We start from the raw sequence: 97,553 nt of genomic DNA, 5'->3' as shown, positions 1-97,553 counted from the left end.
CCCGCGGGGATGCGCCATAGCCGATGCCGGCTACCGAGTGGCCGACATCAAATCGGAACGTTGGCCGGCTTCGCGTCGGAATGGGTGGCCGGCTTCCGTCGGAATCCGCAATCCTCTCCGCCGAGATCATGGCGATCACGCTGGCCGCCATCCCGGAGGGCAGCTTCTGGATGCGCGCGGCCGTCCTGGCAATCGTGGCGCTGGGCATCACGGTCGCGGTCTATGGCGCGGTCGCCCTGATCGTGAAGGCCGACGACGCCGGCCTCGCGCTTGCCGGCAATACCGCGCCCGCGCCGCTCGGAAGCCTCGGCCGTGCGATCGGGCGCGCCGTGGTCAAGGGCATGCCCGGCCTGCTGAAGCTCCTGGCGATCGTCGGCACCGCGGCGATGATCTGGGTCGGCGGCGGCATCCTGGTGCACGGGCTCGAGACCTACGGCCTCACGGCCCCGGCGCACGCGATCCACGCGGCGGCGGCGTGGGTCGGGGACTGGCTCCCGGCGGCCCGGGGCGGCATCGAGTGGCTCGTCACGGCCGCGGCCTCGGGCCTCGTCGGCCTCGTCGTCGGCGGCCTGCTGATCCCGCTGACGAGCTTCGTCCTGGCTCCGGCCTGGCAGGGCGTCGCGCGCCTGCGGCAGCGGGCGGCCTGAGCGGTCGCGCATCCCCACGGGTCCACGACGGCCGCGCCGAAGCGGAACCGGCCCGGCACAGGCCGGGCCGTCCGATGAAGACTCCGTGGCCGGCTCAGTTGGCGCGCGAGACCTCCACGAGGTTGTCCGAGAAGGACGGGGCGTGGCCCATGTCGGTGAAGGCGCCCGACGAGATGCTGTTGACCGTGCCCTCGTTGAGCTGGCGCCAGTAGCCCAGCGTCGCCACCACGATGCCGGCCCGCACGTCGTCGGTGATGCGGGCCACGCCCTTGAAGGCGCCGCGGTCGTTGGCGACCTGCACCCGGTCGCCGTCGCGGATGCCCCGCGCCTCGGCGTCCGCTTCGCTGATCATCACGAACTGCTCGCCCTGGCCCCGCTGCTTGTCCTCCATGTTCGCGTAGCAGGAGTTCAGGAAGTAGTGGCTCTTCGGCGAGACGATGTTGAGCGGGTAGCGTGCGGCGAGTTCCGGGTCGTTCGCGTGCGATTCCCGCGGGCCGAGATAGTCCGGCAGCGGGTCGAGGGCCTCGCCGGGCTGGAAGCCCTCGTACATCTGCCGGAAGGGCGGCGCGACGAAGTTCGTGGCGCCCTCCACCTTCAGCATGCACTTGCCGGTCGGCGTCGGGAAGTTGCCCGCCCGGTGCGGGGCGCGGTCGTCGGGCGTGCCGACCTTCAGGCGGGCGAAGCCGTGCTCGCGCATGTAGGCGAGGTCGATCCCCTCGCAGGCCGGGGAAGACCAATCGACGTAGTGCTCGAGGCACTCGCTGTCGGTCCACTTGAAGTTCTCCTCCTCGAACCCGAGCCTCGCGGCGAGCCGGCGGAAGATCTCGTTGTTCGGGATGGCCTCGCCCGGCGCCTCGGCGCACTTGGTGTTGTAGGTGAGATAGAGGTGGCCCCAGGACAGGATCATGTCCTCCATCTCCGCACCCATGGTCGCCGGCAGCAGGATGTCGGCGTAGGAGGCGGTGTCCGAGATGAAGTGTTCGGCCGAGACCATGAACAGGTCCTCGCGCATCAGCCCCGCGACGATCTTGTCCGTCTCGGGCGCCTGCGTGACCGGGTTCGAGTTCCAGCACATCATCGACATGATCGGCGGGTCGAGCTGCATCTCGCCGGTCAGCGCCCGGCCGATCTGCAGGTTCGAGACGACGCGGGTGCCCTCCGGGATCAGGTCGGGGCGGCAGATCACGTCGAACCGGTAGGGGTGCTCCCAGACGCCGAACTGGGTGACGCCGCCGCCGACATGGCGCCACGCGCCGGTGAGCGCCGGGATGCAGGTCACCGCCCGGATCGTCTGGCCGCCGCCGTAGTGCCGCTCCAGCGCCACGCCCATGCGGATCGCCGCCGGCTGCGCGGTGGCGAGTTCGCGGGCGAGCGTGCGGATATCCTCGGCCGGCACGCCGGTGATGCCCTCCGCCCATTCGGGCGTGCGGGTGCGGGCCCGCTCCTTCAGCTCCTCGAAGCCGACCGTGTAATTGTCGACGTAGTCCTGATCGACGAGCCCCTGCGCGATGATCGCGTTGATCAGCGCCATGGCGAGCGCGCCGTCCGTGCCGGGTTTGGGCGCGATGTGCCAGTCGGCGCCCTTGGCGGTGCGCGAGGCGTAGGCGTCGATGACGACGACCTTGGCGCCCCGCTTCTGGGCGTCCTTCACGATGGCCCAGTGGTGCAGGTTCGTGCTGACCGAGTTGCAGGCCCAGATGACGATGTACTTGGAGTGGATGTAGCTGTCCGGGTCGAGCCCCGCGGTCGGGCCGACCGTGAGCAGCCACGCGGTGCAGGAGCCCTCGCCGCAGAAGGTCCGCTCGGTCACCGTGGCGCCCAGGCGGTTGAAGAAGGCGTCGCCCCCGTTCAGCCCGTGCACGAGGCCCTGGTTGCCCAGATAGCTGTAGGGGGCGATGGCCTGCGGCCCGTACTGGTCGATGATCGCCTTCCAGCGCGCCACGATGGTGTCCAGCGCCTCGTCCCAGCTGATCCGCTCGAACTGCTTCGAACCCTTCGGGCCGACCCGCTTCATCGGATGGAGCAGCCGGTCGGGATGGTAGTGGCGCTTCTCGTAGTCCTTCAGCTTCACGCAGAGACCGCCGCGGGTCATCGGGTGATCCGGGTTGCCGCGTACGCCCTGAAGCTGACCGTCCTTGACGTCGAACAGCATCGAGCAGGTGTCGGGGCAATCGTGCGGGCAGCCGCCGAAGAACGTCTCGGTCACACCCTCCGACTTGGCGCCGGATTCCTTGGCGCCGGCTTCCTTGGCGCCGAGCAGGGACTCGGGATTGACGATCTCGTTCATGTTTCCTCCGCGGTCGAGCGCCCGGCCTTCTTGGCGTTCCGGGTGGCGTGCTCGGTCCGACCTCAGGATGCATGGAACCGCGAACAATTCCAAATAGAACCCCCGGGCCGGGCACCGGGCTGGCGCGTTCCCGCCGGCCTCGCCCGCCCGCGGGCGGGCCGCGGCTCTCAGTCCTTGTTTCGACGCGCTCTCTTTCGCCGAACCGGCATCCACTTCGGCGCAGAGCGCTCTAGACAGGTCGGCCGGCGAACCGGGCCGCCGCGATCTCCTGGCGGCTCGCCAGCCCGTGCGCGCGCGCGATGTCGATCACGTAGAGCGGTATGGCGGTATCGACGCCCGCGGTGTCCCGGTCCCGGAGCAGGCGCACGGCGCAGGGCTGGAAGTTGGCCTCGTCCCCCAGCACGGCGTTCGCCTCGCTCTTGAACATCCGGGCGAGCTCGGTGTCGCCGTCCGCGGCGGCCGCGCGCTGCAGCCGGTTCAGGCCCTGCACGAGGTCGCGGGCCGCCGGCGTCAGGGTGGAGATGACCTCGAGGCTGCGCTCCTGCGCGTCGGCGGCGGCCGCGTCGAGGACCCCCCGGAATGTGTCGCGCAGGGCCGGGTCGGCCTCGAGCAGGTCGCGCGTGGGCCGGTTCAGCACGCCCCACAGCGTCTGCGCGGTGTCCAGCACGCCGCGCACCTGCGTGCGCTGCACGATGGTGGCCTGGTCGAGTTCGGCCGACGCGTCGTCGCCCACGCGCAGGTTGCGCACCGTCATCTCGCGCGTCACCGCCTTGCTCCAGACGAGGTCGTGCGGGATCGCGCCCAGCGCCTCCTTGGCGATCAGCCCCAGGAGCGCGTTGCCGCCCGTCGCCGCGAGGCCGAAGCCCTGCTTGCCCGCCGTCTCGGCGGCCGAGGCCTTCAGGTTCGTCAGGGTGTCGGGGTTCAGGTTCCCCGCCAGCACGTCGCCCCTGGCCGCCGCGCCGGCCGCCTTGCCCAGCGCCTGCAGGTCCATCGCGGCGCTCGGCGTGATGCCGAACGACACCTCGTAGCGGGTGGTCTCGGTCCGGTAGGTCCGGTCGAGCGACGTGCCGCTCTCGGAGCGCAGGTCCCCCGAGGCGGCCGCCCGGGCCGCGACGCCGAGCGTGAGGCCGCCGGGCTTCTCGGTCCAGGACCCGCCCCGGGTGTCGGCGCCCGCATGCGCGGCGCGGAAGCCGATGCGGGCGGCGCCCGACAACGCGGCCTCGACCTGTCCGAAGGTCACGCTCACCGCCGTCGGGTCGCGCATCGCGTCGATGACGTCGCGGCCGGGGGGCTCGCCGTCGAGCGTCGCCATCAGCGCTTCGACCACGGCCTTGCCGTCCGCCAGCGTGAGCATCTCGCCCCGGCTGGAACCGCCGCCGACCCCGAGCCCGCCCGTGAGGACCGCCTCCGCCCGGAAGCCGGTCGCGGTGAAACCCGTGTCCCTGAAGCTGTCCGGGCTGAGGCCGACCGAGGCCTGGACCCCGGCCGTCGCCTTCAGGCCCTTGAGGCCCCCGACCTCCCAGCCCCCCTCGGTCCGGCGGATCACGAGGTCGCGGGTCGTCTGGCCGCTCAGCCGCACCGTCACCGACGACAGGAGCGCGGGATCGAGCTTCTGCGTCCACTTGGCCGCCACGACCTGCCCACCGCTGACCGCGAAGCTGTCGCCCGGCTTCAGGGCGCCGACGAGGGTCGAGAGCTCGCGCGCGGTCCGCTCGTCCATCCGGGCCTGCTTGGTGACCTGGAGGGCGACCGCGTCCTTGACGGCCCCGACGTTGAGCACCTTCTGCCGCTGCTCGGCGAAGCCCGCCGAGGAGAAGAACGAGGGCGCGGTGCCGAGCGCCTCGCGGAAGTCGTCGAACTTGGCCTCGCGCGCGGCCCAGGCCTCCACGGAGGCGTCGGTCATCGGTGCCCGCAGGAGGGCGGTGATGCTGGCGCTCATCATCGCGGTGTCGACGCCGACCGCCCGGAGGCGCTCCTCGATCGCGTCCCGGTGCCGGGCGGGCTCGAAGGTGCTGCCGGGCGCGCCCCCGGTCGTCTCCAGCATCACCTCGGAGGCGACCATGCGGATGACGCGGTCGAGGGCGTCGTGCGCCGTCTCGTCGAGTTCGAAGGCGCGCCGCAGGTCCGACGAGCCGGTCCAGGCGAGGGCGGCGGCGACCTGCAGGTCCGCGCGGCCCTGGACGAGGCGCTTGAGGCCGGTGACGACGCTGCCTTCCGCCCCGACGACCACGCGCTTGTCCCGGGAGGCCTCGATCGTCCGGATGCCCTCCTCGATGGCCTTCAGCTCCGCGCGCGCCTTTGGGATCTCCTCGCGGAGCGCGATGACCGCGAGCGCGCCCGGGAGGGCCCGCAGGATCTCGGCCTCGCTCGGCCCGTCCGCCTTGATGCGGGCGACCTCGGCCTTGTCGAACATCCGCTCCAGCTGGTGGGGGGCCAGGGCCTGGACCGAGCGGGCGGCCCGCTCGGCCATCCCCGCCATGCGGATGCCCCCGACCGTGCCGTTGGCGATCCGGATCTCCTCGGCCGCGGCGCGCAGGACCTTGGCGGCGCCGAGGCCGTCGGGCTTCTCCTCCGCTGCGGCCCCCGCTCCCCGCTGCGCGGCGAGGGCGGCGCGATGCGCGTCCGTCCGCTCCTGCAGGGCCGCTTTCCGGTCGTGCAGGTCGATGAGGTCCCGCTCGATCCGGTCGCGCTGGGCGCCCGCCTTCAGCATCAGGGCGTAGTGTCCCGTCGGGTTCTTGTCGCCGAGGATCTTCGCCTGCAGCCCGATGACCACCCGCTTCAGCGCCTCCGTCTTCTCCGCGGGGGTCCCGGGCTCAGCGCGGGTCGGGTGGAGCGAGCGGAAGGCCTGCTCCCGGACGGTGTCGACGAGGTTCCGGGCGGCGAGGTCCGCCCGCTTGGCGGCGAGGCTGTTGATCGCCCGCTGGTTGTTCACGTCGCCCAGCGTCTCCTTGCCGACCTGGGCGAAGCCCGTCACCGCGGCCCGGACCTGGGCCCGGTCGCTCATGTTGCGCCGCCCGAGGGCGACGCTGGTGTCGAACACCTCCTGGGCGGTGCCGGCCTCGTAGCCGATGGTCTTCAGCTTCTCGGGATCGAGCCCGAGGAGGGCGACCACGCGCTCGGCCGATACGTGCCTGCCGGCCGCGCCCGGGTCCGCCTGCCCGAACAGGGCGGCCTGTTGGCTGCCGGCCTCCTCGAGGAGCTGCGCGTAGCGGGCGATCTGGAAGGCGCCGTCCTCGCCCATGGAGGCGAACGCCTTCAGCGTCTCGAGTTCGAGCAGGCCGCGCTCGGTCCTGACGGGCGCCTCGCCCGCTTCCTGCGCGCGCCGGCCGGCCGCGACCTCGGCGTCCGAGTCGATGTAGCTGCTCACCGCCCAGAGGAGCTGGGAGGCCACCAGCGTCGCGTTCGCGGGGCCGATCGTGCGGCCGAGGCGGCCGAGCTGCTCCTGCAGCGCCTCGTGGGTGCCCGCGAGCGCGCGGGCGGCCGCCATCTTGCCCTCGAAGGCCGTCAGCAGGTCCGGGCCGCCGGCCCGCAGCGCCTCGCGCATGCGCGCCGGCGCCGTGCCGCCCGCGGGCCCGAGATCCGCCCCGCCGAGCCGCTCCGCGTCCGCCCGGAACGCCTGCGCGGCGCGCTGCTCGAAGGCTTGGGAGCGCAGCTCCGTCGTGAGGGCGCGCAGGGGCGTCGCGCCGAGCTTGAGCCCGTTGAGGAGGTTGAGCGACAGCGCCTCGTCGTCCCCGCCCAGCACCCGCACGGCCGCCGCGAGGGTCGCGGCGAGGTCCGCGCCCCTCGGCTGGCTCCCGTCCACCACCGTCCGCATGGCGTGCAGCGGATGCTGCTCCGCGAGCGTGCGCACCAGCGCGCCCCCGGCGAGGTCGCGCAGGCTGCCGGGCGGCAGCCGGTCGCGCAGCGCCGCGAGGCCCTCCGCCAGGGCGGCGAGCTCGGGCGCGGATGCCAGCAGGGGCAGCTCGACGGCGATCGCCCGCAGGAGGAGCTGGCGGCGGCTCTCGCGCAGGGCCGGCATGTCCGCCTGCCCCGGCTCGGCGAGCCGGGCCTCGACCGCGCCGAGTTCGGCCGCGACGGCCGCCCGCGGGGCCGCCTGCGCCGCCAGGAGCGCCCTGGCGGCGGCGGCGCGGTCGGCGGCCGGCACCTCGGGGTCGTGGGCCCGGCCGTAGGCGGGCTGGAGCGCGGCGGCCAGCGCCCGCGTCTCGCGCGCCGCCGGGCCGGCACCCTCTGCGGCCGCGCGCTGCGGCGCGAGGCCGCCCGCGCCGAGGAACCGCTCCCTGACGCTGGCGGGCGGCGCCTTCGCGGTCCACGCCGCCGCGCCCGGCACGAGCCCCTTCGCGGGCCCGGCCCGTACGAGTTCGGTTGCGCTGCGCGCGGTCCCTCCCTCCGAGGGCTTCGGCCCGGCCTCGCCGGCGAGCGCGCTCACGTCGAGGCGGGGGCGGGGCGGCGTCGCGATCTGGGTCATGGCGCGGCTCGGGTTCGGAGCGGGAAGGAGGGGCAGTCCGGCCGCAGGCCCCTCCGGCGGCGCGGGGGCTCCTGGGGACGGGCGGCCCTACAGGCGGAAGGTGTAGCTCTCGGAGGCGAAGGGTTGTGCGGCCTCGGGCTCGCCGGACGCGGCGGCGAACCGCTCGCGCAGGGTCGCGACCGCGCCCAGATGCTCGGCCAGGATGGTGTCGAGCTGCCCGCCATCGCAGCGCCGCGGGACGGTCCGGCACAGCAGGATCGTCCGCTCCGGGGCATCGAAGGCGAGCCACGCCCCGGGCAGCGGCAGCCCGAACAGGTTCCACGACAGGGCGCTGCGCAGGTGCTCGGCCGCGTCGCTGCGCAGCACCGCCGCGTGCAGGAAGGCGACCTCCGCCCCGGCCGGGCATTCGAGCACGAGCGTCACGTCGCCCCGGAAATCGAGGCGTACCCGGCCGTCGGCATCCAGGCCGGCCTCCGGCCCCAGCAGCGCCCGCAGCGCCTCGCCGATCGTCGATCCGTCCGAATATGCCACGCCGGCCCCGCTGGTTCGCGCCGGCACGATAGGCCGCCGGCACGCCCGGACCTGTACCGTTGAGCACAGCACCCCGCCTTCGGTGAGCCGGAGGATTATTGAAACCGAATCCGGAAACCCTACGTACAGGCACCCTCCCGAACCGCAATACCAATCAAGCTTCCGAGCTGTCGCTCCGCTATGGATGGACCCTGACCGAGCGGGGGGCACGATGGATCAGGAGCAGAGCGGCCGGCCCGCACCCCTGGATGCGCTGCACGCCCGTGCTCCGGTCTTCTCCGATTCCACCCTCGTCGAGGCCCGCCGCGCGCCGCCGCAATCCCTGCGCGACAAGGCGCCGGGACCGGAGATGGCGCGGTTCGGCGACGCCCCTCCGGTCGGGCTCTTCGCCCGCTCGCGCGACTTCGCCGGCCTGGGTGCCGAGGCCAGGGCCGCGCTGGACAAGGCGGCGCTGCGCCGTCGCCACGCCCATAACGGCTTCATCTACCTCCAGGACGACGAGGCGGCGTACCTGTACTTCGTCGTCTCCGGCCACGTCCGCATCGCCTCGCTGATGGAGGACGGGTCGGCCGTCCTGCACGCCATCCTGCCGCCCGGCGAGAGCTTCGGGGAGCTCGGCGTGTTCGATGGCTCGACCTATTGCGACATGGCCACGGCGATCGGCCCGGTCGTGACCGCCGGCATCCCCGCGCAGACCCTGCGTCTTCTCTCGGACCGCTATCCCGAGATCGGCGCGGCGCTCGGCCGGGTCGTGGCGCGCCGCTATCGCGGCTACGTGATGCTGACCCGCGACCTCAGCCTCAAGACCCTCTCGGCGCGGCTGGCCCAGTCCGTGCTCCGGCTAGCGGGCCATCTCGGCACGCGCGCGCAGTATCGCGGCCGCGAGGTCGGCACGCTGGGCAGCACGGTGACGCAGACCGACCTCGGCCTGATGGCGCGCGGCTCGCGCGGGAACGTCAACCGTGTCCTCAAGACCTGGGAGCGCGCCGGCTGGATCGCCGTCGCGGATCGCTGCATCCTGATCCTCGACCGGGCCCGGCTCGAGGGCTTGGCCGTGGAGGATTGCTGATGGACGCGGACCGCCCCGAGCCGTCCTTCGGCATGACAGACCTCGAGGAGGCGCTGCGGGGTCCGTCGGGCGGCGAGGTCCGCCGCGCGTCCCTGGCGCGCCTCGACGCCGCCCTCGACCGGGTCGAGGTGCAGCTGCGGGCCGGCCTCGACCCGCGCCACCGCGCGCCGACGCAGAGCCTCCGCGCCGCGCTCGTCACCGCGCGCGACCTCCTGGCCGCCGCACCCACCGATTAGCCCATCACAGATCCGAGGAGAGATTCCCCATGGCAGGCAGTGCAGCACCGACCGGAACGTACTCGTTCTACGGCGCCACGGACAACACGCGCGGCACCTACGCGACGAACTTCAAGAGCTACGACGGCTTCGACCTGATCTGGCGGCAGAACTACCTCCAGGGGCAGATGAAGAGCATCGAGAACGACATCCGCAACATCGAGCAGAACGCCAACCTGTCGGACACCGAGAAGATGTTCTCGATGCAGATGGCGATGAACTCGTGGTCCGCCATCAGCAACCTGCGCACCAACATGCTGAAGACGGTCTCCGACACGCTCAAGTCGGTGGCGCGCAACGTCGCCTGAGGCAGGGCAGGAGCCCGGGGAGCAGCGATGTCCGGTTCCGCCGAGATCACCCGGCAGAATATCGCGACCTTCAACGCGATCTCGCCCGTCGGCGGCGAGGTCATGGAGGAGGCCCGCGGCAGCTACCGCGGCGAGACCGTGACCCTCGCCTCCGACGAGGCCAAGCTCGCCGACGCGGCCGAGGAGATCGGCATGTCGGTCGCCCACCGGGCCGACAAGAAGTCGCTCGGCCAGCGCAGCGTGCGCCAGGGCCAGGCCGCCTATCCGGAAGCGCTCGCGCGCCTGCGCGAGTATCTCGACGAACTCCCCGACATGCCGCGGGAGACCGAGCTCGTCGATCTCGTCGAGACGCTGCAATCCTTCCAAGACCTCCTGGCCGGGACCGGAAAGGGGGGCTCGGCCCCCACCAAGGAGGACGTGCTCGCCGCCCTCCAGGCCTTCGACGCCGACGTCACCCACCAGTATGCGGGGCTGGAGATCGCCCGCGCGCAGTTCGAGGCCGGCGGGGCGGAGCCGGCCTTTCTCGCCCTGCTCGACGAAGCGCGCAGCGCGTTCGAGACGAGCGCGGTCGGGCGCGACGTGCGGGCTGGCTTCGCGGCGGCGGCCGTCGCCTCGCGCGCGGCCGAGACCCTGGAGACCGATCCGGCGACGGTGCGGGACGTCTACCGGGCAATGCTGCGCGACACCCCGCATATGGGCCAGCTCTTCGACGCGCTCGGCAAGTTCGCGCTCCTCACGAACTTCGACGCGGCGGTCGAGACCTTCATGGCGGCGGCGGGACGGGACCTCGGCAGCACCGGCCCCTCGACCGACCCGCTCTTCCTGCACGGGCTGCTCACCGAACTCGGCAAGCTGAAGAAGATGCAGTCGGCCCTCGACGGGATGGGCGATCTTGTCCAGTTGACCGAGCGCGGTCTCCCGGCCGACCGCCGCGGTGCCGACGTGACCGCCCTCACGAGCCGGATGCTGAACTTCGCCGCCCTGGCGGGCGCGGGGGCGGCGGATGCCCGGCGCCTGCTCGGCAGCTTCGCCGAGCAGGGCCTCGGGGTGCAGCTTGCCTTCACCAACGGCCTGCGCGGCCTGCACGGCGAGCTGCCCGACGACGTGATGCCCTCGCTTCCCGCGCGCCTGCAGCAGGTCAAGGCGATCCTCGCCATCCTCGACGAGATCGTCGCGGCGGAGGAGGGCGTCTACGCGAAGGGCCAGGAGGAGACCCGGTGAGCTTCGGGCGCGGCTTCCTGCTGTTGGGTCAGAGCTTCGCGGACCGGCTCGGCCTGCCGCTGAGGCCGGCCCGCGACGGCAGCCTCAGCTTCGCCTTCGCCTCGACCGGGACGCTCTCCCTTACCCCGGCTCCGGACGGGTCCCGGGTCTTCGTCGGCCTCGCCCGTCTCGCACGGCGGGCGGACGGCGACCGTCTGCGGCGCGCGCTCATGCAAGCCGGTCATCAGGCCTCGACGGGCCGGGTCGTCCGGGTCGGTCTTGCCGCCGACGACAGCCTCCATCTCGTGACGGATCTGGCCGACAGCGAGCTTGATCTGCCCAGCCTCGACGCCTGCCTGCAGGAACTGTCCGGTCTCCATGACCGGATCGCGTGAGGTCGGCGCCGGCCGCCGCGCGGTCGGGCGCCTGTCGCGGGCGGGTCGCTCAGGCGGCGGCGCGCCATGTTCCCGAAGCGTCGGGATAGAGCACGATGCAGCCCTCGGCCTCGCGGGGCTTCGTCTCCGGCTCGTCCTCCCCATTCCAGGAGCGGATCTCGTGTTCGAGACACTCGCGCGAGATGATCCCGGTCGAGTACATCTGAATAATTTCGGTGATCGTGCGGCTCGGCATGGTCGATTGCCCTTGACGGGATGCGGGATTTGGGAACTCAATAGACTATTCCCGCTCTCGGTTCCGTCGTGCGCGTGCCGGACCGCACCTGTGCTGTCCCGGGCGGCGAGCGCACCTGCCCCGATCCCGCGCAGGGCTCTGCCGGCAGCCCTCGCGGCAGCGCTCCTGGCGCTCACGCTTCTCGGCGGCGCCGGGGCCCCAGCTCGGGCGCAGGACAGCCTGATCATGCAGGAGCTCGAGCGCCGGGAATACGAACTCGGCCTGCGGATGCGGGAGCAGCGGCGGCACGAGGAGATGCGCCGCGACGACTTGCGCCGCGACGACTTGCGCCGCGACGACTTGCGCCGCGACGACTTGCGCCGCGACGACTTGCGCCGCGACGACTTGCGCGAAGACGACCGGCGGGCCCTCGAACGGCGGGAGGATCTGCGGCGCGATGCGGCGCGGGAGGCGGAGCGTCGCCGGGAGATCGAGGCCGAGGATCGCCGTGCCCTCGACCGGCGCCGCTGACCCGGCGCGCCGCGGCACCTCCGGGTCCCGGGCTAGAACAGCCGGTTCAGACCGCCCACGAGGGCGCAGCGGCCCCAGACGGAGAGGCCGGCGCCGGTGCGGTCCACGTGATAGTAGTCGCCGGTCAGCCGCTCAATGTAGGTGGTGAAGGAGGGGTTGTCCGCGAGCACGATCCGGGTCGGCTCGACGGCGAGGTAGGGGCGCTCCGCCACCGGCTGCCAGCCGCGTCCGGTATTCTCGAGCCGGACGTAGCTGTGCCGGGCGCGCGAGAACACCAGCCGGATGCGCAGGTCGAGCAGGAAATTGTCGCCCAGGCGGCGGATGTCGCGGCATTCGAGGTCGCGCGGCGGAGCCGCGTGCCGCGCCTCCGCACCGGAGGCCGTGCCGCAGGCCAGGGCGAGCGCGAGGCCGATGAATCTCATGCGAACTCCGGAGGGGAATGGTCCTGGGGGCGGGCAGGCGTCCGCGCGGGCGCAGGTCTTCTAGTAGTTCAGGCGCAGCGCCGGCCCGATGCCGTAGGGCGTGAGGCTCGGCGGCCCCGCACCGCACAGGTCCGGCTCCGGGCAGACGATCGGAGGGTCGTCGTGGCGCCGGCAGAAGCCGGCCGCATCGGGCGCGAAACCCGCGAGGCAGCGCCCGGTCCGCAGATCGATCGCGTCGACGAGCGGGCGCGGCAGGAGCGCCGGCGGCGGAGGCGGCAGGAGGACCGGGGGCGCAAGTCCCGGCGCAAGCGTCGGGGCCGGATAGAGGGCATCGGGCGGAGGAGCGGGCGGGCGCCCGGGATCCGCCGCCAGGGCCGGCACGCCGCCGAGGCTCAGGCCGACCAGCCCGCACAGGATGAAGCGGGGCATCGCGCACGTCACCGCGATGGACCGCGCCGGGCGGCTCGCCCCGGCCATCGCATGCCGACCCTGAGATCCTGTTCCAATGTCCGGCTCCCGGCGGCGCGTCAGCGGGTGTGGACCTGCTCCTGCAGCAGGCGGGCGAGATCCTCGATCTGCGAGGCGTTGCGGGTCACCCGCGGGGTGAGCAGCAGGATCAGCTCGACCCGGCGGACGTTGTCGACCTTCTGCTTGAAGAAGTCGCCCACGACCGGCACCGTCTTGAGCACCGGCACCCCGTCCTCCTGCTGCTCCAGGCGGTCCTGGATCAGGCCGGCGAGCAGCACCGTGCGGCCGGATTGCAGCAGGATGTCGGACTCGACGCTGCGGGTGGAGATGACCGGCGTCAGGTTCCCGGCGAGCACCGATTGCGAGGGCGTGCTCACCGATTGGTTGACCTTCAGCGCCACGGAGTTGTTCACGTGGATCTGCGGCGTGATGTCGAGGATGATGCCGGTATCCTTGATCACGATCTCCTGCGTGACCGTGGTGTTGCCGAGGTTGTTCGCGGATTGCGAGCGCTGCGCGTAGGGAATCTGGTCGCCGATGACGAGCCGCGCCTGCTTGCCGTTGAGCACCGTGAGGTAGGGCGAGGAGATCACCTTCACCTTGGTCACGCCCTGGAGCGCGCGCAGCACCGCATCGACCCGGAGCGCGTTGCCGATGCGCGCGCCGATGGCCGCGACGCCGCCGAAGCCGTTACTCCCTCCACCGCCGACGCTGCCGGTGCTGCCGACGCCGCTGGTGCCGCCGCCGGTGTTCGAACCGGTCGCCGCGGTCCGGCCGTCGAGGCCGATGTCGGCGATGTTGCCCGAGCCCACGACGAAGCCCGCGCCCTGCAGGAAAACCTGCACGCCGGTCTGGAGCTGGTCGGTCAGCTCGACCTCGACCACGGTCGCCTCGATCACCACCTGGGCGGGCGGCACGTCGAGGGCGCGCAGCACCTCGCGCACCTTCTTGAAGAGGCTGTAGTTCGAGTAGACGAGCAGCGCGTTGCTGGTCTTGTCCGCCACGATGCGGGTACCCTGCTGGCCTGCGCCGAGACCGCCGCCGGACGCGGCCTCGGCCGGCGGTCCGCCGCGCGGCAGGCCGTTGCCGGGGCCGTTCGCGTAGGGGTAGGGCAGGGCGCCGTCCTCGACCGAGGCCGGCGAGAGGCGCGGGATGGGTGCGGGGTCCCGCACGGCCTCACCGCCCCGCCCGCCCAGGCCGCCGGGTCCGCCAGGTCCGCCCGCGAGCGTGCCGGCCCGTCCGCCGCCGCCGGCTTGGCCGCTGCCGAAGATCACCGCGAGGCGCTGCGCGATCTCGTCGGCCACGAGATGCTGCAGCGGGATGACCCGCAGCGAGACCTCGTCGCGCACCTCTGTGTCCATCGCCTCGGCGAGCCGCCGGACGCCGTCGATCATGCCGGGCGCCTTGGAGGAGACCAGCAGCGCCTGCTGCCCGTCGAGCGGCACGATGCTGACCGGATCGGAATTGCGGCTGCGGAAGAACTCGGTGAGCTGGCCGGCGATCTTCTCAGGCGCGCTCTGGCGCAGCGGGATCACGGCGACGCGATCCTCGGTCAGCCCGGTCTGGACCAGCCCCTTGATCAGCTTCTCGGCCTGGTCGATCTCGGCGGCGGTCGCCCGCACCAGGATCGTGTCGGGGTTGTTCGTCTGCACGAGCTCGATGCTCGGCGGCACGATCTGACGGGCGAGCGCGAGCAGGTCGCCGCCCGCGCCCTTGCGCAGGCGCAGGATCCGCGTCGTCCGCTCGCCGACGCGGCCGGCCTGGCCGGTGGCCTCGATGGAGCCGATCAGCTCCGGCTTGCCGATGTGGAAGACGCCGTTGATGCTGCGCATCTCGAGGCCGTTGCGGGCCAGGATGTCGCGCACGACCTGCAGCACCTGGGCCTTCGGCACCGGCTCCTCGGTGCGGAAGGTGACCGAGCCGCCCAGATCCTCCGGCGCGATGTAGCTGAGCCCGAGCGCGCCCCCGAGCATCTGCTTGAGGACGTAGTCGAGCGTGGCCTTGCGGAAGTCGACCGAGACTTTCTGGTCGGGGTCGAAGCGGCGCCCGAGCGAGTTCTGGAGCGCGGCGACGTCGCCCTCCACGGCTTCGTCGGCGGCCGCGTAGTTGAGCTTCAGCGTGCCGAGGTAGCCGGTCACCGTCCCCGCCCGGTTGTAGCCGAGCGGCGGCGCGTTGACCCGGCGCACGTCGATGTCCTGCGCCTCGCGGGTGCCCTCGCCGGTCCAGAGGCGCGGCCGATCCTCGCCCGTGTACAGGACGCTGCGCTGGTTGCGCGCCGAGAGGAAGCGGCCGTCGCAGTTGCGGGGCGTGACGTCCTTGTCGTTGACGACCGCGATGCCGGCCGTCGTGTCGGGATCGGTGCAGGCGTCCCCCGCGATGCTGACGCAGCCCGCCACGGGCAGGAGCAGCGGCGCGAGGAAGACCAGCGTGTGCGCGGTGCGGAACATCGGATCGGTTGATCGACTCTTCGCCAGGGAGAGGGCGCCGGCAGGTCCGGATCCCGCGATGCGTCTCCGCCGCCCCGACCGTCCGCGGTCGGACGGTCGGGGCGGCGGAAAGCCCTGAAGGCTCAGCCTCCGGGGTTAGGCTGCACTTCTTAACAAGCCGCTAACCATGATCAGAATTTCTGCAGAAACGCAGGATCGATCAACGCGATGTTAGGTTCTATGCGCTTGTGCAGATGGCACGTCGCAATATTGGCTCAGAAGAGCCGTCGCGATCGATGCGCGCGGATCTGGGATGTGTGCGCGACGCTTGCGTGGGGCCGGCGCCTGACCTGACGTCCGGCGGGCGCTGCGCGGGGCGGCCTTCCTATCCAGCATCTCGCCCGCGCCCTGTCTTCACCGATCCTGCTGTGGCGGATCAGCTCGGGTTCAGGCCGCATCCCCGCCGGCGGTACGCACCGGTACGAAGAGCTCGCGGGCGCGACCGTCCGCCGGCGTCTCCGCTCCGGCATGGAATTCGAGGCAGCCCGTGCCGCGGGGACGATAGCGCTCCTGCTGGGCCAACCAGCCGTCGATGACATCGTACCGGGCGGAGGCGCTCCCGGGTGCCTCCGCCTCCGGGATGACCGCGTACATGCCCGCGCCCGTCTCGAAGGCGTGGATCCCGCGCCCCGCCAGCGCCCGGATCTCGGACGGCAGGGCCGCGTGGACAAGACAGCAATCGACCCGGATCTGTTCGGGCGGCGTGATGCGCGGGTCGTCGTGGACGACCCGCAGGAGGCGGCGGTCGGGGCCGGTGCCGAGATCGGGCGGCAGGTCCTGGAGGAAGTCGCGCCACTGCACGTGGGCGTCGCACCCGGATCCGAGATAGCGCCGGCCGAGGCAGGTGATGGCCGCGACCCTGCGGATCGCGACGGTCCGCAAGGTCCCGGGATCGACGGCGCCCGTGCCGCGGCCCGCGGCGCGCCGGTAGCTCGCCGGGGAGCGGCCGAAGCGTCCGGTGAAGGCGCGGGTGAAGGCGGCCTGGCTGCCGTACCCCACCGCTAGGGCGATGGCCACGATCGGCTCCCGCGACCCGCGCAGATGCAGGGCCGCCGCGTCCAGCCGGATGCGGCGGATGTAGTCGCTCACCGTCTCGCCGGTCCGCGTCTGGAACAGCCTCAGGAAGTGGAACTGCGACAGGCCGACCGAGGCCGCGAGGGCCGCGGTCGTGGGCGGCGTGTCCAGCCGCGCCTCCGCGAAGCGCATGGCCGCGGCGATCCGGACATCGGCGATGCGACGGAACGGCTGTCCGTGCCCGCATCGGCCCGCCGGACCGCGTTCGAAGGCGTTGCTCGCCCCGGTCAGATCAGGAGTCGGCACGTCTCCGCCCCAAGCCTCATCTCGCAAGGTCTCTCGCGATACTATGTCCGGTCACGTACGCTCGTAGGATGCCGGCGTTCCGTACAGCAAGGTTGCGGGGCGGGAATCTTTTGATCCAGCGTCTCAGGCCGGCCCTCAAGACAGGCGAATTGCCTTGCGGAACGGTAGAGTGGGGCGGCTCGACAGATCGCGGCGGCTCGAGAGCGTGGGGCCCGGGACGTGATCCGGCACCGTCGGGCACGGTTCCGGGGGAGGACCCGGATCATCTATCGATCGCGGCGCCGGGGTCTGGATCGGGCGGTCGAGATCGGACATGGATTGGCCGATCGTCCGGCCTCACCGTCCGCCGGGTTCACCGCGCGCTAATCCTGCGCCCACAGAATTGATCCCGCGCCCTTCCGCGCCGCACGAGAGCTTAAGCCGTGGCCGAAGTCGCCTCCGACAGCGTCATTCTCAAGATCCTCGTCGGCATGCAGGCCGGCGTCGAGGTCGCCCTCGTGCCCGGCGAGTACGTCCTCGGCACGGGGCCGGAGGACGACATCCAGCTCATCGACGTCAGCATCCGGCCCGGCCATGCCCGGCTCCGGGTCTCGGGGGGCAAGATCGCCCTGGCGGGGGCCGCGGGCGCGCTGCGGACCGCCGCCGGCCTGCAGATCGAGTCCGGGAGTGGCTTCCAGGAGATCGAGCCCCTCGACGTCGTCACCGCCGGGACGACGCGCTTCGCCCTCGGGCATCCGACCTCGCAATGGGCCACCGTGCTGGAGGACGATGCCGCCCCCACGGCCGGTCGGCCGGCTGCGCCGCTGTCCGGGGGGCGGCTTCGGGCGCTCGCGATGCCGCTGGCCGCCCTCGCCCTGCTCGTCGGCTTCGCGCTCTGGCTGCTGATGGGGGGCGGCCTGACCCGGATCGCCGGTACGGCCGATGCGGGGCGCGACGACCTCGTCCTGACGCGGGCGGCCCTCGACCAGTTTCCGTTCGGCCGCGCGATCGCGGCGCGCCAGGAGGTGGACGGGGCGGTCTACGTCTCGGGCTACGTCGATACCCCCGTGGAGCGCCGCGCCCTCGTCGGCGCCGTCGAGAAGACCGGTATCCCCGCCCGGATCCGCCTCTGGGTGCTGCAGACCATCCGGGCCGAGATCGAGAGCCTGATCGCCGCCCAGAAGCTTCCGGTCGGGTTCCAGCTCTCGGAGGACGGCACCCTCGTCCTCGACGGGCTGATCCTGAACGAGGGCCGGGCCGCGCGCTTCGTCGATCTGGTGAAGGACCGCGTCGTGGGCCTGGCCGCCGTCCAGTCGCGGATCCGGACGGCGCAGAGCCTGCTCGGGGAGGTCGAGCGCCTGGCACAGGCGGCGCAGATCCAGCCCTACGTGTTGCTGCGCGTGGTGGACGACCTGATCGAGGCGACGGGCGCGATCCCGGCCGAGAAGGTCGATGCCTTCGTGGGATTCCTGCAGAGCTATGCCCGCCGCTTCGCCCGCGAGATCCCGCTGCGCTCCTTCGTGCAGCTGCAGGGCGCCGGGACGCCGGGGGCCGAGCGGGCGATCCTCGTCGGCGGCACGGCCAGCGGCGGCGAGGTCGCGCTCGATCCCGATCAGCTCGCCCAGGGGATCTACCGGCCGGGCGAGATCCTGCCGGGGGCCGGCAACCGGGGCGGGGTGGGCCCGCTCCGCCCCGGGGGGCGCCCGCAGACCGTGCTGGCGGATGCCGCGGGGGAAGGCGGCATGGCCGGCCGGAACGGTACGAGCGGCACGAGCGGCACGAGCGGCGCGAACGGGCGCGACGGGCAGGGGGCGAGCGAGGCTGCCGGAACGGCCGGCTCCGCGGCGACGCGCGCGGGCGAGGCGGAGGGCTCCGCGGCCCGTCCGGCCGCCGACGGGGTCGGCGACCGGACGCGCGACCTGTTCCGGCGCTGGCGGGAGGACCGTCTCGGCGGCGATTCGAAATCCCGCGCCCTGAAGGAGGCCCTCGACGGCCTGCGCGCCAGCGACCCGGCGGCCAAGCCCGGCGCCGCGCCGCCCGGCTGGTACCTGCCGGTCCTCGCCGAGGACGGGGCGGCGGAGGGCGATCCCTGCTGGGCCGACACGCGGCTGCGCCCGCGCGACGTCGTGGCGGCCCTGGTCTGGCTCGACCTTCTCAGCACGAACGAGGCCGTCTCCCTGACCGATCAGGAGCGACCGCTGCAGCTCCAGCTGCTGGAGGTCGCCCTGAACCCGGCCCGCGCCGCCGCCTGCGCCCGGCGGGCGCCCGAGGGCGAGCGCGCGGCCGCGCGCTCGGTCTACCTGCGGGAGATCGGCCGCAACCCCGCCTTCGTCCGCTTCATCACCCGCGACCTGCCGCCCTTCGGGCTGGACCTGACCGGCGCGAGCCTCGTGCCGGCCCGCTACGTCCTCACCCGCGGCGGGCGCAAGCTCCACGAGGGCGCGGCGCCCGACCAGACCAGCCGCGTCGCCTCGATCGGCGAGCTCGGCGTCGCCCTCCAGCTCAAGGCCGGCCTCACCGCCGTGGTGTTCGATCCGGACCTGAGCTGGAAGATCATGCCGTGACGCAGGCGTCCGGCCCGGAACAGGATCTGCCCGTGCTGCGCTACAGCACGGCCGGCCAGCCCCGGGACCAGGCCGTCGAAACCTGGCGCGCGCTGATGCGGCTGATGTACGGCATCGAGCCGGCCGCGCGCGACGCCCAGGGCCGCGCGCCGGGGGGCGGGATCGCCGTCCACCGCGTGGGCATGCTCCTGGCGAACCGCACCGTCTGGCACGGGCAGCACGTCGCACGCGACCGCCGCCTCGCCGACCCGACCCCCGACCACATCGCGTTCCAGTTCTGCCGGAGCGGCAGCTACCACGGCGACATCGCGGGGAGTACCGCCTCGCTCCTGCCCGGCACCGTCGTGGTGGCCAACCGCCGCCGCATGCTCGCCGGCCGCCTCGCTGCCGACACGATCGGGCTTGTGGTGCCGCGCCACCTCGTCGCGGGCTCGACACCGACGCCCTCGCGATCCGGTTCGACCCGGCCCGAAACCGGCTGCTCGGTGCGCGCCTCGAGCTCCTGCATCGCACCCTGCCGCGCGCGCGGCCCGCGGACGTGCCAGCCCTCGAAGCCGAGCTGATCGGCTTCGTGCGGCACCTGCTCGACCCCTCGCGGGCGGTCGACGTACTGGAGGGTCCGGCACTCGATGCCGGCCAGTTCGCCCGGGCCGAGCGCCTCGTCCTCGCTCGGCTCGACGACCGGGACCTCGCGCCGGAGGACATCGCGGCCGCGCTCGGGATCTCCCGCGCCACGCTCTACCGCCTGTTCGCGCCGCTCGGCGGGGTGATGGCCTACGTGCAGGAGCAGCGCTTCCTCGCCCTGCGCGACGCGCTCGCCGACCCGCTGGAGCGGCGCAGCCTGACGCGCCTGGCCGGGGCCCACGGCATCGGCAGCTCGGCCCATCTCAGCCGGGGCTTTCGCGCCCGCTACGGCGCGGCGCCGCGAGACTGGGCCGCGGCACGGCGGGCGGAGGCCGTCGCCCGGCAGGGGGAGGTGCTGGGTCCGGCCCGGACGTGGTGGCGGGGCTTCCGGGCCCCGTGCGGGGACGCCGCCGTCAGGACCTGAGGGCGGCCCGGGCCCGCGATCGGGTCCCGGCCTCGAGCGCCGGCCTCAGCTCATCCATTCCGCCTGCGCGAGGTTCTCCTCGTATTCCCGGCGCAGGTCGTCGCGCCGCGCCTGCTCGACGGCGGCGTTGTGCGGGGCGATGTTGCGGGCGAAGCTGTCGATCTTGCTCTGCCCCGCGTCCCGCGCCCGCCCGACGACGGCCGGATCGGCCCCCTCCGCCACGGCCCGGGCGAAGGTCTGGAAGGTCTCGCCCCAGTCGCGGCCGAGCTCGCCCGCGAGGTCGCGCACCTCCGGCGCGAACTTCTCGGGCAGCCCGCGCCCGTTGATCAGGCTCTGGATCGCCGCCCCCATCTCGAGGCGGTTGCGCACGGGCGTCGCGTGCGCGAACGCGGTGAGCGCATCGCCGGAGAGACCCTCCGGGGGCTTCATCACGGTGAGTTCCGGGTTGATGCTGCGCAGGGCGAGCATGTCCCGCGCCGCGTGCGCGCGCATCCCGGCCTTCTGCTCGGGCGTGGCGCCGCTGTCGTCGATCGCCGCGAACATCACGCCGAGCTGGTTCCTCATGTCCTGCGGCACCCGGTCTGCCGCCGTGCGGATCGAGGCGGCGTCTCCGGGAGCTCCCATCAGCTCGGTGAGCACGGCCTTCAGCTCGGCGACCGCCTGCCGGGCGATCTCGCCGCGCGAACGCGTCTCCGTCGCCATCTCGGTGTAGTGCTGGCTGCTGTCGGTCCTGTAGCCGCTCTCGCTCAAGGGCAGCGGCGGCTTGCCCTCGAGACGGGCCGACACGGCGCCCGCGACCGCCGCCGAATAGTCCCGGGCCAGCGCCTGCGAGCTCTGCGAGGCGGGGTTGGCGTTGCGGATGAAGGAGCCGAGCTTGTCGTCGCTCATGCCCTCGGCGCTGGCCTTCACCTGCGCGTAGGTGCAGGCGTGCATCTGTGCGACGCTCGCCGTGCGCGGGTCGAAGGACTCGCCGCCGAACGTCTCGATGCCGAGATTCGTGAAGAGCGCGTCGAGTTCCACCGGGAGCCGGGGCGCCGCCCGCGCCGGCTGCGCCGTCGCCCCGGCTCCGGCCGCCTGCGGCGCGCCATGGGCCGCCCGCGGCCCGCTCGGGGCCGCCTGCGGCCCGCGGTCGGCGAACAGGGCCGCCGCCTCGCGGCCGAGCGTCTTCAAACCCGACACCAGGCCGTGCGCGGCCTTGCCGGCGAGGTCGAAGAGCTTGTCGCCCGCGACCGTGAGGCTCCCCTTGAGCGACGCGAAGGCGCTTGCGGCCGACAGGCCGAGGCTCTGCATCACGCCCCTGGCCGTCTCGGCGAAGCCCGCGCTCGCCCGGGGCCGGGGATCGTCCGCGAGGCTCACCGTGTGAAGCCAGCCGTGGGCCTGGGAATAAACCGGGGCCGTCGAGGCGGCGCCGATCTGCGGGGCGTGTTGTCCACCGACACCGTTCAGCATGGGGCTCTCCCGTTCTGCGTGGCGGATCCTGCGTCAGATCCGGATCATCAGGTCGCCGGCCGGCGCCGCGGCCTCGGCCTCGCGCGGTCCGCGGATCAGCGCGGCGGCGTCCTCCGAGCGCAGGAAGGCCACGTATTTCATGAAGCCGAGCAGGGTGGCCTCGAGCTGCGCCGCGTCGAGCGGCCCGACCTCGACCCGCTGGCCGTAGCAGACGACGCGGTCGCGCGGATCGAGCATCAGCCGTCCCGGCCCCGTCGCCTCGCCGAGATAGTTGGCCGTCATGAGGCGCACGAGGACGTCGCGGTCGAGGTCCTGCCCGAGCCCGGGCAGTTCGGTATAGAGTTCGAAGCTCCCCGCATCGATCTTGGCGATCGCGACCCGGATCGTCTTGTCGAAGATGAGTTCGACCTGTCCGTCGCCGTCGAGCGCCAGCCGCGGCAGCCCGGCCAGAACGCGGATCGCTTCGAGGGCCTCGTCAACGCTCTGCATCGTGTTCTCCCTGGTCCAGGGAGTTAAGCGGATTCGCCGGGCCGGGCCTGTGCCGAACGGGACAGCCTCCGTCAGCCCGCCCCCGGCGGCCTGTGGTCGCCGGCTTCCATGTCGATCACGCCGTGGGGAAGGCGGCCCGCGTAGAGCCGGTCCCGGTTGCGCGCCACCCAGGCCAGCACCTCGGCCACCGCGTCGAACAGGTCGTCGGGGATGGTCTCGCCCACCGCGGTGTCGGCGTAGAGCCGGCGGGCGAGCGGCGCGTTGCGGAAGACCGGCACGCCCGCCCCCTCGGCCTCCGCGCGCAGGTGGACCGCCTGCAGGTTGCGGCCCTTGGCGGTGACGAGGGGCACGGGCGCGTCCGTCTCGTCGTAGCGCAGCACCACGGCGAAATGGGTCGGGTTCACCACCACCGCGGTGCCCTTGCGGGCGGCCGAGCCGCCCTCGCTCATCACCAGCTCCTGGGCGAGCTGCTTGCGCTTGCCCTTGATGTGGGGGTCGCCCTCGCTCTCCTTGTACTCGCGCTTCACCTCGTCCTTCGACATCATCAGGCTCTTGATGTGGCTGCGCTTCTGGTAGGTGAAGTCGGCGAGCGCCACGATCAGGAAGGCGAGGCCCGAGTACATCAGGGTCTGGAAGAGCACCGCCTGCGTCAGGTTGATCTGGCAGGGCATGCCGCAGCCGATCGAGACCGCGAAGGGCCCGAGCGCTCCGCGCAGCACGTACCAGAGCAGGATCGACAGGATCACGATCTTCAGGATGGATTTCAGCGTCTCGACGATTTGCTTCATCGAGAACACGCGCTTGAAGCCCGCCGCCGGGCTGATCTTCTCCAGCTTCGGCGCCAGCGATTCGAAGGCGAAGAGCACGCCGAACTGCAGCACGTTCGTCGCGATGCCGGCCACGATCGTCACGCCGACGATCGGCGCCAGGATCTTCACGCATTCCATGCCAACGATGGAGAGGCCGTTGGCGGCGCTGACCCGGAACTCGCCGAGCGCGAGCTGGGCCACCACGTCGAACAGGGCGGCGAGCCGCCGGACGATGTCGCCCCAGGCGAGCCAGACATAGGCGATCACCGCCATCAGGGAGCCGGCCGAGACCACCTCCTGGCTGCGGGCGACCTGGCCCTTCTCCCGGGCGTCGCGCTCCTTCTTCGGGGTCGGGAGCTCGGTCTTCTCGCCGCCCTCGCTCACGGCGCCGCCCCCGGGCCGGCACCGAAGCGCAGCAGCGTGTAGAGCGAATCGAGGTAGCCCTGGACCAGCACGGTCTGGCTCGCGGCGTGGGGCAGGAGCGTCGAGAAGTAGAAGATCAGCACGAACATCGCGAGCGCGCTCTTGATCGGCATCGCCAGCACGAAGACCTGGATCTGCGGCGCGAAGCGGCTGACCATGGCGAGCGCGAACTCGGCCAGGAACATGATGGCGACGATCGGCCCGGCCAGGATCAGCACGTAGCGCACCGCGTGGTCGAACACCCCGAGCATCAGGGCGGGGAAGCGCTCGGAGATGATCGGCAGCGCGCGCGTGGCCGGCCAGATCGCGAAGGAGCGGTAGAGGAGGCCGATCACCGGCAGCACCGCGCCCGCCACGTAGACGTAGGTGAGGAAGACCTGGCTGAAGGCGATGCCGAGCGTCGAGGTCTCCTGGCCCTGGAGCGGGTCGATCGAGGAGGCCATCGAGGAGCCGCGCTGGTTGTCGATCAGCGCGCCCGCCGCCTGCACGGCCCAGAAGATCCAGCCGACGAGGTAGCCGAGCAGGAAGCCGATCGCGACCTCCTTGGCGAGGTAGACCGCGTAGGTGGTCACCTGCCGGTCGAAGGCGTCCACATGGGCGAGGTTGATGCCGGCGGGCAGGATCGACAGGGCGAGGACCACCGCGACCCGCGCCACCCGCGGCACGGCGGTGGAGACCAGCAGCCCCGAGGCCGCCATGAAGGCGTAGACCCGCGGCAGGGTGAGGATGAGCGCGATCACCTCCCGGTCGAACAGCCGGAAGAAGAACAGCAGGGTCTCGCGCACCTCCATTCAGAGAGGCCTGCTCACCGCCGCGGCTCCTTGGCCACGTGGGTGTATTTTGGGAAGTTGTCGAACAGCTTCAGCGTGTAGGTGAACATCTCGTTGCCGAGGAAGCCCGCCATCGCGGCGATCGTCACCGCCACGGCGACGAGTTTGATCGCGAAGGACAGGGTCTGCTCCTGCACCTGGGTCAGCGCCTGGAGCAGGCTGACCGCGATGCCGACCACCGAGGCCACCACGATCGGCGGCATCGAGAGCAGCATCACCAGCATCATCGCCTCGGTGATCTGGTGGACGGCGTCGGCGGGGGTCATCGGGGCCCCTCAGACATAGGTCTTCACGAGGCCGAGGATCAGCCGGGACCAGCCGTCCACCATCACGAACAGGAACAGCTTGAAGGGCAGCGAGATGGTGAGCGGGCTCACCATCATCATGCCCATGGCGAGCAGGATGTTCGAGACGATGAGGTCGATGGCGATGAAGGGCAGGTAGAGCAGGAAGCCGATCTCGAAGGCCTCGCGCAGCTGGCTCACCGTGAAGGCCGGCAGCACCACCGCGATGCTGTCCGGACCCAGCCGGTCGGCGAGGTCCGGCGGCCAGAGCGAGCGGGCGGCCTCCAGGAAGAACAGCTTCTCGCGCTCGGCCGCGTGCCGGTTGAGGAAGCCCGCCAGCGGCTCGCGGCCCGCCTCGTAGGCGGCCTTCAGCCCCTCGACGCTCGTGTAGGTGAACTGCCCGGCGGACAGGATGTCGTAGGTCTGCACGATGACCGGCGTCATGATGTAGCCGGTGAGGATGATGGCGAGCGCGTTGAGCGCCATGTTCGGCGGAATTTGCTGCACGCCGAGCGCGTTGCGCACCAGCAGGAACACCACCGAGAGCTTGATGAACGAGGTCGCCACCACGGCCAGGAACGGCACGAAGGCGGCGGCGCCCAGCACGAAGATGAGGTTGAGCGGATCGACCACGGGCCCGGCCCCTCAACCCAGGGCGAGGCGCACGAGGCGCACCGCGAAGCGGTCGTCGATCCGCACCAGCTCGCCCGCGCCGACCGCGCGGCCGTTCACCCTGAGCACCACCTCCAGCCCGTCCCGCGGGATCTCGGGGTCGAGGGCGACGAGGCTGCCGACCTGCCAGGTCTCGATCTCGGCGAGCGGCACCGTGACGCTGCCGATGTCGAGGTCGAGGGCCACATCCAGGCCCGCGTCGAGGTCGGCACCCCGCGGCTCGGCGGTCGGGACAAGGGTGCTGGACGACGTGCTGGACGACATGCTGGACGACATGCTGGTGGGGCCTTCCTGACGGGTCTCGTCCGGACGATCGGGGAGGGCGGCGGCCGCGGTGACGGCGGAGCAGGTCCAGCCGCCGCCCGCCTCCCGGAAGTGGAACAGGGCCGGGCCGAGGCGCAGCCGCGCGCTCCCCGGGCCGATGCCCGCATCGAGCACCACGACGCTGCCGGGGGCCAGCGCCCGCAGATCGCCGAGCGGCAGGACGAGGCGCCCGAGCGTGACGGCGGCGGTGCGGGTGAGGATCTGCCGGATGCCCGGCCAGACCGGCCGGGGCCCGAGCGGGCCGAAGATCCGCGCCAGCGTGTCGAGGCTCGCCGCGATGTCGAGCGCGACCGGCGCCGGGGCGAGGCCGTGCAGGGCCACGCGGAACCAGCGCAGATCTTCGGCCCGCTCCGCCGGGACGAGGTCGCCGAGCGGACCGGCCGCCCGGGTGGTGAGCGCGCCGAGATCATGGTCGGGCATCACCGAGGCGAAGGCCGCGACGAGGCCCGCGAGCAGCGCCTCGCGGAGCGCGTCGGGAAGGAGGGGCAGGTCGGCGACGTCGAGGTCGGCCCCGAAGGCCGCCATGAACGGGAAGGCGACCGGGCGCAGCACGAGCGGCAGATCCGGCCCGAGACGCAGGTCGAGGCAGAGGGCGTCCACCGGCGGCGCCTCGGCCAGCTCCACCACGGCCGCGGCTTGGCCGCGCAGCGGCAGCGGCACGCCGGTCCGGCCGGCGAGCGCGTTCCAGACGCCGATCGCGTCGGCCGGTACCCCGCGCAAGGTCGGGGGCGTCCAGGGATGGGCCGCGCTCACGGGTCGGCGCGCCCGAGCAGGCGGCCGATCGCCGCGAGCGCGTCGCCGGCCCGTGGTTCGGCCGCCTCGGTCCGCTCCAGCACGCGCACGCCCCGGCCACCGAACCGGCCCCGCAGCCGGTGGGCGAGGTCCCGGGCCGCCTCCGCGAGGTCGGCGGGGGCGAGGCCCGCCGCGCGCACCAGCGTCACGTCGAGACCCGTCGGCGTCAGCGCTACCGTGACGGCGGCGAGACCCGGCACCAGCCCGTCGAGGGGCACGCGCAGCGAGAGCGTCTGCCCGGCGCCGGCCGAGAGTTCCGCGCGGATGGCCGCCTCCAGCCGCTCGGAGAGGCGCGCCACGAGGTCGGCGGTGCCGGGGCCGGCCGTGAGCGCCTCGCGCGCCGGGGCCGCCGCGGCAGGGGGGGCTGCGCCGAACAGGGCCGCCACCGGCTCGGGCTCGACGCCGGCCAGCAGGCGCGGCTCGTCCTCGCGGCGGTGCTCCCGCCCGTCGCCGCGCTCCTCGCCCTGGCCGGGGTCCCGCCCCGGGTCCCGCCCAGTGTCGCCCATCGCGTCGCCCATCGCGTCGCGCATGCGCTCGCCGAAGGCCAGCGAGCGGCCGAACCCCTCGCCGGTGCCGGACCGGTCCTCGCGGCCGAGGCTGTCGCGGCCGAGTCCGTCGCGCAGCGCGCGCTCGCGGGAATCGCGCGGGTGGAACGGGTCGCGCCGCGGGTCCTGACGGGTATCGCCCGGGTAGCCCGCCGGTTTCTCCGCGGTCGAAGGCGGGTGCGGCGGCTGGTTCGTGCGGATCATGGCCGCTCTCCCGGACCCGGCCGGCGCCGGCCGAACAGCTCCTCGACCTCGCCTTCCTCGCGCGCCTCCGCCTCCTCGGCGGCGCGCGCGGCCAGATCGTCGCGCAGGATCGTGTACTTGTCGCGCACCCGCGTCGCCGCCCGGTGGCCCTCGGCCGCCGCCTCGCACTCGCCGGTCAGGCGGTGCAGGGTGTAGGCGGCGCGCTCGGCCGAATCGGTGAGGCGGGCATGGCCCTTCTCCAGGGCGACCACGGCGCCGCGGGTGTCGTCGAGGGCGCCGAGATCGACCACCCGGCCGAGAATGCCTTCGTAGATCGCGTCCTCGCGCGAGCCCAGGGTCGCGGCGCTCGCGCTCACCGCCTGCCGGGCCTCGTCCAGCACCGCCTCGCCCTCGGCGACCTGCCGGCGCTTCACCTGGAGGGCGCGCAGAGCCTGTTCCTCCTTGAGGGTCTTCAGGCGCAGCAGGATGCTCATCTGGCCGATCATCGGGTCAGCGCCCTCAGCTTCTGCTGGGTGATCTCGAAGCTGTCGAACTCGTCCGTGCGCTGCTGCAGGAAGGCGTTGATCGGCTTGTACTTGGCGATGGCGAGGTCGGAATCGGGATCGTTGCCGCGCTTGTACTCGCCGACCTTCACGAGCAGTTCGACATCCGCGTAGGCCGCGAGCCAGGCATTGACCCGGCCGGCCATCGCCCGGTGCTCGGGCGTGGTGACGGCGCCCATCACGCGGCTCTTCGAGGCCAGGATGTCGATCGCCGGGTAATGGTTGGCCGCGGCGAGCTTGCGCGAGAGCACGATGTGCCCGTCGAGGATCGAGCGGGTCTCGTCGGCCACGGGCTCGTTCATGTCGTCGCCCTCGACCAGCACCGTGTAGAGCGCGGTGATCGAGCCCCGGTCGTTCATGCCGACGCGCTCCATCAGCTTCGGCAGGTTGGCGAAGACGGAGGGCGGGAAGCCGCGCCGGGTCGGCGGCTCGCCGGCCGCCAGCCCGATCTCGCGCTGGGCGCGCGCGAAGCGCGTCACAGAATCCATCAGGAAGAGCACGCGCTGGCCCTGATCGCGAAAGTACTCGGCGATTGCCGTGGCCACGAAGGCGGCCTTGGCGCGCTCCATCGAGCTGCGGTCCGAGGTGGCGCAGACGATGATGGCGCGCGCCATCCCCTCGGGGCCAAGATCGTGCTCGATGAACTCGCGCACCTCGCGCCCGCGCTCGCCGATCAGCGCCAGCACGGTGACGTCGACGTCGGCGCCCTTCACCAGCATCGACAGCAGGGTCGACTTGCCCCCGCCGGCCGCCGCGAAGATGCCCATGCGCTGGCCCTCGCCGCAGGTGAGGATGCCGTCGAGCGCCCGCACGCCGAGCGAGAGTGGGGTATCGATCACCCGGCGGCGCATCGGGTCCGGCGGGTCCTGGTAGACGGGGTAGTGCGTCTCGGGCTCGAAGGGCAGGTCCCGGCCGTCGATGAAGGCGCCCATGCCGTCGATGACCCGGCCGAGCAGGCCCGGGCCCACCGCCACCGCCTGGACGCGGCCGGTGCGGCGCACCTCCGTGCGGGGCGAGACACCCTGCGTCTCGCCGATCGGCGCGAGCAGCGCCTCCTCGTCGAGGAAACCGACGCACTCGGCGAACAGGCGCAGGCCAGTCTGCCGGGTGATCAGCTCGACGATCTCGCCGACCTGCACGTCCGGCACGCTGGCGTGGATGATGGTGCCGACGACCTTCCGGACCCGGCCGGTGACCGCGTAGGGATCGAAGGCGGCCGCGCGGGTGGCGACCTCGGGCAGGACGCGGCCGAGCCGCGCTCGGATGCGCTCGGCGCGCTCGCGCGCGACCGCCGCGCCGTCGGGCGGGGGGAGGGGGCGGTTCACGCCGCCGCCCCGGCCGGGTCGGCCGAGCTATCGGAATGTCCTGCGGCGGCGCCCCGCACGATCGCCTCCAGCGCGTCGAGCCCGGCATCGACCGCGGTCTCGACCCGGCCGATGCTCGATTCGAGCACGATCTGCGGGGGCATGAGCGCCGGATCCTCGACCACGTCGACGAACTCGACCTCGGGGAAATCCGCCACGATGCCGGCGATCCGGTCGCGCATGGCGGCGTAGTGGGCGGGCGCGACGCGCAGCTCGGCCCGGCGCTCGCGGCGCATCTGGCGCAGCGCGCCCCGCACGGCCGCGACCGTGCGGGCCTCGTCGTCGAAGCTGTCGACGAGGCGGCGCACGCACGCCATGACGATGCGGGCCATCTCGGCCTCGGCCGCCTTCAGGCCGGCATCGAGCTGGACGCCCTCGCGCAGCAGCCGCTCGACCGATTCGAGTTCCGCCCGGGCGAGGCCGTCGGCGTAGCCCTGCGCGCTGCGGCGCGCGTATTCCTGCTCGGCCTCGGCCACGATCGCGGCGGCGCGCGCCTCGGCGTCGCGCAGCAGGGCGGTCGCGGCCGGAACCGGCTCGAACGCCTCCGGGGGCAGCACCTGCAGGCCCGGCGCGAGGCGGTAGCCGAGTTCGCTCAGGCGATAATAGGCGACCACGCGTCCATCCTCCGCCGCAGGAGTCTCACGACGTGCTCGCAGGCCCCCGGCCCGAGCGGGGGCGGTCCGGTCAGAATCCCTGGCTCGGCGCCGAGCCGCAGGGCGACGAGCCGGCCGAGCGCCGGCTCGGCCGCCGCGGCGAAGCGGCCGAGCGTCCCGAGCCCGAGGGCGACGACGGCGCCCCGCGTCGCGTCCGGGCTTCCCGCCGCGAGGCAGGCCGCCTGCGCGGCGGGCTCGGCTGCCTCGGCGAGGCCCGCGTGCAGCAGCGCGGCCTCCTGGGTGGCGACCCGGAAGGCGGCGGGGCCGAGCGCGGCCTGCAGGCGCTCGCGGTCGGCCTTCAGCACCAGGGCGAGGATGCGCCGGTGCAGGATGGCGCCGGCCAGCAGCCGCGCGGCCTCGTGCAGAACGGGCAACGGCTGCACCACGAGGAGCGCGACGAGCCGGGTCGCCGCGGCCTCGCGCAGGCGCCGGATCAGGCCCGCGTCGATCCCCGCGGCTTCCGGCGCCAGAGCGCGCGAAGCCGCCCGCTGGACCGGAACCCCGAAGGCCGGATGGGCGGCGAGGGCCGTGAGCGCGTCCGGCTCCAGCGGCGGCAGCGGGCAGGCACCGGGCGCGAAATGGCCGATCGGCCGCACCAGCCGCGCCGCGATCTGCGCCGCGAGGCCGAGCGCCCGAACCTCGGCCGCGGGATCGGCCGCGGGATCGCCAATGGGGGTGGCGTCGAGCGCGGCGGCTGGGATCACGACGGCTCGACCAGCGGCACCGGCAGGGCCTCCGACCCGCGGCGCGGCCCGGCGCGCTTGCGCAGCCAGAATACGGCGCCCGCGGCAAGGCCGGCCAGGAGCAGGCCGATCAGCCCGAGGCCGCCGTAGAAGATCTGCCAGAAGCGGGCGGTGTCGGTGTCGCGCACGCTGAGGCCCGGCAGCACCTCGACGGTCGCGCTCTGCGGCACCGTGATGGCGGACTTGGTCGGCGCGGCCTCGGAGAGCACGACGGTGACGGCGGCGTAGTCGAGCCCCTCGATCGAGCTGCTGACGAGGCGGCGGATCTGTGGGACGAAGAAGTCGAGATCGACGCCGGGCTGGTACTTGATGAAGACCGCGGCCGAGGAGGGCTTCACCGCCTGGCCCAGCTGGGGCGTGTCCGGCAGGACGATGTGGACGCGGGCGGTCACGACGCCGTCCACCTGGCTCAGGGTCTGCGCCACCTCCTCGCCGAGCGCGTAGATGTAGCGCACGCGCTCTTCGAAGGGCGAGGACATGATGCCCGACTTCTGGAACACTTTGCCGATCGATTCGCGGGTACTTTTCGGGAAGCCGCGGTCGCTGAGCAGAGCGATCGAGCGCAGCATGTCGCGCTCGTCCACGCTCACCGTGAACCCGTCCTTGCCCTTGGCGACCTTCTGGGCCGGGATGCCGTTCGACATCAGCACGGCCAGCATCTGGTTGGCCTCGATCTCGCTCAGGTTCGAGTAGAGCTCGGCTTGGCAGCCGGCGAGCAGCAGCCCGAGGCCGAGGGCGAGACCGCGCAGGCTCCGGCGGGCGAGGATCCGTCGAACGGGCATGGTGCGGCCGGGACGCTCACTGACCCTTCATCAGGGTGTCGAGGGACTGCGTGCTCTTGCCGGTGAGCTTCGACGAGACGTCGACCAGCAGGGTGTACTGCGCGACCTCCATCTGCATGGCGAGCAGCGCGTTGGTGTCGACGGTCTTGGAGGCCATGATCTCGCCGACGCGGGCGTGCCGGGCGTCGAAGGCGCCGCGCAGCTTCTGCAGGCCGCCCAGGATGGTGTCGCCGTCCGTGGGGCGGGCCGCGCCGTCGAGTTCCAGGCTGCGCCGGACCCGGTCGCGCGCACCCGGGGCATTCTCGAAGCCCACCGGTTGAACTGTCTGAACCGGTGCGACCGGCTGGGCGGCCGTCGCGGGCGCGGTAGCCGCGGGCGCGTCGAGGGTCGGCCGGTCGGCAGATTTCCGGGTCATCGCGTCCTGGAAGGCGGCGCGCTGCACGCCGCCCGCCTCGCGCAACCCCTCGCCGAGCGCGGCGCTGCCCGATCCGACGCCGAGATTGGGCAAGCTCAACGCGGGCATCTGATCTCAATCTCCGACCGCCACCGAGTGGTACCATCGCAGGACAGTACCAAGAAAGTGTTGAACTGCGCAGATCGCAGCTTCTCGACCCCGCTCGGTGGATCAGCGATGTGCCGAACGGGACTTTCAGTCTTTCCCGGGATTGCTCCGGGACGCCGCCGCGCCCGTCCTGTTGCGGCCCGGCCGAACCGGCGGCTCACGCCAGCGCTGCCAGGAGATCCTGCGCCATCGCGGCGGGAGGCGTGCCGGGGGCGCTCTGCGCGACCTCGGCGAGGATCGCGCGGGCCTCGGCGCGGTCCCCGGTGCGCGAGACCGCAAGGCCGAGGAACGCCCGCGCCGCATCGGAGGGCGGCAGGGCGCGCAGGATGCCGACGGCCTCGTCCACCGCGCCCCCGTGCAGGCGGGCGAGGGCGCGTCCGATGCCGGCCGCCTCCGACCCCGGCCGCGCGGCCTCGACGCCCGCGAAGATCGTCTCGGCCGGCGCGAGCAGCCCGCGCGACAGGGCCGAGAAGCCGATCTCGACGAGGAGGCGGACGTCGTCGGCTTCGAGGAGCGCGGCGGGTTCGGACATGGCGCGGTCTCCGCTCGGGCCAAAGGTCAGGCCAGGTGTCAGGCCAGGTGTCAGGCTAGGTGCATGAGGAGGAGCGCGCGCTGCGCCAGGCGCAGGTCCTCCCCGAAGGCGGGGTCGCGCCGCGCCAGCCGCGCGGCGGTGGCGAGATGGCCCTGCGCGGCGCGGCGGTTGCCCAGTTCCAGTTCGCACAGGCCCGCGACGCAGCTGGCCCGCGGGTGGTTCGGTGCCAGCCTGCGGCTCTCGCGGGCGAGGATCAGCGCCTCGTCGCAACAGCCCAGGCGCGCCGCGCAGACCGCCAGGCCGAGCACCGCTTCGGCGCGGCTGTCGGGCTCGGCGGCGAGCGGCGCGAGCAGGGTCAGGGCCTCGGAGAGGCGGCCCTCGGCCACGGCCTGCGCCGCCCGGGCGTAGGGCACCCCTTCCCCGGGCGGGCCGGCCGCGGGCGTGCCGTGCTGGGCGAGCAGCCGCTCGACCGCGCCCGCGACGGCCTCCGCCGCGGCGGCGTCCTGGGCGGCCCCCAGGATGAGGGCGACGGTCTCGTGCCGGGCGGCCGCCGCACCGGTCTCCGCCGCCCGGCCGAGCCCGCTCTCGGGCAGCGTCAGCACGTCGCGCACGCGTTCGCCTCCCTCGCGCTCCGGAGGGGGACGCCCGGCCGGCACGGCAACGATCGGTGGGCCGGCGCGCTCCGCGCAGGTCCGGCTCCCGTCTTAGGCGCGCGCAGCGGCGCGGCCTGTATCGAATGTGACACGCCCGGAGCGGTCGTCACCTAGGATCGGCGCCGTGCCGGATCACGGCCCGGCGCCAAGCGGCTGCAGCACATGACGGTTCGAGGATGACCTATCCCGGCAGGCGCCCGGTCACGGTGCGGTGGGCCGCGATGGCCGATGCGGGCGACCCGGGCGATGCCGGCACCGTCTCGGCCGAGATCGAGGCCTGGCTCGCCCGGCACCCTCCGGCGGATGCGGATGCCGCGGGCCTCGATCGGGCGCGCGCGCTCGGCGGCCTGCGCGACGGCCTGGCACGGCTGGTCCGCGATCCGCGCCTCGCCCGGGACCCGGCCTTCCGGGCGTGCCTCGCCGACCTCCCGGCGCGGGCCGACGATCCGGACGCGCTCTTCGCCGGGCTTGCCGAACTCCTCGGCCGCGCCGAGCGGCTCGCCGGGCAATCCGCCGGGCAATCCGCCGGGATGCGGGCCGATCCGCATCCCGGCGGGGAGGGCGACGTAGCCGCGCCGCGCGCCCGGCGCATGATCCTTCGCCTCTGAGCCGCCTCACCCCGGCGCACCCCTCGATGCCGAACCGCCGCGCCTGTCGGCGGAGGGCGCTCCACCGGCCTCCGGCCCCGCAACCGAGCGAGTCGCTTCCATGGTCAGCAGCCCGGGCCTCACCGGCTTCAACGTGTCAGCCTACGCGGCCCTGCAGGCCGGCCCCGCCCCGAGCAGCCTGGCGACCGACGTCTTCGCCCGCTGGACGGCCCAGGCCCAGGCCGACTACGTGCAGGCCAACGGCAGCGGCACGCCCCGGGCGGTCCTGATCGGCCCCGACCAGGGCCGGCAGGCCGTGGCCGTGCTGGCCGCGGCGGGCAACGCCGTTACGCTGACGCCGACCGACACGGCGCCCACCGACCTCGCCGCCGCGACCTTCGGCGACTGGCCGGCGGCGGTGAAGCTCGACTACGTCGAGGCCCGCGGCGTCGGCGCCCCGCCGGTCGTCCTGATCGGCCCGCCGGACGGCGCGCGGATCCTCGCCTCGCCGGACGCGGCCGGGACGGGGGTCGCGACGGACACGGCGCCCGCCGACATCGAGAAGCCCGCGGCCGCCCTGACCGCCGACGGCTTCGGCAACTGGCCGGCGGCGGCCAAGCGGCACTACGTCCTGACCCGCGGCATCGGCGATCCGCCCGCGGTCCTGGTCGGCCCGGCCGACACCACGCGGCGGGTCGCGACGCTCGACGCGAAGGCGCAGACCGTCGGCCTCACGAAGCTGCCCGACGCCTTCGGCACGGGGCCGGCGGCGCTCGCCGCCGACACCTTCCGCGCCTGGCCCGAGGCGGTGCAGGTCGCCTACGTCCTGGCCAACGGCACGGGCGAGCCCCCGAAGGTTGCGCTCCAGACCCCGGGCGCCATCGCGACGATCACTCGCTTCGGCGGCGGCATGACAGGCGCCATGCTGATGCTGGCAAACCCCACGCCGAACATCTACGGCAGCGACAAGGATCTCAGCGGCGCCCCGAACGCGGACAATGCCGAACTCCTCTTCCCGACCCTGAACGGGACGCCGGGCAAGACCCTGGACGACAAGCCGAGCAACTTCACCAAGCTCCCCGACCAGCTGACCCCGAAGGAATTCGGGGCTTGGCACACGGCGATCCAGATCGAGTACGTGCGCAAGAACCTGCAGCCGAGCCAGAACGGGGGCAAGGCCGTCACGATCGGCACGTCCGCGAGCGAGACGGTCACCGCCTTCGTGGCGGCGGGCGGTACGAAGCTCTACACGGTCGATACGCTGCAGAAGGCCGATATCGCCCGGATGCCGCTCGCCGACCAGACCACCCTGGCCGGCCTCGACATCTTCGCGAACGCCACGACCGGCCTGCGGATCAAGCTCAACCTCACGGTCAGCAAGACGGAGGTCACGGATCTCGTCAACGCGGCGATCACGAACATCAACGCCATGGTGCCGGGTGGAACGCCCCAGGTGTTCAAGGGCAACGACTTCATGAGCGCGGCCAACCGCAAGATCTTCACGGACGAACTCGGCCTCCTCAACCAGAAGATCGCCTCCGGGGCGATCTTCTCCAAGGGCGAGATCACGGACCAGATCAAGCTGATCACCGACCGTTTCGAGCGGGCGAACTGCTTCGCCAAGATCGCGGAAACGGACGGCCGCATCGACCGCAACAACACCGGCGTCCGGGTCGTCCTCGACACGGAGGACAACGGCTCGATCAGGCGCTCCTACACGGTCTTCATGGAGCAGGAGGCGCGCCTGCTGCAGATCGCCCAGTCCCGGCAGAGCCTCGCCGGAACCGGCAAGATCGAGGGCACGACGCAGAACCTGGACGTGCCGAACCTGATCTACCTGTTCCAGCTCTACGCCAACCAGGCCGGCGAGGCCAACATCCGCATCCAGACCGAGGAGATCAACCAGGTCAACGAGGTGCTGAAGATGTACAACATCGTCCAGTCTCTCGTCAGCGAAACGATCAAGTCGATCGCGCCCGAGAAGGACGGCAAGACGAACAACGATGCGACGGATCTCAAATACGACGGCGATGCGACGCGACAGAAGATCCAGAAGGCCGCGGTGGCGGTCTTCCAGAACGGCTGGGGACATCCGGTGGAGGTGCTACACAACATCGTGCGCGGCGCCGACAACGTCAACGGAAAGAGCTCGAGCCAGTGGTCGACCTACGCCAACCAGCTCTCCGAGCGGGTGACCCTGCTCAACCAGGAGAGCCAGATCCTGATGAACAAGGTCAATTCCGACACCAAGGCGAAGGACCGCAACTTCGACTTGGCCAACAACGCCCTGTCGAAGATGAACGAGATCGTGCAGAAGATCGCGGGTACGTCGTGAGGCGGGGCAGGGCGGAGGCGGGCCGGTGAAGATCCGCAGCTTCGAGATCGGGGTCGAATCCTTCACCCGGGCGGAGCCCGGCGAGGGCGCGCACCTGCCGCGGGAGGGCGCGCTCTCGCCGACCTTCCTGCCCAAGCCCGGCCATCTCGACGCGGTGCTGCGCCGGCCCTCGCTCGACGAGCGGCTGCCGCAACTCCTCGAGCCGCGCAACCTCGACGCGGCGCTGCTCGAACCCGCGACCCTGTCGGCCACCCGGCGCGCCGCGGGCGCCCTCATGGCCGAGGCGGCGCGGCGCGCGCTCGGGCAGCGGCGGCGCATCCTCGAGGAGGCCGCCCTGATCCTCGGCGAGGACGCCGAGCTCGACGACGAGGTGCGCGCGGCCCTCGCCGCCCTCCTGAAGGCCTGAACCCCGCATGGGCACCCTGCCGTCCCGGCCCGGCGCCGGCCTGCCGCTGGCCTCAGAGGCGCCGCGTCCCGACGCGCGCCAGCGCGACTTTCTGCTGCTCACCGTCTTCGTGCTCGCCCAGCAGGGCCAGATCGACCGGGCCGGCGTGCTCGCCGAGGCGCTCCATCTCGTCGGGGACGACTCGGCCGAGATCCTGCTCGCCCGGGCCGTGCTGCGCTTCTTCGTGGAGGATTTCGCGGCGGCGCTGGCGGTGCTGGAGGAACTCGACCGCCTCGCCCCGATCGAGCGGTTCGGCAGCTACCGGCTCGACGAGCGCCAGCGCATGCGCCGCTACCTCAAGGCGCGCTGCCTCTACGCGCTCGGCGACGCCGCGGGCGCGCGGGACGCCGTGGAGGTCTATCTGCGCCACGGCGAGCCGCGCTGAAAATCGCCGCCCCTGTCACCTTCGGCACAGGGGCGGGCGCGGGAGCGGGTATCCCGGTCCGTATCGACGCAGACGGAGCGCACAGATGCCCTCGATCCTCGACGGATTGCCGAAATCCGAGGCCGCGCTGAAGGAGATCCACGCGGGCAGCAGCGCCGCCCTCGGCGCGCTCCTCGACGCCGAGCGGATGCCGCCGCAGATCCGGGCGCGCCTGGAGGCGATGGGCGAGGGCCTGTCGCACGCCGACATCCTGGGCATCACCGAGGCGGAGCGCGACGCTCTCCTCGTCCAGGGGATCCGCCAGCTCCAGCAGGGCGACGTCGCGGGCGCGCAGAACACCCTGACGATGCTCTACCAGCTGGAGCCCGGCGACGCGCGGGCGGTCTACGCGCTGGCCGCCACCTACCAGACCCAGGAGGCGTACCGGGCCGCGGGCCGGCTCTACCTCGTATTCCTCGCCCTCGATGCGACCAACCCGCAGGGCTACCTCCGGCTCGGCGAGTGCTTCCTCGGCAACGGCGAGGCGGACCAGGCGCAGGCCTACCTGGAGGCCGCCAAGGTCCAGGCGGCCGGCACGCCGGAGCAGGGGCAGGTCGAGGCCCACGCCGACTCGCTCCTCTCGGCCATCGCCGCGCGCGCCGCGGCCTGAACGGGCCCCGCCCCCGACATCGCGCCCGCTACCGGGCGATCCTCGTAGCTGAAGACGGAGAGACGGACATGACCAGCGGCGTGAGCGGATCCATCGGGCAGAGCGTGGCGGGATACCTCGCCCCCACGGACGTCAAGCCGGGCGCCGCGGTCGAGAAGGCGGCGGGCAGCGGCAGCCTCGGCTCCCCGGGCGGGCTGCCGGCGGCGCAGCGTCAGAGCACGATGAGCGCCATGAACGCGAGCCTCTTCGCGATGACGCCGAAGGTCACCGGCGCGCAGCTCGACGTGCTGCTGCTCGAGGTCACCACGAAGATGAAGGATACGATCAGCGCCACCGAGAAGAACAAGATCGAGACCGATACCAACGCGAAGAAACTCAAGATCGACGAGAAGAAGGCCAAGCTCGAAGAGGCGCAGAAAAAGATCGAGCAGGCCGAGAACAAGATGAAGAACCTGTCCATCTGGGACAAGATCAAGATCGGTTTCCAGTTCCTCGGGGCGATCGTCTCCTTCGCGGCCGGCGCGCTCATGGCCGCGACGGGCGTGGGCGTCCTGGCGGGCGCGGCGCTGATGGCGGCGGGCGTGCTGATGTTCGGCCTGGCCGTCGACGCCGTCGTCGCGGCGACGAGCAAGGACGGGCTCGGGATCATGGGCCAGATCGTCAAGGCCGATCTCAAGGCGCGGCACCCGGACTGGTCCGAGGAGAAGATCATGGGCAAGGCCACCGAGGCGGAGATGATCTCCCGCATCGTGGTCTCCTCGGTCGCCGCCATCCTCTCCCTCGCGGGCGGCATCGGCGCGATCAAGGGCGCGGCGACCGCGATCCAGTCGGCCCTCTCGATCGCCGGCGCGGTGGCCAGCATCATGACGGGCGTCGGCGACGGCGTGGTCGGCGGCCTCAAGTACGACGCCACCAAGACGAAGGCCGAGGGGATGAAGACGCAGTCCGAGGGCAAGGCGATGGCGGCGCTGATCCAGTCGCTCGACGACGCGATCGACCAGGCCATGGCGCGCCTGAAGGGCGCCGCCGAGCGCTTCGACGGCATGCTCGACGCGATCACCGAGGCGATGCAGGACCGGGGCCAGACGCTGGCCCGGGTCGGCCTGCGGGCCTGAGCGGGAGGGGAGGACACCATGTCGAGCGGTATCAGCGGAACCTCCGGGACCATCCCGTTCCAGACCACCTACCCGACGGACGGAGCCGGCAAGGCGGCGCCCGCCGCGGCGGCGAAGGCCGGCGCGGCCTCGGCCGCGACCGGCGCGCTGCCGCCGGTCCCCACCGCGCTGCTCACGCAGATCGCCAGCAGCGGCGCCTCGACGCCGCGCGGTGCCGTGCCGGAGGATCCCGGCGCGAGCCAAGCCAGCGCCGCGGCCGCCCAGCAGATGCTCGCCTCGCTGGCGAATTCCGGCAGCGCGCTCGATCTCCTGGCGCGCCTGATGGTCGAGCAGGCCGGCCAGCAGCGCAAGAGCGCGCTCGACGACCGGATGGCGGCCCGGGACCAGGCCAAGACCGAGCTCCTCGCCCAGGCCGGCAAGATGCGGGAGGCCGCCGCCACCCTGACGTCCGGCGCCCTCACGTCCCTCATCATGACGGTGGTCAGCTCGGCCCTGCAGGTCGCGGGCGGCCTGGCCTCCCTCGGGGGCGGGATCTCGGCTGCCGGCAAGCAGGCGTCGGCCTTCAAGGAGGTCAAGGGTCTGGCCACCGCCGCCGGCCCGCAGGTGCCCGGCGGCGCGGGCGCCGCGGCCGGTGCGCCCGGCAAGTTCTCGGGCATGAAGATCGGCGAGGTCCAGACGGCCCTCGACGCCTCGCAGACGGTCGGCAAGGGTGCGCAGAACCTCGCCAAGCTCGGCGACATGACCTCGCAGACCGCCGGCCAGCTCGGCCAGGGCATGACGCGCTACAACGAGGCCAGCACCGAGGCCGCCAGCAAGGTGAAGGACGCCGAGGGCCAGGAAGCGGCCGCCAGCGCGCAGGAGAAGCAGGCCCAGGGCGATCTGCGCAAGGAGTCGCAGGAGGCGCTGGACCAGATGGTCAAGTCGATCATCCAGTTCCTGAAGGACCTGCAGGAGGCCAAGGCCGACCAGATGCGCGCCCTCACGCGGGTTTGAGCGGAGCATGGCGCGCGAGAGCTTCGCCGGCGTGGCGGCGGCCCTCTGGGCGAGCCTGGGCCTCGCCGCGCCGGCTCCGGCCGAGGCGGCGAGCCTGCGCATCGACGGGCGGACGGTCCGGCTCCGGCCGAACCCGGACGGCACGCAGGTCGTGGTCGCGGCGGAGGTCGGTGCGCTCGCGCCCGTGCCCCACCGGCGCGAGGCGCAGCTGCGCCAGATGCTGCGGGAGAGCCTGGGGCTGGTGCTCGGCAACCGGGCGGCCCTGACGCTCGCCGAGGACGGCATCGTGCGGGCTGAGGCCGCCGGCCCGTGCCGCGCGGCCGACGTGCCCCTCCTGCGCGCGCTGATCGAGGACGTGCTCCACCTGGCCGAGATCCACGGGCCGACGCTCGCGGAAGCGGCCGGGCCGGATATCCGCAACGGGCTTCCGGAGGATGCCGGCAGCCTGATCTTCCGACTGTGACGACGTGGCGACGGGAGCGCCTCCCCGGGGGCGAGGACAGACGATGGACGCACACAGCCAACCGGCCCCCGGAAGCGAGGCCGCAGCCCTGCTGGACGGGCAGATCCGCGACGCGCTCGGCCTGAAATCCGAGGACCTCTCGATCGGCCTGGAGGTCGCCCGCAACCTGCTCCAGCGGGGCGCGACGGCGGATGCCCTGCGCGTCTATGCCGGCCTCATCCTGTGCGAGCCGACGAATCCCGTCTTCCAGACCGGCCTGGCGAATTGCGCGCTGGCCGCCGAGGAGTTCCACCTCGCCCTGCAGGCGGCCTCGGCGGTCATCGCGCTCGCCCCCCAGGATCCCCGCGGCTATCTCGTATCCGGCCGGGCCTGCATCGGGCTCGGTGCCCTCGCGGAGGCCTCGGAGGACCTGCGGGACGCGGTCGCGCTCGGCCGCGCCGCCCGGAATGCCGCGGTCGTCGAGGAAGCGGGCCGGCTGCTCGAGGCGCTGCCCGATCCGGCCCGCGCGCCCGCCCTGGCCCCGGCCGGCTGAGCCCCGCCGTGGCGGTCCTAGCTTCGACCGGCCGGGAGCCGTTCGGCCTCGATCCGGAGGACGGCGCGCTCCTCGGCACGCTCTTCGCCGAGGCCGCCGCCGCCCTCGGCCTCGACGGGGCGCGCATCTACGCGGCGCTCCGGGAGGGACGGACGCTCGGGGCGGCGCTCGGCCTGCCCGAGGGCGTCGCCGAAGCCCTGTACCGGCGCGCCCACACGTGGTTCGCCGCAGGCCGCCACGACCGGGCGGAGCCGCTGTTCCGGGCGCTCTGCGCCCTCGACAGCGGCTGCGCCGATTACTGGGTCGGCCACGGCGTCTGCCTGCACCTGCGCGGCGCCGATGACGAGGCCGGGATCGCCTTCGCGGCCGCCGCCGCCCTGCGCCCGAACTGGGCGGTGCCGCATTTCCACGCGGCGGGCCTCGCGATCGCCCGCGGAGACCGGGCGTCCGCCGCCGAGCATCTGGCCGCCTTCCGGGACCGGCAGGACCGGCAGACCCCGGAGGCGCTGATCCGGGAGGCCGAGCGGCTCGCGGGCGCGCTGGCGCAGCGGAGCCGGGTCGAGCCGGCGGAGGCCGGCCGGAGCCGCGCCTGATGCCCGTGGCCCTGCCTCTGAGCGCGCTGCTGGACGCCCTGGCGCGCACGAGCGATCTCGGCGCGATCGCCGCCAACACCTACGTCGCCCCCCAGGGCGCCCGCCCGGCCCCGGAAGCGGGCGCCGCCCCCGGCCGTCTCGCGGACCCGGACGGCGGGGAGGCGCCGCCGGTTGCGGAAGCTCCGTCCGGCGGGTCCGGATCCTGGGCGGCAGGCCGCTCGCTGGCCGGCCTGCGCGCCCCGCTCGGTCCCGCCGGGCAGTCCCCGCCCGTCGTTCCGGCGATGCGGGAGGCGGCGACATCGGGGGTGGGGACCGTGCTGCCGGGCGACGGGGCCGCGGCGAGGCGGGCCGCCGGGCCGGCCGCCGAGGTGTCGATGCCGACGCTGCCCGCCGGATCGGACCCGATGCCGCGATCCGGTCAGGCGGCGTCGCCCGTCGGGCCCGTCGCCGGCCCCTCGGCCGCGGAGGCCGCGGGACCCGAAGCTCCCGCCGGCGCGCCGGTGCCCCCCACGGATTCCGGGATCCGGGCACCCGGTCCGGACGGCCTCGCGGCGGCCGGGCACCGCCCCGATGCGGCCGGCGCCGGCACACCGCTCCCCTCCGCGGCGCAGGCGGGATCGCCCGACCGCGCCGGCCCCGACACCGCGGCGTCCGCCGCGATCTCCTTCGCGGCGGGGGCGACGACCGGGATCGCGGCGGGCCGTTCCCGGGGCGGATCGCGCGGCGAGGTGGCGCCGCCCCCCGAGCGTGCCCCCGAGAGCGGGCACGGGTCCCCGCGCGCGGACGCCGATCCCGCCTCCGGACCGGGCAGCGCAGCGCCGGACCGACCGCCCGCGACACGCGATCCCGCCCCGATCGACGGCTGGAGCCGGACTGCCGAGATCGCAGCGGGGCCGCAGGTCGAGCGCGCGGGCATCATCGCCTCCTTCATCCTCAACGCCGCGATGATCCCGGGCTGGCCGCCGCCGCGGCCCTTCGCGCCGCCCGCCGCGGAGACGCTCCTGGCCGCGCTCGTGCAGGCTCCGGGATCGACGGAGGCCGCGCTCGAGGAGCGGCTCGGGCGGCAGGTGCCGCGGCCCGGGTTCCTCGCCCGCATGCGCGCGCTTCTCGGCCGCCTGATGCGCTCGCGCCGCCTGCAGGTCCTGCTCGGGCTGGCGATTCTCGTCGACGCGATCGCGTCCATCGAGGCGGAACTTGCCGACCTTGCGCGCGGCGTCGATGCGGAGGCGGACGACGCGGCGGCCCGACGCCGCCTCAGCATCTGAGGCAGGCGGGGCCGGATCCGGCGTCACATTCGGCACAGTCGCGCGCCGAGGGCCGCGTAGGATGCGGCCGCGGGCACCTCGGTCCGGGCAGGAGCGTCCCATGTCAGCCATCACCGGAACGAGCCAGGCCGCCCCGCTCCCCTCCCTGTCCGAGACCGGGCCGCTCCCGGCCTCCGGCACCGCCGCGGTCTCGGCCGGCCTCGCGGCGGCCTCCCCCGGGGCGCTCTACCGGAGCGTCGGCACCGTCTTCGCGGGCGGCGCCTCCGGCCTGCGGGCGCCGCAGAACGCCGAGGACGCGGCGATCCTCTTGGCGCAGGCCGCCGCCGCGATCGACGCGGTGCGGCGTGAGGCGAGCGACGCCCGCATCGCCGGCGCGGCGGCCAGCGTGCGCGCGAGCCTCGGCGGCGCCTCGGCCCAGCTCGCCACCGCCGGCACCGAACTCTACGGCGACGGCACGGCCGGCAGCGGCCTGATCGCGCAGAGGGGCGCGGCCTCGGCCGAGCGGGAGAGTGCGGCGGCGCGGGAGGCTGCCCTCGCCACACAGATCACCGAGTTGCAGGGAACGGTCGCGACCCTGAACGGCACCATCGCGGCCGAGCGGACGAAGGCGGACGCGGCCATCGAGACCCTGTCGGACGCGCGCGACGCGATCGCCGCGAAGCTGGCCCTGATCGACGCGCAGATCGTGGCCGCGCAGGCGGCCGGCGACCCGGGCAAGGTCGCCGCGCTCCGGGCCGAGCGGGCGGACGTCGAGGCGACGCTCGAGGCGGCCGACGCGGAGATCGAGACGACGCGCGACACGGCCGCCGCGACGATCGCCGCGCTGACGGACCGGCGCGACGCGGCCCAGACGACGCTGGACGGAGCAAGGACCGAGCGCGCGACCGTCCAGGCCCGGATCGCCGCGCTCGACACCGCGATCGCGGCGCTCGACGGCCGGATCGCCGCGGCCGAGCGCGACATCGCCGTCGGGCGGACCGCCCTCGTGCTCGCCTTCGCGCAGATGACCGCGCTGCTCCAGGACAGATCCGGCGAGCGGGCCCTGGAAGCGGCGCGCAGCACCGAGCTGGATTGGCGTCTCGACGAGGCGGGCGAGACGCTGAAGGACATGGGCGCGCGCCTGCTCGAGCGCTTCGAGGCGGAGGGCCGCGCGCTCGACGACCTGCGCGCCGCGCGGGCGAGCGAGCGGATCCTGGCAGCCGTCCTGGGCCTCGCGACCGGCCTCGCGGCGGTGGCAGACGTGCTGCGGCGGGAGACGGACCTGCTCCCGGACGAGCCGGTGCTGGCCGGGCGCCGGCAACTGGCGCTCCGGTGAGGCGTCGGCGCCAGGGCCCGGCGCGGCGGGCTGGAGCGCTCTCCGCCGACGTGGACGCCGGTTCGGCGCAAGAGCGCGCGTCAAGACAGGAGGTTGGAGCCGTTCCCGACGGCAGCGCGATCGGGAACGGCTCCACCCCGGTCCGGGAACGGTTTGCTCACCGGGAATCGGTCAGGATGGATGCGCGCCGGGCTCGTGCCGGGGCGGGGCGGGCGCGAGCCCGCAGCGGGGGCGGGACGCGGTCCGGGCGATGATGAAGTTCCTCAACGCGCTCTCGAAGCGCAACGACCTGCTGCTCGCGTTCCTGCTGATCTGCATCGTCTTCATGATGATCCTGCCGTTGCCCACGGCGATCATCGACGTGCTGATCGCGCTGAACCTCTGCCTCGCGGCGATTCTCCTGATGGCGGCCGTCTACCTGACGGACGTGGTGCAGCTCTCCTCCTTCCCGTCGATCCTGCTGCTCACCACTCTGTTCCGGCTAGCGCTCGCCATCTCGACCACCCGCCTGATCCTGATCCAGGCGGATGCCGGCCATATCGTCGAGACGTTCGGGCGCTTCGTGGTGGGCGGCAACCTCGTGGTCGGCCTCGTGGTGTTCCTGATTCTGACGATCGTGAACTTCATGGTGATCACGAAGGGCTCTGAGCGCGTGGCCGAGGTCTCGGCGCGGTTCTCGCTCGATTCGATGCCCGGCAAGCAGATGTCGATCGATTCCGACATGCGCGCCGGCATGATCGAGCTCGACGAGGCCAAGCGCCGGCGCAATAAGCTGGAGAAGGAGAGCCAGCTCTACGGCGCCATGGACGGCGCGATGAAGTTCGTCAAAGGCGACGCCATCGCGGGCCTGATCATCATCGCGGTCAACATGATCGGCGGCATCGCCATCGGCACGATGCAGCGGGGCATGCCGCTCGGCGAGGCGCTCGACCGCTACTCGCTCCTCACCATCGGCGACGGCCTCGTCTCGCAGATCCCGGCGCTCTTCGTCTCGATCACCGCGGGCTTCATCGTCACGCGCGTGGCCTCCGAGGACAATGCCGACCTCGGCAGCGACATCTCCAGCCAGCTCGTCGCCGAGCCGAAGGCGCTGATGATCACGGCCGTGATCCTCACGGTCTTCGCCTTCGTGCCGGGCTTCCCCGCACCGGTGTTCCTGATCCTGGCCGCGCTCACCGGGGGCGGGGGCTGGCTGATCGTGCGGCGGCGCGGCCGCGGGGCGGCCGAGACCCGCTCGCTGGAGATGCCCGCGCTCGCCCCCGCGCTCGCGCCCCCCGGCAAGGCGCCCTCGCTGCCCGGCGGCGACGAGGCCGACAGCGGCCCCGTCGAGGCGGTGAGCTTCGCGCTCACCGTGCCGCTGATCGTCGACATCGCCGCGTCCGTGCGCAACGCGATCCGGCCGGACAAGCTCGACCGCGAGGTCGCCCGCGTGCGCCGCGCCCTCTACTTCGACCTCGGCGTGCCGTTTCCCGGAATTCACCTGCGGCTCAACGAGAACCTGAAGGAGGGCGAGTACCGCATCCTCGTCAACGAGATCCCGGTGGCGGCGGGCGCCGCGCGGCCCGGCTACGTCATCGTGCGCGAGACCGAGGCGAACCTGCGCATGTTCGACATCCCCTTCGAGCGCGGCGAGGACTTCCTGCCCCACACGCCGAGCTACTGGGTCTCGACCAAGCACCTGCCCGTGCTGGAGCGGGCCGGCATGCAGGTGATGACGCTCTCCACCATGCTCACCTTCCACCTCGCCCACGTGCTGAAGGGGCATGCGGCGGAGTTCATCGGGGTCCAGGAGACCATGTACCTGATGAACCAGATGCAGAAGAACTTCGCCGAGCTGGTGCGCGAGGTGACCCGTCTCCTGCCCACCATCACCATCACGGACGTGCTGCAGCGCCTCGTCGGCGAGGAGATCTCGATCCGCGACATGCGCACCGTGCTGGAGGCGCTCGTCACCTGGGGCCAGCGCGAGAAGGACCCGATCGTGCTGGCCGAGCACGTCCGCGCCGCGCTCTCGCGCTACATCACGCACAAGTTCTCAGGCGGCCAGGGCATCATCCCGGCCTACCTGATCTCGAAGGAGATCGAGGACACGGTGCGCAACGCGATCCGCCAGACCAGCGGCGCCTCCTACCTCGCCCTCTCGCCGGACGTGCACCGGCAGCTGATCGCGGCGATGCGCGCGGCCGTCGGTGCGCCGGGGCAGAGCGCGGTGCCGCCCGTGATCCTGGTGCCGATGGATATCCGCCGCTTCATGCGCAAGATCGTGGAGCGCGACTTCCCGAACCTCGCGGTGCTCTCCTACCAAGAGCTGACCGCCAGCGCGAACGTCCAGCCGCTGGAGCGGGTGAGACTCACGGCGCAGCTCAACAATGCCGCCTGAGCGGGCCGCAGCGCTGTCGGGCAGGGCAGGGAGCAGAGCAGGGAGCAGGGCCGGGAGCAGGCCAGGGGCTTCCGCCGAGCGGTTGCGCCTCCTCGCCTACGGGTGCGGCCTCCTGGTCGCCTTCGGTCTTTACCTCCTCGTCCACGCAGGCGGGCAGGGGCCGGCCTTCTGGGCCGCGGCGCTCCTCTGCGGGGCGGGAATCGCGGCAGGCCTCGTGCGGGGCGCCGAGTCGGATTCCCGTGCCTTCCGCTGGGGGGCGGGCGGCGCCGCCCTCCTGGCCGCCGCCGTGCCGCTCCTGCCGGCGCTGGCGGCGGACGTACCGCTGGCGGCGGCCGTGCGCGCCCACCCGCTCTGGCCGCAGATCCTGGTCACGCTGTTCGCCGCCCGCGCGCTGGCGGAGGCGAACGAGCAGCGTTTCGCCGCCTTCTGGCGGGCGCCGCTCCGCGCCCGCGCCCCCGTCGCCGCCCAGTCCGCCGCCGCCGCGCTGGCGCTCGGCGCCTGCCTCGCGCTGCTGTTCTACCAGGGGCTCGCCTATCTGGGGCCGGCCCGGGGCGGCACGGGGCTCGTCGATCTCGTCGCGCACGCGCTCGCCGGCGAGAGCGCGATCCACCGGTCCATCGTGGTGCTGTTCTGCGTCATCCTGGCTTTCCTGGGCGAGGCCGCGCTCCAGCACCGGCGCGACCGCGAGGCGCTCGCCGCCCTGCGCCGGGAACTGGCGCGGGGGGACCGGACCGGCCCCGGCACGCTCCGGGGCCTGCTCGCCGGGCCGCTCGCGGGCTTCGGCCATACCCGGACCGTCCGCTCGCTGGCGCAGGGGCTGCGGGGCGGGGGGCCGGATGCGCAGGCGCTCGGGGCAGCCTTCGCCGCCTTCCACGGGGCCTCGCGCCGCTTCGTGCGCGGCCTGCTGCCCTTCCTGCCGCTGCTCGGCTTCTTCGGCACGGTGGTGGGCCTCGCCACCGCCATGGCGGCGCTGCCGGGGGAGGGCGGCGCGGGGCGGATCGACCTCTCGGGCAGCCTCGCGGGCCTCGCCCTGAAGTTCGAGACCACGCTGCTCGGGATCCTGGCCAGCATGGTCGCCGGGCTGCTGCTCGCGCTGGTGGAGAAGGGCGAGCAGGAACTGGCGGCCGAGTGCGCCCTGCTCGCCGCGGTCGCGGAGCCCGCCGATGCCCCCTGAGGCCGCCGCGGAGGAGGAGCCCGGGATCGATCCCTTCGCCGACCTGCTCTTCGCCCTGATCGCGATGGTGCTGCCGGCGATCCTCGTCCTGCTGCCGGCCCTCCACCTCGGTGCGGTCCGCCGGCCCGCGGCGGAGGCGGCGCCCACCACGCCTCCATCCCCGGCCGTGACGGTCGGCGGGCATCCGGCCGCGACGATCGTCGCCGAGGCGGGAGGCCTGCGGCTCGCCTCCGCGGGCAACCGGCGGATCCCCCTCGACGCGGTGCCGGACGACCGCGCCCTGCGCGACGCGCTCGCCGCCTTGCGCGCGGCGGAGACGCCGCTGCTGGTCCTGATCGAGCCGGCGGGCCTGGAGGCGGCGTTCCTGCTGGAGCCGGTGGCGGCGGCCCACGGGCCGGTGCGGATCGCGCAGCTGCGCACCGCGACGCCCTGTGCCGAGGCCCGGGACCCGGCGCTCGCCCGCGCCTGCGCCCTGCCGCCGGGAACGGGCGCCCGATGAATGCGGCCGGCACCGTCCTCACCGATCTCTCGGCCAACGTCTTCGCGGCGCTGCTGCTGATCCTCCTGATCCTGCTGCAGGCGGGCGCCGTCGCCCCGGACGGGGCACCCGGTCCGCCGACCGAGGCGGCCGAGCTCGGTGCGGTCGGGCGCGCACCCCTGCGCGCCGACGCCCTCGTCGCGATCCTGCACGCGCGGCGGCCGGACGCGGAGGGGCTCTCCATCGACCTCACCGAGGTCGAGCCCCCCTCGCTCGACGCGGCCCTGCGCGGGCTCGATCCGGCCTTGCCGGTGCGGCTCTACGTGTTCTCGCACCGGCACTACCCGGCGGTCGCCGCCCGCCTCGCCGGCGCGGGCCGGCCCTGGGACGAGATCTCGGTGCCACCGGCGCTCGGGGACGCGGAGGCGGGTTGGACGCCCGCGTTCCGGGCCCTCCTCGCGCGCCGCTCCGACCTGCCCCGGTTCCGCGCGGAGCTCGCCCGCCTTCTGGGAGGCGCCGCCGGTCCGCCCGCTCCGGGCGCGGGCGGTGCGCCCGATCCGCGGCCGGCCGGCGCGATGGGCGAGCGCCTGCGCGGCTGGCTCGGCGCGGCCGTGACGGTCGCGATGCTCCTCGGGGCCTTCGCCGCCGTCGTGGCGATCGAGTGGATTGTGCCGCGCCCGCGCGCCCGCTACGCTGAGCGTTCCGGCGCCGAGACGAACCGGGGAGACGGACCGTGAGCGATCCCATCCAGGCGACGAGTTCGATCCCGCTGCCGGCCTACCAGACCCTTCAGGGCACCCGTGACCCCTTGCCCGTCAGCTCACCCCGCGCGATCGCGCGGCAAGCCGACGCCACCGCGTCCGCGCGCGCGAACGAGGCGGACGACGCCTTCAAGGCCTATCTCGACCAGACGAGCATCACCCTGATCGAGAGCGACCAGACCCGCCGGCGCGACGCCGCCGACCTGATCGGCGAGCAGAGCGTCTACCGGCAGCCGGGCGCGCCCCTCGTTCCCTGAGGCCGGCGGAGGTGGGCGCGCTCCGTCAGGCCTTCGCGACGTCCGGCGCGATGATCGGTGCGCTCGCCTTGATCGGCTCGGGCTCCGGATCCTCGTGCTCCTCGCTCACGGCGTAGTTCGCGCGGATCGCGGAACCCCGCGACATCCAAGCCGCGAGCGTGCTCGAGAACTTGTCGGCCCGGCCGCGATCGCCGGCTGGCTCGGCCCGCATCTGGTCGTTGGAGGAACTCCGAACGGGATTGATCATGGCGGAACCGTCGATGGCCGGAATGCGGGAAGTCTAGTCGAGGGGCCGCCGTCTGCCAATCCGGGATCGTGTGACCTGACACGCCATGCCGGTCGAGGACGCGACCCCGGATCGGGGCCGGCCATCGCCCGTCCCGCGACGCGTCGACACCCGACATCGGGCCGAGCGGGGAGCATGGGCTGGCCGGGTGCTCGCGACCGCGCGATCCCGGAGGTGTCGCCTGCTGCTATCCTCACCCTACGGCTGCGCAGGATATCTATCGACCGACGAAGCGCGGCTCGATGAGGCGATGGAGGAACTGGCCGCTCGGGAGGATGGCCGCTCTCAGACAGGCGTGAGGGTGTTCCGTTCGTGTTGCACGGAGCCGCCGACCGCGCAGCGTGGCCCATTGTAGAAGCATGGGTCGTATTGCGGCGTGTTGCAATCCGTTCGAGACGACGTTCGAGCATTCAAAAACCCGCCAAGTCGTTGACTTAGCGGGCTGAATTAGATGGCTGGGGGACCTGGATTCGAACCCGACGCCTGCCGACCGAATATCCCTAGCTATCTCAAAGCTTTAGGTCGATGCCGCTGTCCCTCTGTGTAGCACCCTGGTGGTACACAGTGTCAACCAAAATGCCGCTGTGGACGATGGAAGCGTCGCCAACCGCGGTGGCCGTACCACGCTGAATGGCAGGGATCTGTCGAAGCTTATCAGCAGGCCTGCAGTGGCGAGGCTCCACTGATGAAGACGGCGATGCGCCATCAGCTGACCCTTGCCGCCAACCGTCCGAAAGTCCGGTCATCAAGCATTAGCAGACCCCCACGACCAAATCGTGCTACGTGGGTAGATCACCCATGTCGGCTCCGTTTACCCCGGAATGCCAGGAACTTGGCTGCAGGCGCCGGCGCTCAGACCATTCCTGAGAGGCGCCGCGTATTGTCTGCGACCAGTTCCCGGTAGCGTGCGACGACCTCGCCGGGGCTTCCGCCCGCCATCAGGGTGTTGGCAGCTTCCATCGCGGCCACGACCTTCTCGCCGACCATCGACACCATCTCGGCCTGAGCCTCGGCTCCGCCCCAGGCGATCCGCACCAGCCGCAACTCGACGACCTTCTGCGCCTCCACGGCGAGCAGGAACGTGGCATAGAACGGGTTCAGCATGACGTCTCCGGTGGGTCGGTCCCATCTCACAACGCCTAAGCGGAGGCCCGGTCCCTGCGGACGATGACGCAGGTAAGACCCCAGGGTCGGGTGTGGCGATGACACCCCCAACGGCCACTGGAACAGACGCGCGAGTCGGTGATTGGCCCGCTATCCGGGCAGCGCCTTCCCTGAACCGCGCCGCGTGTGCTGCTCTGGCCAAGCCGGCGCCATGGAACACCAGATGACGGATGCCCCGGACCTGCGCCTGAAGATGCAGGACCCCCGCACACAATACCCGCAACCGCCCTTCGAGAAGCAGCCGCAGGAAGCCCCGGGGCTGGCGCAGGCGATGAAGCCCAAGCCCGACCATGGCGAAACCAGCTATCGCGGCCACGGTCGCCTAGAGGGACGCAAGGCCCTCGTCACCGGTGCCGATTCCGGTATCGGTCGGGCAGCCGCCATCGCGTTCGCCCGCGAGGGCGCCGACGTGGCGCTCAGCTTCGTCGCGGACGAGATGCCCGACGCGCAGGAGGTCGCCAAGCTGATCGAGGCGGAGGGCCGCAAGGCGGTGCTGCTGCCGGGCGACATCACCGACAAGGGGTTCTGCGAGGCACTCGTGAAGAAGGCGGTCACCGACCTCGGCGGCCTCGACATTCTCGTCAATAACGCTGGCAAGCAGACGAACCAGAAAGACATCGCCGATATCACGGACGAGCAGTTCGATCGGACGCTGAAGACCAACCTCTACGCCATGTTCTGGATCACCAAGGCCGCCCTACCGCACATGCCGGCCGGCGCCTCGGTGATCAACACCGCCTCGGTCGTGGCCTACAACCCGCCGCAGATCCTGGTCGACTACGCGACCACGAAGGCCGGCATCGTCGCCTTCTCGAAGGCGCTGGCCAAGCAGCAGATCGCGAAGGGCATCCGGGTGAACGCGGTGGCGCCCGGTCCGTTCTGGACGGCGCTGCAGCCCTCGGGCGGCCAGCCGCAGGAGAATGTCGAGAAGTTCGGTTCCGAGGTGCCGCTGGGCCGTCCCGGCCAGCCGGTTGAACTCGCTCCGGTTTACGTGTTCCTCGCGAGCCAGGAGGCGAGCTACGTCACCGGCGAGGTCTACGGCGCCACCGGCGGCAACGGCACCGCCTGATCGCTCATCCCGGCGGACGCAGCCTCCGTGGAGTGGCCGCCGGGACGCGGGTTATCACGTCACGGCGTCGTCGCCGGCCGTCACGTGTCAACGGCGCCGAGTTGCTTGAGCATCGTCAGGTTGTCCATCAACGCCCAGTGTTCGACGAGGCGACCGTCCGCGACTTGGAAGAGGTCCATGACCACGATGTCGACGTGTTGCCCGGTGGCCGGCAGTCCCTGGAACTCCCCGGTATGCCGCCCCTGGAAACGTAGCCGTGCGAGTATGCGGTCGCCCTCGGCGATGAGTTCGTCGACCGGCATGGCAATGTCCGACAGGCCGCCATGCAGGACCGCGGCGAGCTTGCGCACGCCCGCCGGTCCGCGCACCTCGAAGTCGAGGCCCGGGTCGTGCCTGACGAAGTCCGGCGCGATGTTGGCGTCCCACCAAGCATCGTCGCAGTCGCGGAACGCATCGAAGTAGGCGCGGACGAGCCGCCTGTTGTCCTCTGTCATCGGCGCAGCGCGCCCGGCTCGTGGATCGGGCAGCGGTTGAAGCGCTCGCGGAACTCGGCCGAATGCCGGTAGGGGGCGTTGCGGGCCCGGTTGATGTTGCCGAGCGGCCGATGCGCGGCGAGCCCGGTCCAGACGCTGAAGCGCATCTCCTCATCCACCACCTGGACCCGGGCCGGATCCCAACTGTCCTGCGGCTGGACACGGAGGACGCCGACCCGCTGGAACGGTGCCTCGTCCTCCTTCCATTCCACCGTCGGGTCCTCAATGGGCTGGCGTTCGAGATCGCGGCAGAGCTGCACGCGGAACTCCCATTCGCCGGCGATGCCAGCCATCTCGGACCGCACCGTCTCGCGGATCGCGTTCGGCCGACCGGAGGCGTCGATCTCGGTGCCGGTCAGGGCGGTCAGGGCGGGGGCGACCGGTACCAGCGAGAACTTGGCGATGTAGTCACCGTACCGAAACGGCGTCAGGCTATTATACGTCTCGCCGAGGGGGTCGACGTTGGGCGCGCCGCCCAGCGAGCCGATGGTGGGGCTGTCGACGCCAAATGCGTGCAGCGCCTTGTTCACCCCGCGCAACACGGTCGAGGCGGCGACCTTCAGCCCCTCCACCCGGTCGGTCGTGCCGGCGAGCAGCTTGAGGCTGCCGAGGAACTTCTCGGCGTTCGGCGCCTGGAACACCTTGCCGTTGACCATGATGAAGTTCTGCGTCGTCCCTTCCGCATCCGGGAGACGCTCGCCCTCGACGTCCAGGACCTTCAAGGCGATGCCCCGGGGCAGGGAGACGGAGTCGGGTAGGATGTCGCCCGCGTTGGTCGACATCCGCATGTACACCTTATGCTCGCCCGCCTTCGCGAACAGGCCCTGGGCCAGTTCGGGGGGCAGCCCCGCATCGACCGTCAGCGTCCCTTCGAGGATACCGTGCGACTTCGCGTGGACCGAGCGCACGGCATGGCCCGAATGCTCCGCGACCCTGGTTAGGATCGTGTCGAAGGCCTCGTTCAGTTGTTCGATGGTCTGCCCTTCGTCGGGCCTCACCACCTCGACATCGGGACTGTATCGAACGGGAGGTTGCACGGTCCGTCTCCTGGCAGCGGCCGAGACAGAACGACAGCGGGTGGGTGACGTTCCGGATTGCGGGACATTCAATCGCCCATGAACGAACCCGGGAACGTACGCCCCGGCGGACGATTTGTCGGCGGTACGGCCCGCCCAACCGCCACGGGTTCGTCGTCTTGCGCCCGCCCTCTGCTCCAAAGCAGCAGGTCGATCCCGCGCCCTGACCCCGGCCAACGTCAAGCAATCCCGTTGGCGCACGACACGATCAGGAGACGCCCATGACCTACCTCCGTTACGCGCCCGACATCGAGACGCCTGCCCCGGACGAGCAGAAGTCCATCGACGGCATCATCCAGGGGATGACCCAGCAGTCGCAGGTCGTGGAGAAGCGCGAGCGTCACGCGGTGCGCGCGAGCCACGCGAAAAGCTCTGCCTGCGTCACCGGGGAGTTGGTCGTTCCCGAAGGCCTGCCGCCCGAACTCGCACAGGGTCTGTTCGCCAAGCCCGGGATGCACAAGGTGGCCGTGCGCTTCGCCCAGGGGCCGGGCGAAACCCTGGGCGACCGCGTGTCGACCCACCGCGGCATGTCGATCAAGGTCTTCGGGGTGCCCGGCGAGAAGCTGCCCGGCCACGACGTCGAGACCCAGGACTTCGTGCTCGCCACCGGCACGACCTTCCCGTCCGGGACGGCGGCCGGGTTCCTGCGCGACGGAACCGTGATCGGCAAGGCGACCGGCCTGCCCGAGGGCGTGAAAAGTGCGGCCGCCGCAACCGCACGCAACCTCAACCGGGTGTTGCATGCCTTCGGCACGGAGAGCGCCATGGCCGACTTCCTGGGCCACCCCTACAGCCATCCGCTCGCCGACAGCTACTTCAGCCAAGCCCCGATGCGGTTCGGGGACTACGTCGCCAAGCTCGGCGCGGTCCCGGCTTCGCAGGCGCAGCTGGACCTGGCCGAATGGCGGCTCGACCCACACGATGACGAGGACGGTTTCCGCCACGCGGCCGCGGCGTTCTTCCGCGACAACGAGGTGGTGTACGAGCTTAAGGCGCAGCTCTGGGCGGATGCTGAGCGCCAGCCCATCGAGGACGCCTCGGTCGACTGGCCGGTCGCGGTCAGCCCGTACCGGACGGTGGCGACGCTTCGGCTGCCGCGCCAAGATGCCTACTCACCCGAGCGGGTGCACTACTTCGACGAGGTGATGACCTTCCGGCCGGCGCACAGCCTCGCGGAGCACCGGCCGCTCGGCTCGGTGATGCGCGCACGGCTGCAGGTCTATCGGGCGCTGAGCGATTTCCGGCATCGCGAGAATGGCGTGACCGCAGAGAACACAGCCTCGCCCGAAAGCATCCCGGCCTGACACCACGTTTCTGACGACCGCCCCTCAGTACGGTCAGGTACGAAGGGGCGGCCACGGCTCAATTGCGAGCGTCGCCGTCGCGCATCTGACCCGTCGGCTCTTGCACGTGGGCTTCGAGGAACCAGAGGTGCTTGTCGACGGCGCGGGACACCTCCGTGAACAGGTCCGCCGTGTCGGCGTCACCCGCCTCGTCCGTCTCGTCGATGTTCTCGCGCACGGCGTTGGCGTAGGCGGCGTAGCTGTCGATCAGCGCGGCGACGTGGTCGGCGATGGCGTAGATGCCGGTCGGGTAGGCGGGCAACTTGGTCTTGTCGGCCACGACCTGCGCCGTTCCCAGGGCCGTGCCACCGAGCTGCACCGCCCGCTCGGCCACCTTGTCGTTGAAGCCGCTGATCTCGGCGCGGAAGCCGTCCAGCATCAGGTGGATCCCGATGAACTGCGGCCCTTTGAGATTCCAGTGCGCCTGCTTGATCGCCAGCGCGAGGTCGATGCCGTCCGCCAGCCGGGCGTTCAAGGCCTCGATGGACACCTTCTTGGCGTTGGAATCGGTGTTGTTGCGGGTCCGATGAGTACGCGGGGTGCTGCTCGTCGCCATGCTTCTGCTCCGTGATGCCGAGGCGGCAATTGTGTAGAGCGGAGGTGGTTCCCTTGGTTGGGTCCGACCTTTGGGCACCCCAGCCCCCGGCCGCCTAGGGTCGCACCGGCTCGTCGCGACGAGTTCAGGTATCGGTCTTGAGCAGGTGGAACGGGAACTTCGAGCCTGCATCACTCGGCAAGAAGGCCGGAGCACGGAACTCCCACGGAACCTCTCCCGCAAGGCGGACTTCCCGTTTACCGCTCATGGTGTGACACGGAGCGGCCCTCTCGAACGGTGACGGAACGAGACAGATGGATCTTGGCATCAGCGGACGGGTCGCGGTCGTGACGGGAGCCAAGTCTGGCATGGGCCGCTCGACCGCCGAACATCTCTTACGCGAGGGCGTGCACGTCGTCCTGACCGACAAGGAAGGCCCTGAGTTGCAGGCCACCGCCAAGGAACTGGCGGCGCTGGGCCCGGTCCGTGCCATCGAAGCGGACCTGAGCACGGCCAAGGGGATCGAGGTGCTCGCCGCCTTCGCCAACATGGCCTTCGACGACAAGCCGACCATCCTCGTCTGCGCCGCCGGGATCACCGGGGCGTCGGGGGACTTCCTGGACCTCACCGACGACGACTGGCTTGAGGCATTGCAGACTGATCTCATGGCCGGGGTGCGCGCGACCAGGGCCTTCATTCCGCACATGCGCAAGGCTGGCTGGGGCCGCGTCGTGCTGTTCTCGTCCGAGGACGCCGTGCAGCCCTACGTCGAGGAACTGCCCTACGCGGCGGCCAAGGCGGGCGTCCTGAACCTCGCGAAAGGATTGTCCAAGGCCTACGGGCCGGACGGCGTGCTTGTGAACGCGGTCGGGCCAGCCTTCATCGCAACGCCGATGACCGACGCGCAGATGGAGAAGAAGGCCAAGGAGAAAGGCATCTCGTTCGACGAAGCGGTCCAGGTCACTCTGGACGAGGAGCGCCCCGGCATCGTCGCCAAGCGGCGCGGCCGCGCGGAGGAAGTCGCCGCCGCGGTCACGTTCCTCTGCTCCGAACATGCCAGCTTTATCACGGGCGAGTTCCTCAGGGTCGACGGCGGCTCGGTCATGACCATGGGAGCTTAGCCTTCCTGATAGCCGGCGGTATCGCTTCGCCGTGCGAACTTCGAGAGGTTGCTATCGAAGGTCCACGTCGTAAGCGCGCCGACTCCGCGGCCACGGTCCCGGGAACCGCCGTCGGTAGCGGGGGCTTTTCACCGACCCCGGGGGATGCCCGGGCGAAAGGGTAGGCCATGTCCAGAGATACTGAAAAGCACCGCCAGTTGCTCGGCGCGTTGAAGGATGCCCAGGGCAAGGGCGACGGTAGCTTCGAGAAGGCCGTCACCGCCGCCTTCGAGCACGTCTTCGAACATCTCGGCCGATTGAACGACCACGTTTCGCCGAGCGGTCCCGACGGAAGCGACCGCCACTTGCAGCCGGGCGAGTCCCCGACGCTCCGGTAGTCCGGGGCGCGGACATCCTCCTGGACGGGTCCGACCGGCCCCGCCTCGGTCGTTCTTCGGTGTGTAGGGGCCGAAAGCGTCGATCCGGCGGCCGCTGCCTCGCGATGCGGATCAGCGACCCTGGTCGGCGCGAAATCGCCTGCCGTCAGCCGGTGCATCCGGGCACCGGCATGGCGGCGGCAGATCCCAGCCACCTTCGCGAAGGTGCATCTCACCGGTCTGCAGGCGGACCAACAGATGCTCCAGCGGCTCGGCGTGATAGGGCTTCTCCAAGACTGGAACGTCCCGTTATTTGCCCTCCAGTCCCTGCCGGCTGTGCGCCAACAGCCGACCTTGGGCTGTCAGGCGCTGAACCGCCGCTCTCGACCCTTTGCAGCCCCTCGGGAGGTCCGCTTCTAGGCTATCGACGAAATAGAGACTGGCGACCGAGATGGGTGGATTTCTGCCTGTCCGCTTTCGAGCGGTTTAGCGATGAAGCAGACATCACCGTTGCGCCCGATCTGAGATCTGCAGCAGGTGCAACTTCAGGATGTCGCTTCAGCGCACCGTACCCGGCTCGTGGATCGGGCAGCGGTTGAACCGCTCACGGAACTCGGCCGAATGCCGGTAGGGAGCGTTGCGGGCGCGGTTGATGTTGCCGAGAGGTCGGTGCGCTGCGAGGCCGGTCCACACGCTGAACCGCATCTCCTCATCCACAGCTTGGACCCGTGCAGGATCCCAACTGTCCTGCGGCTGGACACGGAGGACGCCGACCCGCCGGAACGGTGCCTCGTCCTCCTTCCATTCCACCGTAGGATCCTCGACCGGCTGGCGTTCGAGGTCGCGGCAGAGCTGCACCCGGAACTCCCACTCGCCGGCGATGCCAGCCATCTCGGACCGCACCGTCTCGCGGATCGCGTTCGGACGGCCGGAGGCTTCGATCTCGGCGCCGGACAGGGCGGTCAGGACGGGGGCGACCGGGACCAGCGAGAACTTGGCGATATAGTCACCGTACCGGAACGGCGTCAGGCTGTTATACGTCTCGCCAAGGGGGTTGACGTTGGGCGCGCCGCCCAGCGAGCCGATGGTGGGGCTGTCGACGCCCACCGCATGCAGAGCCTTGTTGACGCCGCGCAGGACCGTGGAGGCGGCGACCTTCAGCCCCTCGGCGCGGTCCGTGGTGCCGGCCAGCAGCTTGAGGCTGCCCAGGAACTTCTCTGCGTTCGGTGCCTGGAACACTTTGCCGTTGACCATGATGAAGTTCTGGGTCGTCCCCTCCGCATCCGGCAGGCGCTCGCCCTCGACGTCCAGCACCTTGAGTGCGAGGCCACGGGGCAGGGAGACCGCATCGGGAAGGATGTCGCCGGCGTTGGTCGACAACCGCATGTAGATCTTATGCTGGCCAGGAGTGGCGAACAGGCCTTGGGCCAGCTCGGGGGGCAGGCCCGCATCGATCGTCAGAGCCCCTTCAAGGATGCCATGCGACTTTGCGTGGACCGAGCGCACGGCATGGCCCGAATGCTCCGCGACCCGGCTCAGGATCTTATCGAAGGTTGGGTTGAGCTGCTCGATGGTCTGCCCTTCGTCCGGCAGCACCGCCTCAACGTCGGGAGTGTATCGCACCGGTGATCGCAAGGTCTGTCTCCCGCTGGCGGCCAGGACAGAACACCCGCTTACCCGGCGACGTTCCCGGTTGTGCGGCATTCAATCGCCCATGAACAAGGTGTGGAACGGTAGGGGGCCGGCGCGGCTTGTCGGCGGTGCGGTCTTTCTCTCTGCCCAGGCGCGGCCGCGATCCGCGGCCTTTGGACGCCGCGTCCTGATCCCAGCCTTCGTAGAATCACCCCGCAGGCGGACGACGCGTCGAGGATACGCCGATGACATTCCTTCGCTACGCCCCCGACATCGAGACGCCCGCTCCGGACGAGCAGAAGTCCATCGACGGCATCATCCAGGGGATGACCCAACAGTCGCAGGTGGTGGAGAAGCGCGAGCACCACGCCGTACGCGCGAGCCACGCCCAGAGCTCGGCCTGCGTCGTCGGGGAGCTGATCGTTCCAGAGAACGAGGCCGTCGCGTGCGACGAAAGGTCGATCTTACTCGTCCGGTCCGACTCGCCCGCCCCGAGCATTTGTCCACGCGGGAGCCTCCGAGGCCTTGGGGAGTTGGCCGGCATATCCCTCTGAGAGTGCCAACCATGAAGTTTCCAGCGAGCGCCCGTATCGGGCTGGCCACAGCCTCAATGGCTAGCGCCGCGACGCTAGCGCTTCCCGCCGCAGCCCAGAACATGGCTCCCGGTGCGGGCAACCTCACCCAGGTGGCGAGCTTCGAGCATCAAGTCACGGGCATCACGGTAAGCCGCGACGGGCGCATCTTCGTCAACTTCCCCCGGTGGAGCGAGGACGCACCGGTCTCGGTAGCAGAGTTGAAAGGCGGCAAGCCGATCGCCTATCCGAACGACGACTGGAACAGCTGGCGCAATGCCAGGAAAGACGAGATCGATCCCAAAACCCACTTCGTCTGCGTCCAGAGCGTCGTCGCCGACGCCCAGGATCGCCTCTGGGTGGTCGATGCCGCCGCGCCGGCCATGGCACATGTGGTCAAGGACGGAGCCAAGCTTGTCGGGATCAATCTGAACACCAATCAAGTCGTGAAGACGATCCCGTTCGACACCGGCACCGTCCTGCAAGCCTCCTACATCAACGACGTGCGGATCTCGCCGGATGGAAAGACCGCCTACCTAACGGATTCAGGTGCCGAAGGTGCGCTGATCATCGTCGATCTCGATAGCGGCTCGGCCAAGCGCGTCCTGTCCGGCCACTCCTCTACCATGCCGGACAAAAGCGTGACCGTGCAGTACGACGGCAAGCCCTTGCGCCGCCCTGACGGCCGCGGCGTCGAATTCTCGGCTGATGGCATCGCGCTCTCGCCAGATGGCAAGACGCTCTATTGGCAGGCAATCAAGGGCAAGACGCTCTACAGCCTCCCAACCGACGCGCTGACCGGTTGGGCAACAGCGTCCTTCGTGCCGGAGATGCTGAGCGACAGGACCCTAAGCGGAAAGATCGCCACGGTTGGGGAGAACGGCCCAGCCGACGGGCTGCTGATCTCGCGCAAGGACGGGCGAATGTACGTGACCTCTCCGCAGGACAACGCAGTGAAGGTGCGCGATCTATCCAAGGCGAACAGCGGGCTGACGACGTTGGTGCAGGACGACAGGCTCCGCTGGCCAGACACGTTCAGCGAAGGACCCGACGGCACGATCTATGTGACGACGTCCCACATTCAGGATTCGGCCGACTACAAGCCCGGCGCCCCTATCAGCCTGCCGACCGAGCTCTGGGCCATCAAGCCCACTCAGGGGGAGGTGAGCGGATCGACCGGTTCAGCCACCTCTCGCTAAGGACTAACCGGTTTCCTGCGGCTCACTGAAGCCTTCCCGGATCCTATCGCGACGAGACTTCGCGTTTCGGGACATGCCGACACACTCGGCATGTCCTTGCATTCAATCACTCATGGTGCATCACCCCCTAGCGAGCCGCGGCGCGTCTCAGCTCTCGATGGTGAGAGCGAAAGCTCCCTCGTCTTGTGATCGGATCTGGGCGGAGCCAAATGGCCCATCTGCCGCTTCGTCTACATTGGCGGCGTCCTCAGCATCTTGCACTCACAATCCCGGGCAGCGACCCCGGATACGTCCTGATCGAGGTTCGCTAAGCCGCTTTGGACATCTCGGGGGCGGATGGGGCATCCATCGCGCGCATGTAAACGTAAAGTAGGGTCGCGTACTCGTCGCACTTGTCTTTATCCTGCTTACGGATCTTGAGCATCTCCTTCAGGACCTTGACGTCGAGGCCCTCACCCTCGGCTTTGGCGAAGACTTCTTTCTTATTCTCCATGGGATCCGTGATCTCTTCCTCAATCCGCTCGATGGGCTCGATGATCGAACGGATGCGGTCGCCAGCCACGGCCACCGTGTCGGTCATGCGATCCTCATGCTTAGCCGAGGCGGCAATCTGCTCCGGTTGAGTGAGCGAGCGGTCAAGCCCAACAGTCCAAGAATGACGACCTTCGAGAAGCTTCGATAGGCGCGCATCCGTCTGGGTTGGGTCGCCAGTAGAACGTCCGCTTCAGGGCAAAGGGTATGAGTCCGCTACCCACCCCATCCGGACCTTCGGTGGAAGCGGGTTGAATGTCCGCAAGGGGTTAGGAGTTCGCTCGCCGCTTGCTCAGCTGTGCGCCACAAGCCGATATTCATCTCCAATCAATCAAGCGTCCGCTTACGGCGCGAGGGCAACCCGGCTGCTATACGAACCCGATGTCGGAGGCGACGCCCTTGAGTTGACGGAGACGTTCATCTTCATGCTGCCGCTGATCGCGCTTGGAAGCGCTGACCTGCGTCGCCACTAAGCGAGGATTGGACCGCTCACCCGCGCGCCTACAGGGCCGAGAGGTTCGGGAGCCGGTCCGCCTCGATTTCCGGCAGGAGGTGCATGACGGAGCGGGCATACTCGTAGCGCGCTACCGCGATCCCGTCTGCCCAGTCCGGCAAGGGACGCGCCATGATCTCGGTGACGTCGAGCCCTAGCTCGAAGCCAGCCCCAATTCCGGCCTCGACAGCATCGAGCCAGGCGAGCGTTTGATCGATGCCGCGGCGGCCGGCCTCCGCGGGGCCGTGCCCCGGGACAAGCAGACCGCAAGGGATGTCAGCGATCGTCCGCAGGGCGGTGCGCCAGCGCGGCAGATCGGCATCGGGCGTGGTCGCGGCGCGGTCGAGGAAGACGAGGTCGCCTGGGAACAGCAGGCCGGAGGCTTCCTCGAACAGGCACAGATCCTCCCGGGTATGGCCGGAGAGGCGCAGCAGCCGGAAGCGCCGCCCCCCGACATCCTCCGCACCCTCACGGGCTTCCATGGCGGGCTTGGGCACGCCCGTGCCCCGCATCCAGTCCCCGGCAACGCGGTACATCCCGCTCGCGAGATCGTTGCCGAACCGCGCGAGGTCGGTCCGCAGGCCGGGGCCGGCCCAGAGCACCGTGTCGGGAAAGGCGGTGGCGCCAAGGCTATGGTCGGCGTGGAGATGGGTGAGGTAGACCCGGACAACCGGTTTGCCCGTCAGGTCCCGGGCCAGGGCGTCGAGGGCCGTGCCGAAGCGGTGCGACGGGCCCGCATCGATCAGAACGCAGCCCTCACGCGTGTCCAGCAGGGTGACGTTGGCGATGGCGCCGCCGTTCTCGGCCGTGATCGCCTCCTGGGCGCCGTAGACCGTCCAGACGCCCTCCGCGATCCGGACCGGGTCGAGGACATAGCGGCGCGGGGCGGTCGCGGCGGCGAACGGGCGGCAGACCGCCGCCGCGGCCGAGAGACCGAGGGCGAGGCCGTGTCGGCGGGTCAGCCCGTGGGATCGCTCTCCTGCCGCCATCACGGCCTCCCCTGCATCTCGGCCGATTGGGCATCCGCGGGTGGAACCGCGGCCCGGGCGCGGAAGTCGTTGCCGGCGGTGTTGCGTGCCGTGACGGTCAGGGCCTCGGTCTCGGGCCCTGCGACCAGCAGCGTCAGAGTCGGGTCGTCGGCGATGGCCTCCGATAGGGTGAGGCTGGCGAGCTGACGGCCCGACGCGTCCGAGACCGTCAGAGTCTCCACGATGAAGAGCGGCACGTTGGCGATCATGCCGTTGTCCATCGGGTGCGTCATGCGCAGGCGAAGACGCAGGTCGTGCGCCTCGCGCCAGACCCGGCCGCGCATGCGGCCGAGATTCCTCCAGTCGACCTTCTTCTCGACCACGGGCGGGACGGAGCAGCCGCCTCCGGCCGCGTCGAGGTAGCGGCCGCCGACATGCCAGAGCCCGTCCCGGCGCGCGGCGGCCCGGATCGGCGTGCCCTGCTCGATCTTCATCCGGAAGGCCACGAAGGCCTGCGCGGCGGTGGGAACGAGTCGCAGGGTGAGCGGGAACGGGTTGAGGTCGGCGATGACGAGCAGTTCCTCGACCGGCCCGATCGCCCGTGCATCGACCGTCAAGGGCACCTGTGTCTGGTCCTCGGTGACCGGGGGCAGCGCAACGGCGACGCGGTCGTCGAAGATCGCGGGGAGGCCGCCGAGGTAGCGCTCTGCCATGCTCGGCCAGAGCGGTGAATCGAGGGGATCGCGCGTGGTGCTGGCGTTCGGCATAGGCCGGCCTGCCGAGCGGAGGACGGGCGATGCGGCGGGATTCGGCGCGGGCATGGGTTCGCCTCAGGGCGCGGCGGTGAGGGGCGGGACCGCGGGGGGCTCGGCCGGCACGAGCGGGCGGTCGGCCTCGCTCCAGCCGTCCGTGCCCTCGGCAAACCAGTAGACGCGGCGGTAGCCGAGATCGGCCGCCCGCCGCACCGCGTTCTAGGACATCCAGCAATCGGCCATGCAGAAGAAGATCAGCGGGTGGCCCCGGTCGCCGCCGCTCAGCCTGGCGAGCCAGGCCGCGAGGTAGGCGGCGAGCCGCGGCTCGATCGTGCCGCGGCCGGTCTCGGGCAGCCAGACCGCCCCCGGGATGGTCGCGTGCCGGTCGACGATCCGCCAAGCGCCGCCCGCCGGGTCGAAGCCGCCGCGCTGGGGCATCACGTCGATCAGCGCAGCGCCCTCCGTACGGAGCCGGTCGACCGCGTCGAGGTCGATGCGGGTGCCCCCCCTCACGGGCATGGTCACGGGGGCGCGGTAGTTCCGGACGCGCAAACCCGTGGCGGGGTCGATGTCCGCGGTCGTAGCAGCGGCCATGGCGGGCGCATCCCGCGCCGAACCGGACGGCGTGGCGCGGGCCGGCACCTGCGCAGCGGCGAGCAGGAGCACGAGCGCGGCGGCCATCATCGTTGCAGAGCGCGCAGGTGTGGGAACTCGCGCCTCGCCGTCAGGATGCGGCACTCGCGGTCGTCCTCCGTGTTCGGGCACTGGATCTCGACGCCGTCCGGATAGTGGCTGACATTCTCGCAGCCGGCGCGAAAGCGGCTCGCACCACCCTCCAGCTCCTCGACCTGCAGACCGCTGACGGTGCACTCCGTCTTCAGCATGAGGAGACGCCGGATCTGGTACTCCTTGATCCCCTCCGCGCGGATCGCGCCCGCCGGAGCGAGAACCGTGAGTAGGACGAGCGCTGCCCGCAGCATCGGGTCCGCTCAGCTCTTCGGCTGGCTCTCGACGTAAGTCCGAATCGCCCAGATCGCCTCCTGGCTCAGGATCCCCTCGAAGGGGGGCATTCGGTAACGGTCGTCTTTCTTGGCGCCGTGCAGGACGCGGGTGATGAACCAGCCGTCGCCGGCCTCGCCCGCCTCGACCTCGCGCAGGTCCGGCGCCATGCCGCCGGACTTGGCGTCGAGCCCGTGGCAGCGGGCACAGTTCTGGTTGTAGCCATTGGCGCCGATCTCGATCGCGAGCGCGTTGCCCGCGTAGGGATTCGCCGTGCGGATGTCGTCGCCAAGCTCCGGCAGACCCTTCGTGTCGATGGGTTGGGGCGCGGCGTCGCCGTGGGCGACGGCGGGCGCCGGCAACAGGGCGAGCGCCAGAGCGAGCGCCATCCCGCGCATGGCCTGAGTCGGGGCCTTGGTCATGGAAACCTCGAACGGTCGAGTTGGGTAAGCATCAGGGGGTGGGGTCGCGGACGGGGTCGAGCCAGATGCGCCAGGACTCGGAGCCGCTGACCTGCAGGGTGTAGGTGCCCGGCACCGCGATGGTGTGCGTCGCGCTGCCGCCGCCGCCGATGTGCAGGTTCTGGACGACTTCGCCCCGCGCATCCTTGAGGGCGAGGACAAAGATCGGGCCGTCGCTCTCGTAGCGGAGCACGGTGGGGGCCGTGATCGCGAAGGGCTCGGTCTGCATCGTCAGACGGCCCTGGAAGCGGGGCGGCGCGAGGATCGCGGCGAGGCGGTCGTAGCAGCGCAGGCGCTCGCCCTCCTGGCTCAGGGCGCGGCACTGCGCGAAGGCCGGGCGCAAGGCCGCCTCCGGCGCGGGCGCAGCCGCCGCGCCGACCGGCAGGGCAAGCCCGGTCGCGAGGATCGGCGACCATCTCACGGATCCGACCCGGTCGCGGGCGGCGGGCCCGCCTCCGGGTAGACGTCCCAGACCGGCTTGCCCTGCTGCCAGGTCTCGGGGCAGCCCCGGCAGCCCTTCATCCAGGCGTCCTGGAAGATCGCGAAGCGGATCTTGGCCCCCTCCATCACCGCGTCGGCGAGGTTGGCCTCGTAGAACTTGGTCTCCTGCAAGTCGGTGTTGACGAAGCGGGCACCCACGAACTGGGCGCGCTTGGCCTGCACCATCTCCAGGTCAGCGACCGTGAAATCGGCGCCGCTGAAATCGGCACCCGCGGCGCGGGCATGGTCGAGATTGGCGCCCACGAAGGAGGCACCCCGGGCCTTCAGGCCCTGCAGGAAGGCGATCTGCAGCTTGGCGCCGCCGAGATTGGCCCGGTCGAGCAGGGCGCCGCGCAGGTTGGCGCCGCGCAGGTCGGCACGGGCGAGGTTGGCACCGGTGAGGTCGGCCCCGCCGAGATCGGCGTTCCTGAGATCGGCGTGGCGCAGGTCCGCGCCGGGGCAGGCGGCGTTGGGAGCGATGGTGCAGCCGTTGATGATCCAGGGATCGGGCCGCTCCTCGCGGTTGACGATCACGGTCTGGGCCGCGGCGCCGGATAGGGCCGTGCCGGCGAGGATCAGGCCGGACAGGACCAGCGCGCGGGCGGGGGAAGCCTGCATCGGACGGGTTCTCGGATGTCGGGATCGGGAGAGGCGGCAACCCCTCTCCCCCGTCTCCCCGCGGGCGGCGAGACGTGCGGGGAGAGGGGACGTCTCGGGCCGGTCAGCCCGTCACTGCGCCGAGGCGGTGTCGGTCGGCACCTCGAAGACCCAGAACGAGCCGCCCTGGCTGACGAGCTTGGTCTGGTCGGCCATGTCGCCGCCCCAGAGCGGCACGGCGCCGCCGTAGCCCGAGGCGATGCCGATGTACTGCTTGCCGCCGTCCTCCCAGGTCATCGGCACCGAGACCACGCCCGAGCCCGTCTGGAAGGCCCAGAGCTCCTTGCCGGTCTTGGCGTCGAAGGCCTTCACGAAGCCATCCGAGGTCCCGGTGAAGACGAGGCCGCCCTTCGTCGTCATGGTGCCGGCCCAGAGCGGCATGTTCTCCAGATGCTCCCAGACGATCTTGCCCGTCTTCGGGTCGATCGCGCGGAGCGCGCCCACATGGGTGTCGAACTTGCGCTGGATGCGGAAGCCCTGGCCGAGATAGGCGGAGCCCGCCTTGTAGGTCACGTTCTCGGTCCAGTAATCCTCGGTCCAGTCGTTCGATGGGATGTAGAACAACCCCGTCTCCTGCGAGTAGGACATCGGGTTCCAGTTCTTGCCGCCGAGGAAGTTCGGCGTGACCTTGATCGACTTGCCCTTGCTCTGCCCGGCCTCGGGCGCCGGCGGGCGCTGGCCCTCGTTCTCGATCGGCCGGCCGGTCTTCAGGTCGTAGCCCTTGGCCCAGGTGATGTCCTTCACGAAGGGGTAGGCCGCGATCAGCGCTTCCGGCTTGTTGATCTTGCCGTCGCGGGCGGTGAGCTTGTCGATATCGGTGAGGATGAAGAAGCCGTTGCGGTCGGCATGCGCCCCGGCGCGGATCTTCTTGCCGTCCTTCTCGAAATCGAACAGGATGATCTCGTTGTTGCCCGAATAGTCCCAGGCGTCGTTCGGCGTGTGCTGGAAGAAGCCCACCGGCTCACCGGTCGAAGGCTCGATATAGACCTGGCCCGACGTGTAGAGGCTGTCGCCGGGCGAGCGGTAATGGTGGTTCCAGGGCGCCGGGTTGCCGGTGCCGATGATGAAGGTGTTGGTCTTCTCGTCGAAGACGCCGGTCTGCCAGGGGGCGCCGCCGCCGTGGCTCCAGGCCTCGACCTTCTTGCCGTCCTTGTCGGGCCAGGACGGGGCCTTGGCGTCGCCCGTCGGCGTCGAGTCCTTGCCGTTGAGGCGTCCCATATGACCCTCGACCATCGGGCGCATCCAGACCTCCTCGCCGGTCTCGGGATCGCGGGCGTAGAGCTTGCCCACCGCGCCGAACTCGTCGCCGGAATTGCCGTGGACCAACAGGACCTTGCCGGTCTTCTGGTCTTTCACGATGTTGGGCGCGCCCGTATAGGCGTAGCCGGCGGTGTGATCGTCGAACTTCTTGTTCCAGATCACCTTGCCGGTCTTGGCGTTCAGCGCGATCATCGAGGCGTCGAGGGTGCCGAAGAAGATCTTGTCGCCGTAGATCGCTGCACCGCGACTGACCACGTCGCAGCAGGGGCGGATGTCGTCGGGCAGACGGGCGGCGTACGACCAGATCTTCTTGCCGGTCTTGGAATCGAGCGCGAAGATGCGTGAGTAGGACGCCGTGATGTAGATGATGCCGTCGTGGACGAGCGCCTGGCCCTCCTGGCCGCGCTGCTTCTCGTCGCCGAACGAGAACGACCATTTCGGCTTCAGCAGGCCGACGTTGTTGATGTTGATCTTGTCGAGCGGGGAGAAGCGCTGGGCCTTCACGCCCATGCCGTACATCAAGACGTCGTTGTTGGTTTGCTGGTCGTTGAGGATGTCCTCCCAGGCGACCGGCTTCATCTCCTTGGCATCCTTCGCGTCCTTGGCGCTGGACGGGCCCCCGAGGGCCAGCGTCAGAGCCAGGAGGGACGATGCGGTTGCCAGGAGGTATCGGCGCGGGGATGCCGTCGCGTTCGAATGGGCCATGCGTCTCTCCCTGTCGATCCGATTGTTGCGGTGGATCGGCTTGTTCCGAGAGGCGGCAATCAGCTGCGTACGACCTCTCTCAGAGGACTATGAGAGCGAATAGCGCTTTCGCCGACATGGACCTTGGTACAACCTTTATATTAAATCCTTATTATTTTGGTTACTTCCTATGTCGATTAGGACATTTGCCAATGAAAATCTCGGATCAAGCCCATAAGAATAATATTTGACCAGCCTTTCTTGACGGCTGATGCGAGTCCCGGAAACCTCATCCGCGCAGCCGAGCGCATTTGAGAACCCGCAGTGCAACTTCTTCTGGTCGACGACCACGCCCTGTTCCGGGATGCCGTCCGACGGATCCTGCAGGCGGGCTTTCCCGAAGCCCTGATCGAGGATGCGGACTCGATCGAGGCCGCTACCGCCGCGCTCGGCCATACGCCCGGTACGGATCTCGTCATCCTCGACTTATCGATGCATGGAATCCGCGGGTTCGAGGGATTCATGGCAATCCGGGCCCGGTTCCCGCGGATCCCAGTCCTGATCTGCTCCGGGCTGGAGGAGGCCCCTATCATCCGGGAGGCGCTGGCGCTTGGGGCGGCCGGCTTCGTACCGAAGACGTCGAACCGTGCCGCCTATCTCGAAGCGGTCGCGCGCGCGCTGGAAGGCGAGATCTTCGTCCCGGACAGCGTGGCAGCCGCCCTCAGCGCCGGTCCGAGATCGACCTCTGTGGCCTCCGCCCGGATGTCTACCCTGTCCCACGCGCAGATGAACGTGCTGATCCTGATCAAGCAGGGCCTCAGCAACAAGGAGATCGCGCTCTGCCTCGGCATCGGCATGTCGATGGTAAAGACGCACGCGACCGAGATTATGAGGAAGCTCGGCGTCCGCAGCCGGACCCAGGCGGTCATCTTCGCATCCGCCCTCGACTTCAAGCGCATCGGTACGGGCGGATGATCGACACCTGGTCACATTATTCGGCGTGTTCCATCCGGTTTTACTGCCTGAGGCACCAAGCAGCATATCGCGCATTATCGATGCCGCTACAGCCATGTTAGATGTGCGGGAGGAACAGGACGAAGTTTGCGGCTCAGCAACGTAGAATGGCAGCTTCCGGCCTGTGAACCAATGTCGGCTTTCTACCCCTGAGCGGACCTTCGTGGCAGGCTGAGAAAGCCGATCCCAGCTCTCAGAACCGGCCCGCCAGAGTCAACCGCACGGCCGTGGGCTCGACCGGGTGGAAGTGGCGATCGGCCACGCCCCCGGCCTCGCCGGGCAGGCGCGACTCGTAGAAGTACGTGATCTGGTCGGCCCGGGCGTTCGTCAGGTTCAGGATGTCGAGCGACAGGCTCACCCCGTTCTCGAAGTTGTAGCCGACGCGGCCGTTCAGCAACGCGGTGGGCTTCGAGCGCACCGCGTTGTCCTCGATCAGCGGGCGCGGCCCGAAGTAGCGGAAGCGCAGCGAGCCGAACCAGCCGAGACCCTCGCCGAAGGTAATGCCGGCCGACGCGATGGTCGTGGGCGCCTCCGGCACGCGGCTGCCGGCCGGGTCGCGGTCGGCGAAGCGGGCGTTGGTAACCGTGAGGTCGCCCTCGAGCCGCAGCCAGGGGGTGACCGCGTAGCGGTTCGTCCACTCGATGCCGAGGCGGCGGGTCGGCCGGCTGGGCTCGGTGGTGCCGGTATCGCCCTGGAACAGGTTCTCGGAGGCGAAGTCGAGCCGGAACAGCGCGACCGCGGTCTCCAGCCCGGCGATCGAGCGGTTGCGGATCCCGACCTCGTAGCCGGTCGAGGGCACCAGGAAGGGCGAGCGGGCGACGTTGAACAGAGGGCTCGCCGGGTCGGTCGTGGCCGTCACCCCGCGCACGTCGTTCGAGTGGAAGCCGCCGCCGTAGTTCAGGTAGAGCTCGGTCTCGGCCCAGGGCCCGAGCACGAGCCCGAGCTTCGGGTTGACGATGCCGTCGCGGGCGCGCCCCGAATTGGCCGGCGTGTCGGAGCGGACGTCGGCGTAGTAGCCGTCGGCGCGGAAGCCGACGCTGGTGCGCAGCCAGTCGGTCCAGCGCAGCCGGTTCTCGTAGTAGAAGGCCGCGCTCGCCTCCAGCACCCGGTCGTCGAGCACCGTGGAGCGGAAGAGGCGGTTCGTCGTGTTGAAGAGCCCGACCCGCATGGCATCGGTGCGGGTCTGGAGGCCGATCTCGTTCTCCATCGGCAGCCCGACGAGATCGCCCTGGAAGACGTGGGCAACCTCACCTCCGCCCAGCACCCGGTCGTCGAGCTGGCGGAACTGGTCGCCGTTGACGGGGTCGTTCAGGAAGTAGGTGAAGTCGTTCCAGAGGTTCATCCGGTAGCGGATGACGTAGGCGTTCGCGCGCGTGATGCCGGTCTCGTCCGTCTGGCTCCAGCGCCCCGAGAGCGAGAAGCGGCCGGTATCGCCGCCATCCGTCGGGTCGAGAGTGCCGTAGCGGCCGATGATGCCGTCGGCGACCGCGCGCTCGGGGATCTGGTTGGTGGCGTTCCACCTCGCCCAGTAGGCCATGCCGGTGACCGAGAACCCGTCGAGCGCCGTGCCCTGGCTGTAGCGCAGGACGCCGTTAAGCTTCCGCAAGTTGTCGGGCACCTCCCAGGGGCCGTCGTAGGTCTGCGCCTCGCCGGCCACCAGGAGGTTGCCGGTGCCGAGCGGCGCGGAGGCGATCGAGAGCGCGCGCCTGTAGCCGAAGGAGCCGAGCGAGGTCAGCGCGACGTTCTGCGCGACCGTGTCGAGGTAGTCGATCCGCACCGAGCCGGCGGAGGCGAAGTCGCCGTCGCGCACGAAGTACGGCCCCTTGTGGAACTCCACCGCCCCGACGAGTTCGGGGATCAGGAAGTTGAGGTCGGCGTAGCCCTGGCCGTGCGCGTGGGTGCGCATGTTGACCGGCATGCCGTCCACGAACAGGGCGATGTCGGTGCCGTGGTCGAGGTTGAAGCCGCGCAGGAAGAACTGGTTGGCCTTGCCCTCGCCCGAGTGCTGCGTGACGATGAGGCCCGGCACCTCCTCCAGCACCTCGCCAGGCCGCGTGACGGGCCGGCTGTTGATCTGCGCGCCCGAGATGATGCCGCCGCTTGCCGCGTCGACCGGGCGAAGCGCGCCGCCGATACCCGACACCCCACCGACGTAGCCGGCGCTGGCCGAGGCCGGACCGGCAGCAGCGGCAGTTGGCGCGGCCACGGCGCTCACCGAGATCTCCGACAGGGTGACCTCGTCAGCGCGAGCGGCCTGCGCGCCGGCACAGGTCGGGGCGATACAGAGGGCGGCGGCCAGGGCGCCCACCGAGAGTGAACGCGGGACTGGCGGAGGCTGAAGGATGGACATCGGGGCCTCGGGCAACGGCAGTGGCACGTCACCGCGAACGAGGCCGATGAGGGCACGCCGCAGACCGCGCGCCATCACCAACACCTGCCGACACACCCCGTCCGGCACGCTCCGCGTGTGACCACGATGGACGGCAGGTCTCCTGGCTCGCGGGTCGCTGCCCTCTCACCGTCTTCCCGGGCGAGGCGGCCCAGTGACATGGTGGCGGAGGTCTCGCCGCTCACAGTTGCGGGGGCAGCCGCGGCATCGGGGCGGACCTTCGGCCCACAAGCCCTCACCACGTTCCCGTTTAATCCCCGAGGGGAACCGTCGTGGCTACGGTTAGCATGCCGACCTAATCCGACGTCAACGGACCGGCTCGGTATATCGGCCGCCTGTGCTCCGGATGCGACACCGGCCAGGCGTGGCAACCATGCTACGACGCGATGACCTCGACCGCGTCCCGAGGCAGCAGGCGCCACCAGGCATCCGGCGCATGGAAGGCGTCGTATGCAAACCTCAGCACGGTCTCGGGCTGCCGATGAGACGGATCGAGGGCACCGCGCTGCTCGTTGCGGGTCCAGAGCACCTCCCAGGGGACGTCGAACACCTTCCACTCCACGGAGAGGCCATACCGACCGACGACCTCAAGCTCATCCTCGAACACGGCACGGGTCAGGTGGGTGTCGGCCATCACGACGCTGAAGCCCTGGGCGAGGGCGGTGTCGAGAGCGGCCACCTTCACCGCATGAAGGAGCCGGTGGGCCTGCGTGTCCCAGCCTCCGCGGCGCACCTCCCAGTAGACCTGTCGATCCGGCGGCCAGAGCGCTTGCCTGAGGTCGTCCAGGGTCAGGTGCACCCATCCATCTAGCGGGTCGAACCGACGCGCGTAGGTCGATTTCCCCACCCCAGGGCAGCCGATCAGCCCGACCACCCGCTGAGCGCCCGGGTCAGGCATGGTCGGCGACGCCCTCGTCCTCGTCGGCCGCAAGCTCGGCCTCGATGACCTCACCCCGGAGGTACAGGGCCTGGACCTCGGCCACGCGACGTGCCGCTTGGGCGTGACGGCCCGAGATCGAACTGTCCGGGCGATGGTCGCCGCCCCGCTTGACCGCGAGCAGGTCCGGATCACCCCAACGGTCGAGCAGGACCTGGAAGGCAGCGTGCCGGGCGGCGTCGAAGGCGATCCGCCGTCCCATCATGTCCTTGTAGGGGTGGGCCGGGTGGATGCCGGCGCACGGCACCCAGCCCGCCGGGATCGGCGTCGTCGCGGCGTGCGTGCGCCCGCTCCGCAGGAGTTTCGGCAGGACGTGAGTGTGCGGGCCCTCGGGGCTCGTGCCGCCCGGTCCCGGGATCGGGGCGTAGACTTCGACCCGACCGACCCGGGCGAGGAACACGCGATGCGGGCTCATGGCGACGAGTTGCCGACCGATGGGGTTCTGGTGATCGAACAGGGGTCGTCCGACACCCGACCGCAGGCAGGCGATGGCCTCCGGGTCTCTCGTGCGTACGCAGGCGTCGACCGCGAGCAGATCCAGGCCCAGGTCGAACAGGATGGCGTCCCTGTCTTGTTGGCGTGCGGCCTCCCGATCCGGGCCGAGTTCGGTCACCACGCCGCGCCTGCTCATGGCGCAGGCATCGTCCGGCAGGCAGAGGGCGACGGCGTGATTCCAGCCGGACGCGACCGCGGTCTCGTAGGCCACCGGGCGCAGGTCGGAGCGGACCGTGAGCGCAATGGCGCCGCGCTCGGTCGCCATGCCCAGGCGCACGTCCGGCAGCGCCGTCACCGCCTCGTCCGGGTCGCGCATGAACTCGGCGATGGCCCCGAAACTGCCGAGGCTCCAGGCGGTGCCAGGGTCGGCCAGGGCCTCGCGCAGCAGGGCCGCGACCGCCTCGGCCTGGAATGATGGCGTCATCGCTCTTTTCCTCGTTCGACCGGGACCTTTGCCCAGGGCAGGATGTATCGGGTTCCGTCCACGGCCCGACCTCGCTCCGCCGTCACGCCGAATATGCGGGCCAGCAGGGCATCCGTCAGGGCCCCCTCGGGTGAGGCGTCCGCGACGAGCCGGCCGCCGGATAGCACGACGATCCGGTCGCAGAACCGGGCCGCGAGCGCGAGGTCGTGCAGGACGGCGACCACGCCGGTGCCGTCGCGCGACGCTGCGCGAAGCAGCGCCATGGCGTCGAGCTGGTGGGCCGGGTCCAGGGCCGTGACAGGCTCGTCGACGAGGAGCCACTCGGCCTCGACCGCCAGCGCCCGGGCGAGCAGCGCCCGCATGCGCTCGCCCGAGGACAAGGTCGGCTCGGTCCGGTCGGCGAGATGCCCGACATCTGTCCGCACCATCGCTCGCGCGACCGCGGCCTCGTCAGCGTCCGAGAGCCCCGCGAAGGCGCGGCGGTGCGGCAGGCGACCGAGCGCCACGATTTCGCGCACCGTCATCGGCCAGCCAACGCCGGCGCCCTGGAATAGGGCCGCGATGCGGCGCGCCCGCTCATCACGGTTCATGCCGGACAGCGCGTGGCCGTCGAGGGTGACGCGGCCTCGGGCGGGCGCGACCAGCGCCGCCAGGACGCGCAGGAGCGTGGTCTTGCCGGCCCCGTTCGGGCCGACAAGCCCGACGAAGCGGCCGCGCTCCAGAGCAAGGTCGATGTCCGTGAGGATCGCCCGGCCATCGAGCATCACCCGCACCTCGCGGAGACCGAGGCTCATGCCCGCCTCCCGCGGTTCCGCAGCAGCAACACGATCAGGAACGGTGCGCCGACGAGCGCCGTCACCACGCCGAGCTTGAGTTCGGGCCGGGTGGCGAGCAGGCGCACGCCGATATCCGCTGCGAGCACCAGGACCGCGCCGGCGAGCCCGCTCGGCAACAGGCCGGCACCGGGCCGGGACCCGACGAGCGGACGCATCAGATGCGGCACGACGAGGCCGACGAAGCCGATGGCGCCGGAGACCGCCACCCCGCTGCCGACCGCGAGCGCCGCGCCGGTGACGAGGCGCAACCGCACCGAGACGAGGTTGACCCCGAGGCTCGCGGCCGTGTCCTCCCCGAGCGCGAGGGCGTCGAGCGCGGAACCGGTCGACAGCATCAGGCTCCAGCCGACCACCATCAGCGGCAGGCAGAGGACGACGTGGTCCGGGCTGCGGTCAGCGAGCGCGCCCATCAGCCAGAACACGATCTCGAGGGCCGCATAAGGGTTCGGCGAGAGGTTGAGCGCGAGAGCCGTCAGGGCGCCCGCCAAGCTCGACAGGCCGACGCCCGCGAGGATCAGCCCGAGCGTCGAGCTGCCGCGGGCGGCGAGCGCGTTCAGGAGCAGCGCCGCCACCCCCGCGCCGGCAATGCCGCCGAGCGGCAGGGCAAGGCTCAGCGAGGCGGCGAGCCCGCCGTAGAAGACCAGTACGGCCCCCAAGGCTGCGGCCGAGGAGATGCCGAGAATACCGGGGTCGGCGAGCGGATTGCGCAGGTAGCCCTGCATCGCCGCCCCGGTCAGGCCGAGGCTGAACCCGACGAGGCCACCGAGCAGTGCCCGCGGAATGCGCAGCTCCCACAGCACCATCGCCGCCAGCGTGGTTCGGCCCGCGACGAGGTCTGCGAAGGCGGCCGGAACGTCGAAGGGCGCGTAGCCGATGGCGACCGAGGCGAGTGTCAGCAGGAGGACGGCAACGCCGAGGGTGGCGATGACCACCCGCCGGGCGCGTGGCGTGCCGAGGCGCCGTGAGACAGGACCGGCGACGGTCCGAACGGGCGCGTTCATGGCCGGGGCACTCGCGCGTTCGCGGCTGCCGCCAGGCGCGCCACGACCTCGGCGACCTGGGGCCCCGGGCAGGTCCAGAAGCGGTTCGGGATGGAGACGGTCCGACCCTCACGCGCGAGCGCGCGGAAGATGGGGTGGTGCAGGAGCGTGTCGGCGAGCGAGGGCAGACCCGGCGCACCCTCGTCCACCACGACGAGGTCCGCGTTCGCGAGCGCTGCGGCTTCGAGCGGCACCTGCCCGAACCGGTCGCGTCCGATCTCGGCCGCCACGTTCACGAGGCCCGCGGCGCGGATGAGCGCGTCGCCGAGGCCGCCGGGCGCGACCGTGAAGGCGTTCGGGCGCAGGACGAGGGCCCGCAACGGCCGCGTCGCCGGGGTGACCGCGGCGAGGCGGGCATCGAGGTCCGCGACCAGGGCCTCGCCCCGCTCGGGATGCCCGAGTGCCCCCGCGACCTGCCGGATCTGGGCGCGCACGCCGTCGAGGTCAGCGGGGATGCCGAGTTCGAGCACGGGCGAGCCGACACGCTTGAGCCTGCCGACGGTCGCGCGCGTCGTGAAGGCGCCCGCGATGACGAGGTCGGGCCGGAGCGCGACGACCTCTTCGGTGAGGCCGCGGGTGACCGGAATGCCGGCGGCCGCGGTCGCGACCGTCGATCCGCGCGGGTCGCGGGCGAGGTAGGTGACCGCCAGGACTTGGTCCCGGTCGGCCAGCCGTAGGACGAGTTCGTCCGCGCACAGGTTCATCGAGACCACGCGCACCGGCGCCTCGGCCGTGCCCGCGGCGTGACCCGCGGGCAGTGTGGCCAGGGTGGCCGACAGAGCGAGGACGGCGCGCACGGGCATCGTCACCTCAGAAGCTGGTCAGGCGCACGCCGCCGTAGACGGCGAGCCCCGCTCCCAGGAACCCGGTCGGGTTCTGGTAGCGCTGGTCGAACAGGTTATCGACGCGCGCGAACAGCGTCGTCGTCTCCGACCAGACGTAGTTGGCCGAGAGGTTGACCAGGGTGAAGCCCGGGTTCTTCAGCCGCGTGATGGAGAAATCCCGATTCCCGTCGACGAACGAGCCGAGGGAGATCAGCGTACCGGTGAGCGTCAGGTTCGGCAGCGGCGTCCAGATGCCGGTGAGGCTGACCTTGTGGCGAGGCCGCCGCAGCAGCTCCTGGTTGGCGACCTCGTCCTTCGTCACCGTGTTGGTGTAGTCGACGCGGGCGCTGAAGCTGTCGGTGAGCCTAACCGAGACGAAGCTCTCCGCGCCGTAGGCCACTGCCCGCCCGACGTTCACGTTGGTCGAGAAGGTCGGGAAATAGGCCGTCTGGATCAGGTTGCGGAAGTCGGTCTCGAAGTAGGTGGCGCCGACCAGCACCCTCTCGCCGAGTGGCTGCTCGACGCCGCCGTCGAACCCGAAGCTCTCCTCGGGGCGCAGGTTCGGGTTCCCGAAGAAGCGGAAGCCCGGGTAGTCCTGGTAGAGCTGGCTCAGGGTCGGCGGCTTGAAGCCGGTGCCGACGCTGCCCTTCAGGCGCGTCTCGGTGCCCGGCAGGATGTAGCTCGGCGCGACTCGGAAGGTGGTGGCGCCGCCGAACTGGTCGTTCGCGTCGTGGCGGATGTTGGCCACCAGGAAGGCGCGGTCGGTGATGGCAGACTGCAGCTCGGCGAAGCCGCCGGTGTTGCCGTTCTGGCGGTTCAGCCCGGTCGTCTCGATGCGCTCGTCCTCGCGCTGCGCCCCGAACAGCAGGAGGTTGCCGGGCGCCATCTGCACGTCGCCGCGGTAGTCGAGGCGGGTCCGTTCGCCGAGTGTGGACGTCGGCGTCGGGGACGCGAGCGGGTCGAGGGGACCGGCGAAGAGACGGTCGAAGCTGGCGTAGTTGGCCCCGAACACGTTGTGGAAGCCCGGTACCGGCGTCCACTCGGCCTCGCCGCGCATCAGGAGCTGCTGCTGGTCGTTGAGGTTCCGGTACGGCAGCGGCCGGTAGGGGAAGCCCCCGTCCGCCTGGTCGAGGTAGGCGCTGTCGGAAAACCGCAGCACGTAGTTCAGGCGGACGGTGTCGCTGAGTTGTGCGCCGAGCTTGGTCGAGACGGATCTGATGTCGGTGAAGGCGGTCCGCAGCGGCACACCGACCGGCAGGAGTTCGAAGGGTGTCACCGGCAGCGCGGCTTGCCGCAGGTGCTGGACGCTGACCGAGTAGTCGAAGATGCCCTCCGAGCCGGAGATGCGGCCGCCCTGGTTGGCGGTGCCGTAGGAGCCACCCTCGACGAAGGCGGTGGCCCGGGCCGGACCCTCGCCGCGCTTCGTCACAAAGGAGATCACGCCGCCGATGGCGTCCGCGCCGTAGAGACCGCTCTGGGGCCCGCGCAGCACCTCGATGCGGGACAGATCCTCGGTCAGAAGCTGGCTGAAATCGAAGGCGCGGTTCGGGGTCGAGGGGTCGTTGACGTCGATGCCGTCGATCTGGACCTTCACATGGTTCGAGTTGGTGCCCCGGATGAAGACCGAGGTCTGGCCGCCCGCGCCACCGGTGCGGACCACGTTGAGGCCCGGCACCTGCTGCAGAGCGTCCGGCACGGTGCGGACCTGCTGGACCTCAAGCCGGTCGGACGTCAGCACGGTGACGCTGGACCCGGTCTGGGTGACCGGCGTTGGCACGCCGGTGGCCGCGACCGAGATCTCGGCAAGCGAGACGGCGGTCTCGCCGCCGCGCGGCACGTCCGCGAAGGGCGCGGCCACCTGCTGGGCATGGGCGAAGGGTGCGGCGAGCAGGGCCGGACCGGCGCAGGTGAGCGCCAGCACGCTCCGGAGAGCGGAACCAAGGGTATGGGGCACGGGAGACAAGCCTCGGGCGACGGCAGTGGCACGTCACCGCGAACGAGGCCTCAGCGCACCGCCTCCTCTCGGGATGCGCGGCGCTTCGACACCCGTCAGGACACCCCGCCCGACGCGTTTCGCGTGTGACCACGACTGACGGCAGGTCTCCTGGCTCGCGGGTCGCTGCCCTCTCACCGTCTTCCCGGGCGAGGCGGCCCAGTGACATGGTGGCGGAAGGCTCGCCGCTCACAGTTGCGGGGGCAGCCGCGGCATCGGGCATGAAGCCCTCACCGCGTTCCCTTTTGATCCCCGGGGGGAACCGTCGCAGCTTGGCTATTCGGCTTGGGTATGGGCTGTCAATTCGTTCTCTCATCATACCCGGGGCCATATCGAAGCTCGCAATCTAACGATTGCAGGGCAGCGCCCCCCTGATGCGATGTCGCAAGCTGAGGCAGGAGCGGACCTATGAGAGGCTGGCCTGAATGACCATTTGGGCTCAGGCGTTCGCTCTGCGGATACACCGTCCCCACCTCAATCCCAGGACAACGCGTGGGGCCGGCAGCCCGGTGATGGTGTCGGGAAGCGCAACCTTCGCCCGCCGCTCCAGGTGAAGGCAGAGCCGGCCGACGATGCCCCGGAACCCTCGGCTATTCTGCGGCAGGCCGGACCGGCAGCCGCCAGTTCGGGCGCACGAAGTGGCAGGTGTAGCCGTTCGGGTGGCGCTCCAGGTAGTCCTGGTGCTCCGGCTCGGCCTCCCAGAACGGGCCGGCCGTCGCCACCTCGGTCACGACCTTGCCGGGCCAGAGGCCGGACGCGTCCACGTCCGCGATGGTGTCCTGGGCGATCCGGCGCTGCGCTGCGTCGCGGTAGTAGATCGCCGAGCGGTAGCTCGGGCCACGGTCGTTGCCCTGGCGGTTCGGGGTCGTCGGATCGTGGATCTGGAAGAAGAACTCCAGGATGCGGCGGTAGCTCGTGCGCGCCGGATCGTAGGTGATCTCGATGGCCTCCGCGTGGCTGCCGTGGTTGCGGTAGGTCGCGTTCGGCACGTCGCCGCCGGTGTAGCCGACCCGGGTCGCGACGACCCCGTCCTGGCGCCGGATCAGGTCCTGCATGCCCCAGAAGCAGCCACCCGCCAGCACCGCTCTCTCGTAGGCCATCGTACTCTCCTCGTGCTGACGGGACCCGATTCGTCTCGATAGATAGGCAGTCGGCCCCGCGATCCGAGACCTCACGCGGGTCTGGATCAGCCCCTGACGGCTCCCGATCAGCGCTCCGTGTATCTCCCTGCTGCTATGCCGGAGTTCCCGCTCTCAACGACGCGCAAACCGGTCCCCATGGCCCCAAATGCCCGTCCCACGGCCGCGGGGGGCGTGGGGCACAGTTCCCCCACTCCGGCACTTTTTCGGGCGCACCGCGGCGTTCTCGAGAGGTGTTGCCGATGCCGATCCGCGTGAGCCTGCGCTCGGCAGCTTGTCCCGCTCACCGGGCGTCGTTGCCGGTGGAATGGTTCATCGCGGGCCGCTGATCCCTGAGGCGCGTACCAGATCGTATAAGGCCGGCGTTGGTACTCCGTGGCTGACGATCACAACGTCGAGGTCGTACCCTCCGACGATCTGCAGGGCCCGCAACAGAGCTGCATCGATCCAGGTGTCTGCGTTGCCGAAGGCACCTCCACCCAGACGGGTCAACAGCACCCGGTTCGAGGCGCCGCGCGCCGCATTCAGAACTGCGGCCAGCACGGTCGCTTCGTAGGCCGCCTCCAGCACCAGCGATGCGAACGACGCCCAGCTCGCTGCCGGGTGGCGCCCGTAGGCCACCGGTAGAGCCGAGCAGAAGATCTGGCTGACGCGTGGCCCTGGGGCCGGCCCATCCGTGACCTCGACGTCAACGTGCAGCCCGACCCGTAAGAGGCCACGAAGGGCATCCAGCGTGGCCGCATCTGCCACCTGCAGATGCCGACTGATCTCGCTCAACCCGTCGCGCGTCGGCAGAGCGTAGCCGTTGCGCATCGACCAGAGATCCGAGACGTTCGTCCCGAGGCGCGTCGCCAGCGCACGGCCAAGGTCGGCGAGCCCGTCGAGCTGCCGCTCAGTGCTCTGGCCGATCTTACCGTCCACCGGCACGAGGTAGTTGCGGTAGATCGTGGCCCCGCCCGCCGCCATCGCGCAGGCCGGCCCCTGCGTGCGGTCGTGCGCGTAGCGGGTGACGCCGTCCTCAGGTTCGACATCGGGCCCGACCATCTCCAGGAGATTGAACTGGGAGGCGACCTGGAACAGCGCGCCGCGGTTCTCGGGCGCGCGGTGCAGGGCGCGGACATCGCCCTGCACGATCGAGAGCCGCGACGGACCGGACGCCCGCGCAACCAGCGCTTGGGATCGTAGCTCGGCCAACGAGGGCAGGCTCAGCGTGCCGACACCGTAGCTGTAGCCCCCTCCGCGGCAGCGCAAGCGGCCGTCGACCACGGACAGCACCGCCTGCGTCTCTTCGTAGGGCCCTTCCGGGAAGCCGGTGATCCGCTCGAACCAATCCATGCTGATGCTCCTGAGATCGGCCCTGAGACCACCGGCTCCCAGCCCTCCGCCTTCGAGACCTCCCGGCGAATGAGAGGATCCATCCCGAGACATCCTCAGAACACGAACTTCCAGTCGATGCGCCGGACCGGGGCCGCCACGTCCGTGAGGCTTGCCGAGCACATCACGACGACGTCCTGCCGCGCCGCCCGCGCCCCGGCCCGGACCGGGTTCGGCTTGACCATGAAGCACAAGCCGGTGGCCGGGTAGAGGGGCTGGCTGTCGGGCCGGTCGGTCGGCATCAGAGTCACGGCGGTCAGGCGCAGGGCGTAGCCGTAGGCGTTCTCCAGGTCGGGCGTCTGGCGCGTGAACAGCGCCATGACGGTGCGGGCATTGCCCTGGCCGTAGCCGGTGACGAAGCTGACCTCGCCCGTCCCGTCATCGACCAGCCGGAAGTCGCTGTTGCAGGGCAGGCTGCGGTCGTTGACCTTCAGCTCCAGGCAGAGTCCGGCCTTCGTTGCATCGACGGCGGGGTTGGCTTGGGCCGGGTGCGCGGCCAGCAGCAGGAGAGCGAGCGTGAAAACCGTGCGCGTCATCGGGTGATCCGGATCAGGAGTGAGACGGTTGATCGCGCCCGCTGCTGCGGCCGCCTCGGCAAGGAAGGGCCGGGCAACAGGCGCTGGCGAGGGGGCGCCTCAGCGCCGCTTGAGTGACCCGTCGAAGGCGCAGGCCGCGCCGTGGTAGGTGCTGCAATCCCTCTCCTCCATGCGCGCCCGGGCGCGGTCGGCGGAGAAGCGTAGGGTCAGCGTGCAGGTCTCCTCGGCGCCCGGTTCCGTCTTGCGCAGCACCAGGGTCATCGGGCCGCTCGGCCGGGCCAGCCCGCGCAGGTCGCCGGTGCACTGGTTCATGAGCGCGGTCTCGGCCAGGACGAAGTGGGCGTCGCTGCCGTCATCGAGCGCGAACACCTGCAGAGCGAGCTGGCCCTCACCACGTCCCTGATAGCGGCCCTCGAACGGTGAGGCCGCAGAGGCCGGCGCGCCGGCCAAGGCCATCAGCACGCTGAGGGGCGCGGCCAAGGTCCGCCGCTGGAAGGCTACGGGCCGTACAGCGAGAGGAGAGGTAGATGGATGAGGCATGGCGGGGGATCTCGCGGCGTGGATGGTGAAGTCGGCCCCGACAGGATGCGACCGTCAGCACCGGCTGTTCGGTCACGCGGATAACACTGTTGTAGGTTGGAGTTACGCACGGTGGTCCGACCAAACGGGAAGGTCCGATCGCGGGTCACGGGGTATCGCCGCCGAGCGCGTGCCGGGGGCATCTGCGCCGAGGACGCAGTCGGTGCTCAGTACGGCCAGAGGACGTTCAGGTGGACCTCGTCGCGCTCGGGCGTCGTCCAGGTCAGGATGGCGGTGACGGCCACATGCCCGGCGTTGGTGTAGACCTCACCCAGGCAGGTCCGCCGGCCGCCGTACTCGGCGACACCCGGGAAGGCGTCGCGCAGGCTTCCGACCTTCTGCAGCACAAGGCCTTGGGTCCGCGCGGCGGGCGAGCCGCTGACGGCCTGGGCGAGCATGTGGCGCGTGGGCGGGCTGTCGCAGGCCGGCATCTGACCCGGGGTGATCGCAAGCAGCGCATCGCGAGCGCTCTGGCGCGGGGCCAGGAAGAAGATGCCGATACAGGCGATGAGGAAGGCGACGAAGGCGTAGCCCCGCCAGCCCTCGGCCTGCAGAGCGTTGAGCATGCCCCGCCAACCCTGATCCTCCACCATGATCACCTCGTCTGCTGCTGTCGGCTCCTCATTCGCGGGCGGACGAGGAAGTTTAGTCGAACGGATGGCGTACAAGCTTGGCCCGCTGCATCAGGGTCTCGGTCGGCAAGCGAGCAAGGCTCACGGCCGTCGTCAGGATGGGTGGGCATCCTGAACCCGGCCGCGGCAGCGCGTGTCTCACAATTATGTCGAATATATTCGATGGTTTCCCTGCTGCCAAGCTGGCGCAGTCGCGGCCATGGATGGACGTGCGCGCGTGGCGTGGCACCTGCGGCGGCTGCGGGTTGCGCGAGGCTTCAGCCAGGAGGCTCTGGCGGTCGATGCGGGCGTGGACCGCACCTATGTCAGCGGGATCGAGCGCGGCAGCTTCAACCCGACGGTCGAGGTGCTGGAGCGCCTTGCGACGGCGCTGGGTTGTGATGTGGCGGAACTCTTCGCCATACCTCAGGCAGATGACGAGGTGCCCGCCCCCCTCCGCCCCGGCCGGAAGAAAGCTTGATCTCGCGCCGCCTCTGGGAGAGAGCAGGCTTCGCGCGACTAGGAAGCTGCCATTGCCTCCAACGGGATCTTCGGCGGCCAAAATCGGCGTCTCACAGGCACGGATGCCGCGACTCCACCTGTTCTGCTTTCGGAACGGAGTCGGCGCACTACAGCCTCACAGCGCAACCACGCCGCGTTCTAGAAGTCGGCTGTGATCGACGGAATGGACGCCGACAAAGCTTGCTTACGCAAGCTGAGTTAACTCCTGACCCGTTGCAGACCTTCCTCCCCGCCGATGCGAATGTCCGCTCGAGGGTTTAAAGCGGCCCCAAAGCGGCGGCCATGACGTCAACAGGTAGGGGCACATTAGCGACCGCCGATGGAAGGACGCCTTGGCGTCAGCCCGCCCGTAGCTTGGTGCGCCCTCAACGAACTCGAATCGCCCTTGAAAGATACCGTCAGGTAGGTATCATTTGGGCGAAGGGCGCCCGAGCGCCATCGGACAACGACCATGGCCACCGCCTACCACCGCAAGAAGCAGCCGGAGCTCGTCCGGCGCACCCTCCTCGATTGCGCCGCCAAGCTCGCCCTGGAGCAGGGTCTCGCCGCGGTCACCGTGCAGGCGGTGAGCCTTGCCGCCGGCGTGACCAAGGGCGCGCTGTTCCACCATTTCCCGAGCAAGCAGGCGCTGGTCGAGGGCGTCGTCGCCGACCTCATCGCGCAGCTCGACGCGGATATCGATGCGGCCATGGCGAAGGACCCACTTCCATACGGGCGCTACACCCGGGCCTATGTCGACATCACCCTGCACGACCCGATGATGATCGAGGGCAGCCAGTGGGCGGCCCTGCACATCTCCATCCTCGCCGAGCCGGCCCTGCGCCGGATGGTGTCGGACTGGTTCGCCGAGCGCCTGCACCGCCATCGGGACACCGACGGGGACGCTGACCTGGAGTTCGTCCGGCTGGCCGCCGACGGCGCGTGGATCGCCTACCTCGTGCGCGAGAAGCCGACCGATCCGGTGCCGGAGCTAGGCGCGCTCCGGAAGCGGCTCATAGCCATGACCCATGCCGGACGGCCCGGGCCTGCGGACGGCGGCCGGACCTGAGCTATGGCACGTTCCTCGACGCCTGAACTCGCCGCGGCTTATGCCCCGGACGGGAGCGACGACGCCTACGACGAAGTGGCATCCAGGCACGTGTCCGCGGCGCGCATCCTCGACCTGTTCCGTCCCTACGCGGGCCGGATCGCGCTCGTCCTCCTGCTCATCGCGCTCGCGACGGCGGCGGGGCTCGCCGCCCCGTTCCTGCTCAGGGAGATCATCGACGTCGCTCTGCCGCGGGGCGACGTGCGGCTGCTCGGGCTGCTCGCGGGAAGCCTCGTCGGCCTCGCCGCGCTCGGCGCCGGCATCGGCGTGCTCCAGGCCCTCGTCACCGCGAAGGTCGGGCAGGCGCTGATGCACGACCTCAGGGTGCGCGTGTACGCGCACCTCCAGTCGCTGCCTCTCGGCTTCTTCACGGCGACCCGGGGCGGGGACATCCAATCGCGCATCGCGAGCGACATCGGCGCCCTCCAGGCGCTCGTCACCCACACCGCGGGAGAGGCGACGCGCAACGCCAGCGCGGTCGCGATGACGGCGGCCGCGATGCTGATGCTGGAATGGCGGCTGGCCCTGTTCTCGTTCCTGGTGCTGCCGCTGGCGACCTGGATCAGCAACCGCGTCGGCCGGATGCGCGAGGAGACCACCTACGCGCAGCAGGAGCGGATCGCCGAGATGACCTCGGCGGTGCAGGAGTCTCTGTCGGTCTCGGGCATCGTCCTCGCCCGCACGACGGGCCGTACGCGGCACCTGGTCGAGCGCTTCGCGCGGGCCTCGCGTGAGGTGGCGGACCTGGAGGTCCGGTCCCACACGGCCGGGCAGTGGCAGTGGTCGGTCATCGACCTGGTGCTTCAGGCCCTGCCGGCCCTCACGCTGTTCCTCGGCGGCTGGATGATGAACGCCGGGACGGCGATGACCATCGGCACGCTCGTCGCCATGATCGCGCTGCAGGAGCAGATGCTGTTCCCGCTGGAGGAGGTGCTGCGCACGGGCGTCGAGGCCCGCAAGGCGCGGGCGCTGTTCGCCCGCATCTTCGAGTACCTCGACAAGCCGGTCGGCATCACCGAGCGACCGGACGCCGTCACCCTCGATCCTTCGAAGGTCGCCGGCCACGTGCGCCTCGACGGCGTGACGTTCTCCTACGACCGGTCGGGACCCACCACCCTGCGCGGCGTCACGGTGGACATCCCCGCCGGCTCCCATACCGCCATCGTCGGCGCGACCGGCTCGGGCAAGTCGACCCTCGGCCACATCCTGGCACGCCTCCACGACGTCGACGCGGGCGCCGTCCTCTACGACGGCGTCGACGTGCGGGACCTGTGCATGCATTCGCTCTCGGACATCCTCGGGGTGGTGACGCAGGACCCGTTCCTCCTCCACGCCAGCATCGCCGAGAACCTTCTGTTCGCCCGGCCAGAGGCCACGGTGGCGCAGATGGTCGAGGCGGCGCGCATCGCCCAGTTGCACGACCTGATCGCGGCCCTGCCTGACGGGTACGACACGGTGGTGGGAGAGCGCGGGCACCGCTTCTCCGGCGGCGAAAGGCAGCGTCTCTCGCTCGCCCGCACCATCCTGCGCGATCCCCGGGTCCTGCTGCTCGACGAGGCGACGAGCGCGCTCGACACCGCCACGGAGCGGGCCGTGGTCGAGGCCCTGACGCGGCCGGGCAAGCCCCGCACGACCATCACCATCGCCCATCGCCTGTCGACCGTGCGCCGAGCCGACCAGATCGTCGTGCTGGACCGCGGAAGAGTGGTCGAGAGCGGAACGCACGAAACCCTCCTGGCCCGCGACGGCGCCTACGCGCGCCTCGTGCGCAAGGCCGCCTGACGGCCCGGCACCAACGGACCTTCCCCATGTCGATTCCCACCTCCCTCCACCGGACGCCGGTCCTCACCGCCGCCGCCTGCCTCGCCCTCCTCGCCCTGCAAGGCTGCAAGCCGGCGGCAGACGGCCAGCCCGCGGGCGGGCCCGGTGCGGCGGGCGCCACCCCCGACGTCTCGACGGTCACTGTCGCGGCGGTCACGGTGCCCCGCATCCTCGACCTGCCGGGCCGCCTGACCTCGACGCGGGTCGCCGAGGTGCGGGCCCAGGTCTCCGGCATCGTCCAGGAGCGCACCTTCGAGGAAGGCAGCCTAGTGGCCAAGGGCGACGTCCTGTTCCGGATCGACCCGGCCGTCTACCGGGCGGAGGTGGATGCCAAGGCCGCCGCGCTCGCCCGGGCCGAGGCGACCAAAGTGCAGGCGCAGCGCCAGTCGGAGCGCACCGAGACCCTGTTGGAGCGCCAGGCCGCGAGCGCCGCCCAGCAGGACATCGCGGTCGCCGCCCTGCGCCAGGCCGAGGCCGACGTCGCGAGCGCCAAGGCGCAACTCGCCCGCGCCCGGATCGACCTCGACTACGCCACCGTGCGCGCGCCCATCGCCGGTCGCATCGGCCGGGCCCTCGTCACCGAGGGGGCGCTCGTCGGCCAGGGCGATGCGACCAAGCTGGCCCTGATCCAGCAGGTCGACCCGATCTTCGCCGACTTCAACGCCTCGGCCGCCGACCCGAGCCGCCTCGCCGAGCGCGCCTCGGGGAAGGAGGAGACGGGGGTACGGCTGGTCCTACCGGACGGCTCGCTCCACGCGGATGCCGGGCGGCTCCTGTTCACGGACGTCAGCGTCGACCCCGGCACGGGGCAGGTCAGCCTCCGCGCCACGTTCCCGAACCCGAAGGTCGCCCTGCTGCCGGGCACCTACGTCCGCGTCCGCGTCGCGCAGGGCACGCTGCCGGGGGCCGTCCTCGTCCCGGCCCAAGCCATTCAGCGCAGCAGCGCCGGCGTGGCACAGGTCTACGTCGTCGGCGAGGACCGGACCGTGGCCCTGCGCCCCGTCCGGGCGGGGGCGCTGACGGATGCCGGCTGGATCGTCGAGGACGGGTTGAAGGCCGGCGAGACTGTCGTGGTCGAGGGCTTCCAGAGGCTCCAGCCGGGCATGGCGGTCAACCCGTCGCCCTGGCAAGCGCCCCGGACCGCCTCCGCCTCCTCTAAGCCCTGACCGACAGGATCACGCCGCCATGACCCGCTTCTTCATCGCGCGCCCGATCTTCGCCTGGGCGGTCTCCATCTTCATCATGCTGGTGGGGGCGATCTCCATCGCCTACCTGCCGGTCTCGCAGTACCCGGACGTCGCCCCGGTCACGATCCAGGTGACGGCGACCTACCCCGGCTCCCCGCCGGAGCGGCTCTACGACGGCGTCACCCGCATCATCGAGGAGGAGCTCAACGGCATCCCGGGGCTGATGTACTTCGAGAGCACCAGCGACACGTCCGGCATGGCGCAGATCACGGCCTCGTTCGCGCCGGGCTCCGACCCGTCGAAGGCGACGGTGGCGGTGCAGAACCGGATCAAGCGCATTGAGGCGCGCCTGCCCCGCGCCGTGACCCAGCAGGGCGTCATCGTCGAGGAGGCCAGCACCAGCTTCCTCCAATTCGTGACCGTCTCCTCGAAGGACGGCACCATGAGCGAGACCGACCTCGGCGACCTTGCCGCCCGCCGACTGCTAGGCGAGTTGCGGCGCGTGCCGGGCGTCGGCCGCGCCACCCTGTTCTCGTCCGAGAAGGCGCTGCGCATCTGGATCGACCCGGTCAAGCTCGTCGGCCTCGGCATGACGCCGGGCGACGTGACGGCCGCGGTCGGCGCGCAGAACGCGCAGGTCGCCTCGGGCGTCGTCGGCGCCCAGCCGGCGCGGGAGGGCCAGCGCATCGCCGCCAACGTGCTGGTGAAGGGGCAACTGACCACGCCCGCCGAGTTCGGGGAAATCGTGCTGCGCGCCAACACGGATGGCTCGTTAGTCCGCCTGCGCGACGTCGCCGAGGTCGAGCTCGGTGGGCAGTCCTACACGATGCAGACCCGCCTCGACGGGCGCCCCGCCGCCGGCATCGGCATCCAGCTCGCCCCGGGTGCGAACGCCCTCGCCGCCGCCAGCGGGGTGAAGGCGAAGCTCGCCCAGCTCCAACGCACGCTGCCGGCCAACGTCCGCGTGAGCGTCCCCTACGACACCACGCCTTTCGTCGAGGTCTCGATCAAGAAGGTGCTGATGACGCTCGCCGAGGCTATGGCGCTCGTCTTCGCGGTGATGTTCCTGTTCCTCCAGAACGTCCGCTACACCCTTATCCCGACCATCGTCGTGCCGGTGGCCCTGCTCGGCACCTGCGGCGCGCTGCTGCTCGCCGGCTTCTCGATCAACGTGCTGACGATGTTCGGCATGGTGCTGGCCATCGGCATCCTGGTCGACGACGCCATCGTCGTGGTCGAGAACGTCGAGCGGATCATGTCCGAGGAGGGCCTGCCCCCGCGGGAGGCCACCGCCAAGGCCATGGGCCAGATCACCGGGGCCATCGTCGGCATCACATCGGTGTTAGTCGCGGTGTTCGTGCCGCTTGCCTTCTTCCCCGGCTCAGTCGGCGTGATCTACCGCCAGTTCGCCGTCAGCATGGCGACCTCCATCGCCTTCTCGGCCTTCCTGGCGCTCTCGCTCACCCCGGCACTCTGCGCCACGCTTCTGAAGCCCATCGAGGCCGGGCACGGCCACGACAAAGGCGGTTTCTTCGGCTGGTTCAACCGCCGCTTCCGGTCCGGCACGCTGGCCTACCGCTCCGGCGTCGCCGGGCTGCTGCGCCGGCCGGTGCGGGCGCTCCTCGTCTACGGCCTGCTCGTCGCCGCCCTCGGCTGGGGCTACTTGCGCATGCCGTCGAGCTTCCTGCCCATTGAGGACCAGGGCTACGTCATCGTCGACGCGCAGACGCCGCCGGAATCGGCCACCGGGCGCACGCTCGACGTGGCCAAGCGCATCGAGGCGCATTTCGCCCGCGAACCCGGCATCGACAGCCAGACCCTGCTGCTCGGCTTCGGCTTCTCCGGCCAGGGCCAGAACGCGGCGCTCAACTTCGTCGGGCTGAAGCCCTGGGGCGAGCGCAGCCTGAGCGACGGGGCCGACGCCATCGCCGCCCGCGCCAACGCGGCGCTCGGGGAGATGCCGGACGCCATCGCCATGTCGCTGTCGCCGCCGGCCATCGACTCGCTCGGAAATTCCAGCGGCTTCGCCTTCCGCCTGCAGGACAAGGGCCAGCAGGGCCATGCGGCCCTGGCGGCCGCGCGCGACCAGCTCCTCAAGGCGGCGGGCCAGAGCCCGATCCTGCAGGGCGTCTACGTCGAGGGGCTGCCGACCGCGCCGCAGATCGAGCTCGTCCTCGACCGGCAGAAGGCGAACGCGCTCGGCGTCACCTTCGCCGACATCAACGACGCGCTCTCGACGAGCCTCGGCTCGGCCTACGTCAACGACTTCCCGAACCAGGCGCGGATGCAGCGGGTCATCGTCCAGGCCGAGGCCTCCCGGCGGATGAAGGCCGAGGACCTGCTCGACCTCAACGTCCGCAACGCCAAGGGGCAGATGGTGCCGCTCCAGTCCTTCGCGCGGGTCGAATGGACGATGGGCCCGTCGCAGGTCGTGGGCTTCAACGGCTACCCGAGCATCAAGATCTCCGGCAGCGCGGCCCCCGGCTACGCCAGCGGCGACGCCATGTCCGAGATGGAGCGTCTGGCGGGGCAGCTGCCGCCGGGCTTCGACTTCGCCTGGACCGGGCAGTCGCTGCAGGAGAAGCTGTCGGGCTCTCAAGCGATCTACCTGCTAGCGCTGGCGCTGTTCTGCGTCTTTCTCTGCCTTGCCGCGCTCTACGAGAGTTGGTCGATCCCGCTCGCCGTGCTGCTCGTCGTGCCCACCGGCGTGGTCGGCGCGGTCTTCGCCATGCTGCTGCGGGACATGCCGAACGACGTCTACTTCAAGGTCGGCCTGATCACGGTGATCGGCCTGACGGCGAAGAACGCCATCCTCATCATCGAGGTCGCCAAGGACCTCGTCGCGCAGGGCCGGTCCCTGCACGAGGCGGCGCTGGAGGCATGCGAACTGCGTTTCCGGCCCATCGTGATGACCTCGTTCGCCTTCATCCTCGGCGTGGTGCCGCTCGCCGTCGCCACGGGGGCCAGCATGAACAGCCAGCGGGCCATCGGCACCGGCGTGCTCGGCGGTATGGTCACCGCGACGGTGCTGGCGGTGTTCGTCACCCCGCTCCTCTTCGTCCTGATCGCGCGAGCCTCCCCGTCGCGTCAGGCGATGGGAACGAAGGGCCGCCAAACCGAAGCCGCGAGCACCCACGGCATCCCGGCGGGCTAGCCCTGCACCACGCGCCCATGGCTTCACCCGACGGAGAATGAACGACTGCTTCATCCTGGCGGTTTGCGCTGACGGTCGGCAGCCTGCTTCATCCCTCCGGTGAGCCGACAATAATCAGGTCCCGCCGGCGAGCCACCGGACGCTCCCTCCGAGCGGGTCCGGGCTCGGCAGCCAGCACCGAATGCGTTCGCGGGATCGTCAGGTCGAACACGATCCCACGTCGGCGTTCGTCTTGACGGCGATGCCTGGCCGGGCTGCGACGGCGCCCTCGACGAGGAGCTTGGCCATCCCGGTCGCCGAGCTCGACCTCCAGGGAGACGGCAAGACGGGCGTGAGGGACTTCAAGACAGCGACGGCCAATCGCTCGTCGAGCCGCGCGCTTTCGCGTTGCCCGTCGAGGGCGCTCGGACGCACGATTGTCAACGACGGGAAGGCCAGCGCTTTGAGCTCGCTCTCCAGTTCGCCCTTTCTACGAGTATAGGCGAAGCGCGAGCGAGGATCGGCGCCAAGCGAGGAGACCAGCGCGAACCGGGTGGCGCCATGGCTGCGCGTGAGGCGTGCGATGGCGAGCGGATAGTCCCGGTCGATTGCCAGGTACTCGTCGGGCGACGGGGTGCGGGCGCGCGTCGTGCCCAGGGCGCTGATGACGCCGTCCACGTTCCACCAGTCGGCATCGGCGGGGAGGTCCGAAAAGTCGACGACGACGTTTCGCAATTTGGCATGGGTCTCGACCGGGCGACGGGTCAGGGCGACCACGCGGTCGATCCGGCTGTCGGCGAGCGCCAGTCCCAGGGCAAGGCCTCCGACGAGACCGGTGGCACCGGCGATGAGGACCGTGGTCATGCCGGACGCCCGAGCCGCCCGGCCGCCGCAGGGGCGTGCGCCGACCTGGGAAGGTGCGGCTTCAGGCCTGCGGCGAGGAGCCGGTCGAGTGCCCGGTCCGACAGAAGGCGGGTCAAGCCGACGAAGGCCCCGCTCCAGCGGCCGACGGTGTACCGGGTCCTCGGACGCGCCCTGGCGACCGCGCCCGCGATGGTGCGGGCCGCATCCTCGGGCGAGGCCCCGCCCTCTTCCGAGGCCTCAGCCTGGGCCACCACCGCCCGCAACAGCGCCGCGTAGCGCCCGCGCTGCGCGACGGTCATGGCGTCGATGACCCTCTCGGCCCGGACGCCGACCTGTCCGAGCATCTCCGTCCTGACAGCCCCCGGCTCGATCACGACGACCCTCACCCCGAGCTGACCGACCTCGCGGCGCAGCGAGTCGCTGAGCGCTTCCAGTGCGAACTTGGTGCATGCGTAGGGACCGTAGGCCCCCATCGCCACCCGGCCGCCCACCGACGATACGTTGACGATGGTCCCGCCGCTCTCGATCAAGGCGGGAAGCAGGGCCTGGATGACCGCGACATGGCCGAACAGGTTCACCTCGAACAGGCGGCGCCAGTCCGGCAGCGCGTAGGTCTCCACAGGCACGTTGATCCCCACGCCTGCATTGTTGACCAGCACGGCTAGCCGTCGACGCTCGGGATCGTTCCCGACGCGCTGCGAGAGGGCGGCGATCCCGGCCTCTTGCGTGATGTCGAGAATGACCGGCTCGATGTTCGCGGTGCGCAGCGCGTCGGCGTCCACGTTCCGGCGGACGCCCGCCAGGACGTGATAGCCCCGGCCGGCGAGCTCGCGCGCCGTCGCGGCGCCGATGCCGCTCGACGCTCCGGTGACGACAGCCAGGTCTCGACGCGAGCCGGGTTGGGTTTCCGCATTGGTCATGGTATCTCCGATCCTCGTTCTCGGTCAGCTGATCGAACGCCACAGGGCGTCGAACCCAATCGCCGCATGGCGTTCGGCGGCGGCCGGGTCGGCCGCGATCCCGTCGATGGTGGCTTCCGTCATGGCCATCACCAGCGAGGCGACGAACATCGGGGAGGCGTCGCGCATCGCACCGTCGGCGCGGCAGCGGTCGAGGAGCTCGACGACCCGAGCGTAGGGGCGGCTCGCGATGTCGCGCGTGGCGGGCGTCAAGTCGTTCGAGACGCCGAGCTGCGCCAGCGCCAGGCGCTCAAGTGGTTTCTCCCGCGCCCAGCGCAGCATCCCGTACCAGACGTGCCGCAACTGGTCGCGAGGCTCGACTTCCTCCGGGAGGCCATCCACGGTCGCGGCGGCCATCCGCAACTTCAGCTCGACGTAGAGTTCGTTCAGCAGGTCGGCCTTGGTCTCGAAATAGATGAACAGGGCGCCGTTCGAGACGCCTGCGGCCTTCGCTATTGACGCCGTCGACGCACGTAGTCCCTGCTCGGCGACGATCCTGATCGCCGCCTCCATGATCTCGTTGCGCTTCGCGTCGCTCTTGGGTCTCGCCATGGCAGGACGATATGAAAGAGTGATCAGTCAGTCAACAACGTTTCGAGGGTGCTGCGGATTCTCCCAACTTGGAGGGTTGGGTTCCGTGGCAAACCAAAGGTTTCGACCATTTCGACTGGGTCGCCGCCTATCGCTCGCCTCAATCCCGCCCGAACTCCAAGCCTCTCCCGAGGAGGCGGAAACCGCAGACCGCGTTGCCTTTGAGCCTTTCAGGGCAGTCGCTGAGGCCTGAGGCAGGGGCTCAAGAGCGAGCAACACCGTCCAAATGCGAAGGCCCAACGGGCGTGCGGCTTCAGCGGATCTCCATCTTGGCCAACTGCCGCCTGAGGCCTGGTCTCGGTTGACACCATCCCTATCATGCAACTATTGAAGTTTCATGAGACGGGATGGCAGACTGTCTGGCGTGTTGCATGTCCTCCTCCACATGGACGAGGCCGACGGGCCGGTGACGTCCGAGCGGCTGGCCATGATGATGGGGACCAACCCGGTCGTGGTGCGCCGGACGATGGCCGGACTGCGCGACCTCGGGCTCGTCGCCTCCGGGAAAGGGCATGGCGGCGGCTGGACCATCGCCTGCGACCTCGACCGGGTGACCCTGCACGACGTCTACGTCGCGCTCGGTTCGCCGGAGGTGTTCGCGATGGGACACCGGAGCCAAGAGCCGACCTGCCTCGTCGAGCAGGCGGTCAACGCGGCCCTCGCGGACGCCTTTCAGGATGCCGAGGCCTTGCTGCTCTCGCGTTTGGGTGACGTCACGCTGGCCCGTCTCAGCGCGGATTTTCATGCGCGCTTGGCCAAGCGCGGATCGTGCGGGCGGGAGGCCCGATCCAATGACGCATAGCGCCCAGCCTGAACCAACCAACTTCGTGGCTGCCTTTTCGGACCCGGCGGCCGCCGCACGGTATGCCGACGGACCGCCTCGTTTCGTACCCGGCTTCGAGGCGTTGCACAGGATGACCGGCATCCTGCTCGCCGAGCACGCGCCGGCCGACGCGCGGGTTCTGGTCCTCGGGGCTGGAGGGGGCCTGGAACTCAGGGCATTGGCCGAGATGCATCCCGGCTGGACCTTCGTCGGCGTCGACCCGGCGGGGGAGATGCTCCGCCAGGCCGAGCGCACGCTCGGGCCGCTGATGAACCGTGTCACACTCGTCGAGGGCTACATCGACGACGCGCCCTTCGGCCCCTTCGATGCGGCGACCTGCCTGCTCACCCTCCACTTCCTCGACCCGGCCGCGCGCGAGGACACCGTCAGGGCAATCCACCGGCGGCTCAAGCCGGGCGCGCCGTTCGTGGCGGCGCACGGAAGCTTCCCGCAGGACGACAGCCGCTCGCGCTGGATCGGCCGGTACGAGGCCTATGCGGTCGCTTCCGGCGTCGATTGCGACCAGGCGGCGAAGGCCAGGGCCGCCGTGCAGGCCCACCTGCACACCCTCGCGCCCGAGACGGATGCCGCCGTGCTACGGGCGGGCGGCTTCCGGGGTGTCGAACTCTTCTTCGCCGCCTTCACGTGGCGCGGCTGGATCGGACGTGCCTGAGCGGCCGGGGCTCGGCTAGGCCGGCACCGCATCACGTGACGGATGGTAGGGCGCCGCGTCCATAAGGCCGCCCCGTTCAGCGCCCCGGCATTCCGTCACCCTCACCGTTCCCGGTCCGCCAATCCCGTCCGACCGCCCTGCGCAGGACCTGGGAGACCTGCTCGGCCGAATACGGCTTCCGCAGGAGCTCGAAGCCGTGGGCGCCTTCCTGCGCCAGGACGTGGCTGTAGCCCGAGGCGAGCACCACCGGCAGGTTCGGCAGACGCCGCCTTAGGAGCCGGGCGAACGCGATGCCGCCCATGCCCGGCATCACGACGTCCGAGAACACCACGTCGAAGTCCGATCCGTCGTGACCGATCCTATCGAGCGCCTCCTCGGCGTTCGTCGCCCAGGTCGTGCGGTAGCCGAGATCCTCAAGGATCTGCGTGGCGAAGGTCCCGACCTCGACGTTGTCCTCCACGACGAGCACGCGCTGGCCGGACCCGATGGGCAGCACGGAAGCGGCGGCATCCTTGGCGGCCAGGGGCTTGGGCTCCGCAGGCACCTCAGGCAGGTAGAGCGTGAAGGTCGAGCCGCCTCCCGGGACGCTCTCGACATCGACGTCGCCGCCCGACTGCTTGGCGAAGCCGAACACCTGGCTGAGCCCGAGGCCGGTGCCCTTGCCAACCTCCTTCGTCGTGAAGAACGGCTCGAAGATGCGCGGCAGCACCTCCGGCGCGATGCCCGCGCCGGTGTCCGAGAGCGAGACGGCGGCGAACGGATGCGAGCTCCCGGCGTGTCGGCGGATCGGCGGCAGCGTGCCGCCGCAGGCCAGCCGCAGGGTCAGCGTCCCCTCGCCGTCCATGGCGTCGCGGGCGTTCACCGCCATGTTCACCAGCGCGGTCTCGAACTGGCTGAGGTCGGCGCGCACGTGGCAGGGCGCCCCCGCGATATCCAGCACCACCCGGATGCGGGCCCCTGTGACCGTATCGAGGAGGTCCGCCATGGCACGCAGCCGCTCGTCGAGGGCGAACACCTGCGGGTCGAGGGTCTGCCGGCGGGCGAAGGCGAGGAGCTGCCCGGTGAGCTTAGCTGCACGCTCCACGGTCTCGGAGACCGCGTCGAGGTAGCGGGCCTTGCGCGCCTCGGGCAGGTCCGGGCGGCGTAGGAAGTCGACCGACGAGCGGATGATGGTCAGCAGGTTGTTGAAGTCATGCGCCACGCCGCCCGTCAATTGCCCGATGGCCTCCAGCTTCTGCGACTGCCGCAGCGCCTCTTCGGCCTTCAGCAGTTCGTCGGTGCGCTCGGCGACGCGGCTCTCCAGCGTCTCGTTCAACTCCCGCAGGCGGTCCTCCGCGAGCCTGCGGTCGTGGATGTCGGTCGAGGTGCCGAACCAGGCAGTCACCGTCCCGCCGGCGTCCCGCAGGGGCTCGGCCCGGGCCAGGTACCAGCGGCAGGCGCCGTCGTGCCGCCGGTAGCGCATCTCGATCTCGTAGGAGACCTCGCGCGCCCGCGCGTCCGCCCAGGCCGCGGCGGTCCGGGCCTGGTCGTCCGGGTGGACGGCCTCGATCCAACCGTCGGGCAGCGCCGCCTCAAGGGTCTGGCCGGTGAACTCGCACCAGCGGTCATTGAGGAAATGCAGGTGCCCGTCCGGCGAGGCGAACCAGACGAAGGCGGGAACGACGTCGGTCAGGGTGCGTAGCCGCGCCTCGGCCTGCCGGCGCTCGTCGATGTCGATGACCGAGCCGAAGTAGCCGAGGAAGGCCTCGTTCGCCGCGATCCACGGCATGGCGGCGTCGATGGCCCAGCGGTAGGCGCCGTCCCGGCCGCGCAGCCGGTACTCCAGGCGGAAGGACTTCCGCTCGGCGTTGGCGGCCAGGAAGGTCTGCTCCGAGAGATGGCGGTCGTCGGGATGGATGGCGTCGAGCCAGCCGAGGCCGAGCCCCTCCGCCTCGGTCTGGCCGGTGAACTCGTACCAGCGCCGGTTCAGGTAGATGCAGTCGCCGTTCTCGTCGGTGATCCAGGTCATCACCGGGGCATCATCCGCCATGGTGCGGAAGCGGGCCTCGCTCTCCCGCAGGCGCGCCTCCGCCTCATGCCGGAAGGTCACGTCGCTCGCGGTGCCGAACCACTCGACGATCTCTCCCGCCTGGTCGAGCAACGGGACGGCACGGGAGAACGTCCAGCCGACTGTACCGTCGGCCCGCCGCACCCGGTGCTCCAGCTCGAACAGCCCCTTGCGCCGGATGGCGTCGGCGATGGCGGCGAGGACCTCGGCCCGGTCCTTCGGCTTGATGTTGCGGTCGAGCCAGCGCTCGCTCGGCTCCGTGGCGTCGGCCAGGATGCCGCGACCATCGAGCCGGATCATCCCGCGCCAGTCTGCGCCCATCCGGTACACCGCGTCGGAGGTCGCGTTGACCAGGGTCCGCAGCCGTCCCTCGCTCACGCGCAGGTTAGCCTCGGCGCCGACGCGCTCGATGTAGGCCCAGCAGCGTTCCGTCACCTCGCGCAGCAGCGCCAGCTCGGCGTCGGACCAGCGATGCGGCACGGCATGATGGATGGCCATGAGGGCCGTGAGGCGGCCCTCCTTGACCAGCGGCATGCAGATCGTCGCGGCGATGCCGATGGCCTGGAAGGTCCGCGCCTCGTGCGGGGCGAGCTCGGCGGCGTTGTCGTTGACGACGAGGGGCCTGCCGGCATTGAGCTCCCGGACCGCGAGTTCGCCGAAGTCGGCGAGGCTGTAGTGTCCGAGGATCGAGGGTGCGTCCGGCGCGTGCCAGTTGCCGCGGATGGTGAAGCCGTCGCCGTCGGCGTCCATGTCGGCGTAGGCGCAGTTCGACAGGCCCAGGTGACCGCCAAGGAGGCGCGTCGTGGCCTCCAGCACCGCGGCGGCGTCGCGGGCGTCCGCGGTCGCCCGAGCCAAGCCGTCGAGGAAGCGGAATCGGTCCTCGCTCTCGGCGAGGCGGCGTTCGGCCAGCACGCGCTCGGTGATGTCGAGCACCGTCGCGAGCGTACCAATGGGCCTGCCGGCCTCATCGAGGATGGGCGTGTAGTCGAGGTCCATCCAGACCTTCTCGGGTCGGCCATGCCGCCAGAGTTCGAGTTCCTGGCCCGTGAAGCTGAGGGCTTGCCCGGCGAGGCCGCTCTCGATGACCTGGGCGTTGAAGGCGCGCGCCTCAGGCCAGACGTCCAGCACCCGGCCCCCGAGCGCTTGCGGATGGCGCGGACCGCAGACCTCGGCATAGCCCCGGTTGTAGACGAGGATGCCGTCCTCACCCCAGATCGCCACCATGGGAATGGGCGAGAGCAGCACTGTCTGGACGATGGCGCGAACCGTGGGCGGCCACTCGGCGATGGGGCCGAGCGGGGTGGCCGCCCAGTCATGGCCGCGGACGAGGTCGCCCACGTCGCCGCCGCCCACGGGGAGCCAGACGCCGGCCTGAATTTCCTGTGTCATCGACCCGCGCATCGAGGCTACCCGTCTGGGCGCGGTCGTTGATCCAACGGCACCTTCCGCCTCCGACATCCTACTTCAGGCGGAACCGGTTGCACATCGTACTGGTATAAATGTCCCAGGTCCGATGCGCCGATGGACAGGGTAGGCCCACGAGGTGCTCGCCGAGCTTGTCGCTCAGGACATAGGGCGGCAGTCCCATGCCGAACCGCGCCGCTTCGGGCGACGGCGGCGCTCCGCACATCAAGCCTGGGCATAGCTACGATATCTCGATGAGTTCCGCCGCCCGTTTTCCAAGCCGTTCGGCGCCGTTCTCCCCCACAACGACTGTATCGCCCCAGTACAAACGCTGAGCCCCATCATGCGTCTGGATCATCGGCTTGACGATGAACGTCGCGTTGGCCTCGATCCGCCAGTCGCGCATGGTCGCATCACGCGGTTTGTGGATGTTGATAGGCGCGTCGTCGCCGAGGCCTCGGCCGTGCATGATGAGGCTGCACCAGAAGCGCTCGTCGCTCAGGGCCGCGACGATGTCGGATATCCCGCCGACCGTCGCACCCGGCCGCAGGGCCTCGTAGCAGCGTTCAATTGCTTCCTGCTGACGGTGGAACAGCTCCCTGTAGATGTCCGGCGCACGACCAAGGAAGACCGGCTGCGTGTTCTGGGCCACGTAGCCCGCCCAACGCGCCTCGGCCTCGACGGAGATGAGGTCTCCGGATCGAAGCGGACGGAGCGAAGGCATGTACTGCGCCGAAGGCGGCTGCGGCCAACCCGCCGACCACAGGATCATGGTCGGCACCTCGCCGCCCCGCTCCACCATGTCCGCCAGCATCCGCGCGTAGACGACGTTTTCCGGCACGCCCGGACGCGCCTCGCGGAGCAGGACATCGACCGACGCCTCGACGAGTTCCTCGGCCTTTCGCAGGAAGGCGAGCTCCTCCGTGCTCTTCACGAAACGCGCCCGCTCCATCAGCAGGTTCGCATCGACGATCTCGGCGGCGGGCAGCGCGCGGACCAACCCGTCGAGGATGCCGGCAGGCGTGATCCCTTCGGGAAAGCGGGTGTTGCCGGCGAGGCCCGTCACGCCGATCCGGGCACGGTCGAGACCGAGCTCCCTCAAGCGGTCGATGCTCATCTGCGTGTAGCCCCAACCGGTATCGATGGGACGTATGTCCGTCACCCAGTCCTGCCGTTGCAGCCAGAAGTCCTTATGGACGTCCGGGCTGGTGATCGCGGTCACCTCGCCGGTCAAAGGGAATACGCAGGCCGCCTGGGAGCAATTGCCGCCTATTCCGGTGAGGTAGCGTACATTGGCCTGGAAATGGTCCCATAACCCAGTGTTGGGCGGGACGAAAATGGCGTCAAGGCGGGCCTCGGCCATCAGCTTCCTGACTTTCAGCCACCTTAGAGCCTGTTTGAGGACGAAACCTCAGGCTGGATTGTTGAGGGCGTTGGCGGCCATGAGGCAGGCGACGCAGGCAAGACGGCCGGTCGCGACATCAAGGCGGCC

General features: G+C 71.0%; 96 protein-coding genes, 2 pseudogenes and 2 riboswitches. Of the genes and pseudogenes, 41 read left to right on the top strand and 57 right to left on the bottom strand.

Annotated elements, in window-relative coordinates:
- Positions 1 to 110: 110 nt before the first annotated feature.
- Positions 111 to 647, top strand: a pseudogene (locus tag MFF56_RS25000) (DUF808 family protein); the annotation flags it as partial.
- A 94-nt stretch (positions 648 to 741) separates the two neighbouring features.
- Here the strand turns inward: MFF56_RS25000 and MFF56_RS24995 are convergent.
- From MFF56_RS24995 to MFF56_RS24985, 3 genes are all read right to left on the bottom strand, one after another.
- Positions 742 to 2,934: a molybdopterin-containing oxidoreductase family protein gene (locus tag MFF56_RS24995; RefSeq protein WP_066918938.1), complete on the bottom strand. Its 2,193-nt coding sequence runs from the start codon at positions 2,932 to 2,934 to the stop codon at positions 742 to 744.
- Positions 2,935 to 3,163: 229 nt separating this feature from the next.
- A complete protein-coding gene (locus MFF56_RS24990; RefSeq protein ID WP_066918940.1) occupies positions 3,164 to 7,399 on the bottom strand; it encodes a hypothetical protein in 4,236 nt (1,411 codons plus the stop codon).
- Positions 7,400 to 7,486: 87 nt separating this feature from the next.
- Positions 7,487 to 7,930 carry a CesT family type III secretion system chaperone gene (locus MFF56_RS24985; RefSeq protein ID WP_066918942.1) on the bottom strand — a complete coding sequence of 148 codons (444 nt, stop codon included), beginning with the start codon at positions 7,928 to 7,930 and terminating at the stop codon, positions 7,487 to 7,489.
- A 211-nt stretch (positions 7,931 to 8,141) separates the two neighbouring features.
- On the opposite strand from MFF56_RS24985, the gene MFF56_RS24980 reads away from it, so the two are divergent.
- The 5 genes from MFF56_RS24980 to MFF56_RS24960 are packed head-to-tail and all read left to right on the top strand — an operon-like array spanning position 8,142 to position 11,177.
- Entirely contained in the window at positions 8,142 to 8,999 is an 858-nt protein-coding gene (locus MFF56_RS24980; protein WP_066918944.1) for a Crp/Fnr family transcriptional regulator, read from the top strand.
- Positions 8,999 to 9,235: an EscE/YscE/SsaE family type III secretion system needle protein co-chaperone gene (locus MFF56_RS24975; RefSeq protein ID WP_066918946.1), complete on the top strand. Its 237-nt coding sequence runs from the start codon at positions 8,999 to 9,001 to the stop codon at positions 9,233 to 9,235. The genes MFF56_RS24980 and MFF56_RS24975 overlap by 1 nt, the downstream gene beginning before the upstream one ends.
- 29 nt (positions 9,236 to 9,264) lie before the next feature.
- On the top strand, positions 9,265 to 9,582 hold the full coding sequence (locus MFF56_RS24970) for an EscF/YscF/HrpA family type III secretion system needle major subunit (RefSeq protein ID WP_082772853.1): 318 nt from the start codon (positions 9,265 to 9,267) through the stop codon (positions 9,580 to 9,582).
- A 27-nt stretch (positions 9,583 to 9,609) separates the two neighbouring features.
- On the top strand, positions 9,610 to 10,803 hold the full coding sequence (locus MFF56_RS24965) for an HrpJ domain-containing protein (RefSeq protein ID WP_066918948.1): 1,194 nt from the start codon (positions 9,610 to 9,612) through the stop codon (positions 10,801 to 10,803).
- Positions 10,800 to 11,177 carry a type III secretion system chaperone family protein gene (locus MFF56_RS24960; RefSeq protein WP_066918950.1) on the top strand — a complete coding sequence of 126 codons (378 nt, stop codon included), beginning with the start codon at positions 10,800 to 10,802 and terminating at the stop codon, positions 11,175 to 11,177. Before MFF56_RS24965 ends, MFF56_RS24960 begins: the two co-directional genes overlap by 4 nt.
- A 49-nt stretch (positions 11,178 to 11,226) precedes the next feature.
- On the opposite strand, the gene MFF56_RS24955 is transcribed toward MFF56_RS24960, so the two are convergent.
- The gene (locus tag MFF56_RS24955; RefSeq protein ID WP_156453503.1) at positions 11,227 to 11,412 is read right to left on the bottom strand and encodes a hypothetical protein; all 186 of its coding nucleotides are present in this window, start codon (positions 11,410 to 11,412) and stop codon (positions 11,227 to 11,229) included.
- 225 nt (positions 11,413 to 11,637) lie between these two features.
- On the opposite strand from MFF56_RS24955, the gene MFF56_RS24950 reads away from it, so the two are divergent.
- On the top strand, positions 11,638 to 11,922 hold the full coding sequence (locus MFF56_RS24950; RefSeq protein WP_238231512.1) for a hypothetical protein: 285 nt from the start codon (positions 11,638 to 11,640) through the stop codon (positions 11,920 to 11,922).
- Between the two features lie 32 nt (positions 11,923 to 11,954).
- On the opposite strand, the gene MFF56_RS24945 is transcribed toward MFF56_RS24950, so the two are convergent.
- From MFF56_RS24945 to MFF56_RS24930, 4 genes are all read right to left on the bottom strand, one after another.
- Entirely contained in the window at positions 11,955 to 12,344 is a 390-nt protein-coding gene (locus MFF56_RS24945; protein WP_066923870.1) for a hypothetical protein, read from the bottom strand.
- 60 nt (positions 12,345 to 12,404) lie between these two features.
- Entirely contained in the window at positions 12,405 to 12,773 is a 369-nt protein-coding gene (locus MFF56_RS24940) for a hypothetical protein (protein WP_156453816.1), read from the bottom strand.
- Between the two features lie 98 nt (positions 12,774 to 12,871).
- Positions 12,872 to 15,259: a secretin GspD/PilQ domain-containing protein gene (locus MFF56_RS24935; protein ID WP_238231511.1), complete on the bottom strand. Its 2,388-nt coding sequence runs from the start codon at positions 15,257 to 15,259 to the stop codon at positions 12,872 to 12,874.
- A 426-nt stretch (positions 15,260 to 15,685) separates the two neighbouring features.
- Positions 15,686 to 16,504, bottom strand: a complete 819-nt coding sequence (locus MFF56_RS24930; protein ID WP_066927008.1) for a helix-turn-helix domain-containing protein — start codon at positions 16,502 to 16,504, stop codon at positions 15,686 to 15,688.
- A 536-nt stretch (positions 16,505 to 17,040) separates the two neighbouring features.
- On the opposite strand from MFF56_RS24930, the gene MFF56_RS24925 reads away from it, so the two are divergent.
- The 3 genes from MFF56_RS24925 to MFF56_RS24915 are packed head-to-tail and all read left to right on the top strand — an operon-like array spanning position 17,041 to position 20,209.
- Positions 17,041 to 19,161, top strand: a complete 2,121-nt coding sequence (locus MFF56_RS24925) for an FHA domain-containing protein (protein ID WP_238231509.1) — start codon at positions 17,041 to 17,043, stop codon at positions 19,159 to 19,161.
- Positions 19,158 to 19,724, top strand: a complete 567-nt coding sequence (locus MFF56_RS24920) for a hypothetical protein (RefSeq protein ID WP_238231507.1) — start codon at positions 19,158 to 19,160, stop codon at positions 19,722 to 19,724. The genes MFF56_RS24925 and MFF56_RS24920 overlap by 4 nt, the downstream gene beginning before the upstream one ends.
- Positions 19,700 to 20,209: a helix-turn-helix domain-containing protein gene (locus MFF56_RS24915; RefSeq protein WP_238231505.1), complete on the top strand. Its 510-nt coding sequence runs from the start codon at positions 19,700 to 19,702 to the stop codon at positions 20,207 to 20,209. Before MFF56_RS24920 ends, MFF56_RS24915 begins: the two co-directional genes overlap by 25 nt.
- 45 nt (positions 20,210 to 20,254) lie before the next feature.
- Here MFF56_RS24915 and MFF56_RS24910 read toward each other — a convergent pair whose 3' ends face one another.
- From MFF56_RS24910 to MFF56_RS24835, 16 genes are all read right to left on the bottom strand, one after another.
- Positions 20,255 to 21,658: a hypothetical protein gene (locus MFF56_RS24910; RefSeq protein ID WP_066922366.1), complete on the bottom strand. Its 1,404-nt coding sequence runs from the start codon at positions 21,656 to 21,658 to the stop codon at positions 20,255 to 20,257.
- Positions 21,659 to 21,691: 33 nt separating this feature from the next.
- Positions 21,692 to 22,147 (bottom strand): type III secretion system chaperone, encoded by a 456-nt coding sequence (locus tag MFF56_RS24905; RefSeq protein WP_066922368.1) that lies wholly within the window; start codon positions 22,145 to 22,147, stop codon positions 21,692 to 21,694.
- 71 nt (positions 22,148 to 22,218) lie between these two features.
- Positions 22,219 to 23,340, bottom strand: coding sequence for a type III secretion system export apparatus subunit SctU (gene sctU, locus MFF56_RS24900; RefSeq protein ID WP_066922370.1), 1,122 nt, complete (start codon positions 23,338 to 23,340; stop codon positions 22,219 to 22,221).
- Positions 23,337 to 24,164, bottom strand: coding sequence for a type III secretion system export apparatus subunit SctT (gene sctT / locus MFF56_RS24895; protein ID WP_197430582.1), 828 nt, complete (start codon positions 24,162 to 24,164; stop codon positions 23,337 to 23,339). Before sctT ends, sctU begins: the two co-directional genes overlap by 4 nt.
- 20 nt (positions 24,165 to 24,184) lie before the next feature.
- The gene (gene sctS, locus MFF56_RS24890; RefSeq protein WP_066922374.1) at positions 24,185 to 24,475 is read right to left on the bottom strand and encodes a type III secretion system export apparatus subunit SctS; all 291 of its coding nucleotides are present in this window, start codon (positions 24,473 to 24,475) and stop codon (positions 24,185 to 24,187) included.
- A 9-nt stretch (positions 24,476 to 24,484) separates the two neighbouring features.
- Positions 24,485 to 25,126, bottom strand: a complete 642-nt coding sequence (gene sctR / locus MFF56_RS24885; protein WP_066922376.1) for a type III secretion system export apparatus subunit SctR — start codon at positions 25,124 to 25,126, stop codon at positions 24,485 to 24,487.
- Between the two features lie 12 nt (positions 25,127 to 25,138).
- Positions 25,139 to 26,242, bottom strand: coding sequence for a FliM/FliN family flagellar motor switch protein (locus tag MFF56_RS24880; RefSeq protein WP_066922379.1), 1,104 nt, complete (start codon positions 26,240 to 26,242; stop codon positions 25,139 to 25,141).
- Positions 26,239 to 27,030 carry a hypothetical protein gene (locus tag MFF56_RS24875; RefSeq protein WP_238231503.1) on the bottom strand — a complete coding sequence of 264 codons (792 nt, stop codon included), beginning with the start codon at positions 27,028 to 27,030 and terminating at the stop codon, positions 26,239 to 26,241. The genes MFF56_RS24880 and MFF56_RS24875 overlap by 4 nt, the downstream gene beginning before the upstream one ends.
- Positions 27,027 to 27,503, bottom strand: coding sequence for a type III secretion system stalk subunit SctO (gene sctO, locus MFF56_RS24870; protein ID WP_197430461.1), 477 nt, complete (start codon positions 27,501 to 27,503; stop codon positions 27,027 to 27,029). The genes MFF56_RS24875 and sctO overlap by 4 nt, the downstream gene beginning before the upstream one ends.
- 8 nt (positions 27,504 to 27,511) lie before the next feature.
- The gene (sctN, locus tag MFF56_RS24865) at positions 27,512 to 28,837 is read right to left on the bottom strand and encodes a type III secretion system ATPase SctN (protein ID WP_444543609.1); all 1,326 of its coding nucleotides are present in this window, start codon (positions 28,835 to 28,837) and stop codon (positions 27,512 to 27,514) included.
- Between the two features lie 56 nt (positions 28,838 to 28,893).
- Entirely contained in the window at positions 28,894 to 29,550 is a 657-nt protein-coding gene (gene sctL / locus MFF56_RS24860) for a type III secretion system stator protein SctL (RefSeq protein WP_066919450.1), read from the bottom strand.
- A complete protein-coding gene (locus MFF56_RS24855) occupies positions 29,529 to 30,293 on the bottom strand; it encodes a hypothetical protein (RefSeq protein WP_238231501.1) in 765 nt (254 codons plus the stop codon). The genes sctL and MFF56_RS24855 overlap by 22 nt, the downstream gene beginning before the upstream one ends.
- Positions 30,290 to 31,114, bottom strand: coding sequence for a type III secretion system inner membrane ring lipoprotein SctJ (gene sctJ / locus MFF56_RS24850; protein ID WP_066927997.1), 825 nt, complete (start codon positions 31,112 to 31,114; stop codon positions 30,290 to 30,292). The genes MFF56_RS24855 and sctJ overlap by 4 nt, the downstream gene beginning before the upstream one ends.
- Before the next feature lie 16 nt (positions 31,115 to 31,130).
- Positions 31,131 to 31,637, bottom strand: coding sequence for a type III secretion system inner rod subunit SctI (gene sctI, locus MFF56_RS24845; protein ID WP_066927995.1), 507 nt, complete (start codon positions 31,635 to 31,637; stop codon positions 31,131 to 31,133).
- 196 nt (positions 31,638 to 31,833) lie between these two features.
- Positions 31,834 to 32,208, bottom strand: a complete 375-nt coding sequence (locus MFF56_RS24840) for a tetratricopeptide repeat protein (protein WP_066927993.1) — start codon at positions 32,206 to 32,208, stop codon at positions 31,834 to 31,836.
- A gap of 50 nt (positions 32,209 to 32,258) precedes the next feature.
- A complete protein-coding gene (locus MFF56_RS24835; protein WP_066927991.1) occupies positions 32,259 to 32,819 on the bottom strand; it encodes a hypothetical protein in 561 nt (186 codons plus the stop codon).
- Positions 32,820 to 33,037: 218 nt separating this feature from the next.
- Here MFF56_RS24835 and MFF56_RS24830 point away from each other — a divergent pair, with 218 nt between their 5' ends.
- From MFF56_RS24830 to MFF56_RS24750, 17 genes are all read left to right on the top strand, one after another.
- Entirely contained in the window at positions 33,038 to 33,469 is a 432-nt protein-coding gene (locus MFF56_RS24830) for a hypothetical protein (protein ID WP_066927989.1), read from the top strand.
- 100 nt (positions 33,470 to 33,569) lie between these two features.
- Positions 33,570 to 35,783: a hypothetical protein gene (locus MFF56_RS24825; RefSeq protein ID WP_066927988.1), complete on the top strand. Its 2,214-nt coding sequence runs from the start codon at positions 33,570 to 33,572 to the stop codon at positions 35,781 to 35,783.
- A 25-nt stretch (positions 35,784 to 35,808) separates the two neighbouring features.
- Positions 35,809 to 36,189, top strand: coding sequence for a type III secretion apparatus assembly protein SctX (gene sctX, locus MFF56_RS24820; protein WP_066927986.1), 381 nt, complete (start codon positions 35,809 to 35,811; stop codon positions 36,187 to 36,189).
- A gap of 7 nt (positions 36,190 to 36,196) precedes the next feature.
- Complete coding sequence (locus MFF56_RS24815) at positions 36,197 to 36,613, top strand: hypothetical protein (protein WP_066927984.1); 417 nt, start codon at positions 36,197 to 36,199, stop codon at positions 36,611 to 36,613.
- An 85-nt stretch (positions 36,614 to 36,698) separates the two neighbouring features.
- Positions 36,699 to 37,262, top strand: a complete 564-nt coding sequence (locus tag MFF56_RS24810; protein WP_066927982.1) for a hypothetical protein — start codon at positions 36,699 to 36,701, stop codon at positions 37,260 to 37,262.
- 68 nt (positions 37,263 to 37,330) lie between these two features.
- The gene (locus MFF56_RS24805) at positions 37,331 to 38,377 is read left to right on the top strand and encodes a hypothetical protein (protein WP_066927979.1); all 1,047 of its coding nucleotides are present in this window, start codon (positions 37,331 to 37,333) and stop codon (positions 38,375 to 38,377) included.
- An 18-nt stretch (positions 38,378 to 38,395) separates the two neighbouring features.
- Positions 38,396 to 39,370: a hypothetical protein gene (locus tag MFF56_RS24800; RefSeq protein WP_066927977.1), complete on the top strand. Its 975-nt coding sequence runs from the start codon at positions 38,396 to 38,398 to the stop codon at positions 39,368 to 39,370.
- Positions 39,371 to 39,377: 7 nt separating this feature from the next.
- Complete coding sequence (locus MFF56_RS24795) at positions 39,378 to 39,833, top strand: type III secretion system chaperone family protein (protein ID WP_066927975.1); 456 nt, start codon at positions 39,378 to 39,380, stop codon at positions 39,831 to 39,833.
- A gap of 43 nt (positions 39,834 to 39,876) precedes the next feature.
- Positions 39,877 to 40,365: a tetratricopeptide repeat protein gene (locus MFF56_RS24790; RefSeq protein ID WP_066927974.1), complete on the top strand. Its 489-nt coding sequence runs from the start codon at positions 39,877 to 39,879 to the stop codon at positions 40,363 to 40,365.
- An 8-nt stretch (positions 40,366 to 40,373) separates the two neighbouring features.
- Complete coding sequence (locus MFF56_RS24785; RefSeq protein ID WP_066927972.1) at positions 40,374 to 40,958, top strand: hypothetical protein; 585 nt, start codon at positions 40,374 to 40,376, stop codon at positions 40,956 to 40,958.
- Positions 40,958 to 42,223 carry a hypothetical protein gene (locus MFF56_RS24780; protein ID WP_238231499.1) on the top strand — a complete coding sequence of 422 codons (1,266 nt, stop codon included), beginning with the start codon at positions 40,958 to 40,960 and terminating at the stop codon, positions 42,221 to 42,223. Before MFF56_RS24785 ends, MFF56_RS24780 begins: the two co-directional genes overlap by 1 nt.
- Positions 42,224 to 42,323: 100 nt before the next feature.
- Positions 42,324 to 43,538, top strand: a complete 1,215-nt coding sequence (locus MFF56_RS24775) for a coiled-coil domain-containing protein (protein ID WP_238231497.1) — start codon at positions 42,324 to 42,326, stop codon at positions 43,536 to 43,538.
- Positions 43,539 to 43,788: 250 nt separating this feature from the next.
- Positions 43,789 to 45,918 (top strand): type III secretion system export apparatus subunit SctV, encoded by a 2,130-nt coding sequence (sctV, locus tag MFF56_RS24770; protein WP_066918640.1) that lies wholly within the window; start codon positions 43,789 to 43,791, stop codon positions 45,916 to 45,918.
- Positions 45,919 to 46,000: 82 nt separating this feature from the next.
- On the top strand, positions 46,001 to 47,092 hold the full coding sequence (locus MFF56_RS24765; RefSeq protein ID WP_238231495.1) for a MotA/TolQ/ExbB proton channel family protein: 1,092 nt from the start codon (positions 46,001 to 46,003) through the stop codon (positions 47,090 to 47,092).
- Positions 47,082 to 47,591 carry a hypothetical protein gene (locus tag MFF56_RS24760; protein WP_066919260.1) on the top strand — a complete coding sequence of 170 codons (510 nt, stop codon included), beginning with the start codon at positions 47,082 to 47,084 and terminating at the stop codon, positions 47,589 to 47,591. The genes MFF56_RS24765 and MFF56_RS24760 overlap by 11 nt, the downstream gene beginning before the upstream one ends.
- Entirely contained in the window at positions 47,588 to 48,307 is a 720-nt protein-coding gene (locus MFF56_RS24755) for a hypothetical protein (protein ID WP_066919258.1), read from the top strand. The genes MFF56_RS24760 and MFF56_RS24755 overlap by 4 nt, the downstream gene beginning before the upstream one ends.
- Positions 48,304 to 48,588 (top strand): hypothetical protein, encoded by a 285-nt coding sequence (locus MFF56_RS24750; protein ID WP_066919256.1) that lies wholly within the window; start codon positions 48,304 to 48,306, stop codon positions 48,586 to 48,588. Before MFF56_RS24755 ends, MFF56_RS24750 begins: the two co-directional genes overlap by 4 nt.
- A 25-nt stretch (positions 48,589 to 48,613) precedes the next feature.
- Here the strand turns inward: MFF56_RS24750 and MFF56_RS24745 are convergent, their stop codons facing one another.
- Together MFF56_RS24745 and MFF56_RS24740 are read right to left on the bottom strand one after the other, a co-directional pair.
- Complete coding sequence (locus MFF56_RS24745; RefSeq protein WP_156453520.1) at positions 48,614 to 48,835, bottom strand: hypothetical protein; 222 nt, start codon at positions 48,833 to 48,835, stop codon at positions 48,614 to 48,616.
- Between the two features lie 891 nt (positions 48,836 to 49,726).
- On the bottom strand, positions 49,727 to 49,978 hold the full coding sequence (locus MFF56_RS24740; RefSeq protein ID WP_066919252.1) for a hypothetical protein: 252 nt from the start codon (positions 49,976 to 49,978) through the stop codon (positions 49,727 to 49,729).
- A 223-nt stretch (positions 49,979 to 50,201) separates the two neighbouring features.
- Between MFF56_RS24740 and MFF56_RS24735 the strand changes: the two genes are divergently transcribed.
- Entirely contained in the window at positions 50,202 to 51,107 is a 906-nt protein-coding gene (locus tag MFF56_RS24735; RefSeq protein WP_066919250.1) for an SDR family oxidoreductase, read from the top strand.
- Between the two features lie 80 nt (positions 51,108 to 51,187).
- Here the strand turns inward: MFF56_RS24735 and MFF56_RS24730 are convergent, their stop codons facing one another.
- Positions 51,188 to 51,601, bottom strand: coding sequence for an ester cyclase (locus MFF56_RS24730; RefSeq protein ID WP_066919248.1), 414 nt, complete (start codon positions 51,599 to 51,601; stop codon positions 51,188 to 51,190).
- Positions 51,598 to 52,677, bottom strand: a complete 1,080-nt coding sequence (locus tag MFF56_RS24725) for a catalase family protein (protein ID WP_066919246.1) — start codon at positions 52,675 to 52,677, stop codon at positions 51,598 to 51,600. Before MFF56_RS24725 ends, MFF56_RS24730 begins: the two co-directional genes overlap by 4 nt.
- Before the next feature lie 260 nt (positions 52,678 to 52,937).
- On the opposite strand from MFF56_RS24725, the gene MFF56_RS24720 reads away from it, so the two are divergent.
- Positions 52,938 to 54,020, top strand: a complete 1,083-nt coding sequence (locus tag MFF56_RS24720; RefSeq protein ID WP_066919245.1) for a catalase family protein — start codon at positions 52,938 to 52,940, stop codon at positions 54,018 to 54,020.
- 58 nt (positions 54,021 to 54,078) lie between these two features.
- On the opposite strand, the gene dps is transcribed toward MFF56_RS24720, so the two are convergent.
- On the bottom strand, positions 54,079 to 54,615 hold the full coding sequence (gene dps, locus MFF56_RS24715) for a DNA starvation/stationary phase protection protein Dps (RefSeq protein WP_066919243.1): 537 nt from the start codon (positions 54,613 to 54,615) through the stop codon (positions 54,079 to 54,081).
- A 293-nt stretch (positions 54,616 to 54,908) separates the two neighbouring features.
- Between dps and MFF56_RS24710 the strand changes: the two genes are divergently transcribed.
- Together MFF56_RS24710 and MFF56_RS24705 are read left to right on the top strand one after the other, a co-directional pair.
- Positions 54,909 to 55,715: an SDR family NAD(P)-dependent oxidoreductase gene (locus MFF56_RS24710; RefSeq protein ID WP_066919241.1), complete on the top strand. Its 807-nt coding sequence runs from the start codon at positions 54,909 to 54,911 to the stop codon at positions 55,713 to 55,715.
- A gap of 167 nt (positions 55,716 to 55,882) precedes the next feature.
- Positions 55,883 to 56,092: a hypothetical protein gene (locus MFF56_RS24705; RefSeq protein ID WP_066919239.1), complete on the top strand. Its 210-nt coding sequence runs from the start codon at positions 55,883 to 55,885 to the stop codon at positions 56,090 to 56,092.
- A 537-nt stretch (positions 56,093 to 56,629) separates the two neighbouring features.
- Here the strand turns inward: MFF56_RS24705 and MFF56_RS24700 are convergent.
- Complete coding sequence (locus MFF56_RS24700; RefSeq protein ID WP_066919237.1) at positions 56,630 to 57,706, bottom strand: catalase family protein; 1,077 nt, start codon at positions 57,704 to 57,706, stop codon at positions 56,630 to 56,632.
- 242 nt (positions 57,707 to 57,948) lie between these two features.
- Between MFF56_RS24700 and MFF56_RS32240 the strand changes: the two are divergent.
- Both MFF56_RS32240 and MFF56_RS24690 read left to right on the top strand, forming a co-directional pair.
- Positions 57,949 to 58,137 (top strand): annotated as a pseudogene (locus MFF56_RS32240) (catalase); the annotation flags it as partial.
- Positions 58,138 to 58,268: 131 nt separating this feature from the next.
- The gene (locus tag MFF56_RS24690) at positions 58,269 to 59,474 is read left to right on the top strand and encodes an L-dopachrome tautomerase-related protein (RefSeq protein ID WP_066919233.1); all 1,206 of its coding nucleotides are present in this window, start codon (positions 58,269 to 58,271) and stop codon (positions 59,472 to 59,474) included.
- 307 nt (positions 59,475 to 59,781) lie between these two features.
- On the opposite strand, the gene MFF56_RS24685 is transcribed toward MFF56_RS24690, so the two are convergent.
- From MFF56_RS24685 to MFF56_RS24645, 10 genes are all read right to left on the bottom strand, one after another.
- Positions 59,782 to 60,054 (bottom strand): GapR family DNA-binding domain-containing protein, encoded by a 273-nt coding sequence (locus tag MFF56_RS24685; RefSeq protein WP_066919231.1) that lies wholly within the window; start codon positions 60,052 to 60,054, stop codon positions 59,782 to 59,784.
- Between the two features lie 452 nt (positions 60,055 to 60,506).
- Positions 60,507 to 61,487 carry a quinoprotein relay system zinc metallohydrolase 1 gene (locus MFF56_RS24680; protein WP_066919229.1) on the bottom strand — a complete coding sequence of 327 codons (981 nt, stop codon included), beginning with the start codon at positions 61,485 to 61,487 and terminating at the stop codon, positions 60,507 to 60,509.
- Positions 61,487 to 62,179 carry a quinoprotein dehydrogenase-associated SoxYZ-like carrier gene (locus MFF56_RS24675; RefSeq protein ID WP_197430453.1) on the bottom strand — a complete coding sequence of 231 codons (693 nt, stop codon included), beginning with the start codon at positions 62,177 to 62,179 and terminating at the stop codon, positions 61,487 to 61,489. The genes MFF56_RS24680 and MFF56_RS24675 overlap by 1 nt, the downstream gene beginning before the upstream one ends.
- Positions 62,180 to 62,296: 117 nt before the next feature.
- Positions 62,297 to 62,431, bottom strand: a complete 135-nt coding sequence (locus MFF56_RS32165; RefSeq protein WP_280949056.1) for a hypothetical protein — start codon at positions 62,429 to 62,431, stop codon at positions 62,297 to 62,299.
- Positions 62,432 to 62,437: 6 nt separating this feature from the next.
- Positions 62,438 to 62,902: a rhodanese-like domain-containing protein gene (locus MFF56_RS24670; RefSeq protein WP_156453519.1), complete on the bottom strand. Its 465-nt coding sequence runs from the start codon at positions 62,900 to 62,902 to the stop codon at positions 62,438 to 62,440.
- Positions 62,899 to 63,198 carry a hypothetical protein gene (locus MFF56_RS24665; protein WP_066919225.1) on the bottom strand — a complete coding sequence of 100 codons (300 nt, stop codon included), beginning with the start codon at positions 63,196 to 63,198 and terminating at the stop codon, positions 62,899 to 62,901. The genes MFF56_RS24670 and MFF56_RS24665 overlap by 4 nt, the downstream gene beginning before the upstream one ends.
- A gap of 9 nt (positions 63,199 to 63,207) precedes the next feature.
- Entirely contained in the window at positions 63,208 to 63,639 is a 432-nt protein-coding gene (gene pedF / locus MFF56_RS24660; RefSeq protein WP_066919223.1) for a cytochrome c-550 PedF, read from the bottom strand.
- A gap of 31 nt (positions 63,640 to 63,670) precedes the next feature.
- The gene (locus tag MFF56_RS24655) at positions 63,671 to 64,099 is read right to left on the bottom strand and encodes a hypothetical protein (protein WP_066919221.1); all 429 of its coding nucleotides are present in this window, start codon (positions 64,097 to 64,099) and stop codon (positions 63,671 to 63,673) included.
- The gene (locus tag MFF56_RS24650) at positions 64,096 to 64,776 is read right to left on the bottom strand and encodes a pentapeptide repeat-containing protein (RefSeq protein WP_066919219.1); all 681 of its coding nucleotides are present in this window, start codon (positions 64,774 to 64,776) and stop codon (positions 64,096 to 64,098) included. The genes MFF56_RS24655 and MFF56_RS24650 overlap by 4 nt, the downstream gene beginning before the upstream one ends.
- A gap of 111 nt (positions 64,777 to 64,887) precedes the next feature.
- Complete coding sequence (locus tag MFF56_RS24645; protein ID WP_066919217.1) at positions 64,888 to 66,780, bottom strand: methanol/ethanol family PQQ-dependent dehydrogenase; 1,893 nt, start codon at positions 66,778 to 66,780, stop codon at positions 64,888 to 64,890.
- A gap of 303 nt (positions 66,781 to 67,083) precedes the next feature.
- Between MFF56_RS24645 and MFF56_RS24640 the strand changes: the two genes are divergently transcribed.
- On the top strand, positions 67,084 to 67,734 hold the full coding sequence (locus MFF56_RS24640; RefSeq protein ID WP_066919214.1) for a response regulator: 651 nt from the start codon (positions 67,084 to 67,086) through the stop codon (positions 67,732 to 67,734).
- A 232-nt stretch (positions 67,735 to 67,966) separates the two neighbouring features.
- On the opposite strand, the gene MFF56_RS24635 is transcribed toward MFF56_RS24640, so the two are convergent.
- The 12 genes from MFF56_RS24635 to MFF56_RS24580 form a co-directional block, all read right to left on the bottom strand.
- The gene (locus MFF56_RS24635; protein WP_082772877.1) at positions 67,967 to 70,123 is read right to left on the bottom strand and encodes a TonB-dependent receptor; all 2,157 of its coding nucleotides are present in this window, start codon (positions 70,121 to 70,123) and stop codon (positions 67,967 to 67,969) included.
- Between the two features lie 115 nt (positions 70,124 to 70,238).
- Positions 70,239 to 70,449, bottom strand: a riboswitch (cobalamin riboswitch).
- A gap of 89 nt (positions 70,450 to 70,538) precedes the next feature.
- Positions 70,539 to 71,060, bottom strand: coding sequence for an AAA family ATPase (locus tag MFF56_RS24630; RefSeq protein WP_066927913.1), 522 nt, complete (start codon positions 71,058 to 71,060; stop codon positions 70,539 to 70,541).
- The gene (locus MFF56_RS24625) at positions 71,053 to 72,018 is read right to left on the bottom strand and encodes a DUF6925 family protein (protein WP_066927915.1); all 966 of its coding nucleotides are present in this window, start codon (positions 72,016 to 72,018) and stop codon (positions 71,053 to 71,055) included. Before MFF56_RS24625 ends, MFF56_RS24630 begins: the two co-directional genes overlap by 8 nt.
- Positions 72,015 to 72,812 carry an ABC transporter ATP-binding protein gene (locus MFF56_RS24620; RefSeq protein ID WP_156454065.1) on the bottom strand — a complete coding sequence of 266 codons (798 nt, stop codon included), beginning with the start codon at positions 72,810 to 72,812 and terminating at the stop codon, positions 72,015 to 72,017. Before MFF56_RS24620 ends, MFF56_RS24625 begins: the two co-directional genes overlap by 4 nt.
- Positions 72,809 to 73,855, bottom strand: a complete 1,047-nt coding sequence (locus MFF56_RS24615) for a FecCD family ABC transporter permease (protein ID WP_066927917.1) — start codon at positions 73,853 to 73,855, stop codon at positions 72,809 to 72,811. The genes MFF56_RS24620 and MFF56_RS24615 overlap by 4 nt, the downstream gene beginning before the upstream one ends.
- Positions 73,852 to 74,697, bottom strand: a complete 846-nt coding sequence (locus MFF56_RS24610; protein WP_066927921.1) for an ABC transporter substrate-binding protein — start codon at positions 74,695 to 74,697, stop codon at positions 73,852 to 73,854. The genes MFF56_RS24615 and MFF56_RS24610 overlap by 4 nt, the downstream gene beginning before the upstream one ends.
- 7 nt (positions 74,698 to 74,704) lie before the next feature.
- Positions 74,705 to 76,672: a TonB-dependent receptor plug domain-containing protein gene (locus MFF56_RS24605; RefSeq protein WP_156454066.1), complete on the bottom strand. Its 1,968-nt coding sequence runs from the start codon at positions 76,670 to 76,672 to the stop codon at positions 74,705 to 74,707.
- 123 nt (positions 76,673 to 76,795) lie between these two features.
- Positions 76,796 to 76,993: riboswitch (cobalamin riboswitch) on the bottom strand.
- A 308-nt stretch (positions 76,994 to 77,301) separates the two neighbouring features.
- On the bottom strand, positions 77,302 to 77,811 hold the full coding sequence (gene msrA / locus MFF56_RS24600; RefSeq protein ID WP_066926515.1) for a peptide-methionine (S)-S-oxide reductase MsrA: 510 nt from the start codon (positions 77,809 to 77,811) through the stop codon (positions 77,302 to 77,304).
- 351 nt (positions 77,812 to 78,162) lie between these two features.
- The gene (locus MFF56_RS24595; protein WP_066926518.1) at positions 78,163 to 79,185 is read right to left on the bottom strand and encodes a hypothetical protein; all 1,023 of its coding nucleotides are present in this window, start codon (positions 79,183 to 79,185) and stop codon (positions 78,163 to 78,165) included.
- Positions 79,186 to 79,280: 95 nt separating this feature from the next.
- Entirely contained in the window at positions 79,281 to 79,760 is a 480-nt protein-coding gene (locus MFF56_RS24590) for a hypothetical protein (protein WP_066926520.1), read from the bottom strand.
- A 99-nt stretch (positions 79,761 to 79,859) separates the two neighbouring features.
- Complete coding sequence (locus tag MFF56_RS24585) at positions 79,860 to 80,240, bottom strand: hypothetical protein (protein WP_066926522.1); 381 nt, start codon at positions 80,238 to 80,240, stop codon at positions 79,860 to 79,862.
- Between the two features lie 266 nt (positions 80,241 to 80,506).
- Positions 80,507 to 80,932, bottom strand: a complete 426-nt coding sequence (locus tag MFF56_RS24580) for a hypothetical protein (RefSeq protein ID WP_066926524.1) — start codon at positions 80,930 to 80,932, stop codon at positions 80,507 to 80,509.
- 238 nt (positions 80,933 to 81,170) lie between these two features.
- Between MFF56_RS24580 and MFF56_RS24575 the strand changes: the two genes are divergently transcribed.
- From MFF56_RS24575 to MFF56_RS24555, 5 genes are all read left to right on the top strand, one after another.
- On the top strand, positions 81,171 to 81,431 hold the full coding sequence (locus MFF56_RS24575; RefSeq protein ID WP_066926526.1) for a helix-turn-helix domain-containing protein: 261 nt from the start codon (positions 81,171 to 81,173) through the stop codon (positions 81,429 to 81,431).
- A gap of 492 nt (positions 81,432 to 81,923) precedes the next feature.
- A complete protein-coding gene (locus MFF56_RS24570; RefSeq protein WP_066926528.1) occupies positions 81,924 to 82,520 on the top strand; it encodes a TetR/AcrR family transcriptional regulator in 597 nt (198 codons plus the stop codon).
- A gap of 3 nt (positions 82,521 to 82,523) precedes the next feature.
- Positions 82,524 to 84,341 carry an ABC transporter ATP-binding protein gene (locus MFF56_RS24565; RefSeq protein WP_066926531.1) on the top strand — a complete coding sequence of 606 codons (1,818 nt, stop codon included), beginning with the start codon at positions 82,524 to 82,526 and terminating at the stop codon, positions 84,339 to 84,341.
- A gap of 26 nt (positions 84,342 to 84,367) precedes the next feature.
- Positions 84,368 to 85,546: an efflux RND transporter periplasmic adaptor subunit gene (locus MFF56_RS24560; protein WP_066926533.1), complete on the top strand. Its 1,179-nt coding sequence runs from the start codon at positions 84,368 to 84,370 to the stop codon at positions 85,544 to 85,546.
- Between the two features lie 19 nt (positions 85,547 to 85,565).
- A complete protein-coding gene (locus MFF56_RS24555; protein ID WP_238231493.1) occupies positions 85,566 to 88,721 on the top strand; it encodes a multidrug efflux RND transporter permease subunit in 3,156 nt (1,051 codons plus the stop codon).
- Between the two features lie 198 nt (positions 88,722 to 88,919).
- Here MFF56_RS24555 and MFF56_RS24550 read toward each other — a convergent pair whose 3' ends face one another.
- Genes MFF56_RS24550 through MFF56_RS24540 form a run of 3 tightly spaced genes read right to left on the bottom strand, consistent with a single transcriptional unit; the run spans position 88,920 to position 91,036 of the window.
- Positions 88,920 to 89,564, bottom strand: coding sequence for an NAD(P)H-binding protein (locus MFF56_RS24550; RefSeq protein WP_066918224.1), 645 nt, complete (start codon positions 89,562 to 89,564; stop codon positions 88,920 to 88,922).
- On the bottom strand, positions 89,561 to 90,484 hold the full coding sequence (locus MFF56_RS24545; protein WP_066918226.1) for an SDR family NAD(P)-dependent oxidoreductase: 924 nt from the start codon (positions 90,482 to 90,484) through the stop codon (positions 89,561 to 89,563). Before MFF56_RS24545 ends, MFF56_RS24550 begins: the two co-directional genes overlap by 4 nt.
- A gap of 24 nt (positions 90,485 to 90,508) precedes the next feature.
- On the bottom strand, positions 90,509 to 91,036 hold the full coding sequence (locus MFF56_RS24540; RefSeq protein ID WP_197430405.1) for a TetR/AcrR family transcriptional regulator: 528 nt from the start codon (positions 91,034 to 91,036) through the stop codon (positions 90,509 to 90,511).
- Between the two features lie 415 nt (positions 91,037 to 91,451).
- Between MFF56_RS24540 and MFF56_RS24535 the strand changes: the two genes are divergently transcribed.
- Together MFF56_RS24535 and MFF56_RS24530 are read left to right on the top strand one after the other, a co-directional pair.
- Positions 91,452 to 91,916 carry an Rrf2 family transcriptional regulator gene (locus MFF56_RS24535; protein WP_066918230.1) on the top strand — a complete coding sequence of 155 codons (465 nt, stop codon included), beginning with the start codon at positions 91,452 to 91,454 and terminating at the stop codon, positions 91,914 to 91,916.
- Positions 91,906 to 92,610 carry a class I SAM-dependent methyltransferase gene (locus tag MFF56_RS24530; RefSeq protein WP_066918232.1) on the top strand — a complete coding sequence of 235 codons (705 nt, stop codon included), beginning with the start codon at positions 91,906 to 91,908 and terminating at the stop codon, positions 92,608 to 92,610. Before MFF56_RS24535 ends, MFF56_RS24530 begins: the two co-directional genes overlap by 11 nt.
- A gap of 76 nt (positions 92,611 to 92,686) precedes the next feature.
- Here MFF56_RS24530 and MFF56_RS24525 read toward each other — a convergent pair whose 3' ends face one another.
- Together MFF56_RS24525 and MFF56_RS24520 are read right to left on the bottom strand one after the other, a co-directional pair.
- Positions 92,687 to 96,046 carry a PAS domain S-box protein gene (locus MFF56_RS24525; protein ID WP_238231491.1) on the bottom strand — a complete coding sequence of 1,120 codons (3,360 nt, stop codon included), beginning with the start codon at positions 96,044 to 96,046 and terminating at the stop codon, positions 92,687 to 92,689.
- A gap of 256 nt (positions 96,047 to 96,302) precedes the next feature.
- Complete coding sequence (locus MFF56_RS24520) at positions 96,303 to 97,442, bottom strand: M24 family metallopeptidase (protein ID WP_283207444.1); 1,140 nt, start codon at positions 97,440 to 97,442, stop codon at positions 96,303 to 96,305.
- Positions 97,443 to 97,553 lie beyond the last annotated feature (111 nt).

The organism is Methylobacterium hispanicum, assembly GCF_022179285.1.
Classification (GTDB): domain Bacteria; phylum Pseudomonadota; class Alphaproteobacteria; order Rhizobiales; family Beijerinckiaceae; genus Methylobacterium; species Methylobacterium hispanicum.
Note: the sequence above shows the minus strand (reverse complement) of the source record. Positions and strands in the feature narration are given on the sequence as shown.

Bases quoted from the DNA above. Each gene is read 5' to 3' on its own strand.
- MFF56_RS24995 (WP_066918938.1), bottom strand. From the start codon at position 2,934: ATGAACGAGATCGTCAATCCCGAGTCCCTGCTCGGCGCCAAGGAAGCC.
- MFF56_RS24990 (WP_066918940.1), bottom strand. From the start codon at position 7,399: ATGACCCAGATCGCGACGCCGCCCCGCCCCCGCCTCGACGTGAGCGCG.
- MFF56_RS24980 (WP_066918944.1), top strand. From the start codon at position 8,142: ATGGATCAGGAGCAGAGCGGCCGGCCCGCACCCCTGGATGCGCTGCAC.
- MFF56_RS24975 (WP_066918946.1), top strand. From the start codon at position 8,999: ATGGACGCGGACCGCCCCGAGCCGTCCTTCGGCATGACAGACCTCGAG.
- MFF56_RS24970 (WP_082772853.1), top strand. From the start codon at position 9,265: ATGGCAGGCAGTGCAGCACCGACCGGAACGTACTCGTTCTACGGCGCC.
- MFF56_RS24965 (WP_066918948.1), top strand. From the start codon at position 9,610: ATGTCCGGTTCCGCCGAGATCACCCGGCAGAATATCGCGACCTTCAAC.
- MFF56_RS24955 (WP_156453503.1), bottom strand. From the start codon at position 11,412: ATGCCGAGCCGCACGATCACCGAAATTATTCAGATGTACTCGACCGGG.
- MFF56_RS24950 (WP_238231512.1), top strand. From the start codon at position 11,638: ATGCAGGAGCTCGAGCGCCGGGAATACGAACTCGGCCTGCGGATGCGG.
- MFF56_RS24945 (WP_066923870.1), bottom strand. From the start codon at position 12,344: ATGAGATTCATCGGCCTCGCGCTCGCCCTGGCCTGCGGCACGGCCTCC.
- MFF56_RS24940 (WP_156453816.1), bottom strand. From the start codon at position 12,773: ATGCCCCGCTTCATCCTGTGCGGGCTGGTCGGCCTGAGCCTCGGCGGC.
- MFF56_RS24935 (WP_238231511.1), bottom strand. From the start codon at position 15,259: ATGTTCCGCACCGCGCACACGCTGGTCTTCCTCGCGCCGCTGCTCCTG.
- MFF56_RS24930 (WP_066927008.1), bottom strand. From the start codon at position 16,504: ATGCGCTTCGCGGAGGCGCGGCTGGACACGCCGCCCACGACCGCGGCC.
- MFF56_RS24910 (WP_066922366.1), bottom strand. From the start codon at position 21,658: ATGCTGAACGGTGTCGGTGGACAACACGCCCCGCAGATCGGCGCCGCC.
- MFF56_RS24905 (WP_066922368.1), bottom strand. From the start codon at position 22,147: ATGCAGAGCGTTGACGAGGCCCTCGAAGCGATCCGCGTTCTGGCCGGG.
- sctS (WP_066922374.1), bottom strand. From the start codon at position 24,475: ATGACCCCCGCCGACGCCGTCCACCAGATCACCGAGGCGATGATGCTG.
- MFF56_RS24875 (WP_238231503.1), bottom strand. From the start codon at position 27,030: ATGATCCGCACGAACCAGCCGCCGCACCCGCCTTCGACCGCGGAGAAA.
- sctO (WP_197430461.1), bottom strand. From the start codon at position 27,503: ATGAGCATCCTGCTGCGCCTGAAGACCCTCAAGGAGGAACAGGCTCTG.
- sctJ (WP_066927997.1), bottom strand. From the start codon at position 31,114: ATGCCCGTTCGACGGATCCTCGCCCGCCGGAGCCTGCGCGGTCTCGCC.
- sctI (WP_066927995.1), bottom strand. From the start codon at position 31,637: ATGCCCGCGTTGAGCTTGCCCAATCTCGGCGTCGGATCGGGCAGCGCC.
- MFF56_RS24840 (WP_066927993.1), bottom strand. From the start codon at position 32,208: ATGTCCGAACCCGCCGCGCTCCTCGAAGCCGACGACGTCCGCCTCCTC.
- MFF56_RS24830 (WP_066927989.1), top strand. From the start codon at position 33,038: ATGACCTATCCCGGCAGGCGCCCGGTCACGGTGCGGTGGGCCGCGATG.
- MFF56_RS24825 (WP_066927988.1), top strand. From the start codon at position 33,570: ATGGTCAGCAGCCCGGGCCTCACCGGCTTCAACGTGTCAGCCTACGCG.
- MFF56_RS24815 (WP_066927984.1), top strand. From the start codon at position 36,197: ATGGGCACCCTGCCGTCCCGGCCCGGCGCCGGCCTGCCGCTGGCCTCA.
- MFF56_RS24810 (WP_066927982.1), top strand. From the start codon at position 36,699: ATGCCCTCGATCCTCGACGGATTGCCGAAATCCGAGGCCGCGCTGAAG.
- MFF56_RS24805 (WP_066927979.1), top strand. From the start codon at position 37,331: ATGACCAGCGGCGTGAGCGGATCCATCGGGCAGAGCGTGGCGGGATAC.
- MFF56_RS24800 (WP_066927977.1), top strand. From the start codon at position 38,396: ATGTCGAGCGGTATCAGCGGAACCTCCGGGACCATCCCGTTCCAGACC.
- MFF56_RS24795 (WP_066927975.1), top strand. From the start codon at position 39,378: ATGGCGCGCGAGAGCTTCGCCGGCGTGGCGGCGGCCCTCTGGGCGAGC.
- MFF56_RS24790 (WP_066927974.1), top strand. From the start codon at position 39,877: ATGGACGCACACAGCCAACCGGCCCCCGGAAGCGAGGCCGCAGCCCTG.
- MFF56_RS24780 (WP_238231499.1), top strand. From the start codon at position 40,958: ATGCCCGTGGCCCTGCCTCTGAGCGCGCTGCTGGACGCCCTGGCGCGC.
- MFF56_RS24775 (WP_238231497.1), top strand. From the start codon at position 42,324: ATGTCAGCCATCACCGGAACGAGCCAGGCCGCCCCGCTCCCCTCCCTG.
- sctV (WP_066918640.1), top strand. From the start codon at position 43,789: ATGATGAAGTTCCTCAACGCGCTCTCGAAGCGCAACGACCTGCTGCTC.
- MFF56_RS24760 (WP_066919260.1), top strand. From the start codon at position 47,082: ATGCCCCCTGAGGCCGCCGCGGAGGAGGAGCCCGGGATCGATCCCTTC.
- MFF56_RS24755 (WP_066919258.1), top strand. From the start codon at position 47,588: ATGAATGCGGCCGGCACCGTCCTCACCGATCTCTCGGCCAACGTCTTC.
- MFF56_RS24745 (WP_156453520.1), bottom strand. From the start codon at position 48,835: ATGATCAATCCCGTTCGGAGTTCCTCCAACGACCAGATGCGGGCCGAG.
- MFF56_RS24740 (WP_066919252.1), bottom strand. From the start codon at position 49,978: ATGCTGAACCCGTTCTATGCCACGTTCCTGCTCGCCGTGGAGGCGCAG.
- MFF56_RS24735 (WP_066919250.1), top strand. From the start codon at position 50,202: ATGACGGATGCCCCGGACCTGCGCCTGAAGATGCAGGACCCCCGCACA.
- MFF56_RS24730 (WP_066919248.1), bottom strand. From the start codon at position 51,601: ATGACAGAGGACAACAGGCGGCTCGTCCGCGCCTACTTCGATGCGTTC.
- MFF56_RS24720 (WP_066919245.1), top strand. From the start codon at position 52,938: ATGACCTACCTCCGTTACGCGCCCGACATCGAGACGCCTGCCCCGGAC.
- dps (WP_066919243.1), bottom strand. From the start codon at position 54,615: ATGGCGACGAGCAGCACCCCGCGTACTCATCGGACCCGCAACAACACC.
- MFF56_RS24710 (WP_066919241.1), top strand. From the start codon at position 54,909: ATGGATCTTGGCATCAGCGGACGGGTCGCGGTCGTGACGGGAGCCAAG.
- MFF56_RS24705 (WP_066919239.1), top strand. From the start codon at position 55,883: ATGTCCAGAGATACTGAAAAGCACCGCCAGTTGCTCGGCGCGTTGAAG.
- MFF56_RS24690 (WP_066919233.1), top strand. From the start codon at position 58,269: ATGAAGTTTCCAGCGAGCGCCCGTATCGGGCTGGCCACAGCCTCAATG.
- MFF56_RS24685 (WP_066919231.1), bottom strand. From the start codon at position 60,054: ATGACCGACACGGTGGCCGTGGCTGGCGACCGCATCCGTTCGATCATC.
- MFF56_RS24680 (WP_066919229.1), bottom strand. From the start codon at position 61,487: ATGGCGGCAGGAGAGCGATCCCACGGGCTGACCCGCCGACACGGCCTC.
- MFF56_RS24675 (WP_197430453.1), bottom strand. From the start codon at position 62,179: ATGGCAGAGCGCTACCTCGGCGGCCTCCCCGCGATCTTCGACGACCGC.
- MFF56_RS24670 (WP_156453519.1), bottom strand. From the start codon at position 62,902: ATGATGGCCGCCGCGCTCGTGCTCCTGCTCGCCGCTGCGCAGGTGCCG.
- MFF56_RS24665 (WP_066919225.1), bottom strand. From the start codon at position 63,198: ATGCTGCGGGCAGCGCTCGTCCTACTCACGGTTCTCGCTCCGGCGGGC.
- pedF (WP_066919223.1), bottom strand. From the start codon at position 63,639: ATGACCAAGGCCCCGACTCAGGCCATGCGCGGGATGGCGCTCGCTCTG.
- MFF56_RS24650 (WP_066919219.1), bottom strand. From the start codon at position 64,776: ATGCAGGCTTCCCCCGCCCGCGCGCTGGTCCTGTCCGGCCTGATCCTC.
- MFF56_RS24645 (WP_066919217.1), bottom strand. From the start codon at position 66,780: ATGGCCCATTCGAACGCGACGGCATCCCCGCGCCGATACCTCCTGGCA.
- MFF56_RS24635 (WP_082772877.1), bottom strand. From the start codon at position 70,123: ATGTCCATCCTTCAGCCTCCGCCAGTCCCGCGTTCACTCTCGGTGGGC.
- MFF56_RS24630 (WP_066927913.1), bottom strand. From the start codon at position 71,060: ATGCCTGACCCGGGCGCTCAGCGGGTGGTCGGGCTGATCGGCTGCCCT.
- MFF56_RS24625 (WP_066927915.1), bottom strand. From the start codon at position 72,018: ATGACGCCATCATTCCAGGCCGAGGCGGTCGCGGCCCTGCTGCGCGAG.
- MFF56_RS24620 (WP_156454065.1), bottom strand. From the start codon at position 72,812: ATGAGCCTCGGTCTCCGCGAGGTGCGGGTGATGCTCGATGGCCGGGCG.
- MFF56_RS24615 (WP_066927917.1), bottom strand. From the start codon at position 73,855: ATGAACGCGCCCGTTCGGACCGTCGCCGGTCCTGTCTCACGGCGCCTC.
- MFF56_RS24610 (WP_066927921.1), bottom strand. From the start codon at position 74,697: ATGCCCGTGCGCGCCGTCCTCGCTCTGTCGGCCACCCTGGCCACACTG.
- msrA (WP_066926515.1), bottom strand. From the start codon at position 77,811: ATGGCCTACGAGAGAGCGGTGCTGGCGGGTGGCTGCTTCTGGGGCATG.
- MFF56_RS24595 (WP_066926518.1), bottom strand. From the start codon at position 79,185: ATGGATTGGTTCGAGCGGATCACCGGCTTCCCGGAAGGGCCCTACGAA.
- MFF56_RS24590 (WP_066926520.1), bottom strand. From the start codon at position 79,760: ATGACGCGCACGGTTTTCACGCTCGCTCTCCTGCTGCTGGCCGCGCAC.
- MFF56_RS24580 (WP_066926524.1), bottom strand. From the start codon at position 80,932: ATGGTGGAGGATCAGGGTTGGCGGGGCATGCTCAACGCTCTGCAGGCC.
- MFF56_RS24575 (WP_066926526.1), top strand. From the start codon at position 81,171: ATGGATGGACGTGCGCGCGTGGCGTGGCACCTGCGGCGGCTGCGGGTT.
- MFF56_RS24570 (WP_066926528.1), top strand. From the start codon at position 81,924: ATGGCCACCGCCTACCACCGCAAGAAGCAGCCGGAGCTCGTCCGGCGC.
- MFF56_RS24565 (WP_066926531.1), top strand. From the start codon at position 82,524: ATGGCACGTTCCTCGACGCCTGAACTCGCCGCGGCTTATGCCCCGGAC.
- MFF56_RS24560 (WP_066926533.1), top strand. From the start codon at position 84,368: ATGTCGATTCCCACCTCCCTCCACCGGACGCCGGTCCTCACCGCCGCC.
- MFF56_RS24555 (WP_238231493.1), top strand. From the start codon at position 85,566: ATGACCCGCTTCTTCATCGCGCGCCCGATCTTCGCCTGGGCGGTCTCC.
- MFF56_RS24550 (WP_066918224.1), bottom strand. From the start codon at position 89,564: ATGACCACGGTCCTCATCGCCGGTGCCACCGGTCTCGTCGGAGGCCTT.
- MFF56_RS24545 (WP_066918226.1), bottom strand. From the start codon at position 90,484: ATGACCAATGCGGAAACCCAACCCGGCTCGCGTCGAGACCTGGCTGTC.
- MFF56_RS24540 (WP_197430405.1), bottom strand. From the start codon at position 91,036: ATGGAGGCGGCGATCAGGATCGTCGCCGAGCAGGGACTACGTGCGTCG.
- MFF56_RS24535 (WP_066918230.1), top strand. From the start codon at position 91,452: ATGAGACGGGATGGCAGACTGTCTGGCGTGTTGCATGTCCTCCTCCAC.
- MFF56_RS24530 (WP_066918232.1), top strand. From the start codon at position 91,906: ATGACGCATAGCGCCCAGCCTGAACCAACCAACTTCGTGGCTGCCTTT.
- MFF56_RS24525 (WP_238231491.1), bottom strand. From the start codon at position 96,046: ATGACACAGGAAATTCAGGCCGGCGTCTGGCTCCCCGTGGGCGGCGGC.